This is a genomic window from Roseicyclus amphidinii (assembly GCF_030163755.1).
GTDB classification, from domain to species: Bacteria; Pseudomonadota; Alphaproteobacteria; order Rhodobacterales; family Rhodobacteraceae; genus Roseicyclus; species Roseicyclus amphidinii.
This window is the reverse complement of record NZ_JASJOE010000009.1, coordinates 1-90323: the sequence shown is the minus strand read 5'-3', so window position 1 is coordinate 90323 and position 90323 is coordinate 1. Positions and strand designations below refer to the sequence as shown.

Here is a 90323-nt window from a genome sequence, read left to right as displayed (position 1 = left end):
GGCCGCGGCGACATCGGCCGCGCGCAGGGCGTCGCCCGCAACGCGGGCGAGCGCGGGATGGTCGGTCGCCAGCCGCTCGGGGTGGCGGGCGAAGGCGGTGACGGAATGGCCCGCGGCAAGCAGGTGCTCGACGGCAAGGCGGCCGACGGTTCCGGTGGCTCCGAAGACGATGACGTTCATGTTGTGGTCCTTTCGATCCGATAATTTGACACTGTGTCAAGTTGACGGACCGCCACCTAGGCGTTACTTTACATCATGTCAAGAAAAACCGAGCAGACCCGCGCCCGCATCCTTCAGGCCACCCTCGACCAGCTGGCCTCGGCCAGCCCCGAGAAGACCCGCGTGTCGGATATCGCCAAGGCGGCCGGCATCTCGCGGCAGGCGCTTTACCTGCACTTCCCGACGCGGGCCGAGTTGCTGATCGCGGCGACCAAGCACCTCGACGCGCAGGTGGATATCGACGCAAGCCTCGCCGAAAGCCGCGCCGCCGCCACGGGCGAGGCGCGGCTTTCGGCCTTCATCCGCGCATGGGCGGCGCATATCCCGGTGATCTACCCGGTGGGCCGCGCCCTGATGGCGATGCAGGACACCGACCCCGAGGCGCGCGCGGCCTGGGCCGATCGCATGGCGGCGGTGCGCCATGGCTGTGCGGCGGCCGTGGCGGCCCTCGCCCGTGACGGGCGGCTGCGCGACGACCTGTCCGAGGACCGGGCGACGGACCTTCTGTGGACGCTGCTGTCGGTGCGGGTCTGGGAACAACTGACGCGGGACTGCGGCTGGAGCGAGGCGGCCTATCTCGCCGAGATCACGCGGCAGGCACGCGCGGCGCTTCTTTCGGCATAGACCTGAGCAGCCGCATGGTCGCACGCCAAGGCCGTTGCGCGCCCCCCCGGCGGCGCGCTATCGGTTGACGGGAAACGACGGGCGCACACGACATGCGCCCGCGGACGAGGGATTTGGCGCAGCATATGGCCCAGGGCACCGAGACCGAGAGCAGGAAACTGCTCAGCCGCCTGCAGGCGGTCATGGCCGACGCCAGCGCCGGGCAGGAGCGGCTCGACCGGATCACCCACCTGATCGCGGATTCCATGGGGACCGAGGTCTGTTCCATCTACCTGCTGCGCGACGCCGACACGCTGGAGCTGTGCGCCACCCAGGGCCTTGCCCCCGAGGCGGTTCACGTCACCCGGATGCGCATCGGCGAGGGGCTGGTGGGCCGCGTCGCGCGCTCGGCGCGGCCCATCAACACCGCCAACGCCCCCGCCGAGCGGGGGTTCCGCTACATGCCCGAGACGGGCGAGGAACGCTATTCCAGCTTCCTTGGCGTGCCGGTGCAACGGCTGGGCGAGCGGTTGGGCGTGCTGGTCGTGCAGTCCAAGGACGCCCGCGAATACTCCGACGACGAGGTCTACGCGCTGGAAGTGGTCGCCATGGTCATCGCCGAGATGACCGAACTGGGCGCCTTCATCGGCGAGGGCGCGGCGCTGGCCGAGCGGCACAAGCAACAGGTGATGATCCGCGGCGCCTGCGCGCAGGAAGGCGCGGCGATGGGCCATGTCTGGCTGCACGAGCCGCGCGTGGTGGTGACCAACCCCGTCGCCGAAGACCCCGAGGCCGAGCTTGCCCGCCTGCACGGCGCGGTCGAAAGGCTCCGCCTCGACATCGACGACATGCTGACGCGCGCGCCCGTCGCGGACGGCGAACAGCGCGAGGTGCTGGAAGCCTACCGCATGTTCGCCCATTCCCGCGGCTGGATGCGCCGCATGGAAGAGGACATCGGCCGCGGCCTGTCCGCAGAGGCGGCGGTGGAAAAGGAACAATCCACCGCGCGCGCCCGGATGGAGACGGTGGCCGACGCCTATCTGCGCGAGCGGCTGCACGACCTCGACGACCTGTCGAACCGGCTGCTGCGGCGGCTGACGGGCCAGGGCCGCGACACGGGCGCGGAATTGCCCGCCGACCCGGTGCTGGTGGCACGCAACATCGGACCGGCGGAACTGCTCGACTACGGGCGGCGGCTGAAGGGGGTGGTGCTGGAAGACGGCTCGGTCGGCTCCCATGCCGCGATCGTTGCGCGCGCGCTGGCGATCCCGCTGGTGATCCATGCCCGGCCCATCACGACCGAGGCGCTGAACGGCGACCTGATCCTGGTAGACGGCGACCAGGGCATCGTCCACCTGCGCCCCGAGGAAAACGTCGCCTCGGCCTTCCGCGACAAGCTTGCCATGCAGGCCGAGGCGCAGGAGCGTTACGCCTCGATCCGCGACAAGCCCGCCGTCAGCCTCTGCGGCACGGTCGTGTCGCTGCAGATGAACGCGGGGCTCATGGCCGATCTGCCCTCGCTGCCCTCCTCGGGGGCCGAGGGCGTGGGCCTGTTCCGCACCGAGTTGCAGTTCCTGACCCGCAACAAGGTGCCGCGCCGCGGTGAGTTGGCGGCGCTCTATTCCCGCGTCATGGATGCCGCGGGCGACAAGCGCGTCGTCTTCCGCACGCTCGACATCGGCTCGGACAAGGTCCTGCCCTACATGAAGCCGCAGGACGAACCGAACCCCGCGCTCGGCTGGCGCGCGATCCGGGTGGGCCTCGACAAGCCGGGCGTCATGCGGATGCAGCTGCAGGCGCTGATCCGCGCGGCGAACGGTCGGCCGCTGACGGTCATGTTCCCCTTCATCGCCCAGTTCGAGGAATTCACCCAGGCCCGCGACCACCTGATGCGCGAACTGGACCGCGAAGCATCGCTCGGCCATACGCTGCCCGAGACGCTGCAGGTCGGCGCGATGCTGGAGACCCCCAGCCTCGCCTTCGCCCCGCGACAGTTCTTCGAGGCCTGCGATTTCATCTCGATCGGCGGCAATGACCTGAAACAGTTCTTCTTCGCCGCCGACCGCGAGAACGAGCGCGTGCGCCGCCGCTACGACACGCTGAACGTCAGTTTCCTGACCTTCCTCGAACAGATCGTGCATCGCTGCGGCGACACCGACACACCGCTGAGTTTCTGCGGCGAGGATGCGGGCCGCCCGCTCGAAGCCGTCTGTTTCGCCGCCATGGGGCTGCGCAGCCTGTCGATGCGCCCGGCCTCCATCGGGCCGGTCAAGTCGCTCCTGCGGCGCGTGGACCTGCGCGAGGCGCGCGCCGTGATCAACGAGGCCCGCGCCAGCGGCGCGCAATCGGTCCGCCCCGCCATGATGGACTGGCTGAAGCGGCAGGGATAGGCGCACCCCTTGCGTGTCGACCTGCGTCGGCGCAAGGATCGGCGTGGCCAACGGATGCGGGGGGCAGGCCCCGGCAGCGCGCCCCGACGGCGATCCGCATGCTCACGCCCAAGCTTCTGACCACCCTTCCCCAAAGCACACCCCGCAGCGTGCTGGCCGATCTTGTCGCGGGCATCACCGTGGCGATGGTGGCCCTGCCCCTCAGCCTCGCCATCGCCATCGCCTCGGGCGCGCCGCCCGCCACGGGCCTTGTCACCGCCATCGTGGCGGGGGTCCTGATCTCGGCGCTCGGCGGCAGCCGGGTGCAGATCGGCGGGCCGACGGGGGCCTTCATCGTCGTGGTGCATGGGGTCATCGCCGAACATGGATTCGACGGGCTCGTGCTGTCGACGCTCATGGCGGGCGTGATCCTTGTCATCGCGGGGCTTTTGCGCGCGGGCAGCCTGATCCGGCTGGTGCCGGAACCGGTGATCAACGGCTTCACCATCGGCATCGCCGCGATCATCGCCCTCAGCCAGCTGCCCGACGCCATCGGCATCGCGCTGCCCGAAGGCACCGGAGCCGAGGCGCTGGAGCGTCTGCCCGCGATCTGGGACGCGCGCGGCACGCTGAACCCGGCAAGCCTTGCCACCGGGGCGGCGACGATCCTCGCCATCGTAGCCCTGCGCCGCGCCTTTCCGCGCTTTCCGGGGCTGATCTTTGCCGTGGCGGGGGCCTCGGCAGTGGTGGCGCTGTTCGGCCTGCCGGTCGACACGCTGGGCGCGCGCTTCGGCGCTTTGCCGGCCACCCTGCCCCGCCCCGTGATCCCCGAGATGAGCGCCGCGCGGCTGGTCGAACTGCTGCCCTCGGCCCTCATCATCGCCTTTCTCGCAGGGGTCGAGTCGCTTTTGTCTGCGATGGTCGCCGACCGCATGGTCGCGGGCCGCCACCGGCCCAGCGCCGAAATCCTCGCGCAGGGCGTGGCCAATATCGGCTCGGCCCTGATGGGCGGGTTGCCCGCCACGGGGGCCATCGCGCGCACCGCGACAAATGTCCGCGCGGGCGGGCGCACGCCGCTGGCGGGCATCTTCCACGCGCTCACGATCCTGATCGTGATGTGGGCGGCGGCACCGCTGGCGGGATACCTCGCCATGCCCGCGCTTGCGGGGCTGTTGCTGGTGACCGCGTGGAACATGTCGGAACCCCAGCACTGGCACCGCTACGCCACGACGGGGCGGGTGTCGGACCGGGTGCTGCTGGCGCTGACGCTGGTGCTGACCGTGTTTACGGACCTCACGGTCGCCATCGGCGTGGGCGTGGCGCTCGGCCTTGCGCTGCGGCTCAGGCGGCGCGAGGTGCCGCCCGCCGACTGGACACCGCCCGACCGCTAGCGCGCGGTGGGCGGATTGCCCACCCTGCGGGCTGGACGCGGGCCAAGGCGCGCGGCTAGACCCAAGGCGGGAGCAGCAGGGAGGGCGCGATGGAGCTTCGGGATTTCGGAGACTGGGACGTGGTGATCGTGGGCGCGGGCTCGGCAGGCTGCGTGCTGGCCAATCGCCTCTCTGCCGATCCGTCGGTTAAGGTCCTGCTGCTCGAGGCAGGCGGCAGCGACAACCGCCTCTGGGTGCATGTGCCGGTAGGCTACCTCTACGCGATGGGCGACCCCTCGCTCGACTGGTGCCTCAAGACCGAGGCCGAGCCGGGCCTGAACGGGCGCGCGCTGAACTACCCGAGGGGAAAGGTGCTGGGCGGCTGTTCCTCGATCAACGGCATGATCTACATGCGTGGGCAGGCGCGCGACTATGACCTGTGGCGGCAGCTGGGCAACATCGGTTGGGGTTGGGAGGATGTGCTGCCCTATTTCCGGCGCTCCGAGGGCTATCACGGCGGCGCGGATGACGCCCATGGCGGCGAGGGCGAGCTGCGCGTCGAACGCCAGCGCCTGAGCTGGCCGATCCTCGACGCCGTGGCCGAGGCCGCCGAAGAGCTGGGCATCCCGCGGACCGACGACTTCAACCGCGGCGACAACGAGGGCGCGGGCTATTTCGAGGTCAACCAGCGGGGCGGATGGCGCTGGAACGCGCGCAAGGCGTTCCTCGACCCGGCGCGCAAGCGGCCCAACCTGAGGATCGTGACGGGGGCAGAGGTGCTGCGCCTGTCGATGGACGGCCGCCGCGCAACCGGCGTGGTCTTCCTGCAGGACGGCGCGGCCCATCATGCGCGTGCCGCGGGCGAGGTGGTGCTGTCGGCAGGTGCCATCGGAACGCCGAAAATCCTGGAACTGTCCGGCATCGGTCAAGGCGCGCTGCTGCACTCGCATGGCATCGACGTGGTGCAGGACACGCCCGGCGTGGGCGAGAACCTCGCCGATCACCTGCAGATCCGCACGATCTTTCGCATCACGGGCGCGCAGACGCTGAACGATTACTACGCAAGCCCGCTCGGCAAGCTGAAGATCGGCCTCGATTACGCGCTGAAACGTTCGGGCCCGCTGGCCATGGCGCCGTCGCAATTCGGCATCTTCACCCGGTCTTCGCCAGAGCACGAGACGCCCAATATCGAATACCACGTGCAACCCCTGTCGCTGGACGCCTTCGGCCAGCCGCTCCACCGCTTCCCGGCGCTGACCGTCTCGGTCTGCAACCTGCGCCCCGAAAGCCGCGGCTCGGTCCATGTCACTGGGCCAGACCCGCGCGCCGCGCCCTCGATCCGGCCCAACTACCTGTCGGCCCCCGCCGACCAGCGTGTCGCGGTGGCCTCGATCCGCCACGCCCGCGCGCTGATGGCGACGCGGCGGATGGCGGAATTCACGCCCACCGAGATCAAGCCCGGCCCGCAGGTCGACGGCGAAGAGGCGCTTCTGCAAGCCGCGGGCGACATCTCGACCACGATCTTCCACCCGGTCTCGACCGCGCGGATGGGCACCGACGCGGGCGCGGTCGTCAGCCCCGCGCTGACCGTCAACGGCATCGGCGGGCTGTCGGTGGCGGATGCCTCGGTCATGCCCGCGATCACCAGCGGCAACACCCATGCGCCGGTGACGATGATCGCCGAGAAGGCCGCCGAGATGATCCGCACGCGGCTGCGCGCCTGACGCAGGTTGCGCAGCAGCGGGAACCGGTTCGCGCTGTTCGAACGTGCGAGATCTAATGCGCCCAGGGCGTGACGCGGCCGGTCACCCCTTCCCAGTTGCCCCAGCCCAGCACCCGGTCGGGGTTCGTCGGCGGTGGCATCTCGACCCCGTCGAGCCGGGTGAAGCCGAAGCGCCCGTAATAGGGCGCGTCGCCCACCAGCAGCACACGCGGCCAGCGGTCGGCGGCGGCCCGCGCCAGCCCCTCGCGCATGAGCATGCCGCCCAGCCCCTCGCCCTGCCGGGTCGGGTGGACGGCGACCGGGCCGAGCAACAGCGCCTCCGCCCGTCCGACGCGCACCGGCCAGAACCGGATCGCACCGGCAATGATGCCGTCGGGATCGCGTGCGACGAGACACAGGTTCGCCACCGGCGGCACCCCCTCGCGCAGGCGATAGGACGACAGTGCCGTCCGCCCCGGCGCAAAGCACAGGTCGTAGAGCGCCTCGACCTCCCAGCGGTCTTGGGATGTTTCCCGATCCAGCCGATACATGTGTGCGGTTTCTGCCCTTGCCCTCTGGCCTCGGGCGTAGCACGCCGATAAGCCTCGCACAAACACGAGGAGGTGCCCGATGTTCTACCGCCCCGAGGATGGCCACGGCCTGCCCCACAACCCGTTCAACGCCATCGTCACGCCGCGCCCAATCGGCTGGATCTCCACCCGCGGCGCGGACGGGTCGGAAAACATCGCTCCCTATTCCTTCTTCAACGCGGTCGCCTACGTGCCGCCGCAGGTGATGTTCGCCTCGACCTCGGCCAAGGAAGACCGGGGCGACACCAAGGACAGCGTCGCAAATATCCGCGAGACCGGGGTCTTTTGCGTGAATGTCGTCGAATACGCGATGAAGGACGTGATGAACCAGACCTCCGGGCCGTGGCCGAAGGAAACCGACGAGTTCGCGCTGGCGGGGATCGAGCGGGCGGAGTGCGCGACGATCGCCTGCTCGCGCGTCGCGGGTGCGCCCGCCAGTCTCGAGTGCCGCGTGACGCAGATCGTCAAGCTGGAGGGCGAGGCGAATTTCGCCGTCTTCGGCGAAGTCACGGGCGTCCACATGCGCGACGATTGCGTGGTGGACGGAATCTTCGACGTGCTGGCCTTCAACCCGCTGACGCGGATGGGCTACCGCGACTACGCGGTGATCCGCGAGAAGTTCAGCCTCAAGCGCCCCGGCGAGTAACGGGGGCCGCCACCGATTTTTCGAACGAAAAATCGCCGCGAACCCCGAATTTTCGTACGAAAATTCGCAACCGCGCCGCGCAGGCGCGGCCATTGAAGACCCCCGTGTCCCTCAGGCCATCCGCACTGGCAGGATCGCGGGGGCCTTGCGTCGGGACATGAGCGGCGCAAGCCGCGCGAGGAACCTCTCGACCGCCCGCTCGATGGGCAACCCGGACGGTCGATGGCGCGCCAGCGTCAGGAGAGGCAGATCCTCGCCCGGCGTCGGTCCGACCGCTGCCAGCGCCTCCAGATCGGCCTCCAGCGGCAGGGTCGACCCGATCCGGTCGCGTGTCACGAACACCCCCACCACGGGCGGCAGGCGTTCGGCCTCGCGCATCAGCCGCCGCACGGGCGGCGCGAAACGCCCGGCCCAGACCGGACCGCCAAGGATCAGCAGGTCCGCCGCGCCAATCTCGGGCGCAAGCGTGATCTCGGGAAGGTCGCCGCGCCACGCGTCGCGCCAGCCGCGCAGATACCCCGACAGGCCGTCGTAGCGCGGGCACTCGATGCGGCAGACACGCGCGCGGCTGCGCGCGGCGATCCGCTCGGCGATGCGCAGGCTGCGGCCCGAGCGGGAATAGACGACGATGACCGTTTGCATGCGTGCTCCCTCCGTCATGCGGCGCCCCGGTCCGGCGCTGTCATGTTTTCATGACATACTTTTTCATATAGGCAAGTTTACACCAGAAACCAAGCCCGGACTTGCGCCGTGTGCCGCGGGATGGTTCTTCTTCCCCGCGATGCGGTCAGCAACGGAGGCGATGGCGATGGCGATGGAAACCAGGATCGGCGTGATCGGCGGCTCGGGCGTCTACCAGATCGACGGGCTGGACGGGGCCGAATGGGTCGAGGTCGACAGCCCCTTCGGCGCGCCCTCGGACGCGATCCTGACCGGGCGGCTCGGCGGGGTCGAGATGGCCTTCCTTCCGCGCCACGGGCGCGGGCATGTCCATTCGCCCAGCTCCGTGCCCTATCGTGCCAATATCGACGCGCTCAAGCGTCTGGGCGTGACCGACGTGATCAGCGTCTCGGCCTGCGGCTCGTTCCGCGAAGAGATGGCGCCGGGTGATTTCGTCATCGTCGACCAGTTCATCGACCGCACCTTCGCGCGCGAAAAGTCGTTCTTCGGCCCCGGCCTCGTCGCCCATGTCTCGGTCGCGCATCCCACCTGCCCGCGCCTTGGCGCGGCCTGCGCCGAGGCGGCGCGCGACGCGGGCGTCACCGTGCACGAGGGCGGCACCTATCTTGCGATGGAGGGGCCGCAGTTCTCGAGCCTCGCGGAATCCAGGCTCTACCGCGAGGTCTGGGGCTGCGACGTGATCGGCATGACCAACATGCCCGAGGCGAAACTCGCCCGCGAGGCCGAGCTGTGCTATGCCTCCGTCGCCATGATCACCGATTACGACAGCTGGCATCCCGAGCATGGCAGCGTCGACATTTCCGACATCATCGCCACCCTGACCGGCAACGCCGACAAGGCGCGCGCGCTGGTCGCCCGCCTGCCCGAGCTGCTGGGGCCCGAGCGCGCGCCCTGCCCCCATGGCTGCGACCGCGCGCTGGACTTCGCGGTCCTGACCGCGCCCGAGGCGCGCGACCCGGCAATGGTGGAGAAACTGGGCGCGGTGGCGGGCCGGGTGTTGTGACCGCGGCGCAGCGGGACGCGTTGGCCGCACCGCCCCGGGGCACGGCTGCAGCGCAGGGTGTCGCCACCGGACCGGCGGGGTTCACCCGGCTTGCGCGCCATGACTGAGGGGCCGCTGACCCGCGGGCGTTTGTGGCACCTGCTGGGCTTGCCGGGCGGCCCGACCCGGACCGCGGGGACCATCACGGGCACGACCGAAGCGCAGGGGCCGAACGCCCTCACCCGGCTGTTGCTGCGCATCGGCGCGGCAGAGGTGCCGGGCCTTTACCTTTGCCCCGAGGGCCCCGGCCCCTTCCCCGCCGTGCTCTACTGCCACGCCCATGGCAACCGCTTTGACTGCGGCGCGGAGGAGCTGATCCTCGGCCGCCCTGCCCTCGTGTCACCCTACGGCCCCGCGCTGGCCGAGCGCGGCATCGCAAGCCTGTGCATCGACCTCGCCCCCTTCGGCGGGCGGCAGGCCGAGGGGCCGGAGGCCGCGCTCGCCAAGGCCCTGCACTGGCAGGGGCGCACGCTCATGGGGCAGATGCTGGCCGAGTTGTCCGCCGCGTTCGACTGGCTCGCCGCCCGCCCCGAGATCGACGCGCGCCGCATCGCCGCGCTGGGCCTGTCGATGGGCGGCACCCATGCCTATTGGCTGGCCGCGCTGGAGCCACGGGTGGCCGCCTGCGCGCATCTATGCGTCTTCGCCGATCTCGCGCCGCTGATCGCGTCCGGCGCGCATGACCTGCATGGCCCCTACATGACGGTTCCGGGCCTGTTGGCCGAGGGCGACACGGGCGATGTCGCGGCCCTTGTCGCGCCGCGGCCGCAGCTGGTGTGCATCGGGGCCGCCGACCCGCTGACACCCGAGACCGCGCGCGACCCAGCGCTTGCGCGCCTGCGCGCGGCCTACGCGGACACGCCCGACCGACTGGCGCTGCATGTGGACCCCGACACGGGCCACCGGGAAACGCCCGCCATGCGCGCGGCCGTGCTTGCCTTTCTCGCGCGCCACCTTTCGCCCTGAGCACGCGTGCCCCGCGGTCTTCGCGCAACAGGCACCACCGCGCGACGCGCCGCCCGCTTGCACCCCGGCGGCGCTTGGCTTCAGTTGGGGCCATGCGGCTCCTGACCTGTCTCTGCTTCGGTCTCCTGCTCCTCGCGCCACGACTGGGCGCGCAGGAGTTCATCGAGGTGCCCGATCTCGTCTCGGACGCGGAGTTCTACCGCATCGTCTCCTGCGCCGCGCCGCCCGGCGGCGACTGCGCCAAACCCGTCATCCGCTGGCCCGAGGAGCGCCGCCTGCGCCTGCGCGTCGGCATAGCGGATATCGCGGCGAGTTTCCCGGGCTACAAGCTCGACCTCGTGGACCGCGCGCTGGACGACGCCATCGCCGAGATCAACGCCAGCGGGGCCGCGCTGTTCCTGAGCCGCGCCTACGAGGGCGCGCTCGACGTCCCGGTCTACCTCGTGGCCACGCCGCAAGGCGGACGGATCGACGGCACCTCGGTGGCCGAACTGGACGGGGCCGAGATCGCCATAGCCCGCGTCGCGCTGCGCTCGCGCGGCGGCGATATCACCGCCGCGGCCATCGCCATCAGCCAGGACATCCGCCGCCGCGAGATCGCCTCGGTCGTGCTCGAGGAACTGGTGCAGGCCATGGGTCTGCCGACCGACATCGCCTCGCCCGCCTACGCCCGTTCGATCTTTTCGGAAACGGGCAACTCAACCGTCTGGCTGCGCGGGCAGGACGCCGCCGCCCTCCGCCGCCATTATCCCCGCCGCTGAACGACCTACGCCCCGAAAGGACCACCACCGCCATGCCCAGCCACAAGTCCGTGCAGGACTATATCCGCACCATCCCGGATTTCCCGCATGAGGGGATCCTGTTCCGCGACGTGACGACCCTGTTCCAGGACGCGCGCGGCTTTCGCCTGGCCGTCGATCAGCTGCTGTCGCCCTTCGTGGGCGAGCAGATCGACCTTGTCGCGGGGCTAGAGGCGCGCGGCTTCATCCTTGGCGGCGCAGTGGCGCACCAGCTCTCCAAGGGCTTCGTGCCGGTGCGCAAGAAGGGCAAGCTGCCCGCGAAGACCATCGAACAGGCTTACCAGCTGGAATACGGCGAGGCCGTGGTCGAGATCCACGACGACGCGGTCGAGGCCGGGCAGAAGGTGCTGATCGTCGATGACCTGCTGGCGACCGGCGGCACCGCCGAGGCCGGCATCAAGCTGATCGAGCGGCTGGGCGGCGAGGTGGTGGGCTGCGCCTTCGTGGTCGACCTGCCCGACCTCGGCGGGCGCGCCAAGCTGGCGGCGATGGGCGTGCCCGTTCACGCGATCTGCAGCTACGAGGGGCTTTGAGCGGGGGCAGCACCCCCTGCCACCGCGCGCAGCATGTCATCGGGGCCAAGCTCGGCCCCGCCGATGACCCGCCCGCCACAGGCGACCGTGTAGACCGCGCCGGGACCGAGCGCGCGGGCGCGCAGACTTTCGGGATCGGTCAGCCGGTCGTGCCGCACCGCAACGCCGCGCGCCGCAAGGGCCGCGACCCTGTCGCGGGCGAGCTGCTCGAGGTGGCCGCTTTCGCCGGTGGTCTGGATGACAAGGCCGGGACCCAGCCCTGCGGCCCGCTGCGCCCAATCCCGCGGCAAGCCGGGCAGAGCAAGGGGCCCCTGCAACACCTGCCCCACCACGCGCGCACCGCATGGGCCCCTGTCGAAACACAACCACCCTCGCCCCGGCGCGACCGCGGGCGAGACCAGCCCGGCCCCCTCGCCCATCAGCGCAAGGACCGCGGCATAGCCGTAATACCGCGCGAAATCGCCCGCCACCGCCCAGAGCCGCGCCGCGTTCTCGCGCGCCAGCGCACCCGGCCCGGCGCGCAGGTCGTGGATCACCACCGCCCGCTCGGCCCCGTCCAGCGGCCGCCAGGCCAACCGGCCCGGCTGGAACATCACGAACCCCTCGTGGGGCGGTTTCAGCATTCGGATCTGAAGCCCCTCGGCAAACCGCGCCATCAGCCAGTCCCGGTCGTAGGGCGCATGGGGCGCGGGCAGCGCGGCATCGGTCAGCGCAAAGGCGGACCGGTCGAAGGTGGGGGGAGATACGGTAACCGTATCCCGGTTTCGCAGGAACATGACCCTCTCCTCGGCATCCTCGGGGTCGGTCGACCGGGGCCATGATGCACAGAACCCGCGGCGTCTTGCCTTGATCTGTCGCAAGACGCCGCGCAGCTCCAACGGGTCGCGCGTCTCCGCCGGGATCGGGCCGGCCCGATCCGGGGTCCGGTCGATTGCCAAGCCAGCCGCAACCGGTTAGCCATGCGCCACGATGCGGGCGTGATGGAATTGGTAGACATATCGGACTTAAAATCCGTGGGCCTTCGTGCCGTGTGGGTTCGAGTCCCACCGCCCGCACCACTGTTTCTTGGCCTACCGCCCTTTGGGCTACTTGAGGCCGGGTGCGCCTACCGCGCTTCGCGCTGCTTGAGGCCGGGCCGGGGCAGCGCACCACCGCCCCCCCCCGAAACGAAAAACGCGCCCTCGGTGGGGCGCGTCTCTCATGGCCGGGCCGCTGTCGCGGCCGGTCAGGCGGCTTCCGCCTCGGCCTGGTGGCGGCGTTCGCTCTCTTCGCGGCTGAGGGCGACCGAGGTGCGCACACCCTGCGCGACGAAGGCCATCAGGCCCTGCACAACACGCTCGTTGGGATCGATCCCGGCGCAGGACAGCACTTCGCGCCCATCGCGCGAGCGTGCCCAGCGGGCGATCTGATCCGGCCCGTTGCCGTATTTCTTGTCGTCGGCAATGGCATCATCAAGCGCAGCGAGGACCACGGCGGCAAACAGCTTGCGCGCCCGTTGACCCTGTTCGAAGTTGAAGGCCGTGCCATCAACGAAATCTCGCATTTCGTCGTCCTTTTTTTGCTCTTGCATGTCGGCGTGACGTTGCTTGTGCCCGAATTCACGGCGATTCTGTGATGCGAATTCTGCATATGTGGTATTCACCACACGCATAGCATTCATCAAAAACGCACAGGGTCCGGTAGGCTGGGTAAGTCGTCAACGCGATATATAGGAACGGTCACGCAGCCATCAAGGTTCCGCCACAAAACTGCCGCATCTCTGCGCTGTCGGGTCGGCCCGCGACCTACCCGCGCCCTCCGCGCCACGGTGAACCGCCGCCACCGCGGCGGGTGCCGCTGCGCGGGATGCGGGACAGGTCGCCGCGGGCGACATGACCGCCGGTTTCGTTGGTGGTGACACGGCGCACGCGGGGGATGGGGCTCGTGCGCCGACGCTCCACCACGTAGGACACCTCGTCATGCGGGGGGCGGCCGTGCCACCTGCTCCAGAAGGCGGGACCGCCGCGGCGCAGCCAGGCGGGCAGCACCAGAACCGCCCCCGCCACGAAACCGCCCGCGTGCGCCCAATAGGCGACGCCACCGCCCGCCACGTCCATCGACAGCCCGTTCACAAGCTGCAGCCCGAACCACAGCCCCAGCATCAGCCATGCCGGGATGGTGAAGATCTTGATCAGAATGAAGATGATCACCAGCACGTCGATCCGCGCCCGCGGAAAGAACAGCAGGTAGCCCCCCATCACCCCCGCGATGGCCCCCGACGCACCGACCATCGGGATGGTCGAACCGGTATCGGCCAGGATCTGCCCCGCCGCCGCGCCCAGCCCCGAGACGAGGTAGAAGGCCAGAAAACCCAGATGCCCCAGCAGGTCTTCCATGTTGTCGCCGAAGATCCACAGGAACAGCATGTTGCCGATCAGGTGCATCCACCCGCCGTGCAGGAACATGGAGGTCAGCATGGTGTGCATGTCCTGCCCGGCCAGAACCTCGGCCGGGACAAGCGCCCAATCGGCGAAGAAGGCCGACAACAGCACCTCGGACCCCGCCCGCTCTGGATAGTAGCCGAAGAAGATGGCCACGTTGAGGATGATCAGCCCCCAGGTGACGAAGGGCGTGCGGTTCGAAGGGTTGTGATCGCGGATCGGGAACATGACATCAAGATCGGTCGCCGGCCGCGGCGGTCAAGGGACAGGCGCGCGCCCCGGTCACTCGAGGTCGTCGGCGGCCAGCGCCAGGCGGATCTCGCGCCGCACCATCTTGCGCACGTTGCGGGTGATGCGCTGCCCCAGCGCGCCCTGCAGTTCTTGCCGCACCACCTCGGCGACGATCTCGCGCAGCGTTTCCTCGTCGAGGATGCCATCCTCGGCGTCGGGGAAGCTGAAGGGCGAAAGCGCCTCTCCGAGGTCTTCGACATCGTCGTCGTCCTCGGCCTCTGCCGCATCCGTTGCCTTGGCCGAGGGGTCGGCATCGCGGCCCCCACCGCCGCCGTCCGGTCGGCGAGAAAAGATCGGCGTGAATGCCGCGGGTTCCGTGCCCGCATCCTGCGCTTTGTCCGCCTCGGGCGGGGACTCGGGCGGGGATTCGGGGGCAGGTTCGGACTTGGTCATCACGGGGTCATCCAATTCGACGCCCTCGTCTCGAGCGGTGTCGTCTGAAGCTGCGTCGTCGGTCTCGGCCGGTGCCAAGCGGTCCTCTGCCGCATCCTGCGGCGCGTCGCCGTCGGGGCTGTCAGCCAAGGGTGCATCCACCCCGGCCTCGGGGGCGCCGGCCCCGAAACGGGCCGCGGCAAGGTCGCGCAGCGCGCTGTCCGCGCCCGGATCAGGCCAATCGGCATCGCCGGTTTCGGGTTCGAACCCGCCCGCGGGCGCATCGGACGCGGCATCAGCACCGAACGGCGCAAGCGCCGACAGGTCGAAGGCATCCGTCGCTTCGGCCACGTCCACCCGATCATCGATTGCCTGCGGGTTGTCCTGCAACGCCTGACCCGCGGCACCCGGCCCATCGGCCTTGCCGATTTCGGCCATGGCCTCGGCGACGGCCTCTTGGGCGCTTTCCTCGATCTCGCCCCAATCGGCCAGCCGATCCTCCAGCCCCCAGGCGGGATCATCGCCCTCGTCCGGTGCGGCCTGCGTCGCATCCCGAGGCGCGTCGGCCGCGTCGGCCGCATCGGCCGCCGGGGGCACCGGAACCCATGGGTCATCGGGCTCGGCCACGCGCAGGGCCGGGGTGAGCACCAGCTTGCCGGCAGACGGCCCGGTGCGCCTGTCCGGCTGGGACGTATCGGACACGAGACGCCGGATCGACGTCAGAACGTCCTCGATTTCAGCCGCTGATTTTGCCGGGTCAGACATGACCGCTCACTCCTCGTCACCCCGTTCAAGGCGCACGGACCGGACGCCGCCGGGCGTGACCTGCGACCCCTCGGGCGGGGGCATTTTCCACGAGAATAGCGGCAGACGCGCCCCGAAACAACGGATAGCTGGAATTGACCCTAAATTCCGGGCGCTTGCGGCCCGTCCGTCAATCCCGACCGATGGCTCGAAGCAGCCCGTCCAGCCGTTCGCCCTGCGGCGAAGCCACCCGCGGCACGCCGGGCTGGAAGGCATTGCCATAGGCCTCAACGTCGTAGCGCGGGACCGGCAGGTCGAGCTGCGCCACCGTCAGAAGGCCGCTGGCCGACAGGATCGCGTAGGACGCCGCGTAAAGATCGGCCGAGGCTTCGATCCGGCTGATGCGCGCTTCGAGCAGATCCTGCTCGGCGTCGAGCACGTCGAGCGTGGTGCGCGCGCCCAGCGATGCTTCCTCGCGCACGCCATCGAGCGCAAGCTGTGCCGCCCGGATGCGCTGGTCCGAGGCCTGGATCTGCGCATTGGCGATCCTGAGCCGGGCATAGGCGTTGCCCACGGCCTGCAGGTTGACCTGCACCTGGCGGTTGAGGCTGGCGCGCGTCGCCTCGGCCTGCGCCATCGCCTGCCGCTCGAACGAGCCGAGCCGCCCGCCCTGGTAGATCGGCTGCGACAGGGTCAGCGACAGGCTGGCCCCGAAGCCTTCCTGCGACGCAATGGGGCTTTGGAACGTCTCGGAAGCGGACAGGTCGACCGACAGGTTCGGCCGCGTGTTGCCGCGCGCTTCCTCGACCGCCAACTCGGCGGCCCGAACCTCGAACTGCGCGGCGCGAATGGCGGGATGCTCCTGCCGGGCGAGGCGGTCGGCCTCTTCCTCGCTGCGGGGCAGATGCGGCAGGCCGCCCGGCCCCGAAAGCCCGTTCGGATACCGCCCGACGGCGAGGTTGAACAACTCGCGCGCGATCATCAGCGTGCCCTCGGCGGCGGCCAGCGACGAGCGCGCCTGCGCCAGCTGCGCCTCGGCCTGCGCGACATCGGTGCGGGTGTCCTCGCCCACCTCGAACCGGTCCTGCGCGGCGCGCAGCTGCTGGGTCAGAACCCGCACGTTCGATTGCCGGACCGAGACGACCTGCTGCGCCTCCCAGACCTCCAGGTAGGCGGTGACCGCATCGAGCAGAACCTGGCTTTCCGCGGCCACAAGCTGTTGGCGCACCGCTTCGACCGTGGCCTCGGCGGCCTGCCGGGCGGCGACCCGGCTGCCGCCGGCATAAAGCGTCATCTCGGCCACGAGGCGCGCGGTGGAACTGGTCGTGTCGGCGACAAGGTCGCGGCTGGCAGTGGCCGCGAAGCTGACGGTCGGCAAAAGCTGCGCGACGGCCTGGTTCACGCCCTCGTCCCTGACCCTGAGCAGATAGCGGTTCTGCTCGAGCACCGGCGAATTGCGATAGGCGTCCGCCATGGCGTCGCGCAAGCTGTCGGCCCCGGCCGCCCCCGCAGCAAAGGCCGCAAGCGCCAGTCCCGCAACCGCGGCGCGTCCCGTCCGGATGATCCCGCTCGTCATCATGTCACCCTCGCTTGTCAAACCCGGCCGCCGCACAGGGGCCATGGGCCCAACGCGTCGGGCCGGTCACTGTCAGAACTCGAAACTGGGGGCTCGGGCGAAGCCCGGCAAGACCGGGGCCGTCGCATTGAACTCCATCCGCCACGACACATCCCCGTGCAGCTTCAGACCGGTGCGCACCTCGCCGAGCGGGCCGTTCATGAAAACTGCCATGATGCGCCCCCCGTCTCGCAGCTGGTCGGTCAGCGCGGCGGGAATCTCTTCGACACCGGCGAAGATCACGATCGCGTCATATGGCGCGTTCTTCGCGCTGCCGTCAGCCAGCGGGCCGGTCAGGACGGCGGCGTTGTCGACCGATTGCGCCGACAGGTTCGCCTCGGCCTCGCGGGCCAGCGCCTCGTCCTCTTCCACGGCGACGACCGCCTCGGCCATCCGCGCCAGAAGCGCGGTCGTGTAGCCAAGGCCCGGCCCGATCTCCAGCACCATCTCGCCGGGCGTGACATCCAGCGCCTCGAGCATCTTGCCGATGCTGCGCGGCTCCATCAGCTGCCGCCCGCCCCCCAGCGCGATCGGCCCGCCGAGATAGGCAAGGTCGCGCGCGGCGTCGGGCACATAGGCCTCGCGCGGGGTGTTGAGCATCGCGTCGATGATCGGAAAACTGGTCACATCGGAAGGGCGGATCTGTGTATCGACCATGATGCGGCGGCGCGCAGCGAAATCAGCCATGGGAACTGAACCAATCCGTCTAGTTGTTCTTGAGCCGTCTTCGCACACCACGAAGGCTCGCGCAACGGGCGGTTGCGCGGATGCGACGTTTCCCCCCTTTCCCGCCTTGCGCGGACGGCACAGTTGCGATACCTCGGCGCTCACACCACGGTGGCGAGTTGGCGGAGTGGTGACGCAGCGGATTGCAAATCCGTCCACACCGGTTCGATTCCGGTACTCGCCTCCATCACACGGCCGCTCTGTGCAAGGCGACGACGCGGCCCTCGCTTCAAACAATACGGCCGCGCTTGCGGCAGATGCAGGGAAACCGGCGCGGCGGACAGCCTGTGGCGGCCCACCGGGGCGACGCATTCCGCGAATTCCAGGCGGCCCATCCTTTCGGTTCAGGACACGACCGGTCGAACCGGCAGGATCAGGCGCAACGCATCGGGTCACATCCCGGTCGCCCCGCCCGCCCCACCCCCCGGAACAGTCAGCCCGGACGAGCGCGGGCGCCCGTCAGAACCCGAACAGGTCCAGGCAGCATGCTGCGGACCTGCATCGGGTGTGTTCCCGGCACCATTCGGCATCTTCGGGGCGCAATTCGGCGAACGGGCTGGCGACCGACAGGTGGAACGCGTAGAGGCCGAACAGGGTGACGAGGAAGATGGAAACGAAATAGGCCAACCGCCCAAGGGCCGCCATCAATATGATCTTCATTGCTGCCGCTCCGTTGAATGCAGGTTGTTGCCACTCGCGGCTTCGCCACGACGGGACGGACCGCGGACCGCGCAAGACGCGTCGGCAAAGCGCCTTGCGCGCTTAGGTGAGATCATGAATTTGACCGTTTGGTCAATGATGTGCCCCATGGCTGGAACCCAAGCCGAAACCCCTCAGAAAAGCCCCTGATTTCAAACAAGAAAAACTGGGACTACGGCGGACGATCAAGGCCGGCCAGCCCAAAGCCCGCCAAATGCACCCGGCCCTGCCATGCCGGGGCGCATGTCATCGCCGCCGCCCCTGCACGCAGGACGGCGCATGTCGCAGCCACGTCCGGTCTGGTCGCACCGGAACAAGGCGGACAGGGGGATGCGCCTAGACTTGCGGGGGGCGCGCGCCTTGCGCCCCGCTCCGTCAGCTCGAAGGCCTGCCCATGCTCGACACCGCCATCCACGCGGCCCCCACGGGCCCGAACCTGCGCTTTACCCGCGAGGAATTCGCGGATCGTCTCGCCAAGACGCATCGCGCCATGGAGCTGCGCGGGATCGAGCTTCTGATCGTCACCGATCCGTCGAACATGAACTGGCTCACCGGGTATGACGGCTGGTCCTTCTACGTCCACCAATGCGTGATCGTGCCCCCCCATGGCGCGCCGATGTGGTTCGGGCGGCTGCAGGACGCGGCCGGGGCGCGGCTGACGAGCTACCTGCCCGAGGCGAACATCCTCGGCTATCCCGACCACTACGTGCAGAACCCCGAGCGGCACCCGATGGACCACCTCTCGGCGCTGCTGCGCGACCGGGGCCTGGGCGGCCTGCGGATCGGGGTCGAGATGGACAACTACTATTTCTCGGCCGCCGCCTTCGCCAGCCTGACGCGCAACCTGCCCAATGCGCGCTTTGTCGATGCGACGGCGTTGGTGAACTGGCAGCGGGCGGTGAAATCCCCGACCGAGATCGACTACATGCGGCAAGCCGCCTTCATCGTGGAGCGGATGCACCAGCGCATCTTCGACACGGTCGAGGTCGGCATGCGCAAATGCGATCTGGTCGCCGAGATCTACGACGCCGGCATCCGCGGCGGCAACGGTCCGGGCGGCGACTACCCGGCGATCGTGCCCCTGCTGCCGTCGGGCCGCGACGCAAGCGCACCGCACCTGACATGGGACGACCAAACCCTGCGCGCGGGCGAAGGCACCTTCTTCGAAATCGCCGGCTGTTACCGGCGCTACCACTGCCCCTTGTCGAGAACCGTCTTCCTCGGCACCCCGACGCAGGCGTTCCGCGACGCCGAGGCGGCGACGCTGGAAGGCATGGAGGCCGGGCTCGAGGCCGCGCGCCCCGGCAACACCTGCGAGGACGTCGCGCTGGCCTTCTTCGGCGTGCTGGCGCGGCACGGCATCGTCAAGGACAACCGCACCGGTTACCCCGTCGGGGTCAGCTACCCGCCCGATTGGGGCGAACGCACCATGAGCCTGCGCGCCGGCGACCGCACGGTGCTGGAACCCGGCATGACCTTCCATTTCATGACCGGCCTCTGGCTCGAGGACATGGGGCTCGAGATCACGGAAACGATCCTGATCACCGAGACCGGCGTGGAATGCCTCGCCAACGTGCCGCGGCAGCTGCTCGTCAAGGACTGAAGACCATGGTGTCGCCAGCCGAGCCGCCGCCCCTCAAGCCGTCCCCCGTCTCGGCCTCGGTCGATTTCGACGCGAAGGGGGTGCAGCACGGCGTGCTGACCCTGCCCTGGAGCCGCGACGATTCGGCCTGGGGGTCGGTGCTGATCCCGATCACCGTGATCGCGGGAGGGCCGGGGCCGACCGCGCTTCTGGTCGGCGGCAACCACGGCGACGAATACGAAGGGCCGATCGCGCTCTATGATCTCGCGCTGGCGCTGGACCCGGCCGAGGTGACGGGGCGCATCATCCTGCTGCCGACGCTGAACGCCCCCGCCTTCGCCGCGGGCACGCGCACCTCGCCCATCGACGGCGGCAATCTCAACCGCGCCTTTCCGGGCCGCCCCGACGGGACCGTGACCGAGAAGATCGCCGATTACGTCACCCGGACGCTGCTGCCGATGGCCGATGTCGTCCTCGACTTTCACTCCGGCGGCAAGACGCTCGACTTCCTGCCCTTCTGCGCCGCCCACATCCTGCCCGACAGACCCGGAGCCGCCGAGCAGGAAGCCCGCGCCTTCGAGCTGGTCGCCGCCTTCGGTGCGCCATACTCGGTGCGGATGCTGGAGATCGACGCCGAGGGGATGTTCGACACCACCGCCGAGGACATGGGCAAGGTCTTCGTCACGACGGAACTGGGCGGCGCGGGCACCGCGCGGGCCGAAACCGTCGAGATCGCGCGCCGCGGCTGTCGCAACCTGCTGATCGCCGCGGGCGTGCTGAAGGGCACGGCGGACCCCGCCCCTACCCGCTGGCTCGACATGCCCGATGCCTCCTGCTTCGTCTTCTCCGAGGAGGCCGGGCTGATCCGCTTCCTCGTGGATCTCGGGGCGCAGGTCGACACCGGACAGCCGGTCGCCCGGATCTACCCCCACGGCCGCACCGGCCAGCCGCCGCGGGACCTGCGCGCCGGTCGCTCCGGGCGGCTGGTCGCGCGGCATGTGCCGGGGCTGGTGAAGCCCGGCGACTGCGTGGCTGTCGTCGCCGCCGAAATCGACAGCTGAGCGCCGAAAGCCGCGCCAGCCAGCACCCCGGACGATTATTCAATCGTTTCAAGTCAGGATGTTACCGACAAATGCGTCCATCGGCTCGCTGATTGGTTGTGTTTGTGGCGCAGGCTTGTTTTACTGATTCTGACATGACGATGATCTAAAAACGACGCCCCGGATCACATCGGGGCGCGCAGACAGGGATTGGGATTTGGGTTCGCACATGCAAGATGCGTTCGTCGCATTCGACCGCGTCCAGAAGAGTTACGATGGTGAAACTCTGGTCGTGAAGGACCTGAACCTTCACATCGGCAAAGGTGAGTTCCTCACGATGCTGGGGCCGTCCGGTTCGGGCAAGACCACCTGCCTGATGATGTTGGCCGGGTTCGAAACGGCAACGCACGGCGAGATCACGCTGGACGGCAAGCCGATCAACAACATCCCGCCGCACAAGCGCGGCATCGGGATGGTGTTCCAGAACTACGCTCTGTTCCCGCACATGACCGTGGCCGAGAACCTCGCCTTTCCGCTCGAGGTCCGCAAGATCGGCAAGTCCGAGCGCGAGGAAAAGGTGCTTCGCGCGCTCGACATGGTCCAGATGGGCGATTTCGGCGGGCGCAGGCCGGCGCAACTGTCGGGCGGCCAGCAACAGCGCATCGCGCTGGCGCGCGCGCTGGTCTTCGAGCCCGAGCTGGTGCTCATGGACGAACCGCTGGGCGCGCTCGACAAGCAGCTGCGCGAGACGATGCAGTTCGAGATCACGAACCTGGCCCACCGGCTCGGCATCACCGTGGTCTACGTGACCCACGACCAGACCGAGGCGCTGACCATGTCGGACCGGGTCGCGGTCTTCGACGATGGCCGCATCCAGCAGCTTGCCGCGCCCGACACGCTCTACGAGGAACCCCAGAACAGTTTCGTGGCGCAGTTCATCGGCGAGAACAACACGCTCTCGGGCCGGGTCACGCGGATCGACGGCGACATCTGCGAGGTCACGCTCGACGATGGCGAGGTGATCGACGCCGTGCCGGTCAACGTGTCCGCGGTGGGCGACCGGACGCTGGTGTCGATCCGCCCCGAGCGTGTCGAGATGAACAAGGACCGCCTTGCGCCCGATGCCCATACGCTCAAGGCCGAAGTGGCCGAGTTCATCTACATGGGCGACATCTACCGCACCCGCCTGCGCGTGGCCGGACGCGACGATTTCATCGTCAAGACCCGCAACGCGCCCGATCAGCGCCGCCTCAAGCCCGGCGAACAGATCGAGATCGGCTGGCGCCCCCAGGACTGCCGGGCGCTCGACGCCTGAGCATTGGCCATCATCCGGGCCCGCCTTGGCGGGTGCGGCGGCCCAAGACCAACAAGAACGGTCACACCGACACACGCAACGAGAGAACCGAAGTTCGAACCCAAGGGAGAGACGAACGTGAAACTCAAGAACCTTATGCTCATGACCACGGCCACGGCGCTTGCTGCGCCCGCAGCCATGGCGCAGGACATGGCCGACAGCATGACGCTGGTCAGCTGGGGCGGCGCCTATCAGACCAGCCAGGTGCGCGCCTATTCCGACCCCTACACCGCGATGAACCCCGACGTCGAGATCGTCTGGGACGAAAGCTCGCCCGAGGCCGTCGCACGCCTTCGCGCGATGGAAGAAGCCGGCAACATCACCTGGGATCTCGTGGACGTGGTGGGCGCTGACGCCATCCGCCTCTGCGACGAGGGCCTTGCGATGGAGGTCGACCACGACGAGATTCTCGCCCCCGCCCCCGACGGCACCTCGGCCAGCGATGACTTCGGCGACCTGATCGTGTCGGACTGCTTCATCCCGCAGATCGTCTATTCCACGACCGCCGCCTATCGCACCGGCGTCGAGGCCTGGGAAGGCCGCACCCCCGAGAGCATCTGCGCGATCTTCGACACCGAGAACTTCCCCGGCACGCGCACGCTCGAGCGGCGTCCGATCAACAACATGGAATGGGCGCTTCTGTGCGATGGCGTCGCCATGGAAGATCTCTACGACGTGCTGGAGACCGAGGAAGGCATCGACCGCGCCTTCGCCATGCTCGACACGATCAAGGAAGACACGATCTGGTGGTCCGCCGCCGCCGAGCCGCCGCAGCTGCTGGCCGATGGCGAAGCCGTGATCGGCACCTCCTACAACGGCCGCTGGTTCTCGGCGATCGAGGAGCAGGACCAGCCCATCGCGATGCTCTGGGATGCGCAGGTCTTCGACCTTGACGGCTGGATCATTCCCGAAGGCCTGCCGGAAGAGCGCCTGAACCGGGTTCTGGACTTCGTCAGCTTCGCAACCGACACCCAGCGCCTCGCCGACCAGGCGGCCTACATCTCCTACGGTCCGGCGCGCGCCTCCTCGGCGCCGCTTGTCGGCAACCATGCAGACCTCGGCATCCCCATGGGTCCGCACATGCCGACCGATCCCGCGAACTCCGAGCGGACCATCCTGTTCAACTACGAATGGTGGGCCGATTACCGCGACGATCTCGACGCGCGCTTCCAGGCGTGGCTGGCGCGGTGATCGACTGATCGGATGACCCTGACCCGAGGCGCGCCTGCCTGCGCCTCGGGTCGCATCCCGTCCGACAGCGCACCGCGACACGCCGGTGCCCTGTCGCAGGGGATGACGACACCCAATGCAGTTCAGCGAAGACCGAAAGGGGCACCCAATGGCCCGCCGCGACACGTCCGACCCGGATCCAAGCCCGCGCCGCGCCGTCGCGCGCGTGATGGCCCCCGCGACCTGGAGAGCGCCCAATGACTGATGCCGCCACCGGAAACATCGGCCGCGCCGCCGCCGACGCGCGCCGCGCCGAAGCCGAGCAGACCGGGCCGGTCATGGCCGCCGACGGCCGCCCGCTCAAGCAAAGCCTGAACCGCGCCCTGCGTGCGCAAAAGCTGCGGGCGCTGGCGCTGATCGCGCCGCTCCTGCTGTTCCTGCTGGTGACCTTCGTCGCGCCGATCTTCGACATGCTGTTCCGCTCGGTCGAGAACCAGATCACCTCCGAGACGCTGCCGCGCACCGTCGTCGCGCTCGAGGACTGGGACGCGCAGGACCTGCCCTCCCAGGACACGTTCGCCGCGCTGGCCTATGATTTCATGGAAGCCGCCGAGCGCCGCATCCACACCCGCCTCGGAAGCCGCCTCAACTACGAGACCACCGGTATCAGTTCGACCTTTCGTCGCTCCGGGCGGGGCATCGACGACCTTGGCGAGACGCAGGCCGAGCAGTTCATCGACCTGAACCCGCAATGGGAAGACCCGGCCGCCTGGGTGGCCCTGATGGCCGCCCCCGACTGGATCGCGGCGCAGGCCGACTGGGCCGCGCGCGCCGACGCGGCCGATGCCGCAGACCGCCCCTTCGACGAGGCCGAGCCGGCCTTCCGCCTTGCCGGCGGCATCGCCGCCACCCTGCCCGAAACCGCGGACGCGTATCGCTCCTTCGCCACCACGATCCAGCAGGAGGACGAAGACAGCCCGACGGCGGAAGAGCCCTGGAACACGGTCTACCTCGCCCTCTACCGCGACCTCCTGCGCCAGCCCGCCGCCACCATCGCCGCCTATGACGGCCCGCAGGCCGCGCTGGTGCAAGAGGCCGCGGGCGTTGCGGCAGGCTTCGAGGCAACCGACCTGCCCGCGTTCTTCATCGACATGGACGACGGCTGGGGCGACCTGAAGACCTGGGAGACGATCCAGACCTTCTCCGACCCCTACACGGCCGGCTACTTCCTCGCCGCGCTCGACCTGCAGCTGACCCCGCAAGGCATCGAGATGCAGCCCGAGGAACAGCAGATCTACCTGATGCTCTTCTGGCGCACCATCGTGCTGTCGCTGACCATCATGGGGCTGTGCGTGCTGCTCGGCTACCCGATCGCCTACCTGCTCTCGAACCTGCCGATGCGCACGTCGAACCTGCTTCTCATCCTCGTCCTGCTGCCGTTCTGGACCTCGCTCCTGGTGCGCACGAGCGCGTGGAAGGTGCTGCTCCAGCAACAGGGCGTGATCAACGACACGCTGGTGTGGCTGGGCCTCGTGGCCGATGACGCGCGGCTTGCCCTGATCAACAACCAGGTCGGCACGGTCATCGCCATGACCCACATCCTGCTGCCCTTCATGATCCTGCCGCTCTACTCGGTGATGAAGACCATCCCGCCCTCCTACGTCCGCGCGGCGAAATCGCTGGGCGCGACCAATTCCACGGCCTTCTGGCGGGTCTATTTCCCGCAATCGGTGCCGGGGATCGGGGCGGGCTGCATCCTCGTCTTCATCCTGTCGATCGGCTACTACATCACGCCGGAACTGGTCGGTGGCCGCACCGGCATCTTCATCTCGAACCGGATCGCCTTCCACATCTCCGACAGCCTGAACTGGGGCCTCGCGGCCGCGCTGGGATCGATCCTGCTGATCCTCGTGCTGGCGCTCTACTGGCTCTATGACCGGTTGGTCGGCATCGACAACGTGAAGCTGGGATAATCGCCATGGACCACAAGCTTCCCCCCTATGCCACCACCGGCCAGCGGATCTGGTTCTACGGGTTCCGCGTGCTCTGCGGGTTGATCTTCTTCTTCCTGATGGCGCCGATCCTCACCATCATCCCGCTCAGCTTCAACGCCGAGGATTTCTTCACCTTCACGCCCGGCATGCTGGCCTTCGAGCCCGAGGCCTACAGCCTGAAGCACTACGTCGATTTCTTCACCAATCCCGACTGGCAACAGGCGCTGCGCAACTCGGTCCTGATCGCGCCCATGGCGACCTTGCTCGCCGTCTCGCTCGGGACGCTGGCCGCCATCGGCCTCAGCCAGAGCCACGTGCCCTTCAAGGGCACGATCATGGCGATCATGATCTCGCCGATGATCGTGCCGCTGATCATCTCGGCGGCGGGCATGTATTTCTTCTACTCCCGCGTGGGCCTGCAAGGCACCTATTGGGGCGTCGTGCTGGCGCATGCGGCGCTCGGCATTCCCTTCGTCATCATCACCGTGACGGCGACGCTGGTGGGCTTCGACCGCTCGCTGACACGGGCCGCGGCCAGCCTCGGCGCGAACCCCGTGACGACCTTCTTCCGGATCCAGATGCCGCTGATCCTGCCCGGCGTGATCTCGGGGGGGCTGTTCGCCTTCATCACCAGCTTCGACGAGGTCGTGGTGGTGATCTTCGTCGGCTCTGCAGGCCAGCAGACCCTGCCCTGGCAGATGTTCACGGGCCTGCGCGAGCAGATCAGCCCGACGATCCTTGCGGTGGCGACGATCCTCGTGGTGATCTCGATCCTTCTGTTGAGCGTGGTCGAGATCCTGCGCCGCCGCTCCGAACGCCTGCGCGGGATGAGCCCCGGCTGAGCAGGCCGGGGCGCAGGGTCCGGCGCGGTCGAACACACGACGACCGCGCGCTTTGAGCGTGGACCGGACCGGAACGGTCCGCTATTCAAGGCCCCAAGCGGCCCCTTAGCTCAACAGGATAGAGCAGCTGACTTCTAATCAGCAGGTTGAGGGTTCGAGTCCTTCAGGGGTCGCCATCACCAAAGGCCGTCGCGCGCTCAGGCGTTTGCGCCCCGCACCGCCTCGACCACCGCGTCGGTCACCTCCTGCGTGGTGGCGGTGCCGCCCACGTCAGGCGTCAGGATGCCCGCCGCGCAGACCTGTTCGACTGCCGCCATCAGCCGCGTCGCCGCCGCGGGCTGGCCGAGATGCTCCAGCATCTGCGCCGCGGTCCAGAAGCTCGCCACCGGATTGGCGATGCCCTTGCCCACGATGTCGAAGGCCGAGCCGTGGATCGGCTCGAACATCGAGGGAAAGCGCCGCTCGGGGTCGATGTTGGCCGTCGGCGCAACGCCCAGAGAGCCCGCCAGCGCGCCCGCGAGATCCGACAGGATGTCGGCATGCAGGTTCGTCGCCACGATCGTGTCGAGCGACTGCGGGTTCTTCACCATCCGCACCGTCATCGCGTCAACCAGCATCTTGTCCCAGGTGACGTCCGGGAACTCCTTGGCCACCTCGGCCGCGATCTCGTCCCACATCACCATGCCGAACCGCTGCGCGTTGGATTTCGTGACCACCGTCAACAGCTTGCGGGGCCGCGACTGCGCCAGCGCGAAGGCATAGCGCATGATCCGCGTCACCCCCACGCGGGTGAAGATCGACACCTCCGTCGCCACCTCCTCGGGCAGGCCGCGATGCGCGCGCCCGCCGTGGCCGGAGTATTCGCCTTCCGAGTTCTCGCGCACGATCACCCAGTCGAGATCCCCCGGCCCCACGCCCGCCAAGGGCGCCTTGATCCCCGGCAGGATGCGCGTGGGGCGCACGTTGGCATATTGGTCGAACCCCTGGCAGATCGGCAGGCGCAGGCCCCAGAGCGTGATGTGATCGGGCACATCCGGCGCACCCACCGCGCCGAAATAGATCGCGTCATGGCCCTTCAGCTGCTCGGGGCCATCGGCCGGCATCATCTCGCCATGGCGCTTGTAATAGTCCGAGCCCCAGTCGAATTGCGTGACCTCCAGCGCGAACCCCTCGCGCGCGGCCACGGCCTCGAGCACGGCGAGCCCGGCCTCGATCACCTCGGGGCCGATACCGTCGGCGGGAATGGCGGCGATCTTGTAGCTTTGCATGGCGGAAACCTCCGGCTCGGGTTGCATCTGGCAGCGGGGTAACGGCGCAGCCCCCCTCGCCTCAAGTCCCAGATCATTATATACAGTCCTGCAATAATATCCGGACCCCCATGACCCTCGCCGATCTCGCCTGTTTCCTCGCCGTCGCCGACGAGCTGCATTTCGGCCGCGCCGCGCGGCGGCTCGACATGCTTCCCGCCACGCTCGGCCGCCGCCTGCGCGCGCTCGAGGATCACCTCGGCGCGACGCTGGTGCAGCGCACCACGCGGCAGGTCAGCCTGACCCCCGCCGGGCAGGAGCTTTTGCCGGATGCCCGCCGCCTCCTGGCCGAGGCCGAAGCCTTCGAGACGCGCGCCCGCGGGCTTGGCCGCAGCGGCGCACGCCGCCTTGCCATCGGCGCGATAGACAGCGCCGCCGCGGGGCTTTTGCCGCAGGTCCTGCCGCTCTTCCGCGACGAGGCCCCCGAGGTCACCGTCCATATCGAGGAGCGCAAGACGATCCAGCTCATCCCCCGGCTTCTGTCGGGCCGCCTCGACCTGGCCATCCTGCGCCCGCCCGACCGGCGCGACCCGCGGCTTGTCACGCGCGCGCTGCTCTCCGAAAGCACCGTCGTCGCCCTGCCCGAGGGGCACCCGCTGGCCGCCCGCGACAGCCTGAGCGTCGACGACCTGTCGGACGCACCGCTGATCGTGCCCGACCGCCAGTCGCGCCCGCACAGTCACGACCTGACCATCAAGCTGATGCTGGAGCATGGCCACAGCGCGCGCATCGCCCAGATCGCCGAGGAGAAGCACACCATCGTCGGCCTGGTCGCCGCCGGTCTCGGCCTTGCCGTGGTGCCGCGCTGGTCGGCGCAGGTCCGCACCGACGGCGTCGCCTTCCGCCCGCTGCTCACGCCCACGGGCCAGCCCATCCGCCGGTTGCACCTTGCCGCCGCATGGGCCGCCGATGTGCGCGACCCGCTGCGCGACCGCTTCCTCGACTGCCTCGAACGGAACCTCGACCGCCTCGCCGCGCTCGCCTGAGCTTCAGCCCTTGCGATCCGCGCCCAGCGCCGCCGACAGCTCGTCCGCCGCCCGCGTCACCGCATCGGCCAGCCGAGGCGTCTCGGCCTCCGACACCCGGCTCACCGGGCCGGAGACCGACAGCCCCGCCACCGCCTCTCCGTTCCAGTCGAAGACAGGGGCCGCGATGCAGCGCATCCCTTCGGTCTTTTCCTCGTCGTCGATGGCAAAGCCGCGCGCCCGTGTCTCCTGCAGATCGGCGCGCAAGTCGCCCGGATCGGTCAGCGTGCGCACTGTGAACCGGTCCAGCGGCGCGGTGGCGATGTAGCGCGACAGCCGGTCATCGGTCATCTGCGCCAGAAGCGCCTTGCCGATCCCCGAGGCATGCATCGGCGACAGCGAGCCGGGCGGAAAGAACGCCCGGATCGAGGCATGGCTTTCCACCTGGCTCACGAAAAGCACATGGCTTTCCCGCGCGATGCCGAGGTTCGCGGTCTCGCCCGTCGCCTCCATCAACCGCCGCAGGATCGGCCGCGCCCGGTCCACCACCGAGGTGCGGCGCAGGTACCGCGCCCCGATCAGGAAGGCGCGCGGCCCGATGTGCCACAGCTGCGCGCTTGCATCGAACTCCACCAGCCCGCGGGCCTCGAGCGTCGTCAGGATACGGTAGGTCGTCGCCGGCGACTGCTCGGTATCGGCGGCCAGCTCGGACAGGGTCGCGCCCTGCATCGTCGAGAGATGCTCGAACACCGCCATCGCCCGGTCGAGCGACTTGATCGTGTTCTGCTCGGTCTTGTCGTCCCAAGCCTTTGGGCGGCCCCGCGCCCGGCGGGGGGATTCGGCATTCTGATCGTCGCGCATCGAAGCCTCGCTGCAGTGCAGTGAAAAACGCTTTCACCATGCGAAAAATATCAAGTCATTGATATTCAACGACCACACTTCACACTATCAGTTCTGAAAAACCTTTTCAAAAAAATTGTGCGCACGGGTGCCGCACTCTACCTTGTCCCCAGAGATGAGGAGACGGCACCCCATGAGCTTCCAGAACCCGGTTTTCATTCCAGGCCCCACGAACATGCCCGAGAGCCTTCGGCGCGCCTGTGACATGCCCACGCTCGACCACCGCTCGAGCCTGTTCAAGGACATCCTGCACCCCGCCCTGAACGGCGTGCGCCGCGTGGTGAAATCGGCGGATGCCAGCGTCTTCGTCTTCCCCTCGACCGGAACCGGCGGCTGGGAAACGGCGATCACCAACACGCTGAACCCCGGCGACACGGTTCTGGCCGCGCGCAACGGCATGTTCTCCCACAAATGGATCGACATGTGCCAGCGCCACGGCCTGACCGTCGAGATCGTGGAAACGCCATGGGGCGAAGGCATCCCCGCCGACCGCTTCGAGGAAATCCTGACCGCCGACACCGGCCACCGGATCAAGGCCGTCCTCGCCACCCATAACGAGACCGCCACCGGCGTGCGCTCCGACATCCCCGCCGTCCGCCGCGCGATGGATGCCGCGAAACACCCCGCGCTTCTCTTCGTCGACGGGGTCAGCTCCATCGGCTCCATGCCCTTCGAATTCGACGGCTGGAAGGTCGACGTCGCCGTCACCGGCAGCCAAAAGGGCTTCATGCTGCCCGCGGGCCTCGGCATCGCGGTCTTCTCGAAACAGGCCATGCGCGCCGCGGAAACCGCGGGCCTGCCGCGCACTTATTTCGACATCCGCGACATGGCCGCGGGCTACGCCGCCAACGCCTATCCCTACACGCCTGCCGTGGGCCTGCTGAACGGGCTGAAGGAAGGCGCGGCGATGCTGCTTGACGAGGGGCTCGAGAACGTCTTCGCCCGCCACACCCGCATCGCCACCGGCGTGCGCGCCGCGGTCCATGCCTGGGGCCTTCAGCTCTGTGCCGTCCGCCCCGAGCTCTACTCCGACACCGTCAGCGCGATCCGCACGCCCGAGGGCTTCGACGCGGCCCGGATCGTCAGCCACGCCAGCACCCGCTACGGCGTCGCCTTCGGCGCGGGCCTGGGACAGGTCGCGGGCAAGGTCTTCCGCATAGGCCACCTCGGCATGCTGACCGACGTTCTGGCCCTCTCGGGCATCGCAACCGCCGAGATGGTCATGGCCGATCTCGGCCTCGACATCACCCTCGGCTCCGGCGTCGCCGCCGCGCAAGAGGTTTACCGCAGCACCGCGACCCCGGTCGCGCTGGCCGCCGAATAAGGGAAAGCGACGATGAAGGACGCCATCACCACCCGTATCCCCGATTTCGACGACGTGATCGCCGCGCATGAGCGGATCAGGCCCTACATCCACCGCACGCCCGTTCTGACTTCGCAGTTCATGAACGAGCTGACCGGCGCCGAGCTGTTCTTCAAATGCGAGAACTTCCAGAAGGCCGGCGCCTTCAAGGTCCGCGGCGCGTCCAACGCCGTCTTCGGCCTCAGCGATGAACAGGCCGCCAAGGGCGTGGCGACGCACTCCTCGGGCAACCACGCGCTCTCGCTCTCCTACGCGGCGGGCCGCCGTGGCATACCCTGCCACGTCGTCATGCCCCGCACCGCCCCTGAGGCCAAGAAGGCCGCCGTGCGCGGCTACGGCGGCACGATCACCGAATGCGAACCCTCGACGACCTCGCGCGAGGCCGTCTTCGCCGATGTCCACGCGCGCACCGGCGCGGATTTCGTCCACCCTTACAACGACCCCCGCGTGATCGCGGGGCAAGCAACTTGTTCGCGCGAGCTGATGGAGCAGGTCGAAGGGCTGGAGCAGGTCATCGCCCCCATCGGCGGCGGCGGCATGGTCTCGGGCTGTTGCCTGACGCTGTCGAACATCGCGCCCCATGTCGAGATCTACGCCGCCGAGCCGGAACAGGCCGACGACGCCTACCGCTCCTTCAAGGCGGGCCATATCATCGCCGACGATGCGCCGAATACCATCGCCGACGGGCTCAAGGTGCCGCTGAAGGAGAACACCTGGCATTTCGTGTCGCAGCACGTCACCGACATCCTGACGGCGTCGGAGCAGGAGATCATCGACGCGATGAAACTCACGTGGCAGCGCATGAAGATCGTGATGGAGCCCAGCTGCGCCGTGCCGCTGGCGACCATCATCAAGAACCCCGACATCTTCCGGGGTCGCCGCGTCGGCGTGATCATCACCGGCGGCAACGTCGACCTCGACAAGCTGCCCTGGATGTAAGGCCCAAGCCGGGCTGAAGCCCGGCCTACATCTCAAGTCGCCCGTAGGCCGGGCTTCAGCCCGGCACCAGAACAACCGGAGAGCCCCATGAAAGACGTCATCGACATCGACACCCTGGAAGTCGGCTACGACATCCCCGCCCTGCCCGGCATGGACGAGAGCGAGATCCAGACCCCCTGCCTCGTCCTCGACCTCGACGCGCTCGAGCGCAACATCAAGAAGATGGGCGACTACGCCGCCGCCCATGGCATGCGGCACCGGGTGCATGGCAAGATGCACAAGTCGGTCGACGTGGCGAAGCTCCAGGTGGAACTCGGCGGTGCCTGCGGCGTCTGCTGCCAGAAGGTCTCCGAGGCCGAGGTCTTCGCCCGCGGCGGCATCAAGGACGTGCTGGTGTCGAACCAGGTCCGCGACCCCGCCAAGATCGACCGTCTGGCCCGCATGCCCAAGCTGGGCGCGCGCACGATCTGCTGCGTGGACATGCTCGACAACGTGGCCGACCTGTCGGCTGCGGCGGTGAAGCACGGCACGACCATCGAATGCCTCGTGGAAATCGACTGCGGCGCGGGGCGCTGCGGCGTGACCAGCACGCCCGCCGTGGTGGAGCTGGCCAAGGCCATCGACGCGGCCCCCGGCCTCAAGTTCGCCGGGCTGCAGGCCTACCAGGGCGCGATGCAGCACCTTGACAGCTATGACGAGCGCAAGGCCAAGATCGCCGTGGCCGTGGCCATGGTGAAGGACGCCGTGGACACGCTGAAATCCGAGGGCATCGAGTGTGACATCGTCGGCGGCGGCGGCACCGGCTCCTATTATTTCGAGAGCAATTCCGGCGTCTACAACGAGCTTCAGTGCGGCTCCTACGCCTTCATGGATGCCGATTACGGCCGCATCCTCGACCAGAACGGCAACCGCATCGACCGCGGCGAATGGGAGAACGCGCTGTTCATCCTGACCTCGGTCATGAGCCACGCCAAGGCCGACAAGGCCATCGTCGATGCGGGCCTCAAGGCGCAGTCGGTCGACTCGGGCCTGCCGGTGATCTTCGGGCGCGACGACGTGCAATACGTCAAGTGCTCGGACGAGCATGGCGTCGTCGCCGACCCCGAGGGCGTCCTGAAGGTCAACGACAAGCTGCGCCTTGTCCCCGGCCATTGCGACCCGACCTGCAACGTCCACGACTGGTATGTCGGCGTCCGCGGCGGCAAGGTCGAGGTGGTCTGGCCCGTCTCGGCCCGCGGCAAGGCCTACTGATGGACGGCGGACAGATGAGCCGACACGAGCTGGTGATCGTGCCCGAGGGCATGATCCCCGGCCTCCTGACCCGGCAAGCCAGTTTCGAGGCGGTGGAAAAGGTCTTCGCCGCCATGGCCTCGGGCGAGGCCGCGAATTTCCCCGTGGTGCGCGAGGCGATGCCGACCGAGGATGCGCTCTACGGCTTCAAGGGCGGCGTGGCGCCGGGCATCCTCGGGCTGAAGGCCGGGGGCTACTGGCCCCATAACCTCGAGCGGCGGGGGCTGATCAACCACCAGTCGACGGTCTTCCTCTTCGACCCGGAAACGGGCCGGGTGAAGGCGCTGGTCGGCGGCAACTACCTGACCGCGCTGCGCACGGCGGCGGCCTCTTCGGTGTCGATCCGGCATTTGGCACGGGAAGATGCCAAGGTGCTGGGCATGGTCGGCGCGGGCCACCAGGCGACCTTCCAGATGCGCGCGGCGCTGGAGCAGCGCGATTTCGAGAAGGTGATCGGCTGGAACCTGCATCCCGAGATGCTGCCGAACCTGCAGAAGGTCGCCGACGAGGCGGGTCTCCCCTTCGAGGCGGTGGAACTGCCCGGCCTGCGCGAGGCCGATGTGATCATCACGATCACCTCGTCTTTCGCGCCGACGCTGATGGCCGATCACGTGTCGCCCGGCACGCATCTGGCCTGCATGGGCACCGACACCAAGGGCAAGCAGGAGGTCGAGGCGGCGCTGCTGGCGCGCGCCACCGTCTTCACCGACGAGGCGGCACAGTCCGTCTCCATCGGCGAAGCGCAGCATGCGGTGGCCGAGGGGCTGATCGCCGAGGGCGACGTGACGCCGGTGGGCGCGGTCATCAACGGCACCCATCCGGGCCGGACCAGCGCGGAGGAGATCACGCTCTTCGACGGCACCGGCGTGGGATTGCAGGACCTGGCCGTCGCGGCCTCCATCGTCGAGACGGCGGTCGCGGACGGCACGGCGACCCTCGTTCCGCTCTGATCTCGAGCCGGCGCGCTCCCGCGTGTTCGACCATGGCTGCGCCATGGGTCTCACAGCTTGGGCCCGGCACCCGCTGACGCGGGTGCGGGGGTGCCTTTCCGGGCAAGGGCTGGCGCGGGGTGGCTGGCTGCGGATGCGTATTTGGGGAAAGATGAAGGGGACGGTCGTGCGCGGACCCTCAGGCGTCGCGCACCGTCCAGGGGGTGTCGAACCAGTGTTCCTCGAGGTTCGCGCCCTCGCCGATCCGGTCCACCACGGCGAAAAGCCCCGGCGCATGCAGCGGCGTCAGCACCCCGTGCCAGGTGTTGCGCGCGATGTTTATCCCCTGCCCCGCCGTGCTGCGAAAGGCGCGCGGCCTGCCCGGCGTGCCATCCTCGTCGGGCGCGACGATGACGAGGAACGGGTCGTATGACATCGGCAGGAAGGCCTGTGAGCCGAGCGGGTGGCGCTCCACCATCTCCAGCGCATAGGGCAGCGCGCGGGTTTCCGAGCGGAAGAGGCTGATCCCCGCCCGCCCGTCGCCGAACTCCAGCCGCGCGCGGTCGTGCCAGCGCCCGCAAAGCCCCTGGTTGATCAGCTTGTCCGGCGCGCCCTCGGTCTCCAGCAGCTCGCCGAAAGGGGCGAAGGCCGCCGCCGTCAGGGGCTCGATCAGGATCTCGCGGCTCATCCCAGCTTCTCCGTCAGGCGCAGCTCGGCGATGCGCTCGACCTGTCGGCAGGCCTCGGCGAATTCCGTGTCGCGGTCCTGTCCGAGGCGGCGCTCGAAGGCCGCGAGGATCCCCGCCTTGTCATGGTCGCGCACCGCGATGATGAAGGGGAAGCCGAATTTTTCCGTGTAGGCTGCGTTCAGCCGACTGAAAGCGTCGCGTTCCGCGTCCGTCAGCGCGTCCAGACCGGCGCTGGCCTGTTCGGCGGTGCTGTCCGGCGTCAGGCGCTTGGCCGCCGCCAGTTTGCCCGCAAGGTCGGGATGGGCGGTCAGCACGCCCAGCCGCTCGGCCTCGGACGCGCTGCGGAAGACGCGGGCGAGCGCGGAATGGACACCCGTGGCCGTGTCATGGGTCGGCCCCAGCTCCAGCGCATGGGCGCGTTCGGCGATCCAGGGGGAGTGCTCGAAGATCCCGCCGAACTCGGCGACGAAGCGCGCGCGGTCCATCTCGGAGGGGCGCGCGCGCGCCACCGGCGGATGGGTCGCGGCCCAATGTTCCGCGATCTGGAGGCGGGTGGCGAACCACACCCCCTCATGCCCGGCCATGTAATCGACCGCGCGCTTCAGCGCCTGCGCCCGGCCTGGCCGCCCCGCCAGCCGGCAATGCAGCCCGATGGACATCATCGCGGGCCGTCCCGCCAGACCCTCGGCGTAGAGGCAGTCGAAACTGTCGCGGATATACTGTTCGAACTGCGCCCCCTCGGTGAAGCCCGCCTGGATGGCGAAGCGCATGTCGTTGATGTCGAGCGTGTAGGGGATCATCAGCTGGTCGCGGTCCCCGAAGCGCCGCCAATAGGGCAGGTCGTCGGCGTAATCATCGGCGATATAGGCGAAGAGCCCCGTCTCGGCGGCCAGCGGCACGGAATTCATCGAACTGCGCCCGGTGTACCAGCCGCGCGGGGGCGCGCCGGTGACCTGCGTGTGCAGCGCGATGGCCTCCTGCACCAGGGCGCGCTCGGTCGCCTCGTCCATGTCCTTGTGCTCGATCCATTTCAGCCCGTGGGAGGCGATCTCCCACCCTGCCGCCTGCATCGCGGCAACCTGTTCGGGGGCCCGCGCCAGCGCGCTGGTCACGCCGTAGACCGTGAGCGGCAGATGCCCCAGCATCCGGTGCAGCCGCCAGAACCCGGCGCGCGCGCCGTATTCGTAGATCGATTCCATGTTCCAGTGCCGCATCCCCGGCCAGGGCTGCGCGCCGGTGATCTCGGACAGGAACCCCTCCGAGGCGGCATCGCCGTGCAGGATGTTGTTCTCACCCCCCTCCTCGTAATTCATCACGATCTGGACGGCGATCTTCGCGCCCCCCGGCCATTGCGGATCGGGAGGGGTCGGGCCGTAGCCGGTCAGGTCGCGGGGGTATCTCTGCATCGCTCGGGTCTCCGGATGTGTCTCGGTCAGGCTTGGCCAAGCGGGGCGGGGGTTGCAAGGGGCTTGCTGCGCGATGTGCCGGGGTGGGTCGAGGTGGGTCGGGGCGCGCGTCAAGAGCGGCGCGCGCGGAATGACGTGACGTTCCCTCCGATTTCCGTTCCACCGGCCCGGCAACTGCGTTAGCGTCTCCAGCCAGTTGGAGGGACATGAGGGGGAGGCTCATGGAGCATCCGGGGCGGCCGTGGACGGCCTTTTACCGGGCCGGTGCGCGGGTGGATATCGTACAGCCGGCCTATCGCAACCTCGCGGGCATGATCGGCGCCGTGGCCGAGACCTATGGCACCGCGCCGGCCTTCACCTGTTGCCTGCCCAACGGCATGAACGGCACGCTGAGCTTCGCGCAGGTCGACGAGATGTCGGATGCGCTGGCGGTCTACCTGCGCGAGGTGGCCGGGCTGCAGCCGGGCGACCGCGTGGCGGTGCAGATGCCCAATTGCCTGAGCTTTCCCGTCGCCGCCTTCGGCGTGCTCAAGGCGGGCTGCGTGCTGGTCAACGTCAACCCGCTCTACACCGCCGAGGAGATGGCCCGGCAGTTCGAGGATGCCACGCCCCGGGCGCTGATCATCATGGACATGTTCGCCGACAAGATCCCCGCGGCGACCGCCGGTCACCCGATCCCCAACGTGATCGTCACCCGCGTGGCCGAGTTCCTGCCGGTTCTGCCGCGGGGCATCGTGGGGCTGGTGCAGAAGCACTGGGACCGCTCGGTGAAACCCATCGGGACCGCCCATATCCGCCTGCCCGAGGCCATCGCCGCGGGCCGCGGGCTTGCGGCGAAGACCCGTGTCGAGGTCGACGCCTATCACCAGTCCGTCGGCCCCGATGACATCGCCGTTCTGCAATACACCGGCGGAACCACCGGCGTCTCCAAGGGCGCGATGCTGACCCATGCGAACCTGCTGGTGAACATGGAACAGGTGATGGAGCTTCTGACCGGCGATCTCGACAAGGGACGCGAGGTCGCGCTGACCGCCCTGCCGATGTATCACATCTTCGCCTTCAACGTGAACCTGCTGGGCTTCTGGTGGCTGGGCGCGCGCAACATCCTGATCCCCAATCCGCGACCGCTGTCGAACCTCAAGCGCGCCTTCGAGAATTACCGCATCACCTGGATGAGCGGGGTGAACACGCTGTTCAACGGGCTCACCAACGAGACCTGGTTCACCGACACGCCGCCGCGGCACCTGAAATTCGCCAGCGCGGGCGGCATGGCGCTGCAATCCTCGGTCGCCGAGACATGGGAGCGCATCACCGGCTCGCCCGTGATCCAGGGCTACGGCCTGACCGAAACCTCCCCCGTGCTGACCTTCGAGCCGCTGGGCAAGGCGCGGCCCGGCTCCATCGGCGTCCCCGTTCCGGGCACCGAGATCGCCTGCCTCGGCGAGGACGGCCAGCCGGTGCCGCAGGGCGAGCCGGGCGAGATCGCGGCCCGCGGCCCGCAGATCATGAAAGGTTACTGGAACCGGCCCGACGAGACCGAAAAGGTCATGCAGGGCGACTGGTTCTTGACCGGTGACATCGGCACCATGGACCCCGACGGCTATGTCCGCATCGTCGACCGCAAGAAGGACATGGTCGTCGTCTCGGGCTTCAACGTCTATCCCAACGAGGTCGAGGACGTGCTCGCCGCCCACCCCGCCGTTCTGGAGGCCGCCGTGATCGGCGTCCCCGACGAGGCGACCGGAGAGGCCGTCAAGGCCTTCATCGTCACCTCCGACCCCGCCCTGACCGAGGCCGCCGTCCGCGCCTACGCCAAGGCGCATCTGACCGGCTACAAGATCCCCCGGCGGGTGGAGTTCCGCGACGAGCTGCCGAAATCCAACGTCGGCAAGATCCTCAGAAAAGACCTGCGCGCCGAGGAACTCGCGCGCATCGCCGCGGAGTGAGCCCCCATGGTTGACGAGTTTACCCAGACCCTGCTGGGCATCATGGTCGCGGTCATCATGCTGGGCATGGGCGCCTCGCTCACGCCGCGCGACTTCCTGCTGGCGCTCAAGCGCCCCTATGGCCTGATGATCGGCGTGATCGCCCAATACGGCATCATGCCGTTTCTGGGCTTCGTGCTGGTCAGCACCCTGACCCTGCCCCCCGCCATCGCCGTGGGCGTGCTCATCATGGCCTGCATGCCGGGGGGGACGACCTCGAACATCTTCACCTATTTCTCCAAGGGCAACCTTGCGCTCTCGGTGCTGATGACCGTCACCTCGACCGTGACCGGCGTCATCCTGATCCCGATCATCCTGATGCTCTACGCCAATGTGCTGGGCCTCGAGATCCCGCGCGAGGATATCATCCGCGTCCTGATCGTGCTCCTGGTGCCCGTTGCGCTGGGCATGGGGCTGCGCAAGCTGAATGCCAATGTCGGCGCGGTGATCGAGTTCGGCGGCTCCGTGCTCGCGCTGTTCTTCATCCTCTTCATCATGGTGACCTGGGTGCCGCAGAACTGGCAGTTCCTGCTCTCGACGACGCCCGCGACCTATGTCGCGGCCATCGCGCTGGGGCTGGTGGGCATCACCGTGGGTTACCTCTTCGCCAAGACGCTGCGCCTGCACCCGCGGAACGCGCGGACCGTGGCGCTGGAAACAGGCATCCAGAACGGCCCGCTGGCCATCGCCATCATCGCCTTCACCTTCACGGGCGACGAGGCGCAAAGCTACATGGCGGTGCCCGCGCTCTACTCGCTCTTCATCGTGATCGTCTCGACACTGGTGACGCTCGTCTTCCGCCGCGCCAACACCGCCGCCGAGCAGAAACTGCCCGACAGCCTGCTCTGAGGCGCCGGAAAACCGGGGGTTTTCCGACGCGAAAAACTGCAGTTTTTCGCCCTTGGAAAACTCGAGTTTTCCACCGGACCCCGCACGGGGTCCGCGGCCCGCGCGCGCGGGCCGGCCTCGCCCGGAACCGAATGTCGCACCCGGTCAATTGACGAAGGTAACATAGTCACCGACAGCCCCCGGTTGCATCGCCTAGACCGGTCTCCATCACAGGAGGCCATTCGCCATGCAACAGACCCACACCAGACCCGCCGACAGCTGGTCGCCGCTCTATTTCCTCGCCTCGCTCGGCGCGGGCGGCCTTGCCGTCACCTTCTTCATGTATCTCATGTTCTGGGTGCCCCACCCCGGCCAGCCCGTCCCGGTCTTCGAAGACATCCTCGCCGCCTTCCAGTCGGGCAGCCTTGCGATGCAGGCCGCGATTCTGGTCGCCGTGACCGGCATCGCCGGCTTCGCCTTCCTCAACATCAGGATGCTGGTCTGGAACCTGCGCCAGCTCTCGGCCTTCTCGAAGACCGAAGCCTACACCAGGCTGATGACCTCCAACGCCGAAACCACCCTGCTCGCCATGCCGCTGGCGCTGGCCATGACGGTGAACGCCATGTTCATCCTCGGCCTCGTCTTCGTGCCGGGCCTGTGGTCCATCGTCGAATACATGTTCCCAGCCGCCATGGTGACCTTCGCCGCCATCGCGTATCTGGCCTTCCGCCGGATCGGGGCCTTCCTCGGCCGCGTCCTGTCCGAGGGCGGCGTCTTCGACGTCACCGCCAACAACTCCTTCGCGCAGCTCCTGCCCGCCTTCGCGCTCGCCATGACCGCCGTCGGCATGGCCGCCCCGGCGGCGATGAGCACCACGCCGCTCACCGTCGGCATCGCGCTGGTCCTGTCCATCGCGCTGGGCACCATCGCGGGCCTCTATGCGCTGGTCGCCGCCATCGTCGCGGTCAACTCGATGCTGCACCACGGCACCGCCCGCGAAAGCGCGCCGACCCTCATGGTCGTCGTCCCGATCCTGACGATCCTCGGCATCATGATGATGCGCCAGGAGCATGGTCTGCACACCACCTTCGAGATGCATGGCGGCCGGGCCGACACGCTGATCCTGACCACCACCATCCTCGCGGTGCAGGCGGTCTTCCTCGCCCTCGGTCTGCTGGTCCTGCGTCGCCAGAACTACGCCGCCAGCTTCCTGACCGGCCCCAAGAACTCCGCAGGCTCCTACGCGCTGGTCTGCCCCGGTGTCGCGCTCTCGGTCATGCTGCACTTCTGGATCAACAAGGGCCTTGTCGGCGCGGGTCTCATCGCCAAGTTCGGCGTGGCCTACTGGGGCCTGACCGGCCTCGCCGTCGCCTTCCAGGTCGCCATGATCGCGCTGGTCTTCCACCTCAACCGCCGCCACTTCGGCCGCGGCAAGGGCGAGGCCGCCGGGCTGCGCACCGCCTGACACGGCCCATCCCCTCGAAACCGACCGGCGCGGAGCCCCTCCGCGCCGGTCTTTCGTTTGCGCGCCGCCCCTGTCGTGCTAACACTGCCGCAAAAGGTCAAAGACCCATGTCGAGCAGCGTATCCCAGTTCCAGAGTTTGAAACCCCGGTCGAAACACGGCACCGTCATGGCCGTGTCGATGATGAAGGACGAAGCGCCCTTCCTGCTGGAATGGTTCGCCCATCACCTCGCGGTCGGCTTCACCGACATCCTCGTCTACACCAACGACTGTTCCGACGGCACCGACGAGATGCTGATCCGGCTCGAGGAGCTGGGCCTCGGCTACCACCGCCGCAACGAGATCCCCGAGGGGATCAAACCCCAGCCCTCCGCCCTCAACCACGCCCAGCACGAACCCAAGGTCGGCGAGGCCGACTGGGTTCTGGTCTTCGACGCCGACGAGTTTCTCTCGGTCAACCACCCCTCCGGCCATCTCGAGGGGATGCTCGACGACACGGTCGCCCGCGGTGCCAACGGCGTCGTGATCACCTGGCGCATCTTCGGCTCGGGCGGCGTCGTGGACTGGTCCCGCGCCCCCGTGACCGAGCAATACACCCGCGCTGCCCCCCCGCTCTGGAACAAGGGCTGGGGCGTGAAGACGCTGTTCAAGTTCGACCCGGAATACTGGAAACTCGGCATCCACCGCCCCTCGATCAAGAACAAGCACCTCGAGGACGGCTTTCCCGACACCGTCAAATGGCTCAACGGCTCGGGCCTGCCGATGGAGGATTACTTCAAGTTCCGCGGCTGGCGCTCGATCCGCCGCACCATCGGCTACACCTGGGCGCAGATGAACCATTACGCGGTGAAATCCGTCGACAGCTACGCCGTGCGCAAGTTCCGCGGCAACGTGAACAACAAGAAGGACAAGTACAACGCCGACTACTGGTCCCTCCAGGACCGCAACGAGGTCGAAGACCGCGCCATCCTGCGCCACGCCCCCGAGCGCGCCCGGATCATGGCCGAGCTTCTGAAGGACCCCGTCCTGAACAGGCTCCACCACGCCGCCCTCGAACGGGTCGAGGCCCGGCTTGACGAATACCGCCAGACCGACGCCTATCTCGCGCTCCGCGACAGCCTCATCAAGGCCAGCGAAGTGCCCATCACCCAGGTCGAGGCCAAGCCGCCCCAGGCCCGCGATCCCGCCAAGATCGCGGCCCTGATGAGCGAGGTCGAGAAGAAATCCCAATCCCGCCCGAAAGAGGAACGCCGCACCGAGACCGTCCCCGGCTGGGCCGCCGAGGGGGGCGACCCCTACATGCCGCCGCCCATCGACCTGTCGGCCGAGATCCCGACCGACTGGATCGCCAACCACGAGATCGACCTGCCCGCCGACGCCCGCGTCTTCCGCCCCGAGACGCTGACCGCCATCGTCGCCGGCCGCTTCGAACGCCGCCACGCCCGCAACATCGCGGGCTATCTCGAGGGCTGTCCCCGCGTGCTCGAGATCGGCGCGGGCGTGGGCTTCCTGCCGATCCGCATCATCAAGATCTCGCAGGGCCTCACCCTCATGGCGCAGGACACGCGCAGCGAGTTGATCGCGCTGGGCAAACAGATCGCCGCCCGCGCGGGCCTCGACAACACCGCCCGCCTGAAATGGACCGACGGCCCCCTCCGCTTCCCCTCCGACGACGGACCCGAGGCCAGCGGCCTTGCCGCCTACCTGCGCGATTTCCGCCCCGACGCCCTGCGCCTCAACCGCCCCGCCGATGTCCCGCCCGAAACCCTCGCCGCGCAGAAGCTCGGCACGGTAACCCGCGTCATCGTCCCCTTCCTCTCCGAGTATCAGGCCGCCGAGTGGCGCGCGGGCTACGCCCCCGTCCTCGCCGCCAGGGGCTTCACCGAGACCGAGGACCGCGCGGGCGGCGGCAGCCTGCAATTCGACCGCAACACCCCGTGACGGGGGGCCGCGGCTGACATAGCATGACCCCACAGGGTCGGAGAGTAACGGTGAGTGACGACGACAACGAGAACGACCTGATCGCGGGCCATGGCGTGATCGTGCGCGCCGCCAACGGCGACGTGATCCGCTACGATCCCACCGGCCTCGTGATGCGGCTGTCGGACCGCGTCATCGCCGATATCGCCCTGCGCATGGGCCAGCAGCCCGGCACGCCCGACGCCCCCGTCGTTGCGAACCAAGAAACAATCGACACCGACGACCTGCTCGAGGGCATCGACGCCTGGGGCGTCACCCGCGACGGCGACTGGCTCCGCTTCACCGCCCGCATGCCCGGCGCGCAGGGCATCCGCGGCTTCCGCCGCCACGTCGACGGCGGCGCGGTGCTCGGCGACGGGCCGGGCGCGGTGCTCGGCATCCTCGCCCTCGGCGGCCCCCGCGCCGCCCTTGCCACACCGGGCGCGCCCGCCTACCCCCACCACATCACCGCCCCCGAGGACGACATCGGCGCAGTCGGCATGGCGGGCATCGAACCCGCCCCCGAAACCGACCGGCTGGAGCCCTTGCGCGAATGCACGCATGAGGCGCTGGTGGCCGAGGTCATCCTCGACTGGCAGATGGAGAAATTCGAACCCCTCCCCCTGATTGTTGCCCGAGCGGAAACAGACAACGCGCCCAGCGCCGCCGATCTGGCCCGCGGTCAGGCCGTCGAGAACCTGATCACCGCCGCGCGAAACCTCAAATCCGCCGCCGCCCGCATGGGCAAGCGCGCGAAAATCCTCGCCATCCACCTCGACTACGCGCTCGAGCATGTCACCGGCGACGCCACCGCCTACCGCGACGGGATGCTCGCCGCGATGCAGCGCATCGAAGACGCGCTCTGGTCGCTGGGCTACGACAAGCCCCTGTTCGTCGCCCGCTTCGAGGGCGGCCTCGATCCCGCCACCGCGCCCGCGGCCCTCGAAGGCCAGTGGGAATTGACGTGGAACCATGGCGACCACCGGCTGATCCACTCCGCCCCCAGCTACACGTTCGCCCGCGACCGCTTTGACAGGCCCACCGATGATGCCCGCCGCCAGATGGCCGAAATGACCGCCGCCGCCATCGCGGCAGGCGAGAACTGGCGCTGCCCCACCCTCTTCCTCGCCGAACGCGAGACCGGCGACCGCGCCACGATCCGCGCAACGGCTCAGGGCGACGGCCCCCTGATCCTCGACGCCGACGCCCCCGCGGGCTTCGCCCTCATCGGCGATGAAGCGGGCGCTACGATCACCGGCGTCGACGTCGCCCCCGACGATCCCCAAGCCGTCCTGATCCGCTGCGACACCCCGCCCGAGGGCGCAAACCTGCGCCTCGCCTACGGTGCCGGAACGCCCGGCGGCTTGCGCGACAGCTGGAGCATGGACAGCCGCACCGGCATCACGCTCCACCGCTGGGCGCTGCCCGCGATCCTCCCCGTGCATGAGGGCCGCAATGCTTGAACTGCCCGACCGCCTCCCCCCCGGCGCGCTCTGCGACGGGGCCGACACGGCCCTTGCGCATGACCTCGCCACCACCGGCGCGCTCTGGTGGACGGGCGCGGAGCTGACCGCCGACACCACCGGTGCCGTCACCGGCTGGCCCGCCCGCATGGGCGCACGCGCCGCGCGTCCCACCGCCCCCAACACCGGCAACGCCCTGATCGGCGAAGCGGGCGACATCGCCGGGCTGCAATGCCGCGACGGCCTCCATTGTGGTTTCGTCATCGAGGATGTGACCGCCACGGCCAGCACCGCCACGCTGGCCGCCCGCTACCTGCCGCCCTTTGGCGAGGATGCGAAAACCATCCTCACCCTCAACACCGGGGGTGCTGCGAAAAAGACACCGGGCGAGAACTACCTCTTCCTGTCGGAGGCCGAGGGCATCCTCACCGTCAAGGACGACAAGGGCCTTGTCGAGGCCACCCTGCCCGCCCCGCCCGCCGATACGCCCCGCCTGATCCTCGTCAGCCTCGCGGGCGACCGCCTGACGGTCGAGGCCCTGGGCCATGACCGGGCCGAGGTGCAGGCACGCGCCCCCGTCCTCTCCGGCCCCGCCAGCCTTTTCATCGGCTGCCGCAACCACCGCCCCGGCCTGACCAAGACGCTGGGCGGCGCGCTGATCGCCGATGTCTGGCTCTGGCCCGGCCGCGCGCTGCTGACCCCGGCAGACGCCACCGACCGCGCCGCCCTCACCGCGCTCCGCCGCTTCCAGCTCTGGGCCGGGGACACCTGATGGGTTTCACCCCCGACAGCATCGCGGGCGGCCATATCGTCGTGATCTGGGTCGACGACCTGATCGACGTCTTCACATGGCGCGACGCCTTCGGCATCCGCATCGAGACCCCCAACCTCGACCGCTTCATGTCGCGCGCCGCGCGCTTCACCAACGCCTACGCGACCGTCCCCCTCTGCGCCCCCTGCCGCGCCGAACTGGCGACCGGCATCTCGCCCTTCCGCTCCGGCCTCGTCGACCTCAACCGCTTCTGGCGCGACGTCTACCGCCCGGAAAAGGCATGGCACTACGACCTGCGCCGCGCGGGCTGGCACATGTTCACCACCGGCAAGGTCGACAGCAATTACAAACCCATGCCCGAGGAGTATCGCCGCATCCTCTTCCACGAGGAACCCGAGGCCGACGACCAGGGCCGCCGCTCCGGCGTGAAGTCCTACCTCGACCGCGGCCCCGGCATCAAAGGCGTGAACCATCCGAACGACGACGGGTCGCAAGACGACCGTTTCTACGACTTCCACGTCGCCCAGAACGCCATCGACTTCCTCCACCGCGCCGACCCGAACCGCCGCCACCTGATCCAGCTCGGCTTCAAGCACCCGCACTACAACCTCATCACCCCCGACCGCTTCTACGCCCAGTATGACCCCGCCCAGATCCGCTGGCCCGACATCGCCCATGCCGACGACTACCACGGCCCCCAACCCGGCTTCGCCGTCTACGAGGCCGCCTATATCGCCAATGGCCAATGGACCCCCGAAAAGGCCGGGGACGAGGCATGGCGACAAGTCGTCCGCGCCTATTTCGCCGCCATCTCCCACATGGACCATGAGCTCGGCCGCTTCCTCGACGCGCTCGAGGCCTCCCCCCTCGGCGCCAACACCACCACCATCTTCTTCTCCGACAACGGCTTCAACCTCGGCACCCACGACAGCTTCCACAAGATGTCCCAATGGGACAGCGCCGCCCATATCCCGCTCGGCATCCACCACCCCGCCATGCCCGCCGGACAGGAAATCGACCTCCCCGTCTCGCTCCACAACATCCCCAGGACGATCATGCAGATCGCAAACCTCCCACCCCGCCCCGACTGGACCTCGGGCCAATCCCTCCTGCCCCTGATCGACCCCGCCTTCGGCCAATACGACCGCCAGTGGTCCCCCGTCACCTGCGTCTTCGGCACCCTCTCCGTCCGCCCCTCCACCGAGGGCCTCACCCACTACCGCTACTTCCGCTACCCCAACGGCGAAGAACACGTCTACGACCTCGCCGCCGACCCCGGCGAGACCACGAACATCGCCGCCACCGCCCCCCTGACCGACCTCCGCCACGAACTCATCAAGGGCGCCCTCAACCTCGGCCTCGACCTCCGCGGGCTCGAGACGCCCGCCAACGGCGTCAACGCCATGATGGCCGTCGACGGCTCCGTCATTCTCGCGGGCGGGCGCGGCGACAACGACTACTGGGCCTACGGCCCCGACGCCGAGAAGATCCGCGAGGACAAGCACGGCGGCACCGACACGCTGTGGTACATGGCCGGCCCCGACGACTACATCCTCCACTGCCCCCCCAACGTCGAGAAGATCCGCATCGCCACCGTCACCTCCCGGTCCGAGGCCGACGGCCAGACCGGCAAGATCCTCCGCATCGTCGCCCACCCCGACAGCCCGATCGAGTTCGAGACCTCCGAACGCGTCGAGATCGACCTGCGCGGCTCCGACGGCGACGACATCATGATCGGCCCCAAGCACGGCGCGGCCACCTTCCACGGCGGCGCGGGCAACGACCTGATGATCGCCAAGGCCAAACAGGCCAACCGCCGCCACGCTTTCTATGGCGAGGCCGGGAACGACACCCTCCACGGCGGCCCGGGCCGCGACACGCTCGACGGCGGCACCGGCGATGACGTGATCTTCGGCTACACCGGCCGCAACCACATCTACGGCGGCCACGGCAACGACCTGATCTACGACGGCGAAGGCGCCTCCACCATCGACCCCGGCCCCGGCCGGAACACGGTCGAACTGGGCGAGGGCGACCACGAGGTCCACGTCGGCACCGGCATCACCCGCATCACCGCCGCGCCGGGGGCCAAGCGGTTCGTCATCGCGTGGGGCGGCGTCTGCGTGATCTCGGGCTGGGACGCAGGCGCGGTCTACGACCTGTCGGGCTGGCCGGGGGCGCCGTCGGTGGAGGACCACGGCGGGGGTGTCTGGAGGCTGAGGCTCGGCCTCGGGATCGTGGAGATCGAGGGCGTGCCCGAGGGGGTGGACGTGAGGGGGCAGGTGCGGTGAACCAGTTTATCACGCAAGCACTCAACCACTGAATCGTCGGAGTCAGGGCAAAAACAGCGGGAAATAAGTGTGGAAAATAGCCAGAGAGTACCGAAGAAAGTTGTAGATTTTGTGCTGGCGGCATATTTGATCTCAAGTGTCGATGAGTATACTACACCAATATGGAAATACGCATTCAATGACCACCCATACTCAAGTCTCGCCCGTATTGCCGCGGAAGATTTACGAGGCGTAGTAAGCGCCGCCACCATTCCTTTTCAATTGGAACAAGACGCCGTTCATCAAGACCGATTTCGTCGCTTTCTTACCTCCGAAAGAATACTTGCACTTGAGAAAAAGCCAAGCTCTCCCGAAGAAGAAGCCATATCAGAGGTGAGGTGTAGAGAGCGAGCTCAAGCGCGGATGGCTGAGTATATCGCTTCAACTGAAGGGCACGAAGACATAATAGACAGTATAATCTTGGGCTTAAGAAGGCACCTTGACTCCTCGGAAATTCTATTTGCAGCAGAAGAGATTCTATTTCAAGCGCAAGTGGCAGGGTGGTCGGCATTCGAGTCATTCAGTCGAGAATTCATTATTGAGTGGCTCAACCGAAATCCGTCACAAGCAATCGATTTGATAGGCGATCCCAGTGTGCAAAAACTGATTGGAAGCAAAGCGCTTTCGATATCCGATTTATCAGACTTCGGGTTCGATTTAACACGATCAATGGGAAATATAGTATTCTCAAAGGCGAAGTTTGACAGCTTCCACCCAATGAAGAAAGTATTCAAAATTCTTTTCGATAACCCAAAACTACAATTGGCGTTTGGACCTCAGTTATATGAGCTGAACCAGAATCGTCACCTCATTGTTCACAGGCGAGGCATCGTGGACACGGAGTACTTAAAGAATACAGGAAAAGAACTCGAGCCAGGGAAGAGACTTTACTTAACAGGAAAAGACACTGCAAAGTGCCTATTTGCAGTACAGAAGGCAATTATTGCAATCCTTGAAGCATCGACGAATGCGGCTTCAGAATAGCGGCCCAACGAATTGATTTCGAACTGTCCACAGTGACACAGCGCTGTCCCACGTACCGGACTTGTAACCACCCAAGAAACCCGTCACCAGACCCTTACCAACCCCCCGCACCCTTAACCACCCTCCCCACCCCTTCCGTGCGCAAATCGCGTATGCACAGGGTGTGTACAGCCTGTGCACGGGGTGTGACGCGGCCGTCTCCGCCCCCTGCGGCCTTCCCCGCCCGGGGGTTAACGCCCCCGTGCGCCCCCGCAACACCCCCTCTCCCGCGCGCCGAAACCCTTTGCCTTGCCCCCTGAAATAAGGGAAAACGCTTCAAAGTGAACGCGGGAGGCAACCACCCGCGCGCGTAACGAGCAGCATAAGGGGTACCGTTCCGTGGAACTGAACCGCAGGCCCGTGGCCTCCCTCTGGATTGGCGAAAAGCTCCAGTATCTCAACCAGTTATGCCTCGTCTCGCATCTGCGCCACGGCCATCCCGTGACGCTCTATTGCACCGATACGGTCACCAATGTCCCCCCCGGCGTCGAGGTGCGGAAGGCCTCCGAGATCATGGACATTCCCATGGACATCGTCGCCGAAACCTCCGCCTCCTTCCTGTCAAATGTCTTTAGATACAAGATGATACGCGCCACCGGCGCGATCTGGATCGACTGCGACGCCTTCTGCCACCGCCCCTTCCCCGACGACTGGACCTACATCTTCGCCGGCCACGGCATGCGCGGCGCGCTCAACTGCGGCGTCGTGGGCCTGCCGCAGCATTGCGAGCTGATGGACCAACTCCTTGATTACTATGACAATCTCCCCGAGGTTCCGCCCTGGTGGAACAAGAACCAGCGCAAGAAGATCACCCGCCTGAAGGACGACATTCCCCACGCGGTGAAGATCTACAAGACCGAGCGCACCGCCTTCGGCCCGCAGGCTTTCACGTATTTCGCCCAGAAAACAGGGGATTACGACAAGGCCATGACCCCCGACGTCCTCTACCCCGTGCCCTTCCAGCTCAACGACATCTTCTACGACCCCCACGGCCGCGTCGAAGGCTGGTTCACCGACGCCACCGTCTCGGTCCATCTCTACACCAACGGCACAAAACCGTGGTGGCGCAAGAACATACCGCTCGAAAACTCCTACGCCTGGCGCATGTGCCAGGAGGTCGGCATCGACCCGGCCCAGGCGCTGGAAGACTGAGGGGGCGCGCCATGGCCTCCCCCTCGCTCACCCTGTTCTTCGTGGTCGAACCGCCGGGCTACCAGTATCTCGCCTGCTACCTCGCCGCCTCGATCCGCCAGCACCTCGACCCCGCGATCGAGCTGGTCGGCTACTGCCCCGCCCACCGCATGGGAGAGGTCGACCCCGCCGCGGTCGAGACGCTCCGCCGGATGCGCTGCGAGGTCAGGCCGATGGAGACGCAGGGCGTCTTCGATCCGGAATATCCCCATGGAAACAAGATCATCGCCTGCCTTCAGCCGCGCGAAACCGGCTGGTCGGGCTTCATGGACAGCGACATCCTGGTGATGGCCGCACATGACATCGGGCGGCTGATGAAGCCCGGCCATGTCACCTGCTCGCCCGCCGCCTCGATCCACTGGAAACCGGACGACCTGTGGGAAACGGTCTACGGCACCTTCGGCATGCCCGTCCCCGGGGAACGGATCCGGCTGATGCGCGACCGCAGGCGGCCCATGGTGCCCTATTTCTCCTCGGGGTTCGTGATCTTCCCCGAGGACCACCGCACCGCGCAGGGCCTGTCCTTTGCCGAGACCTGGATGGAGACCGCGCAGGCCATCGACAAGGTCGAGGCCCTGGCCCCGCACCGCCGCCCCTATCTCGACCAGATGACCCTGCCGGTGGCGATCCGGCGTGCCGGGCTGGCGTGGAACGAGCTGGAGGAGAACGACCATTTCATCCTCGGCGGCAAGCTGCGCGGCAAACCCTTTCCCGCCCACAAGCCGATCACCGCCGTGCATTACCGCAAGTGGGAGATCCTGAGCGAAGCGGGCCTTGCCGACCAGGGCTACGAGGGGCTGCGCGCCCAGGTCGGCGTGAAGCGCGTGCGGCGCATCTTCGACGAGCCGCTGCCCGAGGGCATCCCGCCGCTGACCGGGGCCGAGGGGGGCTGAGGGCATGGCGGGGGCGAACCAGGGCGCGACGGCGCGGCACCCGAAGGCCAAGGGGCACGGGACGGGCCGTGGGCAGGCCCTTGGGCCGCCGCAGACAGCCCGACGGCGGACACCCACCTCCGCGGTCCCCCGCTGACGAAAGGAGACCCGCCATGGGCATCAGCATCAACATCGCCCAGCAGCTCGCGCTGATCGCGCCGGTGGTCAAGGATTGCCGAAAGGGCATCATGCTGGGCCGCCAGAAGATGCATTTCACCCCGCCCGGCTGGACCGACCGGCTGATCAAGAAACTCGCCCGCATGGGCATCCCGGCGACGCCCCAGGACCTGTTCCAGGAAGACGGGTTCTGCGAGACCTACCTCAGGACGATCGGCTGGCCGAAGCTCGAAAGCCTCGACTTCTCGGATATCGAGGGGGCGGAATACGTGCATGACCTGTCCGAACCGGTGGGCGAGGATCTGACGGGCCGGTTCGACCTGATCTACGACGGCGGGACGACCGAGCATGTCTTCGACATCGCGCAGGCCTTCCGCAACGTGGACGCCATGCTGCAGGAGGGCGGGATATTCATCTCCTGCGTTGGCACGGACGGCTGGTTCGGCCATGGCTTCTACCAGGTCGGCCCGGATATCCCGTGGCGCTACTGGCATCATTCGCTGGGCTACGAGGTGCTGGGCTGCTGGACCATGTCGCGCAAGGGCACCGAACGGCCCCGCAAGATCCCCGATCCGACCAACAGCAACCGCGGCGCGGAACACCGCTACGAGGTGCCGCAGTTCCTGTTCTACGTGGTGCGCAAACTGCACCGCGAAGGGCCTCCGAAACCGGTCATCCAGAGCCATTACGTGAATTACTGATGCCCGCGGCAGCGCCCCGCGCCCCCCGCGTGTCCCTCCTGGGCATGATGAAGGACGAGGGGCCGCGCCTGCTGGAATGGCTGGCCCATCACCGGCTGATCGGAGCCACCGAAGTCTTCGTCTACAGCAACGATTGCCGCGACGGGACCGACGCGATGCTCGACCGGCTGGAGGCGATGGGGCTGGTCCGGCACCTGCGCAACACCGTGCCCGAGGGGCGCAAGCCGCAACCCCACGCGCTCTCGCTGGCCGAACGGCGGCCCGAGATCGCCGGGGCCGAATGGCTGCTGGTGCTCGACGCGGATGAATTCGTGCATGTGAAGACCGGCGACGGCAGCTTCGCCGCCTTGCTGGCGGCCTGCCCCGAGGGGACCGAGGGGGTTGCGCTCAGCTGGCGGATGATGGGCTCGAACGGGGTGGTGGACTGGTCGGACGCGCCGCTTCTGCCGCAGTTCACCCGCGGTGCCCCCGACGGGTTTCGGCGCGGCTGGGGCGTGAAGACGCTGTTCCGCCCCTTCCCGCAGCTCAAGCTGGGCATTCACCGCCCCTCGATGAAGGGCGCGAAACGCGACCCGGAACGGATGCAGGCCCAGCTGGCGCTGCGCTGGGTCAACGGGTCGGGGCAGCCGATGCCGCCCTCCTTCCTGCGCGACGGCTGGCGCGGGTCGGCCGTGACGGTGGGCCGCGCGTTGGCCGAGGTGGCGCATTTCGCCGTCCAGGGCCGCGAGGCCTACCTGTTGCGCGGGGACCGGGGCAACGTGAACCTGAAACGGGGCAAGTATGACGCGACCTATTTCGCGGTCTTCGACCGCAACGAGCTTGCGCTGCCCGGCCTGTCGGCGCGCTCGGACGCGGTTGCCGGGCTGGTCGGGGACTGGCTGCAGGACGCCGTCTTGAAGCGGCTGCTTCAGGGCAGCGTCGACTGGCACCGGGCGCGGCTGGCCGCGCTGCGCGACGCGCCGGGGTTCGGCGCGCGGATGGACGCGCTGGCCCGCGCGGCGGAAGTGCCGCTTGACGCGCTGGACCGGCTCCTGTTCGTGCAGCCGCTGGCCCCAGCGGGCAAGCGGATGGTCGCCGAGATGCAGGCCCGTGGCCTGCCCGATGCCGAGATCGCCGCCCATGTGGCGCGCTCGGTCGCCGCACTGGAGGCCGCGCGCGACGCGCGCGAGGCGGCCGAACTGCGCGCGATGGGGATCGTTCCGCGCCCCCTCTGAGCGGTGCGCCCAAGCCTTTTGCAAAAGGCTTGCAAGACCCTTGCAAGGGTCTTGGACAAGGCTTTTGCAAAAGCCTCGGAAGGCCCTTGCAAGGGCCTTGTCGCGCTCAGTTCGTCTTGTCGGGCGGCAGGATCGGCAGGGGCGCGATGGGCACGCCTTCCTCGATCAGCGCGCGCGCCTCGGCGGGGCTCGCCTCGCCATGGATCGGGCGCTCGTCCGCCTCGCCCAGGTGCATGGCGCGGGCTTCCTGCGCGAAGCGGCCGCCGACATAGGTCGAGCTCTTCTGCAGATGCTCGCGCAGGGCGCGCAGCATCTGTTCGGCCGGATGCGCGGGCGCGCTGAGCGGGCGGTCGGGCACGGCCGGTGCGGCGGGTGGCTCGGCCGGCGCGCTTTCGGCGACGGAGACGCGGGGCGCCATCAGCGCCTTGGTCACATCGGTGCCGCCGCAGATCGCGCAGCTGACCATGCCTCGGTCCGCCAGCGCCTCGTAGGCGTCGGCGGATTGGAACCAGCTGTCGAAGCCGTGGCCCTCGGCGCATTTGAGCGTGTATCGGATCATGTCAGTTGCAAGATATTCGGACCGCGGACGGGTTCAAGTCACGGCGTCAGCGCAGCCGGGCGGGGTCGAAGGTCGCAATGATCTGTTTCAGTTCCGGCTCGTCCACCCGCTGCGCGGCCTTCTTGCGGCTCAGCCACTTGCGCTTGCGGGCCCCGGCTTCGGGGAAGCTGTCGTCGAAATGGCTGACCTCGAGGCCGAAGACCACGACGATACAGGGCAGCGACAGCTCTTCGTCGAGCCACTTGGAGTAGGAGTAGAGCCCCAGCACCTCGTCGAAGACCCGACCGCGGATGCCGGCCTCTTCCCAGGCTTCCTCGGCGGCGGCCTCGGCGGGGCGCATGCCGTCCATCGGCCAGCCCTTGGGGATGATCCAGCGCCCCGTGTCGAGCGAGGAGATCAGCAGGACCTCGACCTCGCCCTTCTTCTTGACCCGGAAGGGCAGCGCGGCAAACTGCGTCCGCGTCTCGCGTTTCGCGGCGGAGGCGATGCGCAAAGGCGCCTGTATGGTGGTCTTGCGGGTCATGACGGCGGGGTATCGCATGTCGCACCCCCCGCTGCCAAGCCCGCTTGACCAAGGCACGCGCAGACATAGCTTTCGGTGCAACAGCGACCGCGAGGATACGACCGATGCACCGCCGCAGCCTGATCGCGGGGCTTGCCGCCCTGCCTGCCCTCACCGCCCTGCCCGCATGGGCGCAGGCGAGTTTCCGCTTCGACTCGATCGACGGCGGGCAGTATGACATGGCGGCGTGGCGCGGGCGGCCGGTGCTGGTGGTCAACACTGCCTCGCTCTGCGGCTACACCCCGCAATACGACGAGTTGCAGGTGCTGCACGAGGACTACGGGCCACGCGGGCTTGTCGTGCTGGCCGTCCCGTCCGACGATTTCCGGCAGGAGCTGGGCAGCGACGAGGACGTCGCCGAGTTCTGCGAGGTCAATTTCGGCCTGACCCTGCCGATGACGACGATCACCCCGGTCCGCGGCGCGGGCGCGCATCCCTTCTACCGCTGGCTGCGCGACACCTACGGGTTCGAGCCCGGCTGGAACTTCAACAAGGTGCTGCTCGACGGGCAGGGCCGCATGGTGCAGAGCTTCGGGTCGAACACGCGGCCCACGGGCGGGCGGATGCGGCGCGAGATCGAGGCGCTGCTCGGGGCGTGACGCGGCCCCTGTTTCTCGGATCGGAGATCTACCGCGGCTCCAGCTACGGGGCCTGGCACCCGTTGCGCGTGCCGCGCGTGTCGACCGTGATGGACCTTGCCCGCGCGATGGGATGGCTGGGACCGGAGCAATACCGCACCAGCCCGCGCGCCAAGCCGCACGCGCTGACGATCTGGCACACGCCTGACTATGTCGCGGCGCTCAGCCGCGCCGAGGCCGCGCAGGAGGTGAGCGACGAGACCCGCGCCCGCCACGCGCTCGGCACCGTGGCGAACCCGGTCTATCCCGAGATGTATCGCCGCCCCGCCACGGCGGCGGGGGCCTCGCTTCTGGCGGGCGAGTTGCTGGCGCAGGGCGGCGTGATCCACCATCCCGGTGGCGGCACGCATCACGGCTTTCCCGACCGGGCGGGCGGGTTCTGCTACCTCAACGATCCCGTGCTGGCGATGCTTTCGCTCCGGCGCGCAGGCGCGCGGCGCATCGCCTATGTCGACATCGACGCGCATCACTCCGACGGGGTGGAACACGCCTTTGCCGGCGATCCCGAGACGCTGCTGATCTCGGTCCACGAGGAGCGCCGCTGGCCCTTCACCGGCGCGCTTGAGGAGGATGGCGGCGGCAATTGCCTGAACCTGCCGGTGCCGCGCGGCTTCAACGACAGCGAGATGGCGGAGGTCTGCGCGCGGCTGATCCTGCCCGCCGTGGCGGGTTTCGCGCCCGATGCGATCGTGCTGCAATGCGGGGCGGACGCCGTGACCGAGGACCCGCTGTCGCGGCTTGCGCTGTCCAACAACGCCCATTGGGACGTGCTGCGCGGGCTGATGGCGCTGGGGTGCCCGCGCCTGCTGGTGCTGGGCGGGGGCGGCTACAACCCGTGGTCGGTGGGGCGGCTCTGGACCGGGGTCTGGGCCGTGCTGAACGGCCACGAGATCCCCGAGCGGCTGCCCGAGGGCGCCGAGGCCGTGCTGCGCGGTCTGAGTTGGGAGAACCCGCCAAGGCTGGGCCGCGCGCCCGCGGCGCATTGGTTCACCACGCTGCGCGACGCGCCCCGGCCCGGCCCGGTGCGGGCGGAGGTGACCGAACGGTTGGCGGTTCTGACAGCCAGGCCCGCAGCGCGCGGAGCGGTCCCCGAGTGAAAAACTCGGGATTGACGAATCCGAGTGTTTAAGTCAGGATTTAACCTGAGAGGCCGACAGGACCGCCACAACCCGGAGACATCGACCATGAGCTTTCATTCGGAACGGATCGACAGCCACGACCAGAGCCGCACGGCACCCCTGCATCACAGCCTGCCGGTCTATGACGCGCGACGGCTGACCGATGGGGCGGGCACCGCGATGATCGTGCTCGACGACAAGACCTACCAGCTGCGCATCACCCGGGCGGGCAAGCTGATCCTGACGAAGTAGGGGCGTCCCTGCGTCACGACGCGACGGCCAGGGCGCGCCCCGCACTTTGCCACAGGCACGGAGCTAAGACCCTCTCGACCCCGACCGTTTCAAAGGGGGACTCGAGAGGAGACCGTTGTGGAACGACCAGACTTCAAACCGGCGCGCCTGCCGTCGAACGAGGCAGGCCGCCTGTCCGCCGTGCATCGAAGCGGGCTGATGGACAGCAAGCACCTGTCCCGCTTCGACATCTACACCCGGCTGTTTCGTCATATCGCGGGGGTGCCGGTGTCCTATACCGGCCTGCTCGACGAAGCGCGGCAGTATTTCCTGTCGGAGAATTTCACCGGCTGCCTGACCGGCGCGACCGAGGTTGCTCGGCATGAAACCGTCTGCCAGCACGCGCTGCTGGACACTCGCCCCTTCATCGTGAACGACATGCGGGTTCATCCGACCTTCGAAGCGCATCCGCTTGTCACCGGCGACCCCCATTGGGTGTTCTGGGCCGGGTTCCCGCTGGTCACGCCGGAGGGCTACATCCTCGGCACGATCTGCGCGGTGGATTTCGTCCCGCGCGAGTTGAGCCCCGAACAGGTCGAGCTGCTGACCGGGGTGGCGGCCGATCTGGCCCTGTCGATCCAGCTGCAGACCGACCAGCAGGAGCGCGCGGCGCAGGACTGCGAGGCGATCCTCGCCGATCTGCAGGCGGCAGGCTTGGACGGGCTGGGCGCGGCGCGCGGCTTTCTGAACCTGTGCATGGGCCTGCCGGTCTCGGGGAGCCAGCGTGACGACCTGCTGGCCGCGGGGCTGGCGCAGGATGTCGAGGGCGCACTGAGCCTGACGGCGGCGGGTGCCACGCTCAAGACCGGGCGCGGGCTGGGCCCGGCCGAATACAAGGCAAAGGCCTCTCCGATGCGGGATGCTCAGCTGCTCGATGCGATGTTCGAGATGATGGACGAGGCGGAGTTCTGAGCATGTATTCCAAGATCTACACCCTGTGCTTCCAGTCTCTCGAGGCGGCCAAGATCGGTGTGTCGCACCTGTCGACGGAAATCGGCGGGGCGATTGCGGACGCCAATATCGCCAGCCTCAACATCCTTCTGCACAAGGAGGGGCGCGTGACCATGATCGTGCGCTTCGATGCGCTGGAGGACATGAACCGCTTTTCGCAAGCTCAGATCAGCGTGCTGGCCGGGCTGGAGAACGTGTTCAAGCTGCGCGAGATGACGCAGAACACGGCCATCTCGGTCTATCTCTTCGACCGCGAGGCGGCGACAGTGGTCTGACGCCGGTCAAGGCAGGGGCCAGACCTGACCCCGTCAGAAAGACGCAAAAAAAGCCCCGGACACAAGGTCCGGGGCTTTGTATTTTCGTTGAGCGGATCGACGGCTCAGCCGATCTTGGGCAGCAGCGTGTCGATGCTGGCTTTCGCGTCGCCGTAGAACATCCGCGTGTTCTCCTTGAAGAAGAGCGGGTTCTCGATGCCGGAATAGCCCGTGCCCTGCCCCCGCTTGGAGACGAAGACCTGCTTGGCCTTCCACACCTCGAGCACCGGCATGCCGGCGATGGGGCTGTTGGGGTCGTCCTGGGCGGCCGGGTTCACGATGTCGTTCGAGCCGATGACGATGACGACATCCGTATCCGGGAAGTCCTCGTTGATCTCGTCCATCTCGAGCACGATGTCGTAGGGCACCTTGGCCTCGGCCAGAAGCACGTTCATGTGCCCCGGCAGGCGGCCCGCGACGGGGTGGATGGCGAAACGCACCTCCTTGCCCGCCGCGCGCAGCTTGCGGGTCAGTTCGGCCACGCCCTGCTGCGCCTGTGCAACGGCCATGCCGTAGCCCGGAACGATGATGACGCTGTCGGCCTCGTTCAGCGCGGTGGCGACGCCGTCGGCGTCGATGGCGACCTGTTCGCCCTCGATCGCCTGCTGCTCGCCCGTGGCCCCGCCGAAGCCGCCGAGGATCACGCTGACGAAGCTGCGGTTCATCGCCTTGCACATGATATAGCTGAGGATCGCACCCGACGAGCCGACCAGCGCGCCCACCACGATCAGCAGGTCATTGCCGAGGCTGAAGCCGATGGCCGCCGCCGCCCAGCCCGAGTAGCTGTTCAGCATCGAGACCACGACGGGCATGTCCGCGCCGCCGATCCCCATGATCAGGTGGTAGCCGATGAAGAAGCCCAGCAGCGCCAGCAGCAGAAGTGCCCAGGTGCCCGCCCCGCCGAGATACATCGCCAGCAGGATGACCGAACCGGCGGCTGCGGCGGCGTTCAGCATGTGACCGCCGGGCAGCTGCTTGGCCGCCGTGTCGATCTTGAACGGCAGGAGCGACGAGTTGCCCGACAGCTTGCCATAGGCCACGACCGAGCCGGTGAAGGTCACGGCACCGATCCAGATGCCCAGCACCAGCTCGACCCGGAGGATGCCGATCTCGACACCGGTCTTCTTGCCGATCAGCTCACCGAAGTTCGACAGCGTGCCCAGTAGCGCATAGGCCGCATCGCTCAGCGGGCCTTCGGGCTGCGGGAAGGGCAGGCCGGCGGTGGCGAACTCGGCCGCGACGCGGCCGATCTCGACATGGGCGTTCACGCCGACGAAGACGGCAGCGAGACCGACGAGCGAGTGCATGATCGCCACAAGCTCGGGCATCTGCGTCATCTGCACCTTGGTGGCCAGCTGGTAGCCGACCGCCGCGCCGCCCGCGATCAGGATCAGCGACATGAGCCACAGGCCGGAACCCGGCCCGATCAGCGTGGCCACGACCGCGATGGCCATGCCCGCGATGCCATACCACACGGCGCGTTTCGCGCTTTCCTGCCCAGAAAGGCCACCCAGCGAGAGGATGAAGAGCACGCCCGCGACCGCGTAGGCCGCAATGGTGAATCCGAAATCCATTGTCTCTACCCCTGCCCGCTCAAGATTTCTGGAACATGGCGAGCATGCGCCGTGTCACGAGGAAGCCGCCGAAGATGTTCACGGCAGCCATGAAGATGCCGAGCGCGGCCAAGACCGTGATCAGCATCGAGCTCGAGCCGATCTGCATCAGCGCGCCCAGGATGATGATCGAGGAAATCGCGTTGGTGACGGCCATCAGCGGCGTGTGCAGCGAATGCGCCACGTTCCAGATCACCTGGAAGCCGATGAAGACCGAGAGCACGAAAACGATGAAATGCTGCATGAAGCTTGCGGGCGCGATGAGGCCCACGCCCAGCACCAGCGCACCGCCGACCGCAAGAAGCGTGACCTGGTTCTTGGTCTGCGCCTTGAAGGCGGCGACCTCGGCCGCGCGCTTTTCTTCCGGCGTCAGTTCCTTGGGCTTTTCCTTCTTCGGCGCGGCGGCGATGGCCGCGACCTTGGGCGGCGGCGGCGGATAGGTGATCTCGCCCGCGAAGACCGCGGTCGCGCCGCGGATCACGTCATCCTCCATGTTGTGATTGACCGCGCCGTCCTTTTCGGGCGTGAGGTCGGTCATCATGTGGCGGATGTTGGTGGCGTAAAGCGTCGAGGATTGCGCGGCCATGCGGCTGGGGAAATCGGTGTAGCCGATCACCACGACGCCGTTGTCCGAGACGATGCGCTCGTCCTTTTTCGTCAGCTCGCAGTTGCCGCCCCGCTCGGCGGCAAGGTCGACGATGACCGAACCGGGCTTCATCATCTCGACCATGTCGGCGGTCCAAAGCACCGGCGCATCCCGGCCCGGGATCAGCGCGGTGCAGATGACGATGTCGATCTCGGGCGCCATCTCGCGGAATTTCTCGAGCTGCTTTTCCCGGAACTCGGGGCTGGAGGGGGCCGCGTAGCCGCCGGTGGCGGAGCTGTCCTGCGTATCCTCGAAATCGAGGAAGACGAACTCGGCGCCCATCGATTCGATCTGCTCGGCCACTTCGGGCCGCACGTCGAAGGCGTAGGTGATCGCGCCCAGCGAGGTCGAGGTGCCGATCGCGGCAAGACCCGCGACGCCCGCGCCGATCACCAGCACCTTGGCCGGGGGCACCTTGCCCGCAGCGGTCACCTGGCCGGTGAAGAAGCGGCCGAAGTTGTTGCCCGCCTCGATCACGGCGCGGTAGCCCGCGATGTTCGCGGTGGAGGACAGCGCGTCCATCTTCTGCGCGCGGGAGATGCGCGGGACCATGTCCATGGCGATGACGTTGGTGCCTGCGGATTTCGCGGCATCCATCAGCTTCTCGTTCTGGCCGGGCCAGAAGAAGGAGATCAGAAGCTGCCCCTCGCGGAACTTCTTGGCCTCGGCGGTGGTCGGCGGCCGGACCTTGGTGACGATGTCGGCCTCTTTCCAGAGGGCGGCGGCGGTCTTGACGACCGAGACGCCCGCGGCCTCGTAGGCGGCATCGGTGAAGCCCGCGGCTTCGCCCGCGCCTGCCTCGATCACGCAGTCATAGCCAAGTTTCTGAAGCTGGAGCGCGCTGTCGGGCGTCATCGCCACCCGTGCTTCGCCCGGCTCGATCTCCTTCGGAGCCCCTATTTTCACTGTCATCCCCTCTTTGACATGGCCGTGTCTCGTCGCCCCATAGCAACACCCGCCGAGCTTAACAACGGGGGCATGCGCGACATTTTATTGCGCATACAATGGCATACCGTTTCCGATCCTTGCAGCCTTTCCGCCGCGTCAAGCCGCAGACCCTTTCGAAGCCGCCCGGATCGGGTAGAAGGTAAGGCCAGAGGAGGAAAAGACCATGGACCATGCAGGACGGCACGCGCTGGTCACCGGCGGAGGCACCGGGATCGGCCTGAGCATCGCGCGGGCGCTCGCTTCGGCGGGGGCGGAGGTGACGATCACCGGGCGGAACCTCGCGCGGTTGCAGCGCGTGGCAGAGGAGAACCCGCGGCTTCACCCCCTGCAGATGAACGTCGACGAGGAGGCCTCGGTCCGCGACGGGATCGCCGCGGCGGCGGAGGCGCGCGGACCCGTGGCCATCTGCGTGGCGAATGCCGGAATTGCCGAGGCCGCGCCGTTTCGCCAAGAGACGCTGGCGCATTGGCGTCAGATCATGGCGACAAACCTCGACGGGGTCTTCCTGACCTTCCAGGCGGCGCTGGCGACGCTGGGTCGGGAAGACTGGGGGCGCATGGTGGCGATCTCGTCCATCGCCGGGCTGGTCGGGTTGAAGAACGCCATCGCCTACACCGCCTCGAAACACGGGGTGATCGGCTTGGTCCATGGCCTGAGCGAGGAATACATGGGCGGGCGCGTCACCTTCAACGCGGTCTGCCCCGGCTATGTGGAAACCCCCATCGTCGAGCGCAACGCCGCCGAGATTGCCGCGCGGCAGGGCATCACCGAGGAAGAAGCGCGCGCCTACCTGGCACGGGGCAACCGGCACAAGACGCTTTTGCAGACCGATGAAGTGACGGGCGCGGTGATGTGGCTTTGCTCGGATGCTGCGCGCAGCGTGAACGGGCAATCGATCCAGATCGCGGGCGGGCAGGTGACGTGACGCGGGACAAGATGCTGCACTGCGGCGCGGATTTTCCTGACTTGTCGGGCACTTGGCCCGGCCCGTATGCCGTTGCATTCCGACAAACCCTGAATTTTATTGTATTTTTCCGGTTTACACCGGCCATACAAGGCGTATGTGGCGATGCAGGACCATGACGGAGCCGCCCTGATGCCGCTCGAAGATCACCCGCTGCGCTACCGGCTTGCCAACGAGCTGCACGCGCGCCCTTTCCCGAACCTTGCCGCGCCCGCGCAGGCGATCTTCGTCGCCATCAAGCAGCCCAAGGATGCGGCCAAGCGCGACCGGGGCCTTGATCGGGCGCATCTCATCGCGCTGCTCGACCGGTTCGGCGCGGATCACCCGGCCCCCGATGCCACGCATTTCTTCGGCGACCTCGGCAAGTTCCGACTGAAGTGGGAACAGCACACCGAGTTCGTGACCTACACGGCCTTTCTGCCCTCGAACGGCGAGCGGCCCTTCGACCCCGCCGCCTGGGAGGTCTTCCCGGAGGATTGGCTGGCGCAAGCACCCGGCGTGCGCATCACCTCGGCCCATCTGCGGATCGAGGTGGCCCCCGAAGACGACGAGATCATCGCCGAGAAGATCGGCGAGTGGCTGGTGCCCGAAAGCCTTGCGGTCAGCCATGTCCTCGACAAGACCGCCGTCGTCGCGGGGGATTTCCGGATCGACAGCCACGGGCACATGCGCTTTGCGGTGTTCTGCAAGTCCGACACCGGCAGCCGCCGGATCGGGCGGATCGTGCAACGCATCTTCGAGATCGAGACCTACAAGGCGATGTCGCTGCTGGGCCTGCCCACCTCGCGCGAGATCTCGACCCGGATGGGCGAGATGGACGAGGGGCTGGTGCGCCTGGTGGCCGACATGACCGGCGACCTGTCGAAGCCCGACGAGACGCTGGGCCAGCTACTGTCCATCGCGGCGGAGTTGGAGAAGCTGCAGGCCGAAAGCGCCTTTCGTTTCGGCGCGACAGGGGCCTACGAGGCGCTGGTGGGCCAGCGCATCGCGGTCCTGCGCGAAGAGCGGTTCCTGGGGCGCCAGACCTTCGGCGAGTTCATGATGCGCCGCTACGATCCCGCGATGCGCACCATCAAGGCGACCGAACGGCGGCTTCTGTCGATGACCGAGCGCGCGATCCGTGCGGGCGACCTGCTGCGCACGCGGGTGGACGTGGACCGCTCGGCGCAGAACCAGGAGCTGCTCGAGAGCATGGACCGCCGCGCCGACCTGCAGCTGCGCCTGCAGAAGACGGTCGAGGGGCTGTCGGTGGTGGCGATCAGCTATTACGCGGTGAACCTTGTGGTCTACCTGATCGGCCCGCTGGCCGAACCGCTGGGCGTGACCAAGACGGTGTTAACGGCGCTGGCCGTGGTGCCGGTGGTGATCGCCGTCTGGCTGACGGTTCATTCCATAAGGCGCTCCATGGAGAAGTGAGGCGGCGCAAAACTCTTGCAAGAGTTTTGCCGAGGGTCTTGCAAGACCCTCTTCCAGCCTTTTGCAAAAGGCTGGGCAGACCCTTGCAAGGGTCTGGTCAGCGCCCGGTCCTGAGCGCGCGGCGCATGATCTTGCCCGTCGCCGTCATCGGCAGGCTGTCGGCGCGCACCACCCGGCGCGGCACGCAATGGGCCGAGACCTTCTCGCGCACCAGCGCCTGCAGCGCCTCTTCCATCCCCGACCAGTCGGCCCCGTCGCGCAGGACGACATGGGCCACCACGATCTCGGTCCGGACCGGGTCGGGCTCGCCCACCACGGCAGCCATGACGACATCGGGGTGGCGCGCCAGCGCCTGTTCGATCTCGACCGGGCCGATACGGTAGCCGGCCGAGGTGATCACATCGTCATCGCGGGCGTGAAAGGTGATCTGCCCGCCCGCATCGCGGGTAGCGAGATCGCCGGTGCGCAGCCAGCCGTCCACGAGTTTCTTCGCCGTCGCCTCGGGCTTGTTCCAGTATTCGAGGAACATCACCGGGTCGGGCGCGAGGACGCAGACCTCGCCCACCTCGCCGGTTCCGACCTCGCCCTTTGCGTCGCGCAGGGTGACCTCATGGCCCGGCACGGGCAGGCCCATGGCCCCCGGCACCCGCTCCATCAGCCCGTCGCAGGCGGCGACCACGAGGTTCGCCTCGGTCTGGCCATAGAACTCGTTGATCGGGCACCCGAGCGTCTCGCGCCCCCAGTCGAGCAGGTTCGCGCCGAGCGCCTCGCCCCCCGAGCCGATGGCGCGCAGTCTCAGGCCCGCGGGTGGCACCGCCTGCCGCATCAGGCGCAGCGCGGTGGGCGGGATGAAGGCGTTGCTCACCCGCTCTTCGGCCATCAGGCGCAAGGCGGCCTCGGGGTCGAACCTGGCGAAACGGTGCGAGACCAGCGGCACGCCGTAATACAGGCAGGGGATCGCCATATCCATCAACCCGCCGATCCAGGCCCAGTCGGCGGGCGTCCAGCCCACGTCACCGGCTTGCGGAAAGAACCCCTGGCTCAGCTCCATGCAGGGCAGGTGCCCGAAGAGGAACCGGTGGGCGTGCAGCACGCCCTTGGGGTCGCCGGTGGTGCCGGAGGTGTAGATCATCACCGCCGGGTCCTCGGCGGCGGTGTCGGCGGAGGCCCGCAGCGGCGGGCCGGAGATGAGGTCGTCGAACCCGAGGACAGGCGCGCGCGCCGCCCCGGTGGTGATGATCGTGGAGAGCCCCGGCAGCTCGGGCGCCAGCGCCATGACGCGCGGCAGGGTAGCGGCGTCGGTGACGATGGCCGCGGCCCCGCTGTCGGACAGGCGGTAGCGCAGGGCGTCTTCCCCGAAAAGCGTGAAAAGCGGCAGCGACACCGCCCCGAGCTTCATCGCGGCGAAATGGGTGACGAGGACGGCGGGGTGCTGCGCCAGCAGGACGGCCACCCGGTCGCCACGCGCGACACCGCGGGCGGCCAGCGCGCCCGCCAGCGCGTCCGAGGCGCGCTTGAGCTGGCCATAGGTCCAGGTCTCGCGCCGTCCGTCGGCGTGGCGGTGGATCACCGCAACGCGGTCGGGCGCCACGGCGGCCCAGTCCTCGCAACAGGCCTGCGCGATGTTGAACCGGCGCGGAATGTCCCAGCGAAAGCCCGTGCGCAGCGCCTCCCACCCGGCGCGCTGCGTGAACAGCCGCCGGTCGGGCATGTCAGGCATCGGAGATGACGGTGAGGGTCGGCAACGCGGTCAGGGTGAGGCCAAGCGCCTGGTAGCCCGCCAGGGACAGCCGCGAACCCGAGCCCTGCTCGCCCCCCGAGGGGCGCAGCGTGACCACGATCGTGCGCCCGTCCTCGGCCACGACGCGGCCCGGCCCCTCTTCGGTGACCAGCGGCGTCTCGAGCCAGAGGCCCGGCTGGGTGGCATCGCCCAGGCTTGTGACGGAAAACCCGACGAATTGCCCCTCCCCTGTCGGGGCGGCCGGGGCCGCGGGCACAAGGGCAGCGGTCGCCGCGGCATCCACATCGGTGGGACCGCCGACGGGCGGTGTCTCGATCACCACGGGGTCCGGCGCGTCGCGCCCCCCGAAGAGGCCGCCGCCGAAAAGGCCGTTGCCGAAAAGACCGCCGCCGCCGCCGAACCCACCGGAACAGGCAGAAAGGGACAGCAGGCCAAGAGCAAGGATTGCGCGTTTCATGAGGCGCACCCTAGGGCCATTCGCAGGCCGCTTCAACAGCGCGGACGCAGATGCTTGCCGCCGCGCGATGTCGCGCTTACGTTGCCCGCATGGACAGCACAGCCCCCCTCATCGACCCGTTTCAGCGCGCGATCAGCTACCTGCGCGTCTCGGTCACCGACCGTTGCGATTTCCGTTGCGTCTATTGCATGGCCGAGAACATGACCTTCCTTCCCAAGAAGGAGCTTCTGACGCTCGAGGAGCTGGACCGGATGTGTTCCACCTTCGTCCGTCTGGGCGTGGAGAAGCTGCGCATCACCGGCGGCGAGCCGCTGGTGCGGCGGGACATCATGACCTTCTTCCGCGGCATGACCCGGCATCTGGAGGCCGGCACGCTCAAGGAACTGACGCTGACGACGAACGGCAGCCAGCTCAAGCGCTTCGCAGGCGAGCTTTACGACGCGGGCGTGCGGCGGGTGAACGTGTCGCTCGACACGCTCGACGAAAAGAAATTCGCAGACATCACGCGCTGGGGCCGCCTTCCGCAGGTGCTCGACGGGATCGACGCGGCGCAGGCCGCGGGGCTGCGGGTCAAGATCAACGCGGTGGCGCTCAAGGGCTTCAACGAGGACGAGCTGTTCGACCTGCAGGCCTGGTGCGCCGACCGCGACATGGACCTGACCTTCATCGAGGTCATGCCGATGGGCGATCTCGGCAACGAGAACCGGCTGGACCAGTACTGGTCGCTGAAAGACCTGCGCGCGCGGCTGGGCGAGCGGTTCACGCTGGTGGACCTCGCCGAACGCAGCGGCGGGCCTGCGCGTTACGTGCGGCTCGAGGAGACGGGGCAGAAGATCGGCTTCATCACGCCGCTCACGCACAACTTCTGTGAAAGCTGCAACCGCGTGCGGCTGACCTGCACGGGCGAGCTTTACATGTGCCTCGGGCAGGAGGACATGGCCGACCTGCGCGCGCCCTTGCGGGCCTCAAGCGATGATGCGCTGCTCGAAGACGCGATCCGCGCCGCCATCCTGCGCAAGCCCAAGGGGCATGATTTCGACTATTCCCGCCAATCCGTCGCAGGTCAGGTCAGCCGCCACATGAGCCACACCGGTGGGTGATGTCGCCCCCGGACGGTTGCGGCCTGCCCTGACGCTGGCGACAGCCGGGGCGGTCAGCCTGTTCGCCGTCCTGCTGGCCCACGAGTTCCTCGCGTTCGGCACCCAGCCCAACGACCTGATCGCGCCCGCGGGCGCGGTCTGCGTGGCACCGCCCTGCCTGACCACGGCGACGGTGGTGACGGGCCTTGTGGCCAAGGCCATCGGCGCGGGCGTCGTCTTTGCGATCATCGGGGCGGTCTGGACGGCGGGCCGGGCGCGCTGGCTGATCGCGGGCGGGTTCTTCGCGCTGCAATACCTGTGGTCGCTCGTGGGCATCGCTTCGGGCTACCGGGGGCATTTCGGCACCGCATGGGCGTGGTGGGAACCCTTCGCGGACCTGCTCTGGCACCCGGTCACCACACCCGCGCTGCTCATGGCGGGGCTGGCGGGCTGCCTCGGGCTTGACCGGCTGGTCAGGCCTTGGCGCATGGCCGGGGTGTGACGCTCAGGGCGCGGCGCGGGCCGTGAGGGCGGGGCCGGTCGGGCCGATCAGGACCAGCGCGCCAGTGTCGTCGATGTCGAAGGCATGGACCCCGGCCAATGCGTCGAAAAGCCGGCGCTCCTGCGCCATGACCGCCTCGGGGCAGGCCATCATGGTGGTCACCACCGCGCCGAACGCCAGACCCTCGCCGGTCATCTCCACGGCCCCGTTGAACCCGTTGCACGATCCGTTGCCGAAGACCCGCCCCGCGGCGTCGAAGCCGAGCGTGGCCTGCGCCGCCTCGATGACGCCCGCGCCGCCGATCTCCTCGACCACCCATGTCCGGCCCGTCAGCAGCGCCCAGGGGTCGCCGCCGCATCCGGTCAGCGTTTCATCGCCCATCGAGAGTGCCACGGTCTCGGGGTGCGGCAGGCCGCTCATGGTGTCGCGGCAGACCTCGGCCCCGCGTTCGAGGACGACATGCAGCGCGCGGGTGGGGTCGCTGGCGGTGACGATGATGTCACCGCTGGCCGACAGGTCGCTGTCGGTCACCTGAAGCGAGACCTCCTCGAACCCCGCGCGGGCGAGCGACAGGCTGCCCCGCGCGACCGTGACCGACCAGAACGGCTCGTTCCCCCCTGCCCGGAATTCCCCCTCGGGGAGCGGCAGGGCCGCGCGGCACTCGCTCGGGCCCGCGCCCGCGATGGACACCAACGCGCGGTCGCCCCGCAACCAGACCCAGGTCGCCGGATCTTCGGCCGCCGCGAAGCGCGCGCCCGAGGCGGCCGGGGCGGGCTGCAACACGATCCGCGCGCCGTCGCGGCCCAGCACCGCGGCCTCGCCTGCGAAACCGAGGCGGTAAGGCCCGTCCGTGCAGCGCAGCGCCGAGGTGAAGCCGACGGGCTGGAACCGCGGCAGGACCAACGCGCCGGGCTTTGCGGTGTCGCCCGCGCCCTGAACCGGCACCGGCACCGGCACCGGTTCGGAGAGCCACAGGACTTGCCCGTCGATGGCAAGGCCCGCGCGCAGGGTGGTGTCGGTGCCGGAGGGTATCCCGAGCGTGAAGGGGATCGGCACCTGCCGCCCTTCGGTCGGGATGCGCGCCTCGGCCAGAAGGGTGCCGTCCGGGCCGGTCGCCTCGAGCAGCAGGACCGCCTCGGGCGGAAGGGCCATCCGGTCGAGATAGGTCGCGCTGCCGGTCAGGCTGCGCATCTCCTGCGCGGTGGCGGTGCCGACCAATGCAAGAGCTGCAGTCAAGCCTGCGGCAAGGGCAAGGCGGACGGGACGGGGGGCGGGCATGGCGCGGCTCCGGCTGGGTGACGTGCCCGAGATAAGCGCGCCGGGGCCGACATGGAACAGGCGAGGTGCCGCGCCCGAGGGAGCGCGGCACCCCGAAGGCGCGGCTCAGGCCGCGGGCAGGCGACGCTCCACGATCTCGGCCCACCAGCTGCAGCCCGCCGGAATGGCCTCGTCGTTGAAGTTGTATTTCGGGTGATGGACATGCGCCGTGTCGCCGTTGCCGACAAGGATATAGGCCCCCGGCCGCGCGTTCGACATGAAGGCGAAATCCTCGCCCCCCATCACCAGCGGTGCCTCGGCACAGTCGCCCGAGACGGCGCGGGCGACCTCGGCGGCGAACTCGGTCTGTTCGTCCGAGTTCACCATCACCGGGTAATTCCGCGTGTAATCGAGCGTCGCGGAGCCGCCGAACATCGTGGCGGTGCCTTCGACGATGGCGGTCATGCGCTCTTCGGCCAGGTCGCGGATCTCGGGGTCGAGCGTGCGCACGGTGCCCTTGAGCGTCACCCTGTCGGGGATGACGTTGAACGCCGTGGACGAGGTCTCGAAACTGGTGACCGAAACGACGATGGATTTCACCGGGTCGGCGTTGCGGCTGGCGATGGTCTGCAGCGCCAGCACCATGTGGCTGGCCAGAACGGTGCTGTCCACCGTCTCGTGCGGCTTGGCGGCATGGCCGCCGCGGCCGAACACCTTGATCTCGAATATGTCCGTCGCGGCGAAGAACGGGCCCGAGCGGATGGCGAAACTTCCGGTCGGCACGCCGGGCCAGTTGTGCATCCCGTAGACCTCTTCGATGTTCCAGCGCTCCATCATGCCGTCGTCGACCATCTCCTTGCCGCCGCCGCCGCCCTCTTCGGCAGGCTGGAAGATGACCGCCACGGTCCCGTCGAAATTGCGCGTCTCGGCCAGATACTTGGCCGCACCCAGCAGCATGGCGGTGTGCCCGTCATGGCCGCAGGCGTGCATCGCGCCGGGGGTCTTGGAGGCGTAGTCGACGCCCGTTTCCTCGTGGATCGGCAGCGCATCCATGTCGGCGCGCAGCCCGATGGTGCGGCCCGACGCGTTCGACTTGCCCTTGATGATGCCCACGACACCGGTGCGCCCGATGCCGGTGACGATCTCGTCGCAGCCGAATTCACGCAGCTTCTCGGCCACCAGCGCAGAGGTGCGGTGGGTGTCGAACAGGATCTCGGGGTTCGCGTGGATGTCGCGCCGCCACTCGGTGATCTCGGGCAGCAGTTCGGCGAAGCGGTTCTTGACGGGCATGTCTATCGGTCTCCTGTGTGCTCGCACCGCCCTGAGGCGGCGCGCGGTCTGGTTTGCTCACACCGCCTTCAGGCGGCGTGCCGCTCTTGATTGCTCACACCGCCTGAAGGCGGCGTTCGACGATCTCGGCGAAGAAGCTCATGCCATAGGGCATGGCCTCGTCGTCGAAGACGTATTTCGGGTGGTGGCACATGGCGCTGTCGCCATTGCCGAGGAAGACATAGGCGCCGGGGCGTTCCTCCAGCATGTAGCTGAAATCCTCGGACGGCATGATCGGGTCGACATCGTCATCGACCGCGTTGGCCACCGCGCGGGCGGCCGCGACGGCATGGGCCGCGCCCTCGGCGTCGTTGATCGTCACCGGGTAGCCCGGATGCCAGATCACCTGTGCCTCTGCGCCATAGGCCGCCGCCGTATGGGTGGCGACCTCGCGGATGCGCCCCTCCATGATGGCGCGATATTCGGGGTCGAGCGTGCGCACCGTCCCCTCCATCCGAGCGACATCGGGGATGATGTTGGAGGCGTTGGAATCCGTCTTGAACGTGCCCACGGTCAGCACCACCCGGCGCAACGCATCGACGTTGCGCGACACGATGGAATGCAGCGCGATCACGATATGGGCGGCGACCAGCGTGGTATCGACCGCCTTGTGCGGCTCGGCGGCATGGCCGCCCTTGCCCTGCACGACGATCTCGAACTCGTCCGAGCTGGCCTGAAGCGGCCCCGGCCGCGTGACGATGGTGCCCACTGGGATGCCCGGCGCGTTGTGGATGCCGTAGACCTCGTCCACCTGCCAGCGGGTGAAGAGCCCGTCGTCGATCATCGCCTTGGCCCCCGCCCCGCCTTCCTCGGCGGGCTGGAAGATCAGGACGACCGTGCCGTCGAAATTCCGCGTCTCGGCGAGGTATTTGGCCGCCCCCAGCAGCATCGAGGTATGCCCGTCATGCCCGCAGGCATGCATCTTGCCGGGCACGGTCGAGGCATAGTCGAGCCCGGTCTCCTCATGGATCGGCAGCGCGTCCATGTCGGCGCGCAGGCCGATGGCGCGGCCCGGCCCGCGGCCCCGGATGATGCCGACGACACCGGTTTGACCCACGCCCTCGGTCACCTCGTCCACGCCGAACTCGCGCAGCTTTTCGGCGACGAAGGCCGCGGTTTCATGCACTTCGTAGAGCAATTCGGGGGTCTGGTGCAGGTGGCGACGCCAGCCCGTGACCTCGGGCAGCATCTCGGCGAAGCGGTTCCGGATCGGCATGGTCGTCTCCCTTCAATAAGCCCCCGCGCCCCTCAGGCGGCGGGCATGCGTCGTTCCACGAGTTCGGCGAAGAAGCTGCATCCGTAGGGGATGGCCTCGTCGTTGAAATCGTATTCGGGGTGGTGGACACCGGCGGTATCGCCGTTGCCGACATTGATGAAGGCACCGGGCCGCGCGTTGAGCATGTAGGCGAAATCCTCACCCCCCATGCGCGGCGGGCGGCCCCAGCGGACGCGATCCTCGCCCGCCACGGCGCGGGCGATCTCGGCGGCGATCCCGGCATTCTCGTCGTGGTTCACCACGACCGGGTAGCCGCGTTCATAGCGCAGGCGCGCCTCGCAGCCATAGGCCTCGGCGGTGGAGCGGATGAGCTGGCAGACGCGGGTTTCCGCGATGTCGCGGACATGCTCGTCCAGCGTGCGGACGGTGCCGCGGATCAGAACCTCGGAGGGGATGACGTTGAACGCCTCGGACGAGGTCTTCACCGTGCAGACGGAGACCACGATCTCCTTGATCGGATCGACGTTGCGGGCCGCCACGGTCTGCAGCGCCATGACCACGTTGCAGGCGGCGGGCGTGGGGTCGATGCACATGTGCGGCCGCGCGGCATGGCCGCCCTTGCCGACGATGGAGACCTCGAATTCATCGGCGGCCGCCATGATCGGGCCGGGCGAGACGCCGAACTCGCCCACCGGCAGGCCGGGCTCGTTGTGCATGCCGTAGACCTCGCAGATGCCGAAGCGCTCCATCATGCCGTCGCGCACCATCAGGTCGCCGCCGCCGCCGCCCTCTTCCGCGGGCTGGAAGATCAGCGCGACGGTGCCGTCGAAATTCCGCGTCTCGGCCAAGTACTTGGCCGCCCCCAGCAACATGGCGGTGTGCCCGTCATGGCCGCAGGCATGCATCTTGTTCGGCGTCTGCGACGCATGGGGAAGCCCGGTGTGTTCCTGCATCGGCAGCGCGTCCATGTCGGCGCGCAGGCCCACGCAATAGCCGCGGCTGTCGGTCTTGCCGCGGATCAGCGCGACGATGCCAGAGCGCCCGATCCCGGTGTGGATCTCGTCCACGCCGAAGGCGCGCAGCTTGGCCTCGACCAGCGCGGTGGTCTTGGGCAGGTCGAAAAGAAGCTCGGGGTTGGCGTGGATCTCGCGCCGCCACTCGGCGATCTCGGGCATCAGTTCCGCAAGACGGTTCTTGATCGGCATGGGTTACCCCTCCTGCAGGTGATCGAGGAGCCTGGACATCATCACGATGCCTTGCTCGAATTGCGCGACACTCAGGTATTCGTTGGGTTGGTGCGCCTGCGCGATGTTGCCCGGCCCGCAGACCACGGCGGAATAGCCCGCGGCCTGGAACTGGCCCGCCTCGGTGCCGTAGCTGACCACGCTCGAGCCGTTCTCGCCGGTCAGGCGGCGCACCAGCGCCTCGGCCGGCCCGTCCTCCTCGGCGCGCAGGCCGGGAACGTCCCAGCGCGGCAGCGCGGTGATGCCGGCCTCGGGGCGGACGGCCTTCATGCCGGCCTCGATCCGGGCGATCTCGGCGCTGATGCGCTCGGCCCATTCGGCATTGGGCTCGGCGGGCACGCAGCGCGCGGACAAGACGAAGGTGCAATCCTTCGCCGTGATGTTATGCGCCGTGCCGCCCTCGATCATGCCGACATGAAGCGTCGTGTAGGGCGGGTCATAATCGCTGGCGGGATCGGCGGCGGCGGCGTTGGCCTCGTTGGTGCGGTTGGCCCAGTCGATCAGCTTGGCCCCTTCCATGATCGCCGAGACGCCCGTGTAGGCGATGGAGGAATGCACCTCGTATCCGTGGAAATGCAGGTCGAAGCCCACGCCGCCCTTGTGGCCGTTCACGATGCCCCATTCCGTCGGCTCGCCGATGATGGCCAACGCCGCGCGCGGCATGTGGGCCTGCATCGCCTCGATCATCGGCGGGGCGCCGACGCAGCCGATCTCCTCGTCGCGGGTCAGGCACAATTGCAAGGGCCGCGTCACGCCGCGGCGATGCGCCTCGACCGTGGCCCAGATCGCCAGCGCGTCGAACCCTTTCATGTCGCAGGTGCCGCGACCGAAAAGCTTGCCGTCCTTCTCGACCACGGTGAAGGGGTCGGTGTCCCAGGCCTGCCCGTCGACCGGCACGACATCGGTATGCCCCGACAGGATCACGCCACCCTCGACCGGCGGCCCGGCATGGGCATAGAGCGAGGCCTTCTTCCCCGTCTCGTCATAGTCGCGGTGGCAGGTCAGGCCATGGCCTGAAAGGTAGTCCTCGACCCAGTCGACCAGCGCGAGGTTGCTGTCGCGGCTGACGGTCGGAAAGGACACGAGCTTGTCGAGCAGAGCGCGCGGGCTCAACACGTCTGGCATGGGATGCTCCGGGTGGTCACCGGGCGACCCTGTGCCAGCACCGCGGAAGCGTCAAGCCCGACGGCAAGAAACCTGCACAACCTCTGGGCAGTTGCTGAAACCGCGCGCAAGTCCAGCCGGATTGCGGCTTGTGACATGGAAATTTCATGTTACCGTGACCGCTAACGAAAGCTGCCCATGCTTTGACAAGAGGCGGCGCACCAACAGGTTGAGGAGCATCTGCCGATGCCCGACGGGGCCACGCCCTTCGTCCTTGACGTCAAGGACCTGAAGACCGTTTTCCGCACGCGGGGCGGTGAAGTTCACGCAGTCAACGATGTAAGCTTCACGCTGAAACCGGGCGAATTGCTCGGCGTCGTGGGCGAGTCGGGATCCGGCAAATCGGTGACGATGATGTCGCTGATCCGGCTCCTGCCGATGCCCCCCGCCGAGATCCGCGGCGGACAGGTGATGTTCGAGGGGCAGGACCTGGCCCGCGTCCCCGAAGAGACGATGCGCGCCATCCGCGGCGCGCGGATCGGCATGGTGTTCCAGGACCCGATGACCAGCCTGAACCCGGTGTTCACGGTCGGCTATCAGCTGATGGAACCGCTGCGCAAACACATGGGGATGGACAAGCGGGCGGCGGCGAACCGCGCCGTCGAGCTCTTGGAGCTGGTGGGCATCCCCGACGCGCGACGACGGCTCGGCGACTATCCGCACCAGTTTTCCGGCGGGATGCGGCAGCGCGTGATGATCGCCATCGCGCTGGCCTGCGACCCCAAGGTGCTGATCGCCGACGAGCCGACCACCGCGCTCGACGTGACGATCCAGGCGCAGATCCTCGAGCTGATCAAGGACCTGCGCCAGAAGCTCGGCATGGCGATCGTCTGGATCACCCATGACCTCGGCGTGATCGCGGGCATCGCCGACCGGGTGATGGTGATGTATGGCGGTCAGGTCGTGGAACAGGCCCCCGTGCGGGAGTTGTTCGCCAACCCCCAGCATCCTTATACAAGAATGCTGCTCGAGACCGTCCCCCACATAAAGGGCGCGCGCGCCGAGAAGCTGCGCGTGATCCAGGGCCAGCCGCCGATCCTGGCCAAGGCGCCGGAAAGCTGCCCCTTCATGGCGCGCTGCCCGCAGGCCTTCGACCGCTGCGCGGCGCAGAACCCCGCGCGCTACGACGTCGGCAATGGCCATGACGCAGCCTGCTTCTGGGATTTCAAGACAGGGGCGCCGCGCGATGTTTGACACCAGCAACGCCAAGAAACTGGTCGAGGTGCGCGACCTCAAGATGCATTTCCCGATCCGCTCGGGACTGCTGCGTCGCGTCACCGGGGCGGTGAAGGCGGTCGATGGCGTCAGCTTCGACATCTACGAAGGCGAGACGCTGGGCCTTGTGGGCGAAAGCGGCTGCGGCAAGTCCACCTGCGGCCGGGCGGTGCTGCGGCTTTACGAGCCGACGGGCGGGTCGATCAAGCTGGATGGCGAGGAAATCGCCCATGCCCCCTTCGACAAGCTGCGCCGCCTGCGGCCCAAGATGCAGATGGTGTTTCAGGACCCGCAGGCCTCGCTCAACCCGCGGATGACCGTGGCGGGCATCATCGGCGAGCCGCTCAGCGAGCATTCCGACATGAACGCCAAGGCGCGGCTCGAGCGGATCTACGAGCTGATGGACGCCGTGGGGCTGAACCGCGATTTCGCCAACCGCTACCCGCATGAATTCTCGGGCGGCCAGCGCCAGCGCATCGGCATCGCCCGCGCGCTGGCCTTGAACCCCAAGTTCATCGTCTGCGACGAACCCATCGCGGCGCTCGACGTGTCGATCCAGGCGCAGGTGGTGAACCTGCTGGAAGAGCTGCAAGCGAAACTGGGGCTGACCTATCTCTTCATCTCCCACGACCTGTCGATGGTGCGCCACATCGCCGACCGCGTGGCGGTGATGTATCTGGGCAAGGTCGCCGAGCTCGCCCCGCGCGACGGCCTCTACGACGAGCCGCTGCACCCCTACACGCAGGCGCTGCTCTCGGCCGTGCCCGAGCCCGACCCGACGCTGCACGATGAGGCGAACCGCATCATCCTGCAGGGCGACGTGCCCAGCCCCGCGAACCCGCCCGAGGGCTGCAATTTCTGCACGCGCTGCCCGAAGGTGATGGACATCTGCCGCAAGATCGACCCCGAGTTCCGCGAGGTGAAGCCGGGCCGTTTCGTCGCCTGCCACCTTTATGCCGAAGATACCAACCAGACCGCGGCCAACGCGGCCGAGCCCGTTGGGGCCTGAGCATCCAACAAGGAGAGAGAGACAGACAAATGAAAAGAACAACCCTTCTGCTGGGCGCGACCGCGCTGGCAATGGCGCCGGCGGCGGTCTGGGCCGACGCCCATTCCGAACGCGGCTCGTCCGGTCACCTGAACATCATCTACTGGCAGGCGCCTTCGACGCTGAACCCGTATCTCTCGGGCGGCACCAAGGAAGTCGAGTCCGCCTCGCTGATCCTCGAGTCGCTGGCCCGCTTCGACGACACCGGCACCATGGTGCCTTGGCTGGCCGCGGATATCCCGACGGTCGAGAACGGCGGCGTGTCCGAAGACCTGACCTCGATCACCTGGACCATCGCCGAAGGCGTGACCTGGTCGGACGGCAGCGCGCTGACCGCGGCCGACTTCATCTTCACCTGGGAATACTGCACCCATCCCGAGGGCGGCTGCGCGCAGGCCAGCTCCTATGATGGCGTGACCGCGGTAGAAGCGGTCGGGGACAACCAGGTCCGCGTCGTCTTCGGCAGCCCGACCCCCTTCCCCTATACCGCCTTCGTCGGCTCCGAGAGCCCGGTCCTGCAGGCCGCGCAATTCGCCGACTGCCTCGGCGCCCGCGCGCCCGAGTGCACGGACGCCAACTTCGGCCCGATCGGCACCGGCCCCTTCGTGGTGGATGACTTCCGCCCGAACGACGTGATCGAGCTGTCGGCGAACCCGAACTTCCGCTTCCCCGACCGTCCCTACTTCGCAACCGTGACCTTCAAGGGCGGCGGTGATGCGACGGCGGCGGCGCGCTCGGTCTGCGAGACCGGCGAGTTCGACTACGCCTGGAACCTGCAGATCGACCCGACGATCCTGGCCGACATGGAAGCGCAGGGCAACTGCACCGTCGTGACCGCCTTCGGCACCTCGGTCGAGCGTCTGCACCTGAACCAGACCAACCCCGACCCGGCCCTGGGCGACATCCGCTCGACCGCCGAGGCAGGTCCGCACCCGTTCCTGACCAACCCGATCATCGGTCAGGCCATGTCCATGGCCATCGACCGCGCGCTGCTGGTCGAGATCGGCTACGGCGCAGGCGGCCAGCCGACCTGTAACGTTCTGCCCGCACCCGAGCTCTATGCCTCGACCGCCAACGACGCCTGCCTGACGCAGGACATCGCCGGCGCGAACGCGCTGCTCGACGAGGCCGGCATCGTCGACACCGACGGCGACGGCATCCGCGAGTATGAAGGCACGCCGATCAGCGTTCTCTACCAGACCTCGACCAACGCCGTCCGCCAGGACACCCAGGCGCTGGTCAAGGAATGGTGGAGCCAGATCGGCATCGACACCGAGCTGCGCAACATCGACGCGTCGGTCTTCTTCGGCGGTGACCCGGCTTCGCCCGACACCTTCCAGAAGTTCTATGCCGACATCGAGATGTATACCAACAACTTCGCCGGTGTGGACCCGCAGGCCTACATGGCCAACTGGGCCTGCGACGAATGGCCGGGCCCGGACAGCCAGTGGCAGGGCTCGAACATCCAGCGCTTCTGCTCGGAAGAGTATGACGCCCTGATCGTCGAGATGGCGGGCACCGCCGACCTCGCCCGTCGCGGCGAGATCGCCCGGATGCAGAACGACATGCTCGTTCAGTCCTACTCGATCATCCCGCTGATCCACCGCGGCGGCGTCTCGGCGCATGCCTCCTCGATCGAGGGCATCCGCATGTCCGACTGGGACAGCGAGCTGTGGAACATCATGGACTGGCGTCGCGCTGAATAAGCGTCACCCCTGAACACCGGCCCGCGCCGACCCCTCGGCGCGGGCCAACCCGCGAAACCGAAACTTCTGACCCGAGGCGTTGGCCCATGCTGACCTACACGATCCGTCGCCTGATCCTTGCGATCCCGACGCTTCTGTTCATCAGTTTCATCATCTTCCTGATCGTGAAGCTTTCGCCGTCCGACCCGACGGCGGGCCTTCCCTTGACGATCCCGCCGGAGGTGCGCGAGCAGATCCGCGAAAGCCTGGGCGTGAACGACCCGGTGCTGATCCAGTATTTCAAATGGCTCAAGCTGATGGTCTGGGACGAGCCGCTGCACCTGATCGAGGGATGGACGGGCTTGAACGTCGCCCCCGACGACGGGGCGCGCATCATCTCCTACCAGACGCGCAGCCCGGTGATGGACCTGATCGTCCAGCGCATGCCGCAGACGCTGTGGGTGGTGGGCACCTCCTATATCGTCGGCATCCTGATCGCCCTGCCGCTCGGCATCATCTCGGCCTACAAGCAATACTCGGTCTTCGACCAGGTCGGCACCTTCGTGTCGATGGTCGGCTTCTCGGTTCCGACCTTCTTCACCGGCGTCCTCTTCATCGTGATCTTCGCCGTCCACCTTGGCTGGTTCCCGTCGGTCTACGACACCACCCACGAGGTGACGGATTGGGACAGCTTCGTGGTGCAGGTGAAGCAGATCATCATGCCGGTGATGGTGCTGGGCCTCTATAACGCGAGCCAGATCAGCCGCTACATGCGCGCCTCGATGCTCGACAACCTGAACCAGGATTACGTGCGCACCGCGCGCGCCAAGGGGCTTGGCGAACAGGTCGTCGTGCTGGTCCATGTCCTGCGCAACTCGATGATCCCGGTCATCACCGTGATCGCGCTGAACATCCCCGCCGTCTTCGGCGGCGCCATCATCACCGAACAGGTGTTCAAGGTGAACGGGATCGGCCAGTTGCTGATCATCGCCATCCAGGGCGGCGACGTGCCCGTGGTGCAGACCGTCAGCGTGATCTTCGCGGTGCTGATCGTGCTCTTCAACCTTCTCGCCGACGTGCTTTACGGCGTGCTCGACCCGAGGATCCGCTATGACTGACAGTGCCGACGGCCCGAACCAGCCGCTGCAGACGGCCGGCGCGACGCCCGCGGGTGCCGCCCCGGTGATGGAGTTCGAGACCTACCGCGCCCCCCGCAACCAGTGGTGGGATGTCTGGGACCAGTTCAAGACGCACAAGGGCGCGCTCTTCGGGCTGGGCTTCTTCATCTTCGCCATCCTCTTCGTCACCATCGGCCCGCTGGTCTGGACGATCGACCCCCAGCAACCCTTTGCCGGGCCGCGCAACTCGGACCCGACATGGGCGCATCCGATGGGCACCGACCAGCTGGGCCGGGACACGATGGCCCGCATGATGGCGGGCGGGCAGATCTCCATCGCCGTGGGCATGGTGGCGATGCTGCTCGCGCTGTTCCTCGGCACGCTGATCGGGGTGATCGCGGGCTATTTCAAGAAGCTCGACGGCCCGCTGATGCGGCTGACGGACCTGTTCCTCGCCATGCCGCTCCTGCCGCTGCTGCTCGTGATCATCATGCTGTTCCGCGACCAGCTGCGCGCGGCCTTCGGGCCGGAGGGGGGCATCTTCATCCTCATCGTGGTGGTGATCGGGGCGACCTCGTGGATGCAGACCGCCCGCGTGGTGCGCGGCGACGTGCTGGCGATCAAGGAACGCGAATTCGTGCTCGCCGCCCGCTCCATCGGCACGCCGAGCCACCGGATGATCACGCGCCACCTGTTGCCCAACGTGATGTCGCCGATCATGGTCTCGGCCACGCTGGGCATCGCCAACGCGATCATCACGGAGTCGGCGCTGTCCTTCCTCGGCCTTGGCTTCCCGTCGGATTTCCCGACCTGGGGCAAGCTTTTGTTCGACGCGACCGACTTCCTCCAGCAGCACCCCGAGCGGGTGATCTGGCCCGGCATGATGATCTCGCTCACCGTGCTTGCGGTGAACTACATCGGCGACGGGCTGCGCGACGCGCTGGACCCCCGCATTCGCGGGCGGTAAGGGTGCGGAAACCTGCAGGTTTCCGGTCCGAAAAACTGCAGTTTTTCGCCCGGGAAAACTGCAGTTTTCCATGGACCAACGGACAAAGGCCCGCCCATGCCCTGGCTTTACCTGATCGTCGCCATCGCCGGTGAGGTGATCGGCACCACCGCGCTGAAAGCCTCGGACGGGTTCACGCGGGCTGGCCCCGCCGTGGTCGTGGTGATCGGCTATGCCATCGCCTTCTATTTCCTCGCGCTTGTGCTGCGCACGATCCCGCTGGGCGTGACCTACGCGATCTGGTCGGGCGTGGGCGTGGCGGCCGTCACGCTGATCGGGTGGCTGGTCTACGGCCAGCGGCTCGACGGGCCGGCGATGCTGGGCATCGGGCTGATCGTGGCGGGGGTCGTGGTGCTGAATGTCTGGTCGGGCGCGACGCCGGACTAGGGCGGGTCGCGGTCATTCGCATTCACGCGATCCGCTCTACCGATTTGATTTCGCATGTTCGAGGCGCGCAAAACCGGTTCCCACTTTTGCGCAAGATGCTTTAGGGGCGCGTCGGCGTCAGCGCCCGCCCGAAAAGCACCGCAAGCCTGTCGCGCGCCGCCGCATAACCCTCGCGGTCGACGCCAAGCGGCTTCAACCCGTCGAGGGCGGCCAGCATGGCCTGCGCCGTGACATGCGGGTCGGGGCCCGCCCCCGTCATCGAGATGCGGCCCGCCGCAACGCCCGCCTGCATCCAGGTCGCGTAGACATCGGCCAGCCGGTCATGTCCCGCAGCGATCACGTCGCGCGCGGCGGATTGCTTGAGCGACAGCAACTCGTCCGCATGGGGCGAGGCCATCATCTCGACCGCGGCATCGCCGGTCTGCGCGGCAAAGGCGGCGCGCAAGGCGTCGGTCGGTGACTGCTCTTCGGCCAGAACCTCGGCCACCAGGCTGACGGCGGCCTCGTGGTAATGCGCCATCAGCGCGCGGAAGATCTCGGACTTGTTCCTGTAATGCAGGTAGAGCGCCGCACGGCTGATGCCGGCCGCGTCGGCGATATCCTGCATCGAGGCGCGACGGACGCCGAATTGCAGAAAGGTCGCGTAAGCGGCCACCAGCACCCCGCGCGAGCGGTCAGGGGCCAGCGCAAGAATGCGCTCGGTGAGGGTCCGGGGAAGGGGTGTCGCGTCCATGACAGGGGAATGACAAAAATCGTCAAATCTGTCAATTGAACAGTCTGACACTATGTGCTACTTTTGTCATTGCGCCAGAAGCGGAGGGCACCCATGGCCACCATTCTCACCGTCAACGGAACCGAGCACCGGGTCGACCTGCCGGACGATGTGCCGCTTCTGTGGGTCCTGCGCGACGAGATCGGGCTGACCGGCACGAAATACGGCTGCGGCGTCGCCGCCTGCGGCGCCTGCACCGTCCAGATCGACGGCGAGGCCGTGCGGTCCTGCCAGGTGGCGCTGGCCGATGTCTGGGGCGAGATCACCACGATCGAGGGGCTGGGCAATCCGCAGGCGTTGCATGCGCTACAGGCGGCCTGGGTCACGCACCAGGTCGCGCAATGCGGCTACTGCCAGTCGGGCCAGATCATGCAGGCGGCAAGCCTGCTGGCCCGGACACCCGAGCCGACGGACGCGGACATAGACGCGGCCATGTCGGGCAACCTCTGCCGCTGCGGCACCTATCCGCGCATCCGCGCCGCGATCCATGACGCGGCCCGCGCGCTGCAGGAGGGGTGAGCCATGGCGAACTGGGGCAAGATCGCGCGACGCAGCTTCCTGATCGGCTCGGCCGCCGTGGCGGGCGGCGTCGCCTTCGGCGTCTGGCAGTACCGCCGCGCCTTGCCGAACCCGCTGCAGCCGGGCGAGGGCGAGGTCGCGTTGAACCCATGGATCATCATCGACCGCGAGGGGGTGAAGCTGGTCGCCGCGCGGGCCGAGATGGGACAGGGCGTCTACACCACCCTGCCCGCGCTGCTGGCCGAGGAGCTGGACGTCGCCTGGGAAGACGTGCGCGTCATCCATGGCCCCGCCGCACAGGCCTATTACAACGCCGGCCTGATGAGCCACGCCCTGCCCTCGACCGATTACGACCGGACCGCCTGGCAGGAGATGATGGTGGAGGCGATGTCGGTCCTGCCCAAGATGATCGGGCTGCAGGTGACCGGCGGCTCGACCTCGACGCTGGACGCCTACGAGAAGCTGCGGCAGGCGGGCGCGACCGCGCGCGAGGTGCTGAAACAGGCCGCCGCCGCGCGGCTGGTCCTGCCGGTGGAGGCGTTGTCGACGGAAAACGGGCGCGTGATCGCGCCGGGCGGGATCGAGCTGACCTATGCCGAGCTGGCGGAAGACGCCGCCGGGATCGACCCGCCGCGCCGCGTGGCGCTGAGGCCCGCGTCCTCGTGGAAATACCTCGGGCGCGCCATGCCGCGGCTCGACATGGTTGAGAAGGTGACCGGGCGGGCCGAGTTCGGCATCGACAAGCGCCTGCCGGGGATGCGCTTTGCCACCGTGCGGATGTGCCCGCGGCTAGGGGGCGCGATGCGCGCCTTCGACGCCTCGGCCGCCGTGGCGATGCCGGGCGTCGAGCGGGTGATCGACCTCGGGACAGGCATCGCCGTTGTGGCGACAAACACCTGGCTTGCCATGCGCGCCGTCGAGGCGGTCGAGATCGAGTGGGGGCCCGCCCCCTACCCCGAGACCTCCGAGGCGCTTATGGAGGTGATCCGCACGGCGCTGGAGGGCGAGGCGAACTCGACGCTGCGCGACGAGGGCGACGTGGAGCGGATGGAGATCCAGCCCGCGGACCGGGTAATCGAGGCGGAGTATACCGTGCCCTGGCTCGCGCACGCCACGATGGAGCCGATGAGCGCGGCGGCCCATTTCACCGGCGACCGGCTGGAGATCTGGACCGGCAGCCAAGCGCCCGGTTTCGCGGAAGAGGCTGCCGCGCGCGCGGTGGGGTTGGAGCCGGAGCAGGTGAGCTGCCATGTCACCTATCTCGGCGGTGGCTTCGGGCGTCGGGGCGAATACGACTTCGTCGTGCTCGCCGCCCGCGTGGCGCAGGCCATGGCGGGCACGCCGGTGCAGGTGACGTGGTCCCGCGAAGAGGACATGCGCCATGATTTCTACCGCCCCGCCGCGGCGGCGCGGATGCGCGGCGTGATCCGCAACGGTTTTGCCCATGCGCTCGAGGGGCGGGTCGCCGCCCCCTCGGTCACGCGTCAATCCATGGCGCGGCTGACCGGCAGCGCCCCCCCCGGCCCCGACAAGGGGCACGTCGAGGGGATGTTCAACCAGCCCTACGCGATCCCGAACTACCGGGTGACCGGGCACCTGGCGGAACTGTCTGTGCCCGTCGGCTTTTGGCGGTCGGTCGGCAACTCGTTCAACGGCTTCTTCATGGAAAGCTTCATCGACGAGATGGCGCTGGCCGGTGGCCGCGACCCGCTGGGCTTCCGGCTGGAGCTGGCACGCAACGAGAATGCGCCCACCGCGGGCGTGCTCGAGGCCGTGGCCGAGATGTCGGGCTGGTCCGCCCCGCGGGCCGAGGGGACGGGCATGGGCGTTGCGATGACCCATTCCTTCCACACGCCCGTGGCGGTGGTGGTGGAAGTGGCCGACCGCGGCGGCGAGATCGCGCTGACGCGGGCCTGGATCGCCTGCGACGTGGGCACCGCGCTCGACCCGTCGATCATCGAGGCGCAGATGGTGGGGGGCCTCGTCTACGGGCTGTCGGCGGCGATGATGGAGGAGATCAGCTTCGCAGGCGGCGAGGTGGAGCAGTGGAACTACCCCGACTACGACGCGCTGCGGATGGGGCAGATGCCGGAGGTCGAGGTGCGCATCCTCGAGACGCAGGGCCATATCGGCGGCGTGGGCGAACCCGCGACGCCACCTGCCGCCCCGGCGCTGACCAATGCGATCTTCGACCTGACCGGCGAGCGCATCCGCGACCTGCCGCTGAACCGGCGTGTCCGTTTCGTGATCTGAGGGGGCTTTGCGGCGTGGCTCGGCCTGCGGCCTGCGCCCACGACCGCGGTGGCACCGCTGGCGCGGTGCGGTCGGTGCGGTCGGCTGGCGCTGCGTGGAGTGGTGATGCTGTTCCAAAAGGGGGGGCTCTGCCCCCGTCCTTCGGACTCCCCCTGTCTATGAGGAATCGGTTTAGGTTTATGTGCGGATGGCATCCCGTGCTCCCCGGAGGCGTTTGAGCCTGGATCCCGGCCTGGGAGCCATCCGCGTCACAATAGCAACCTGAACTATTGCTCGGGGCTGTTCACCGCAGACCCCGCAGACAGGGTAAGGAACCACATGTCCCAAGTCTATATCGGCGTCGATATCTCCAAGAACTGGATCGACATCTCTCACCCCGTCCACGGGTGCGCCCGGCACGCCATGGATGACCTGGATGGCTTTGCCGCACAGGCCAGCGCGGAGCAGGCCATCGTCCTCTTCGAGGCCACCGGGCGCCATGACAGACCGCTGGCCCTGGCCCTGCGCACCGCCGGGGCCCGCTTCGTCCGGCTCACACCCACAGCGCCCAAAGACCTTGCCCGGCTGCTCGGGATCAAGGCGAAGTCCGACCGGGCGGATGCTGTCCTGCTGCGGCGCTATGGTGAGCTGCTTCAGCCCGCCCCACAGGACGCGGCCCCGCAAGACACGGCAGCTCTCAGGGAATATATCGTGCGCAGGCGGCAACTTGTCAGCCTGCGCCAGATCGAACGGACCCGCGCGGCAGAGCATATGCCCGCCCAGGTCGCCGCCTCGGGAGCGCGCGTCATTGCCCTGCTCAGCGATGAGATCGCAGCGATCGACGCCCTGATCGCGGCCGAGATAAAGCAGTCCGAGCCGTTGTCGTGCAAGGCACGCAGGCTGCAGACCGCACCAGGGGTGGGGCCGGTGACCGCCGCGACGCTTCTGGCCGAACTGCCGGAACTGGGCCAGCTGAACGCACGCAAGCTGGCGGCCCTGGCAGGCCTTGCTCCCATGGACAACGACAGCGGGCAACGGCACGGTCGCAGGCGGATCAAAGGTGGACGCTGCACGGTGCGCCGCGCGCTCTACTCGGCCGGCATGCACGCCAGCAGAGGCGCAGGTGCGCTCCGCCCTTTCCGGGACACTTTGGTCGAACGCGGAAAGCCTCCGAAAGTCGCCATCACCGCCGCCGCAAGAAAACTCCTCACCATCCTCAACGCCATGATCCGAGACCAAAAGGACTTCAGCTACACAACCTGAAAATACTATTGCCGGGATACTTGTGAAACGGAGAAGCAGGGCGCGAGGCGGGATCGTTAGGCGCTGGTGGGGACTTGGCCCGAGGTCATGGCCGCACGGCGGCACCGGCGCGTCTGCAGAGTCACCGCTGCTGCACCCTTCTGGCCCTGCGCGTTCGCATGCCCCGCGGCCCCCGGCGCATGCGCGCCGCATGTTGGCGGGTCTGGCGGCATGACCGGGGGGCGGCGGCGGCGCGTTAACCTTGATGCGGGGTTAACACGCCGGAGGGACCGGGAAGGCCTTTTTCGAGGGTGGTGTGGCGTCACCCCACGTCGCGGAAGCAGCGGAAACCGAGGTGGTAGTTGCGGTGGCTGGCTTCGGACATCACGCGGGTGCCGTGCCAGAAGGGCGCGCGCCAGCGGGCCCAATGCTCATGGGCGCGGATCGTGTCCCAGATGAACCACGACCCCTTCATCTCGGTCACGCCCAGGCTGGTGGAGCCGCGGCTTGCCATCTGGTCCTCGGCAAGGGGCAGGTTCATGTGTTCGGCCGCGTTGCCGTCGATGTCATGGACCCCCAGCGGCGAGCGGCACTCGGGGAAGGAACCCGCCGGGTAGGTGTTCGAGCCGCATCCCGTGAAGCTGCCGCCGTTGCAGGACGCGGTCTTGAAGCTGCCGGTCGCGCAGACCCCCGCGCGCCAGCTGCCGATGGAATAGGTGCCCGAGGTGTTCGCGTAGCGCTGGTTGTGCAGGCTGCGCATCGTGTTCACGGCCGGCGACATCCCCATGCCCCGGACCCGCTCGAACGGGTAGTCGGGCGGCAGCAGTTGACCCGCGGCCGCCCCTTCCCATTCATGCGCGTCGCCCATCCGCTTGCCCTCGGCGGCGCAGAGCTGCGCGGCCTCGTTGGCGCGGACCCAGACCACGGGGTAGGCGAGCGGGATATTGGGATATTCGAACATGTCGGCGCAGACCGTCGCATCCGAGGGGCCTTGCGTCGCCGGATCGTAGAGCGGCACCATGAAGGGTTCGCCGCAGATGCGCTCGTAGTCCCGGTTGCGGTAGCTGTTGCGCACCTGCTCGACCGAGCCGCCAAGCCGCGCCGCGGCCTCCTCGGGGGTCAGCGGGTGGCGCGTGACCGAGGGGTTGCCCTGCCCCATCCAGCCGTTCGGAGAGGCCGCGAAGATCGCGCGCACGCGGGTGATCTCGGCGTTTGACAGGCCGCGGATATCCTGCATCTGGCGGAACATCGCCTCGTTCCGCTCGGCAAGGCTTTGCGCCGCGGCGGGCAGCGACAGCAGGGTGACGGCAAGCGTGGCGAGGGCAGTCTTGAGCAGGCGACGGGACATCGGGGTCATTCCTCCGGTCTGACGAGGTAGAAGAAATCTCGGTTGTCGGGGGCGGCGATGAAGCGGGGCACGGCCCCGCCGCTGCCGCGCGGATCGGACTCGGCCATGCCGGACACGAGGTGGCGCGTCTCGATCTCGTCGCCGTCACGGGTGTAGACGGCGAGATAGGTCAGCTCCTGGCTGTTCATGTCCAGCAGCATGGCATAGTCGCAGTCATAGGCTTGGAAGGTGCGCGCCATGCCCGACGGCGTGACCGAGGAGAAATAGGCGTAGATCAGGAACGGCCGACCGCCGATCTGACGCATGCAGGCCCCGCCGCGCAATGTCCGCAGCTGCGCCTCGGCCGACCCCGACCAGTTGCCGCCCCCCCAGGAGGTGACCTGGCTGCCCGGCACGCCGTTCTCGATCAACGGCACGCCGTTCTGGCGGGCAAAGACCATCTCGCCGAGGCGGGCGGCGTCGGCCTCGGCCCAGGTCCCCATGCCGACCTCACCCTCGGTGGTGACATAGAGCGTGGCAAGCCCCGGCCAGAGCCGCGAGAACAGCACGCCATGCGACAGGAACCCGTAGTGGTTGCCCCAGTTGAAGGTCGCCCATTGGCCGAAGCGCCACGCGCCATGGTCGCGCTTGAACCCGCCGGTGAAGGTCGCCGCCACCCGGTCATAGAGGTTGGGCGACAGCATGCCGGTGAAGACCAGCGGATCGGGCCGGTCGAACCCGTCCGGGCCGGGGGCCTGGTAATGGCGGCCAGCCCCCGAGGGGCGCGAGGACCATTCGAGACCGGGATGATCGGTGCCGATCTCGTAGCCCAGTTCGAACCGGGTCAGGTCGAAGGCCACGAGATAGACATCGGCGTTGCGCTCGACCCCGTCGAGCCCGTTCGCGCCCGGCACGTCGAAGACCTCGCGGGCGATCATGCCGGGCTGCATGGCGCTGGCATAGATGCCGGGGGCATCCTCGATCTCGTACCAGGACCCCGCGGTGACACGGCCCGCGTCATCGCCCACCAGGTCGAAGCCCCAATAGGGCCGGATCTGCGGCGTCCGGTCGAGCCGCGCGGTGCCCAGCAGGGCGACACCGTCGATGTCTTCCTCGGCCTCGATCCCTTCGGACGAGACCATGAAGGCGTCCTCGTAGAAGGCGCCCTTGATCAGGTTCACGATGGAATCGCCGAAGATCACGTTGTCGCGCAGGAATTGCGACACGGCCTCGCGGGTGGTGCGGTTGCCGCGCACGGGGTTGCGCACGAAGAGCGACCAGTCGCAGACCGGCGCGAAGGGCAGATCGCTCGCGCGGGCCTCCTCGAGCGCGCCATCGGCCCAGGGGCGGCAGTCGAACACCTCTCCGTCGCGGTCGATTCGAAGCGCCGGATCGTCGCCGCCGACCAGCGACAGCCGCGTGCCCTCGGCATCGCCGCTTTCGAGGTGAACGCTCTGCGCGCGGCCCGAAGCGGGCGCGATCTCGAGCACGAACCAGTGGTTCACAGCGGGATTGAGAGAGGTCAGCGTGAACCGCGTGCCCGCGGCATCGACCGCGCCCTGGTCGTTGCGCAGCGGGTTGAGGGCAAAGACGCTGCCGGGAATGTCGCGGGCAAGCTGGGCCTGCTGCACCTCGAGACGGGCGGGATCCGGCAAGCCGATGCCGTCGGCAAGCGCAGCGGGCGGCACCAGCCCGAGGATGCAGGGCGCGACCGCACGAAGGACATGACCGAAAGACCGAGATCTGGACAAGGCGAACTCCAAAACGGGACAGGGGGAAACAGCACATGCGCATGGCAATCCCCCAAGTGTTGCAACACCTTGCCCCGTGACGCAACGCTTGGAAGCCCGCCTTGCCTTCGCAACGCCCCCAAAGGGGGGCATCGCGCATCCACCGGGCGGAGGCGCACAAGAACAAGGCACCCCGACCGACCGCCCCCGCCCGTCTGACCTGCATCCGCTGCGCATCTCCTGCGCGTTAACCAGTTGTTAACCGATGGACGCAACTGTCGGTCGGCGGGCCGGGTCCGGCCTGCGCGGCGGTCCGGGGGAACGGGTACCAGGCCGCGAACGGGGGACGTGAACGTGGTGAAGGGGCGGGGGCGCAGATGACACGGGACAGGGCGATCGGCGAAGGGTCCGGCATGGACGCCGGGGCGGCTTCGGCGCGCGGAAGGGAGCGCGCACAGGTGCAGGGCGGGGCGCAGGGCGGCCAGCCCGACCTTGCGCGGTCGCCGCTGGCACGGTTGCGCGCGCAGGTCGCAGAGGGCGATCCCGGCGGGACGGCGGACAGCGGCGCGGCACCGGCACCCACGCCCGATCACCCCGAGGCTCTCGACCTCATCGTCGAGGCGGCCCTTGCCGCGGGTGCGATTCAGGCCGCCCGCGCGGCGGTCGCCGAGGCGGAGGCCGAGGGGCGGCTCCCGCCTTGGCGGGTCGCCTGCCACAAGGCGCGAATCGCGCTGGCCACGGGCGACCTGCTGGCGGCCCGCGCGATTCTCGTGCTGGCGCTGGACGCGGCACCGGGCAATGCCGCGCTCAGGGCCCTGCTGGCCGAGGCGATGGTCGCCGCGGGCCATGCCGCGGATGCCCGCGCCGTGCTGGGCCACATCGGCAGCCCGCCGGTGAACCCACCCCCCGAGGCGGCGCGCCCGCCCGGCACCACCGGCACCACCGGCAGCGCCGTGGCGCGATCCGGGCCGGACCCCGCGCAGGGCTGACACCGCACCCGACCCCGGAACCCGACGCCGCGCGGCATCGCGGGGTTTGACCTATCGGCGCGCAGCGACCATGCTGGCCCGCGGGGGGCGGAAAGGGACGCGATGCGCATCGACGGGCTGCAATACGCAAACTGGTCGGAAACGATCTTTCGGCAGATGCGCGACGGCGGCCTCGATGCCGTGCATGTCACCGTCGCCTATCACGAAACCTTCCGCGAGACAGTGTTGCAGCTGGAACGCTGGAACCGCTGGTTCGAGCGTCATCCCGACCTGATCCTCAGGGGCAGCACCGCCGCCGACATCGACCACGCGCGCGATACGGGGCGCACCGCGATCTTCTTCGGCGCGCAGAACCCCTCGCCCATCGAGGATGACATCGGACTGGTCGAGATCCTGCATAGGCTGGGCCTGCGTTTCATGCAGTTGAGCTACAACAACCAGTCGCTTCTGGCGACCGGCTGCTACGAGGCCGAAGACCCCGGCCTGACCCGCATGGGCCGCGCCGTCATCGCCGAGATGAACCGCGTGGGCCTTGTCGTCGACATGAGCCATTCCGCCGACCGCTCGACCCTCGAGGCGGCCGAGGTGTCGGCCCGGCCCATCGCCATCACCCATGCCAACCCCGCCGCCTGGCACCCTGCGCGGCGCAACAAGTCCGACGCCGTGCTGCGCGCGGTGACCGCGCGCGGCGGGATGCTGGGCTTTTCGCTCTATCCCCATCATCTGAAGGACGGCAGCGCCTGCACGCTCGACAGCTTTTGCCGGATGATCGCCGAGACCGCAGACCGCTACGGGGTCGAGCACCTGGGGATCGGCTCGGACCTGTGCCAGGACCAGCCCGACAGCGTGGTCGAATGGATGCGCGTGGGGCGCTGGACCAAGGACATCGACTACGGCGAAGGCTCGGCCGCCGCGCCGGGCTTTCCGCCGATGCCCGACTGGTTCCGCGACAACCGCGATTTCGGGCGGCTGGCCGAGGGGCTGGCCGCGGTGGGACTGTCCCACGCCGAGATCGAGGGGGTGATGGGCGGCAACTGGTATCGCTTCTTCGCCGCGAATTTCGGGCCCGCGCCATGACCGAGGCGGGCCGCGACCACACCACCCAGCTCCGCCCGCCCGCCGACGTGATGCGGCTGTCGCGGCTGGGTTCGCTGCACCAGTGTCGCCTGAGCTTCATGCGCCAGCTGACGCGCCGCATGGCGCGCGAGGGCTGGCGGATCGCCTGCGCCGACTGGCGGATCGACGCGGCGGGCGTGGGCCATGCCGTCTACGCGGTGCAGACACCCGTCCGCAGCTACGCGCTGGTCGCCTTCGCCCATGACCTGCCGCCTGAGAAACGCAGCGACCGCGTGATCGCCGAGGCATGGGACGCGACCTTTGCCCTGTTCGACGGGCTGCCCGAGCCCGCGGATATCGCGCGGCTCGCCGCCAACGTCCCCCTGCAGGAGGCGGGACGGATCACCGAGCGCGAGCTGTGCCTGAGCCGCGCGAACCGCTCGGTGCGGCTGTGGGACCATGTCGTCGCCCGGCTGGCCGAGGGGCAGCAGCCCGACCCCGCACAGCTGGCCGAGGTCGGCTACCTGATGCGCACCACGGCGGTCTACGGCTCGGGCAAGTTCGGCGCCGCCGACCGCGTCCTGATCGAGGACCGCCCCGAGCTGCACGCGCCCTTCCAGGCCGAGATGCTGACCGTCTACCTGATCCGCCTGTTCGTGCGCGACCTGGTCGAGCACATGGCCCGCGCCCGTGCCGATGCCCGCGGCGGCGCGAGGGCCGCGCGGCTCGATGCGGGGGCGGCGCAGGCGCTGGGGATCGGCAATTCCACCGGCCTCGGGATGGCGCCCTTCCTCGTCAACCACCCCTGCCTTCTGAACAACTGGATCATGGCCCGCGAAGAGGCCATCGCGCGGGTCCGCGCGCTCGAGATCGTGACGGACGCGGAGTGGCGCATGGTCGCCGATCTCGCCCGGCGGATGCGCGCGGGCGTGGCCAAGGCCGTCTCGCAGCACCCGGTGCAGATCGCCAGGACCGCGGGACTGACCGCCGATCTCGACCGGCTTCTCGCCGAGATGGCGGGGCCGCCCCGGCCCTGGGCCGCCTTGCTCGACTGGTCCGCGACGACGCTGGGCGAAGAGGGGCAGGAGGCGCTGGCCTCGCTCGTCCTCGAGCCCTATGGCGCGCTGGTGGACGGGCTGGCGCATTGCATGTCCGACACGCTCGACGCGGGGTTCCGGATCGAGGGCGAGATGCCCGTGGGCAAGGTCCGGGCGCTGATCGCCGAGGTCTTCGGCTGGGCGCTCGACATCGACTGGACCGCCGAGGCCCCGACCGCGCGCGCCTGGTACGTGTCCGAGGAAAAGCTGGAGCCGCGGCTGGGCCAGCGTCACGAGGAACCCATCGCCGCATACGAGCAGCCGCTGGCCACCGCGCGCGACGCGGTGCTGGCTTACCGCGCCCTGTCGGACTGGCCCCCGGAGGGGCCGGTCGCGGCCTTCCTCCTGCGGCACCCCGAACACCGGATCGCGGTGCGCCGGGCGCAGATCTCGGGGTTTTCGCCCTATTCCGAGATCCGCGACAACCTGATCGGGGCCGAGCTGATGCCCATCGACATGCTGCGCGCCAAGCTCAGCTTCTTCGGGGCGACCGGTTTCGATCCGCGCTCGGACCGCTGGGTCCGCATCCGCATGTTCGCCGGTGCCCCCTACCCCGAGGCGCTGACGCCGGGAACCGGCGACCTCTGGGTCTATCCCGACGTGCCCGTCTCTGCAGCCCGCCAGCCCGACCCCTTGCCAGACCCCTTGCCCGCCCCCCTGCCCGATCCCGGACCGGCCCCGTGACCCTGCGCCTCTCCCTTGGCGAGTTGGAGGCCGCGGCGCGCAAGGCCGCGCGCGGCGCGGGCTACCCCTGG

81 protein-coding genes and 3 tRNA genes are annotated in these 90323 nt (G+C 68.2%); 56 read left to right on the top strand and 28 right to left on the bottom strand.

What is annotated here, in order from left to right:
* Nucleotides 1-180: NAD(P)H-binding protein (locus tag QQK83_RS05105; RefSeq protein ID WP_284262312.1), on the bottom strand; the 180-nt coding region annotated here is incomplete at its 3' end.
* A gap of 75 nt (nt 181-255) precedes the next feature.
* Here QQK83_RS05105 and QQK83_RS05100 point away from each other — a divergent pair.
* The 4 genes from QQK83_RS05100 (at nt 256) to QQK83_RS05085 (ending at nt 6285) form a co-directional block, all read left to right on the top strand.
* Nucleotides 256-843 (top strand): TetR/AcrR family transcriptional regulator, encoded by a 588-nt coding sequence (locus tag QQK83_RS05100; protein ID WP_284262311.1) that lies wholly within the window; start codon nt 256-258, stop codon nt 841-843.
* A gap of 125 nt (nt 844-968) precedes the next feature.
* Entirely contained in the window at nt 969-3212 is a 2244-nt protein-coding gene (ptsP, locus tag QQK83_RS05095) for a phosphoenolpyruvate--protein phosphotransferase (RefSeq protein ID WP_284262310.1), read from the top strand.
* A gap of 98 nt (nt 3213-3310) precedes the next feature.
* Nucleotides 3311-4582 (top strand): SulP family inorganic anion transporter, encoded by a 1272-nt coding sequence (locus tag QQK83_RS05090; RefSeq protein ID WP_284262309.1) that lies wholly within the window; start codon nt 3311-3313, stop codon nt 4580-4582.
* Nucleotides 4583-4671: 89 nt separating this feature from the next.
* On the top strand, nt 4672-6285 hold the full coding sequence (locus QQK83_RS05085) for a GMC family oxidoreductase (protein ID WP_284262307.1): 1614 nt from the start codon (nt 4672-4674) through the stop codon (nt 6283-6285).
* Between the two features lie 52 nt (nt 6286-6337).
* Here the strand turns inward: QQK83_RS05085 and QQK83_RS05080 are convergent, their stop codons facing one another.
* Nucleotides 6338-6814: a GNAT family N-acetyltransferase gene (locus tag QQK83_RS05080; RefSeq protein WP_284262306.1), complete on the bottom strand. Its 477-nt coding sequence runs from the start codon at nt 6812-6814 to the stop codon at nt 6338-6340.
* A 79-nt stretch (nt 6815-6893) separates the two neighbouring features.
* Here QQK83_RS05080 and QQK83_RS05075 point away from each other — a divergent pair, with 79 nt between their 5' ends.
* Nucleotides 6894-7499, top strand: coding sequence for a flavin reductase family protein (locus QQK83_RS05075; RefSeq protein WP_284262304.1), 606 nt, complete (start codon nt 6894-6896; stop codon nt 7497-7499).
* Between the two features lie 111 nt (nt 7500-7610).
* Here QQK83_RS05075 and QQK83_RS05070 read toward each other — a convergent pair whose 3' ends face one another.
* Nucleotides 7611-8141, bottom strand: coding sequence for a flavodoxin family protein (locus QQK83_RS05070; protein ID WP_284262302.1), 531 nt, complete (start codon nt 8139-8141; stop codon nt 7611-7613).
* Nucleotides 8142-8313: 172 nt separating this feature from the next.
* Here QQK83_RS05070 and QQK83_RS05065 point away from each other — a divergent pair, with 172 nt between their 5' ends.
* The 4 genes from QQK83_RS05065 to QQK83_RS05050 all read left to right on the top strand — a co-directional run bounded on the left by QQK83_RS05065 (nt 8314) and on the right by QQK83_RS05050 (nt 11521).
* Entirely contained in the window at nt 8314-9183 is an 870-nt protein-coding gene (locus QQK83_RS05065) for an S-methyl-5'-thioadenosine phosphorylase (protein ID WP_284262324.1), read from the top strand.
* A 99-nt stretch (nt 9184-9282) separates the two neighbouring features.
* Nucleotides 9283-10188 carry an alpha/beta hydrolase family protein gene (locus QQK83_RS05060; RefSeq protein WP_284262301.1) on the top strand — a complete coding sequence of 302 codons (906 nt, stop codon included), beginning with the start codon at nt 9283-9285 and terminating at the stop codon, nt 10186-10188.
* Nucleotides 10189-10280: 92 nt separating this feature from the next.
* Complete coding sequence (locus tag QQK83_RS05055) at nt 10281-10949, top strand: DUF2927 domain-containing protein (protein ID WP_284262299.1); 669 nt, start codon at nt 10281-10283, stop codon at nt 10947-10949.
* A 32-nt stretch (nt 10950-10981) separates the two neighbouring features.
* Nucleotides 10982-11521: an adenine phosphoribosyltransferase gene (locus QQK83_RS05050; protein ID WP_284262297.1), complete on the top strand. Its 540-nt coding sequence runs from the start codon at nt 10982-10984 to the stop codon at nt 11519-11521.
* On the opposite strand, the gene QQK83_RS05045 is transcribed toward QQK83_RS05050, so the two are convergent.
* Nucleotides 11506-12297, bottom strand: a complete 792-nt coding sequence (locus QQK83_RS05045) for a hypothetical protein (RefSeq protein WP_284262295.1) — start codon at nt 12295-12297, stop codon at nt 11506-11508. The genes QQK83_RS05050 and QQK83_RS05045 overlap by 16 nt on opposite strands.
* A 195-nt stretch (nt 12298-12492) precedes the next feature.
* Between QQK83_RS05045 and QQK83_RS05040 the strand changes: the two genes are divergently transcribed.
* A tRNA-Leu gene (locus QQK83_RS05040) sits at nt 12493-12579 on the top strand.
* 167 nt (nt 12580-12746) lie between these two features.
* Here QQK83_RS05040 and QQK83_RS05035 read toward each other — a convergent pair.
* The 5 genes from QQK83_RS05035 to QQK83_RS05015 form a co-directional block, all read right to left on the bottom strand.
* Nucleotides 12747-13064 carry a DUF6280 family protein gene (locus QQK83_RS05035; protein ID WP_284262322.1) on the bottom strand — a complete coding sequence of 106 codons (318 nt, stop codon included), beginning with the start codon at nt 13062-13064 and terminating at the stop codon, nt 12747-12749.
* 241 nt (nt 13065-13305) lie between these two features.
* Nucleotides 13306-14169, bottom strand: a complete 864-nt coding sequence (locus tag QQK83_RS05030) for a rhomboid family intramembrane serine protease (RefSeq protein ID WP_284262293.1) — start codon at nt 14167-14169, stop codon at nt 13306-13308.
* A gap of 54 nt (nt 14170-14223) precedes the next feature.
* On the bottom strand, nt 14224-15369 hold the full coding sequence (locus QQK83_RS05025) for a hypothetical protein (RefSeq protein ID WP_284262291.1): 1146 nt from the start codon (nt 15367-15369) through the stop codon (nt 14224-14226).
* 169 nt (nt 15370-15538) lie between these two features.
* A complete protein-coding gene (locus QQK83_RS05020; protein ID WP_284262289.1) occupies nt 15539-16924 on the bottom strand; it encodes a TolC family outer membrane protein in 1386 nt (461 codons plus the stop codon).
* A 72-nt stretch (nt 16925-16996) separates the two neighbouring features.
* Nucleotides 16997-17650, bottom strand: coding sequence for a protein-L-isoaspartate O-methyltransferase family protein (locus QQK83_RS05015; protein WP_284262287.1), 654 nt, complete (start codon nt 17648-17650; stop codon nt 16997-16999).
* Nucleotides 17651-17802: 152 nt separating this feature from the next.
* Here QQK83_RS05015 and QQK83_RS05010 point away from each other — a divergent pair.
* A tRNA-Cys gene (locus QQK83_RS05010) sits at nt 17803-17876 on the top strand.
* Nucleotides 17877-18148: 272 nt separating this feature from the next.
* On the opposite strand, the gene QQK83_RS05005 is transcribed toward QQK83_RS05010, so the two are convergent.
* A complete protein-coding gene (locus QQK83_RS05005; protein ID WP_284262285.1) occupies nt 18149-18349 on the bottom strand; it encodes a hypothetical protein in 201 nt (66 codons plus the stop codon).
* A gap of 433 nt (nt 18350-18782) precedes the next feature.
* Between QQK83_RS05005 and doeA the strand changes: the two genes are divergently transcribed.
* The 7 genes from doeA to QQK83_RS04970 all read left to right on the top strand — a co-directional run bounded on the left by doeA (nt 18783) and on the right by QQK83_RS04970 (nt 26546).
* Nucleotides 18783-19991: an ectoine hydrolase DoeA gene (gene doeA / locus QQK83_RS05000; RefSeq protein ID WP_284262283.1), complete on the top strand. Its 1209-nt coding sequence runs from the start codon at nt 18783-18785 to the stop codon at nt 19989-19991.
* Between the two features lie 5 nt (nt 19992-19996).
* Nucleotides 19997-21031, top strand: a complete 1035-nt coding sequence (doeB, locus tag QQK83_RS04995; RefSeq protein WP_284262281.1) for a N(2)-acetyl-L-2,4-diaminobutanoate deacetylase DoeB — start codon at nt 19997-19999, stop codon at nt 21029-21031.
* A gap of 208 nt (nt 21032-21239) precedes the next feature.
* Nucleotides 21240-22325: an ABC transporter ATP-binding protein gene (locus QQK83_RS04990; protein WP_284262279.1), complete on the top strand. Its 1086-nt coding sequence runs from the start codon at nt 21240-21242 to the stop codon at nt 22323-22325.
* A gap of 117 nt (nt 22326-22442) precedes the next feature.
* Nucleotides 22443-23555 carry an extracellular solute-binding protein gene (locus QQK83_RS04985; protein ID WP_284262277.1) on the top strand — a complete coding sequence of 371 codons (1113 nt, stop codon included), beginning with the start codon at nt 22443-22445 and terminating at the stop codon, nt 23553-23555.
* 236 nt (nt 23556-23791) lie between these two features.
* On the top strand, nt 23792-25507 hold the full coding sequence (locus tag QQK83_RS04980; protein ID WP_417750332.1) for an ABC transporter permease: 1716 nt from the start codon (nt 23792-23794) through the stop codon (nt 25505-25507).
* Nucleotides 25508-25512: 5 nt separating this feature from the next.
* The gene (locus tag QQK83_RS04975) at nt 25513-26370 is read left to right on the top strand and encodes an ABC transporter permease (protein WP_284262275.1); all 858 of its coding nucleotides are present in this window, start codon (nt 25513-25515) and stop codon (nt 26368-26370) included.
* Between the two features lie 99 nt (nt 26371-26469).
* Nucleotides 26470-26546 (top strand) — tRNA-Arg (locus tag QQK83_RS04970).
* A gap of 21 nt (nt 26547-26567) precedes the next feature.
* On the opposite strand, the gene QQK83_RS04965 is transcribed toward QQK83_RS04970, so the two are convergent.
* Nucleotides 26568-27638, bottom strand: a complete 1071-nt coding sequence (locus tag QQK83_RS04965; RefSeq protein ID WP_284262273.1) for a tartrate dehydrogenase — start codon at nt 27636-27638, stop codon at nt 26568-26570.
* Nucleotides 27639-27748: 110 nt separating this feature from the next.
* Here QQK83_RS04965 and QQK83_RS04960 point away from each other — a divergent pair, with 110 nt between their 5' ends.
* On the top strand, nt 27749-28663 hold the full coding sequence (locus tag QQK83_RS04960) for a LysR family transcriptional regulator (RefSeq protein WP_284262271.1): 915 nt from the start codon (nt 27749-27751) through the stop codon (nt 28661-28663).
* A 3-nt stretch (nt 28664-28666) separates the two neighbouring features.
* Here the strand turns inward: QQK83_RS04960 and bhcR are convergent, their stop codons facing one another.
* Nucleotides 28667-29503 carry an HTH-type transcriptional regulator BhcR gene (gene bhcR / locus QQK83_RS04955; protein ID WP_284262269.1) on the bottom strand — a complete coding sequence of 279 codons (837 nt, stop codon included), beginning with the start codon at nt 29501-29503 and terminating at the stop codon, nt 28667-28669.
* A gap of 172 nt (nt 29504-29675) precedes the next feature.
* Between bhcR and bhcA the strand changes: the two genes are divergently transcribed.
* The 4 genes from bhcA (at nt 29676) to bhcD (ending at nt 34084) form a co-directional block, all read left to right on the top strand.
* Complete coding sequence (gene bhcA, locus QQK83_RS04950) at nt 29676-30866, top strand: L-aspartate--glyoxylate aminotransferase BhcA (RefSeq protein ID WP_284262267.1); 1191 nt, start codon at nt 29676-29678, stop codon at nt 30864-30866.
* A gap of 12 nt (nt 30867-30878) precedes the next feature.
* Entirely contained in the window at nt 30879-31844 is a 966-nt protein-coding gene (gene bhcB, locus QQK83_RS04945; protein WP_284262265.1) for a beta-hydroxyaspartate dehydratase BhcB, read from the top strand.
* Between the two features lie 87 nt (nt 31845-31931).
* Nucleotides 31932-33095: a 3-hydroxy-D-aspartate aldolase BhcC gene (bhcC, locus tag QQK83_RS04940; RefSeq protein ID WP_284262262.1), complete on the top strand. Its 1164-nt coding sequence runs from the start codon at nt 31932-31934 to the stop codon at nt 33093-33095.
* Nucleotides 33096-33124: 29 nt separating this feature from the next.
* Nucleotides 33125-34084: an iminosuccinate reductase BhcD gene (gene bhcD / locus QQK83_RS04935; RefSeq protein WP_284262318.1), complete on the top strand. Its 960-nt coding sequence runs from the start codon at nt 33125-33127 to the stop codon at nt 34082-34084.
* Between the two features lie 178 nt (nt 34085-34262).
* Here bhcD and QQK83_RS04930 read toward each other — a convergent pair whose 3' ends face one another.
* Nucleotides 34263-34751 carry an ureidoglycolate lyase gene (locus QQK83_RS04930; protein WP_284262260.1) on the bottom strand — a complete coding sequence of 163 codons (489 nt, stop codon included), beginning with the start codon at nt 34749-34751 and terminating at the stop codon, nt 34263-34265.
* The gene (puuE, locus tag QQK83_RS04925) at nt 34748-36157 is read right to left on the bottom strand and encodes an allantoinase PuuE (protein WP_284262258.1); all 1410 of its coding nucleotides are present in this window, start codon (nt 36155-36157) and stop codon (nt 34748-34750) included. Before puuE ends, QQK83_RS04930 begins: the two co-directional genes overlap by 4 nt.
* A gap of 206 nt (nt 36158-36363) precedes the next feature.
* Here puuE and QQK83_RS04920 point away from each other — a divergent pair, with 206 nt between their 5' ends.
* The 12 genes from QQK83_RS04920 (at nt 36364) to QQK83_RS04865 (ending at nt 52136) form a co-directional block, all read left to right on the top strand.
* Nucleotides 36364-38103: an AMP-binding protein gene (locus tag QQK83_RS04920; RefSeq protein ID WP_284262256.1), complete on the top strand. Its 1740-nt coding sequence runs from the start codon at nt 36364-36366 to the stop codon at nt 38101-38103.
* Between the two features lie 6 nt (nt 38104-38109).
* Entirely contained in the window at nt 38110-38991 is an 882-nt protein-coding gene (locus QQK83_RS04915; protein WP_284262255.1) for a bile acid:sodium symporter family protein, read from the top strand.
* A 226-nt stretch (nt 38992-39217) separates the two neighbouring features.
* Complete coding sequence (locus tag QQK83_RS04910) at nt 39218-40435, top strand: TsoY family (seleno)protein (RefSeq protein ID WP_284262252.1); 1218 nt, start codon at nt 39218-39220, stop codon at nt 40433-40435.
* A gap of 107 nt (nt 40436-40542) precedes the next feature.
* The gene (locus tag QQK83_RS04905) at nt 40543-42375 is read left to right on the top strand and encodes a glycosyltransferase family 2 protein (protein ID WP_284262250.1); all 1833 of its coding nucleotides are present in this window, start codon (nt 40543-40545) and stop codon (nt 42373-42375) included.
* A gap of 50 nt (nt 42376-42425) precedes the next feature.
* Nucleotides 42426-43856: a hypothetical protein gene (locus QQK83_RS04900; RefSeq protein ID WP_284262248.1), complete on the top strand. Its 1431-nt coding sequence runs from the start codon at nt 42426-42428 to the stop codon at nt 43854-43856.
* Nucleotides 43849-44628: a hypothetical protein gene (locus tag QQK83_RS04895; RefSeq protein ID WP_284262246.1), complete on the top strand. Its 780-nt coding sequence runs from the start codon at nt 43849-43851 to the stop codon at nt 44626-44628. The genes QQK83_RS04900 and QQK83_RS04895 overlap by 8 nt, the downstream gene beginning before the upstream one ends.
* Nucleotides 44628-46919 carry a sulfatase-like hydrolase/transferase gene (locus tag QQK83_RS04890; protein ID WP_284262244.1) on the top strand — a complete coding sequence of 764 codons (2292 nt, stop codon included), beginning with the start codon at nt 44628-44630 and terminating at the stop codon, nt 46917-46919. Before QQK83_RS04895 ends, QQK83_RS04890 begins: the two co-directional genes overlap by 1 nt.
* A 69-nt stretch (nt 46920-46988) precedes the next feature.
* Entirely contained in the window at nt 46989-47942 is a 954-nt protein-coding gene (locus QQK83_RS04885; protein WP_284262242.1) for a hypothetical protein, read from the top strand.
* Between the two features lie 378 nt (nt 47943-48320).
* The gene (locus QQK83_RS04880) at nt 48321-49133 is read left to right on the top strand and encodes a hypothetical protein (RefSeq protein ID WP_284262239.1); all 813 of its coding nucleotides are present in this window, start codon (nt 48321-48323) and stop codon (nt 49131-49133) included.
* An 11-nt stretch (nt 49134-49144) separates the two neighbouring features.
* Complete coding sequence (locus QQK83_RS04875) at nt 49145-50065, top strand: hypothetical protein (RefSeq protein WP_284262237.1); 921 nt, start codon at nt 49145-49147, stop codon at nt 50063-50065.
* Nucleotides 50066-50217: 152 nt separating this feature from the next.
* Complete coding sequence (locus tag QQK83_RS04870; RefSeq protein WP_284262234.1) at nt 50218-50922, top strand: class I SAM-dependent methyltransferase; 705 nt, start codon at nt 50218-50220, stop codon at nt 50920-50922.
* A gap of 29 nt (nt 50923-50951) precedes the next feature.
* A complete protein-coding gene (locus QQK83_RS04865) occupies nt 50952-52136 on the top strand; it encodes a glycosyltransferase family 2 protein (RefSeq protein ID WP_284262232.1) in 1185 nt (394 codons plus the stop codon).
* 106 nt (nt 52137-52242) lie between these two features.
* Here the strand turns inward: QQK83_RS04865 and QQK83_RS04860 are convergent, their stop codons facing one another.
* Both QQK83_RS04860 and QQK83_RS04855 read right to left on the bottom strand, forming a co-directional pair.
* A complete protein-coding gene (locus tag QQK83_RS04860) occupies nt 52243-52695 on the bottom strand; it encodes a DUF1178 family protein (RefSeq protein WP_284262230.1) in 453 nt (150 codons plus the stop codon).
* A 46-nt stretch (nt 52696-52741) separates the two neighbouring features.
* Nucleotides 52742-53218, bottom strand: a complete 477-nt coding sequence (locus QQK83_RS04855) for an NUDIX hydrolase (protein WP_284262228.1) — start codon at nt 53216-53218, stop codon at nt 52742-52744.
* Between the two features lie 104 nt (nt 53219-53322).
* Between QQK83_RS04855 and QQK83_RS04850 the strand changes: the two genes are divergently transcribed.
* The 5 genes from QQK83_RS04850 (at nt 53323) to QQK83_RS04830 (ending at nt 56530) form a co-directional block, all read left to right on the top strand.
* Complete coding sequence (locus QQK83_RS04850; RefSeq protein ID WP_284262226.1) at nt 53323-53856, top strand: glutathione peroxidase; 534 nt, start codon at nt 53323-53325, stop codon at nt 53854-53856.
* Complete coding sequence (locus tag QQK83_RS04845) at nt 53853-54992, top strand: arginase family protein (protein WP_284262224.1); 1140 nt, start codon at nt 53853-53855, stop codon at nt 54990-54992. The genes QQK83_RS04850 and QQK83_RS04845 overlap by 4 nt, the downstream gene beginning before the upstream one ends.
* An 87-nt stretch (nt 54993-55079) precedes the next feature.
* Entirely contained in the window at nt 55080-55265 is a 186-nt protein-coding gene (gene hemP, locus QQK83_RS04840) for a hemin uptake protein HemP (protein ID WP_284262223.1), read from the top strand.
* Nucleotides 55266-55382: 117 nt separating this feature from the next.
* Nucleotides 55383-56216: a GAF domain-containing protein gene (locus QQK83_RS04835; protein WP_284262221.1), complete on the top strand. Its 834-nt coding sequence runs from the start codon at nt 55383-55385 to the stop codon at nt 56214-56216.
* 2 nt (nt 56217-56218) lie between these two features.
* Complete coding sequence (locus QQK83_RS04830) at nt 56219-56530, top strand: hypothetical protein (protein ID WP_284262219.1); 312 nt, start codon at nt 56219-56221, stop codon at nt 56528-56530.
* A 104-nt stretch (nt 56531-56634) separates the two neighbouring features.
* On the opposite strand, the gene QQK83_RS04825 is transcribed toward QQK83_RS04830, so the two are convergent.
* Nucleotides 56635-58143: an NAD(P)(+) transhydrogenase (Re/Si-specific) subunit beta gene (locus QQK83_RS04825; RefSeq protein ID WP_284262217.1), complete on the bottom strand. Its 1509-nt coding sequence runs from the start codon at nt 58141-58143 to the stop codon at nt 56635-56637.
* Between the two features lie 19 nt (nt 58144-58162).
* On the bottom strand, nt 58163-59734 hold the full coding sequence (locus tag QQK83_RS04820) for a Re/Si-specific NAD(P)(+) transhydrogenase subunit alpha (protein WP_284262316.1): 1572 nt from the start codon (nt 59732-59734) through the stop codon (nt 58163-58165).
* A gap of 205 nt (nt 59735-59939) precedes the next feature.
* Here QQK83_RS04820 and QQK83_RS04815 point away from each other — a divergent pair, with 205 nt between their 5' ends.
* The gene (locus tag QQK83_RS04815; protein ID WP_284262214.1) at nt 59940-60701 is read left to right on the top strand and encodes an SDR family NAD(P)-dependent oxidoreductase; all 762 of its coding nucleotides are present in this window, start codon (nt 59940-59942) and stop codon (nt 60699-60701) included.
* Between the two features lie 144 nt (nt 60702-60845).
* Complete coding sequence (locus QQK83_RS04810) at nt 60846-62156, top strand: DUF3422 family protein (RefSeq protein WP_284262212.1); 1311 nt, start codon at nt 60846-60848, stop codon at nt 62154-62156.
* A gap of 97 nt (nt 62157-62253) precedes the next feature.
* Here the strand turns inward: QQK83_RS04810 and QQK83_RS04805 are convergent, their stop codons facing one another.
* Both QQK83_RS04805 and QQK83_RS04800 read right to left on the bottom strand, forming a co-directional pair.
* On the bottom strand, nt 62254-63876 hold the full coding sequence (locus QQK83_RS04805) for an AMP-binding protein (protein WP_284262210.1): 1623 nt from the start codon (nt 63874-63876) through the stop codon (nt 62254-62256).
* On the bottom strand, nt 63869-64354 hold the full coding sequence (locus tag QQK83_RS04800) for a hypothetical protein (protein WP_284262208.1): 486 nt from the start codon (nt 64352-64354) through the stop codon (nt 63869-63871). Before QQK83_RS04800 ends, QQK83_RS04805 begins: the two co-directional genes overlap by 8 nt.
* Before the next feature lie 89 nt (nt 64355-64443).
* Between QQK83_RS04800 and moaA the strand changes: the two genes are divergently transcribed.
* The gene (gene moaA / locus QQK83_RS04795; RefSeq protein ID WP_284262206.1) at nt 64444-65454 is read left to right on the top strand and encodes a GTP 3',8-cyclase MoaA; all 1011 of its coding nucleotides are present in this window, start codon (nt 64444-64446) and stop codon (nt 65452-65454) included.
* Nucleotides 65447-65935, top strand: a complete 489-nt coding sequence (locus QQK83_RS04790) for a hypothetical protein (protein WP_284262204.1) — start codon at nt 65447-65449, stop codon at nt 65933-65935. The genes moaA and QQK83_RS04790 overlap by 8 nt, the downstream gene beginning before the upstream one ends.
* A 3-nt stretch (nt 65936-65938) precedes the next feature.
* Here the strand turns inward: QQK83_RS04790 and QQK83_RS04785 are convergent, their stop codons facing one another.
* From QQK83_RS04785 to argE, 5 genes are all read right to left on the bottom strand, one after another.
* Complete coding sequence (locus tag QQK83_RS04785; protein WP_284262202.1) at nt 65939-67171, bottom strand: META domain-containing protein; 1233 nt, start codon at nt 67169-67171, stop codon at nt 65939-65941.
* A gap of 147 nt (nt 67172-67318) precedes the next feature.
* Entirely contained in the window at nt 67319-68482 is a 1164-nt protein-coding gene (locus tag QQK83_RS04780; RefSeq protein ID WP_284262200.1) for a M20 aminoacylase family protein, read from the bottom strand.
* 94 nt (nt 68483-68576) lie between these two features.
* Nucleotides 68577-69737 (bottom strand): M20 aminoacylase family protein, encoded by a 1161-nt coding sequence (locus QQK83_RS04775; RefSeq protein ID WP_284262198.1) that lies wholly within the window; start codon nt 69735-69737, stop codon nt 68577-68579.
* A 32-nt stretch (nt 69738-69769) separates the two neighbouring features.
* Entirely contained in the window at nt 69770-70942 is a 1173-nt protein-coding gene (locus QQK83_RS04770) for a M20 aminoacylase family protein (RefSeq protein WP_284262196.1), read from the bottom strand.
* A gap of 3 nt (nt 70943-70945) precedes the next feature.
* Nucleotides 70946-72106 carry an acetylornithine deacetylase gene (gene argE, locus QQK83_RS04765; protein ID WP_284262193.1) on the bottom strand — a complete coding sequence of 387 codons (1161 nt, stop codon included), beginning with the start codon at nt 72104-72106 and terminating at the stop codon, nt 70946-70948.
* A 225-nt stretch (nt 72107-72331) separates the two neighbouring features.
* Here argE and QQK83_RS04760 point away from each other — a divergent pair, with 225 nt between their 5' ends.
* The 6 genes from QQK83_RS04760 to QQK83_RS04735 all read left to right on the top strand — a co-directional run bounded on the left by QQK83_RS04760 (nt 72332) and on the right by QQK83_RS04735 (nt 78604).
* Complete coding sequence (locus QQK83_RS04760; RefSeq protein ID WP_284262191.1) at nt 72332-73339, top strand: ABC transporter ATP-binding protein; 1008 nt, start codon at nt 72332-72334, stop codon at nt 73337-73339.
* Nucleotides 73332-74369, top strand: coding sequence for an ABC transporter ATP-binding protein (locus QQK83_RS04755; protein ID WP_284262189.1), 1038 nt, complete (start codon nt 73332-73334; stop codon nt 74367-74369). Before QQK83_RS04760 ends, QQK83_RS04755 begins: the two co-directional genes overlap by 8 nt.
* A 29-nt stretch (nt 74370-74398) precedes the next feature.
* Nucleotides 74399-76114: a peptide ABC transporter substrate-binding protein gene (locus QQK83_RS04750; protein WP_284262186.1), complete on the top strand. Its 1716-nt coding sequence runs from the start codon at nt 74399-74401 to the stop codon at nt 76112-76114.
* A gap of 86 nt (nt 76115-76200) precedes the next feature.
* Nucleotides 76201-77211 carry an ABC transporter permease gene (locus tag QQK83_RS04745; protein WP_284262184.1) on the top strand — a complete coding sequence of 337 codons (1011 nt, stop codon included), beginning with the start codon at nt 76201-76203 and terminating at the stop codon, nt 77209-77211.
* Complete coding sequence (locus QQK83_RS04740) at nt 77204-78178, top strand: ABC transporter permease (RefSeq protein WP_417750331.1); 975 nt, start codon at nt 77204-77206, stop codon at nt 78176-78178. Before QQK83_RS04745 ends, QQK83_RS04740 begins: the two co-directional genes overlap by 8 nt.
* Nucleotides 78179-78274: 96 nt before the next feature.
* Entirely contained in the window at nt 78275-78604 is a 330-nt protein-coding gene (locus QQK83_RS04735) for a DMT family transporter (RefSeq protein WP_284262182.1), read from the top strand.
* 100 nt (nt 78605-78704) lie between these two features.
* On the opposite strand, the gene QQK83_RS04730 is transcribed toward QQK83_RS04735, so the two are convergent.
* Nucleotides 78705-79337 (bottom strand): TetR/AcrR family transcriptional regulator, encoded by a 633-nt coding sequence (locus tag QQK83_RS04730; protein ID WP_284262180.1) that lies wholly within the window; start codon nt 79335-79337, stop codon nt 78705-78707.
* 93 nt (nt 79338-79430) lie between these two features.
* Here QQK83_RS04730 and QQK83_RS04725 point away from each other — a divergent pair, with 93 nt between their 5' ends.
* The 3 genes from QQK83_RS04725 to QQK83_RS04715 all read left to right on the top strand — a co-directional run bounded on the left by QQK83_RS04725 (nt 79431) and on the right by QQK83_RS04715 (nt 83390).
* On the top strand, nt 79431-79895 hold the full coding sequence (locus QQK83_RS04725) for a (2Fe-2S)-binding protein (protein WP_284262178.1): 465 nt from the start codon (nt 79431-79433) through the stop codon (nt 79893-79895).
* A gap of 3 nt (nt 79896-79898) precedes the next feature.
* On the top strand, nt 79899-82148 hold the full coding sequence (locus tag QQK83_RS04720) for a xanthine dehydrogenase family protein molybdopterin-binding subunit (protein WP_284262177.1): 2250 nt from the start codon (nt 79899-79901) through the stop codon (nt 82146-82148).
* 318 nt (nt 82149-82466) lie between these two features.
* A complete protein-coding gene (locus QQK83_RS04715; RefSeq protein WP_284262175.1) occupies nt 82467-83390 on the top strand; it encodes an IS110 family RNA-guided transposase in 924 nt (307 codons plus the stop codon).
* Nucleotides 83391-83691: 301 nt separating this feature from the next.
* On the opposite strand, the gene QQK83_RS04710 is transcribed toward QQK83_RS04715, so the two are convergent.
* Nucleotides 83692-84717 carry an SUMF1/EgtB/PvdO family nonheme iron enzyme gene (locus QQK83_RS04710; RefSeq protein ID WP_284262173.1) on the bottom strand — a complete coding sequence of 342 codons (1026 nt, stop codon included), beginning with the start codon at nt 84715-84717 and terminating at the stop codon, nt 83692-83694.
* Between the two features lie 5 nt (nt 84718-84722).
* Nucleotides 84723-86459: a hypothetical protein gene (locus QQK83_RS04705; protein ID WP_284262171.1), complete on the bottom strand. Its 1737-nt coding sequence runs from the start codon at nt 86457-86459 to the stop codon at nt 84723-84725.
* 344 nt (nt 86460-86803) lie between these two features.
* On the opposite strand from QQK83_RS04705, the gene QQK83_RS04700 reads away from it, so the two are divergent.
* The 3 genes from QQK83_RS04700 to QQK83_RS04690 all read left to right on the top strand — a co-directional run bounded on the left by QQK83_RS04700 (nt 86804) and on the right by QQK83_RS04690 (nt 90252).
* Nucleotides 86804-87415, top strand: a complete 612-nt coding sequence (locus QQK83_RS04700) for a tetratricopeptide repeat protein (RefSeq protein ID WP_284262169.1) — start codon at nt 86804-86806, stop codon at nt 87413-87415.
* A gap of 102 nt (nt 87416-87517) precedes the next feature.
* Nucleotides 87518-88492 carry a membrane dipeptidase gene (locus QQK83_RS04695; RefSeq protein WP_284262167.1) on the top strand — a complete coding sequence of 325 codons (975 nt, stop codon included), beginning with the start codon at nt 87518-87520 and terminating at the stop codon, nt 88490-88492.
* The gene (locus QQK83_RS04690; RefSeq protein WP_284262165.1) at nt 88489-90252 is read left to right on the top strand and encodes a hypothetical protein; all 1764 of its coding nucleotides are present in this window, start codon (nt 88489-88491) and stop codon (nt 90250-90252) included. Before QQK83_RS04695 ends, QQK83_RS04690 begins: the two co-directional genes overlap by 4 nt.
* The last annotated feature ends 71 nt before the right edge of the window (nt 90253-90323 follow it).

What these genes read in the sequence shown, in the direction of transcription:
- QQK83_RS04965 (WP_284262273.1), bottom strand. Translation starts at nt 27,638, where the DNA reads ATGCAAAGCTACAAGATCGCCGCCATTCCCGCCGACGGTATCGGCCCC.
- hemP (WP_284262223.1), top strand. Translation starts at nt 55,080, where the DNA reads ATGAGCTTTCATTCGGAACGGATCGACAGCCACGACCAGAGCCGCACG.
- QQK83_RS04755 (WP_284262189.1), top strand. Translation starts at nt 73,332, where the DNA reads ATGTTTGACACCAGCAACGCCAAGAAACTGGTCGAGGTGCGCGACCTC.
- QQK83_RS04715 (WP_284262175.1), top strand. Translation starts at nt 82,467, where the DNA reads ATGTCCCAAGTCTATATCGGCGTCGATATCTCCAAGAACTGGATCGAC.
- argE (WP_284262193.1), bottom strand. Translation starts at nt 72,106, where the DNA reads ATGCCAGACGTGTTGAGCCCGCGCGCTCTGCTCGACAAGCTCGTGTCC.
- QQK83_RS04805 (WP_284262210.1), bottom strand. Translation starts at nt 63,876, where the DNA reads ATGCCTGACATGCCCGACCGGCGGCTGTTCACGCAGCGCGCCGGGTGG.
- QQK83_RS04905 (WP_284262250.1), top strand. Translation starts at nt 40,543, where the DNA reads ATGTCGAGCAGCGTATCCCAGTTCCAGAGTTTGAAACCCCGGTCGAAA.
- QQK83_RS04695 (WP_284262167.1), top strand. Translation starts at nt 87,518, where the DNA reads ATGCGCATCGACGGGCTGCAATACGCAAACTGGTCGGAAACGATCTTT.
- QQK83_RS04920 (WP_284262256.1), top strand. Translation starts at nt 36,364, where the DNA reads ATGAGGGGGAGGCTCATGGAGCATCCGGGGCGGCCGTGGACGGCCTTT.
- QQK83_RS04890 (WP_284262244.1), top strand. Translation starts at nt 44,628, where the DNA reads ATGGGTTTCACCCCCGACAGCATCGCGGGCGGCCATATCGTCGTGATC.
- QQK83_RS04800 (WP_284262208.1), bottom strand. Translation starts at nt 64,354, where the DNA reads ATGAAACGCGCAATCCTTGCTCTTGGCCTGCTGTCCCTTTCTGCCTGT.
- QQK83_RS04735 (WP_284262182.1), top strand. Translation starts at nt 78,275, where the DNA reads ATGCCCTGGCTTTACCTGATCGTCGCCATCGCCGGTGAGGTGATCGGC.
- QQK83_RS04910 (WP_284262252.1), top strand. Translation starts at nt 39,218, where the DNA reads ATGCAACAGACCCACACCAGACCCGCCGACAGCTGGTCGCCGCTCTAT.
- QQK83_RS05005 (WP_284262285.1), bottom strand. Translation starts at nt 18,349, where the DNA reads ATGAAGATCATATTGATGGCGGCCCTTGGGCGGTTGGCCTATTTCGTT.
- ptsP (WP_284262310.1), top strand. Translation starts at nt 969, where the DNA reads ATGGCCCAGGGCACCGAGACCGAGAGCAGGAAACTGCTCAGCCGCCTG.
- bhcB (WP_284262265.1), top strand. Translation starts at nt 30,879, where the DNA reads ATGAAGGACGCCATCACCACCCGTATCCCCGATTTCGACGACGTGATC.
- QQK83_RS04740 (WP_417750331.1), top strand. Translation starts at nt 77,204, where the DNA reads ATGACTGACAGTGCCGACGGCCCGAACCAGCCGCTGCAGACGGCCGGC.
- QQK83_RS04830 (WP_284262219.1), top strand. Translation starts at nt 56,219, where the DNA reads ATGTATTCCAAGATCTACACCCTGTGCTTCCAGTCTCTCGAGGCGGCC.
- QQK83_RS05030 (WP_284262293.1), bottom strand. Translation starts at nt 14,169, where the DNA reads ATGTTCCCGATCCGCGATCACAACCCTTCGAACCGCACGCCCTTCGTC.
- QQK83_RS04975 (WP_284262275.1), top strand. Translation starts at nt 25,513, where the DNA reads ATGGACCACAAGCTTCCCCCCTATGCCACCACCGGCCAGCGGATCTGG.
- QQK83_RS05075 (WP_284262304.1), top strand. Translation starts at nt 6,894, where the DNA reads ATGTTCTACCGCCCCGAGGATGGCCACGGCCTGCCCCACAACCCGTTC.
- QQK83_RS04690 (WP_284262165.1), top strand. Translation starts at nt 88,489, where the DNA reads ATGACCGAGGCGGGCCGCGACCACACCACCCAGCTCCGCCCGCCCGCC.
- QQK83_RS04710 (WP_284262173.1), bottom strand. Translation starts at nt 84,717, where the DNA reads ATGTCCCGTCGCCTGCTCAAGACTGCCCTCGCCACGCTTGCCGTCACC.
- QQK83_RS04745 (WP_284262184.1), top strand. Translation starts at nt 76,201, where the DNA reads ATGCTGACCTACACGATCCGTCGCCTGATCCTTGCGATCCCGACGCTT.
- QQK83_RS04750 (WP_284262186.1), top strand. Translation starts at nt 74,399, where the DNA reads ATGAAAAGAACAACCCTTCTGCTGGGCGCGACCGCGCTGGCAATGGCG.
- QQK83_RS04760 (WP_284262191.1), top strand. Translation starts at nt 72,332, where the DNA reads ATGCCCGACGGGGCCACGCCCTTCGTCCTTGACGTCAAGGACCTGAAG.
- QQK83_RS04775 (WP_284262198.1), bottom strand. Translation starts at nt 69,737, where the DNA reads ATGCCGATCCGGAACCGCTTCGCCGAGATGCTGCCCGAGGTCACGGGC.
- QQK83_RS04850 (WP_284262226.1), top strand. Translation starts at nt 53,323, where the DNA reads ATGCACCGCCGCAGCCTGATCGCGGGGCTTGCCGCCCTGCCTGCCCTC.
- QQK83_RS04860 (WP_284262230.1), bottom strand. Translation starts at nt 52,695, where the DNA reads ATGATCCGATACACGCTCAAATGCGCCGAGGGCCACGGCTTCGACAGC.
- QQK83_RS05065 (WP_284262324.1), top strand. Translation starts at nt 8,314, where the DNA reads ATGGAAACCAGGATCGGCGTGATCGGCGGCTCGGGCGTCTACCAGATC.
- QQK83_RS05045 (WP_284262295.1), bottom strand. Translation starts at nt 12,297, where the DNA reads ATGTTCCTGCGAAACCGGGATACGGTTACCGTATCTCCCCCCACCTTC.
- doeB (WP_284262281.1), top strand. Translation starts at nt 19,997, where the DNA reads ATGGTGTCGCCAGCCGAGCCGCCGCCCCTCAAGCCGTCCCCCGTCTCG.
- QQK83_RS04990 (WP_284262279.1), top strand. Translation starts at nt 21,240, where the DNA reads ATGCAAGATGCGTTCGTCGCATTCGACCGCGTCCAGAAGAGTTACGAT.
- QQK83_RS04960 (WP_284262271.1), top strand. Translation starts at nt 27,749, where the DNA reads ATGACCCTCGCCGATCTCGCCTGTTTCCTCGCCGTCGCCGACGAGCTG.
- QQK83_RS04780 (WP_284262200.1), bottom strand. Translation starts at nt 68,482, where the DNA reads ATGCCCGTCAAGAACCGCTTCGCCGAACTGCTGCCCGAGATCACCGAG.
- QQK83_RS05090 (WP_284262309.1), top strand. Translation starts at nt 3,311, where the DNA reads ATGCTCACGCCCAAGCTTCTGACCACCCTTCCCCAAAGCACACCCCGC.
- QQK83_RS04980 (WP_417750332.1), top strand. Translation starts at nt 23,792, where the DNA reads ATGACTGATGCCGCCACCGGAAACATCGGCCGCGCCGCCGCCGACGCG.
- QQK83_RS05050 (WP_284262297.1), top strand. Translation starts at nt 10,982, where the DNA reads ATGCCCAGCCACAAGTCCGTGCAGGACTATATCCGCACCATCCCGGAT.
- QQK83_RS05025 (WP_284262291.1), bottom strand. Translation starts at nt 15,369, where the DNA reads ATGTCTGACCCGGCAAAATCAGCGGCTGAAATCGAGGACGTTCTGACG.
- QQK83_RS04720 (WP_284262177.1), top strand. Translation starts at nt 79,899, where the DNA reads ATGGCGAACTGGGGCAAGATCGCGCGACGCAGCTTCCTGATCGGCTCG.
- QQK83_RS04770 (WP_284262196.1), bottom strand. Translation starts at nt 70,942, where the DNA reads ATGCCGATCAAGAACCGTCTTGCGGAACTGATGCCCGAGATCGCCGAG.
- QQK83_RS05100 (WP_284262311.1), top strand. Translation starts at nt 256, where the DNA reads ATGTCAAGAAAAACCGAGCAGACCCGCGCCCGCATCCTTCAGGCCACC.
- QQK83_RS04930 (WP_284262260.1), bottom strand. Translation starts at nt 34,751, where the DNA reads ATGAGCCGCGAGATCCTGATCGAGCCCCTGACGGCGGCGGCCTTCGCC.
- bhcR (WP_284262269.1), bottom strand. Translation starts at nt 29,503, where the DNA reads ATGCGCGACGATCAGAATGCCGAATCCCCCCGCCGGGCGCGGGGCCGC.
- QQK83_RS05060 (WP_284262301.1), top strand. Translation starts at nt 9,283, where the DNA reads ATGACTGAGGGGCCGCTGACCCGCGGGCGTTTGTGGCACCTGCTGGGC.
- QQK83_RS04915 (WP_284262255.1), top strand. Translation starts at nt 38,110, where the DNA reads ATGGTTGACGAGTTTACCCAGACCCTGCTGGGCATCATGGTCGCGGTC.
- puuE (WP_284262258.1), bottom strand. Translation starts at nt 36,157, where the DNA reads ATGCAGAGATACCCCCGCGACCTGACCGGCTACGGCCCGACCCCTCCC.
- QQK83_RS05020 (WP_284262289.1), bottom strand. Translation starts at nt 16,924, where the DNA reads ATGACGAGCGGGATCATCCGGACGGGACGCGCCGCGGTTGCGGGACTG.
- QQK83_RS04870 (WP_284262234.1), top strand. Translation starts at nt 50,218, where the DNA reads ATGGGCATCAGCATCAACATCGCCCAGCAGCTCGCGCTGATCGCGCCG.
- doeA (WP_284262283.1), top strand. Translation starts at nt 18,783, where the DNA reads ATGCTCGACACCGCCATCCACGCGGCCCCCACGGGCCCGAACCTGCGC.
- QQK83_RS04875 (WP_284262237.1), top strand. Translation starts at nt 49,145, where the DNA reads ATGGCCTCCCCCTCGCTCACCCTGTTCTTCGTGGTCGAACCGCCGGGC.
- QQK83_RS05055 (WP_284262299.1), top strand. Translation starts at nt 10,281, where the DNA reads ATGCGGCTCCTGACCTGTCTCTGCTTCGGTCTCCTGCTCCTCGCGCCA.
- bhcC (WP_284262262.1), top strand. Translation starts at nt 31,932, where the DNA reads ATGAAAGACGTCATCGACATCGACACCCTGGAAGTCGGCTACGACATC.
- QQK83_RS04725 (WP_284262178.1), top strand. Translation starts at nt 79,431, where the DNA reads ATGGCCACCATTCTCACCGTCAACGGAACCGAGCACCGGGTCGACCTG.
- QQK83_RS05085 (WP_284262307.1), top strand. Translation starts at nt 4,672, where the DNA reads ATGGAGCTTCGGGATTTCGGAGACTGGGACGTGGTGATCGTGGGCGCG.
- QQK83_RS04810 (WP_284262212.1), top strand. Translation starts at nt 60,846, where the DNA reads ATGCAGGACCATGACGGAGCCGCCCTGATGCCGCTCGAAGATCACCCG.
- QQK83_RS05015 (WP_284262287.1), bottom strand. Translation starts at nt 17,650, where the DNA reads ATGGCTGATTTCGCTGCGCGCCGCCGCATCATGGTCGATACACAGATC.
- QQK83_RS04825 (WP_284262217.1), bottom strand. Translation starts at nt 58,143, where the DNA reads ATGGATTTCGGATTCACCATTGCGGCCTACGCGGTCGCGGGCGTGCTC.
- QQK83_RS05080 (WP_284262306.1), bottom strand. Translation starts at nt 6,814, where the DNA reads ATGTATCGGCTGGATCGGGAAACATCCCAAGACCGCTGGGAGGTCGAG.
- QQK83_RS04895 (WP_284262246.1), top strand. Translation starts at nt 43,849, where the DNA reads ATGCTTGAACTGCCCGACCGCCTCCCCCCCGGCGCGCTCTGCGACGGG.
- moaA (WP_284262206.1), top strand. Translation starts at nt 64,444, where the DNA reads ATGGACAGCACAGCCCCCCTCATCGACCCGTTTCAGCGCGCGATCAGC.
- QQK83_RS05070 (WP_284262302.1), bottom strand. Translation starts at nt 8,141, where the DNA reads ATGCAAACGGTCATCGTCGTCTATTCCCGCTCGGGCCGCAGCCTGCGC.
- QQK83_RS04855 (WP_284262228.1), bottom strand. Translation starts at nt 53,218, where the DNA reads ATGACCCGCAAGACCACCATACAGGCGCCTTTGCGCATCGCCTCCGCC.
- bhcA (WP_284262267.1), top strand. Translation starts at nt 29,676, where the DNA reads ATGAGCTTCCAGAACCCGGTTTTCATTCCAGGCCCCACGAACATGCCC.
- QQK83_RS04700 (WP_284262169.1), top strand. Translation starts at nt 86,804, where the DNA reads ATGACACGGGACAGGGCGATCGGCGAAGGGTCCGGCATGGACGCCGGG.
- QQK83_RS04815 (WP_284262214.1), top strand. Translation starts at nt 59,940, where the DNA reads ATGGACCATGCAGGACGGCACGCGCTGGTCACCGGCGGAGGCACCGGG.
- QQK83_RS05035 (WP_284262322.1), bottom strand. Translation starts at nt 13,064, where the DNA reads ATGCGAGATTTCGTTGATGGCACGGCCTTCAACTTCGAACAGGGTCAA.
- QQK83_RS04730 (WP_284262180.1), bottom strand. Translation starts at nt 79,337, where the DNA reads ATGGACGCGACACCCCTTCCCCGGACCCTCACCGAGCGCATTCTTGCG.